We start from the raw sequence: 115,343 nt of genomic DNA, 5'->3' as shown, positions 1-115,343 counted from the left end.
CATATCAATAAGTTTCATCAATATGATCGATAACGAGGCGTCAGAGAAAAACCATTTGCTGGATTAAGCTCTTTGCTAAAAAAAAACCGGCCAGTATTCACTGACCGGTTCTGTTACCCGCTACGCGGTTACGTCCGAAATGCTATTGCAGCAGCGAAATATCCGCCATCCGCAAAAACAGCTGTTGCAGCTGGCTGAGCAGCGTCAGGCGGTTGACCCGCACCTCGGCGTTATCGTCCATCACCATCACTTTATCGAAAAAGGCGTCCACCGGCTCGCGCAGGGTGGCCAGTTCCGCCAGCGCTTCCTGGTAGCGGCCCGCGGCAAACAGCGGCTCCAGCTTATCGCGCAGCACCGTAAGGTGCGTCGCCAGCTGGATCTCCGCCGCGTCTTTCAGCACCGCGGCGCGCACGTCGCCGTTCAGGGTGTCGGTGGCCTTGGCCAGGATATTGGACACGCGCTTGTTGGCGGCCGCCAACGCGGCGGCGGCGTCCAGGGTGCGGAAATAGGTGACCGCGCGCATGCGGGCGTCGAAATCCGCCGGTCGGGTAGGCCGGCGCGCCAGCACCGCCTGGATGGTGTCGACGCTGTGGCCCGCTTCCTGGTACCAGGCGCGGAAGCGGCCGAGCATAAAGTCGACCACATCGTCCACCACCCTGGCATTGGTGAGTTTTTCACCGTACAGGCGCGCGGCTTCGGCGGCCAGGGCCAATAAATCCAGCGGCAGGTTGTTCTCGACGATAATGCGCAGCACGCCCAGGGCGGCGCGCCTGAGGGCAAACGGATCTTTATCCCCTTTCGGATGCTGGCCGATGCCGAAAATACCGGCCAGGGTATCCATTTTCTCGGCGATGGCCACCGCCGAGGATACCGGCGTGGACGGCAGGGCATCGCCGGAGAAACGCGGCTGGTACTGTTCTTTTAGCGCCAGCGCCACGTCTTCCGGCTCGCCGTCGTGGCGGGCGTAGTGCATGCCCATCACGCCCTGGGTGTCGGTAAACTCAAACACCATATTGGTCACAAGGTCGCACTTGGACAGCAGCCCGGCGCGGGCGGCATGCTGCACGTCGGCGCCAATCCGGCCGGCAATCCAGCCGGCAAGCGACTCGATACGATCGCTTTTATCGCGCACGGTGCCCAGCTGCTGCTGGAATAATACGGTATCCAGCCGGGGCAGCCGGTCTTCCAGGCGTGTTTTCAAATCGGTGTTATAGAAAAATTCGGCGTCGGCCAAACGTGGGCGCACGACTTTTTCATTGCCGGATATCACCTGGCTTGGGTCTTTGGAGGCGATATTGGAAACAAAGATAAAGTGCGGCAGCAGCTTGCCCTGGGCGTCGTACACCGGGAAGTATTTTTGATCGCCCTTCATGGTGTAGACCAGGGCCTCGGCCGGTACGGCGAGGAATTTTTCCTCAAACCGCGCGGTGAGCACCACCGGCCATTCCACCAGCGAGGTCACTTCTTCCAGCAAACTGTCGGTCAAATCGGCAGTACCGCCGATTTCCCTGGCCGCCGCCTCGGCGTCGCGCTTGATCTGGGCCTTGCGCAGCTCGTAATCGGCCATCACCTTGCCACGTTCCAGCAGCAGGGCCGGGTATTGGTCCGCGTTGTCCAGCGTCAGTTCGGACTCGCCCATAAAACGGTGGCCGCGCACGGCGCGGGCGGAGTCTATGCCCAAGATACGCCCCGGAATCAGCTCGTCGCCCAGCAGCAGGACGACGGTATGCACCGGACGGATAAACTGCGTGTCGCTGTCGCCCCAGCGCATCATGCGCGGGATCGGCAGTTTAGCCAGCGCGGTGGTGACCATGCCCGGCAGCAGTTCCTGCGCGCGCTTGCCTTTAACCGACGCCCGGTAGAGCAGCCATTCGCCCTTGTCGGTCACCTGGCGTTCCGCCTGCTCGACGGTGATGCCGCAGCCGCGCGCCCAGCCCTCGGCCGCCTTGGTGGGTTTGCCCTCGGCGTCAAACGCCTGGGCAACGGCGGGACCGCGTTTTTCAATGTTGCTGTCGGCCTGGGCGGCGCCAAGGTTTAGCACCTTAAGCGCCAGGCGGCGGGGCGAGGCGAACCATTGCACCTCGCCGTGGGGCAGGTTGGCGCCGTCGAGTTCGGCGGTAAACAGGGTGGCGAACGACTGCGCCAGTTGGCGAAGCGCTTTTGGCGGCAGCTCTTCCGTGCCGATTTCCACCAGGAAAGTGTGTTGCGTCATGGCCGGCCTCTTATTTCTCGTTCTTTTTGCACATCGGAAAACCCAGGGCTTCCCGGGAAGCGTAGTAGGCTTCGGCGACCGCTTTGGTCAGGGTGCGGATCCGCAGAATATAACGCTGACGTTCGGTAACCGAGATGGCCTTGCGGGCATCCAATAAATTAAAGCTGTGCGCCGCCTTGAGAATACGTTCATACGCCGGCAGCGGCAGGGGTTTTTCCAGCGCCAGCAGCGTCTGCGCTTCTTTTTCGTACTGATCGAAACAAACAAACAGGAAGTCGACGTCGGCGTATTCGAAGTTATAGGTGGATTGCTCCACTTCGTTTTGATGGAATACATCGCCGTAGGTGGTCTTGCCCAGCGGGCCGTCGCTCCAGGTCAGGTCATAGACGCTGTCCACGCCCTGCAGGTACATGGCCAGGCGTTCCAGGCCATAGGTGATTTCGCCGGTCACCGGGCGGCATTCCAGCCCGCCCACCTGCTGGAAGTAGGTAAACTGCGTCACTTCCATGCCGTTGAGCCACACTTCCCAGCCGAGGCCCCAGGCGCCAAGCGTCGGGTTTTCCCAGTTGTCCTCGACAAAACGGATATCGTTAATGGTCGGATCCAGCCCGACTTCTTTCAGCGAGCCGAGGTATAATTCCTGGATATTGTCCGGGGAAGGCTTGATGATGACCTGAAACTGATAGTAGTGCTGCAGGCGGTTGGGATTTTCGCCGTACCGGCCGTCGGTGGGACGACGCGACGGCTGCACGTAGGCGGCGGCAATCGGCTCCGGTCCCAGCGCCCGCAGGCAGGTCATGGGATGGGAGGTGCCCGCGCCGACTTCCATATCCAGCGGTTGGACAATGGTGCAGCCTTGGCGCGCCCAGTAGTCCTGTAAGGTCAGGATCAGGCCCTGAAAGGTCTTGGGATCAAACTTTTGCATGTTGAATTCGCACGCGATAAAAGTGGATATATTAAGAATGCGCCAGTATACCCTCTGGCGGTAAGATATACAGCCCAATTAAGGAGTAAGGCGATGATCCGCCCGTTTGTGCCGGGCGATATGCCCGCGCTGCTAGCGCTGTGGCTGGACAGCACCACCCGCGCCCATCCCTTTATCCGCGCCGGCTACTGGCTTGAGAGCCTGCCGTTGGTGCGCGACGACTACCTGCCGCTAGCCCGGAGCTGGGTGGCTGAGCGCGACGGCGTCATCACCGGCTTTATCAGCGTAATGATGGAGCAGTTTGTCGGCGCGGTTTTTGTCGCGCTCCGCTACCATCGCCAGGGCATCGGCCAGGCGCTGATGACGCGGGTAAAACAGCGCTACCCGGTGTTGACCCTTGAGGTCTACCAGTTAAACCGCGCCGCCTGTCATTTTTACTACCGCCAGGATTTCCGCGAAATCGGCAAGGCGTTTAACGCCGAAACCGGCCATATGCTGCTGACCCTGCAATGGCGCGCCGGTTAAAAGCGGTTGTTACCGCTTCAGGATTGGCTATGCTAACGCTGGTCAGCAGGTTATTTACCCGGGGCGAAACGTTGCCCATGCATGCGCTGGCGCGGCAAGCAAACCAATGCCGCCGGGACGCAGGCACATAATCCGCACATGCACGTTGTTCAATGGTTTAATAATACGCGCCGCCGGGGCGCGGATAAATTTATCAGCCGCTCAGGTGCATGAATTTCTATCAGGAGAGGTACGCCGTGAGCCAGCAAAAAGGGACCCGCGCATCGGGACGCGCCACCATCAGCGATGTGGCCAGAGCCGCCAACAGCGGCAAGACCAGCGTGTCGCGCTATTTGAACGGCGAGCTGCACCTGCTTTCCGACGACCTTAAGGCGCGCATCGAAGCGGCCATCGTGCAGCTCAATTACCGCCCCAGCCAGATGGCCCGCAGCCTGAAGGGGGGACAGACCAGGCTGATAGGCCTGATTATCGCCGATATTACCAATCCCTATTCCGTTGACGTGATGCGCGGCATCGAGGCCGCCTGCCGCCGGCACGGCTTCACCCTGCTGGTATGCAACACCAACAACGAAGTGAACCAGGAACGCCACTATCTTCAGCTGCTTAACGGCTATCAGGTGGAAGGGATCGTGGTCAACGCGGTGGGCATGCATGAGGATGCGCTTGCCATGCTGCAGCAGTCCTTGCTGCCGATGGTGCTGATTGACCGCAAAATTCCCGGTTTCGCCTGCGACATGGTGGGCCTGGACAACCGCGAGGCGGCGACCCGCGCCACCGGGCACCTGATCGCGCAGGGATTTGAAGCCATTATGTTCCTCAGCGAGCCCCTGGGCACGGTGAATACCCGCATCGAACGGCTGCAGGCCTTTCGCGCCTGCCTGGCGGCCCATCCGGATCTGGCGGCGGAAGAGGCGGAGTGCGCGCTGAACGATACCGACACCCTGGCCGCCGTTATCCAGGACTTTAACCGCCGCCACCGCGGCATGCGCAAGGCCATTCTGTCGGCCAACGGCGCGCTGACGCTGCACATCGCACGCGTACTGCGGCGCCAGGGCCTGAACTGGGGCAGCGACATCGGCCTGCTGGGATTTGACGAACTGGAGTGGGCGGAGCTGGCGGGCGTGGGCATTACCACCTTTAAGCAGCCGACCTACCAAATCGGCTACGCCGCGCTGGAACAATTGTTAAAGCGCATCCAGGGGGCCGACGAACCGGTCAGCGAACAAGCGTTCAACGGCGAGCTGATCGTGCGGGGGTCCACTACCCGTTAGCGAAGTGGATAAGACCGTAAGGCACCCTTAGGAAACGGAAAAGTCAGATAATAGTTTCCTCCCTGCGGCGACCACGCGCCGTTAATCGCCGCGCACCTCCCCGCCTCGCCCCGGATGCCAGTTGGCTAAATTAGTGACAGCGATCATAAATCTGACATAACGGACTTCTCAATGGAACCGGTACCATCTACCGTAAAACCATCACCGCGGAAAATGTCTCCGCATGGGAGTCCAAGATGAAACATGATGTGTTTGTGGTTACCGCCGCGTACGGCAATGACAATGTCCTCGCCATGGGCGGGCAGCAAAAACTGCTGCCGACCATCGCCGGGGCGGGCGCCGCCGGGGTGGAAATGCGCCGCGAGCTGCTGACGGAAACCGACCTGGCCCGCCTGCCGGAACTGGCCCGGGAGATAGCCGGCCTGGGGCTGCGCTGCTTCTATTCCGCGCCGGAGGCCTTATTTACCCGGGACGGCGCGCCCAACCCGTTGTTGCCGCAGCTGTTCGACGAAGCCGAACGCCTTGGCGCCGAGCGGCTAAAATTATCCTTAGGCCATTATTCCGCTACTGGGGATATCGCCGGCCTGGACGCGTTGCTGACATCCCGGCGCGTGCGGTTAATGGTGGAGAACGACCAGACCGAATGCGGCGCGCTGGCCCCCATCAGCGCGTTTTTGCACCGGGCGCGGGATGCGCGGCTGCCGGTCGGCATGACGTTTGATATGGGCAACTGGCGCTGGGTCGGGGAAGATCCGCAGGCGGCGGCCGCGGAGCTGGCCTCTTTTGTCAGCTATATCCATATCAAGGTCGCGCTCCCGTCGGATAACGGCTGGCGCGCCACGGCGCCGCAACACGACGGGCAGGACTGGCGGCGGTTGCTGGCAAGCCTGCCGGACGATGTGCCGCGCGCCATTGAGTTTCCGCTGGAAGGGGACGATCTGGCGGCGGTAACCCGCCGGTTCATCGCGCTATTGCAATAAGCGCGCCGCCTGGCCGGCTTATTACCGGGCCTCTTCCCGGCGGTAGCCGGGTCCGGCCGCCGGCGTCACGACGGCCCCGCCCCCGCGGTGTGCGCCCGGGCGCCGGGGTAATTTATTCGACATAGGGATGGAACCGATACCAAAGAACATGATGATGCCAGCGCGCGCGGCGGCGGATGGCCGGGCAGGCTATTGACGCACCGCGTCGAAACAATAACAACGACATCGGAACACCCGCCCCGGCCCTACCCTGCGGCGGTTGAGACAGCAGCGATATCAATGAAGGAATACATCTATGAGCTTAGCGAAATTAGCACCAAAACGTTGGTGGTATATTATGCCGATTGTATTTATCAGCTACAGTCTGGCATATCTCGACCGGGCCAACTTCAGTTTTGCCTCCGCCGCCGGTATTAACGATGACCTGGGAATAACCAAAGGGGTATCGTCATTATTGGGCGCGCTGTTCTTTCTCGGTTATTTCTTTTTTCAGATACCGGGCGCTATTTATGCCGAACGCCGCAGCGTCAAGACGCTGATTTTCTGGTGCCTGGTCTTATGGGGCGGTTTCGCCGCGCTCACCGGCATCGTCAGTAATATTCCCATGCTGATGGCGATCCGGTTTGCGCTGGGCGTGGTGGAGGCGGCGGTGATGCCGGCGTTGCTGATTTATATCAGCAACTGGTTTACCAAAGCCGAACGCTCACGTGCCAATACGTTCCTGATCCTCGGCAACCCGGTGACGGTACTGTGGATGTCGGTGGTTTCGGGGTATTTGATCAACGCCTTCGGCTGGCGGGAAATGTTTATCTTCGAAGGCATCCCGGCGGTTATCTGGGCTTTTTGCTGGTGGATGTTGGTTAACGATAAACCCGCCCAGGCAAAATGGCTGTCGGAGGAAGAAAAGCAGGCGCTGCAACGGCAACTGGCCAAGGAACAGGAAGGCATTAAAGCGGTGCATAATTACGCCGAGGCGTTCCGTTCGCGTAATGTGATTATTCTGTGCATCCAGTATTTCGCCTGGAGCATCGGCGTTTACGGGTTTGTATTATGGCTGCCGTCCATTCTGCGCAACGGCATGGAAATGGGCATGGTGCAGGCCGGCTGGTTATCCGCGGTGCCTTACCTGGCGGCCACCATTGCCATGATCATCGTCTCCTGGGCATCGGACAAGCTACAGAAACGCAAAATATTCGTCTGGCCGCTGCTGCTGATTGGCGCCCTGGCCTTTATCGGTTCCTACCTGCTGGGCGCCCACCATTTCTGGGGTTCCTATGCGCTGCTGGTTATCGCCGGCGCCGCCATGTATGCGCCTTATGGACCGTTCTTCGCCATAGTGCCGGAAATGCTGCCGCGCAACGTCGCCGGCGGGGCGATGGCGCTGATTAACAGCATGGGCGCCCTCGGTTCCTTCGTCGGCTCGTGGGTGGTCGGCTACCTTAACGGCGCCACCGGTTCGCCCTCGGCGTCCTATGTCTTTATGGCGGTGGCGCTGCTGGTATCGGTGTGGTTGACGTTAATTGTCAAACCGGCGGAAAACGCCGTGCCGCGCATGGCCTAAAGCCGGCGCCGCCTGTTCCGTTAACAGGCAAAAATGGTATGCTGGTCTTTATCGCCAAATGACATAACCGACCAACGGAGATCATGATGAAACCTGCCGTAGTATTGTACAAATCGTTGCCCGACGACCTGCGCCAACGTCTGGATGAGCATTTTGACGTGACCGAAATCGGGGATGTGGGCGCAGAAAATGTGCGCAGGCATGCGGACATATTGCAACAGGCTCAGGGTATCATCGGCTCCGGCGGTAAATTCGATAAAACAATGCTCGACGCGCTGCCCAACCTCAGGGCCGCCTCCACCATTTCCGCCGGCTACGATCAGTTCGACGTCGACGAGATGAGCGCGCGCGGCATTGCGCTGATGCATACTCCCCACGCCCTGACGGAAACCGTGGCCGACCTGCTGATGGGGCTGGTGCTGGCCACCGCGCGGCGCCTGGTGGAACTGGCGGAGAGGACCAAGGCGGGCGAATGGCGTGAGAGCGTCGACAGCACCTGGTTTGGCACCGACGTGCATCATAAAACCCTGGGCGTGGTCGGCATGGGACGTATCGGCCTGGCGCTGGCGCAGCGTGCGAACCTGGGGTTTTCCATGCCGGTGCTCTATAACGCCCGTCGTCAGCACGCCGAGGCGGAAAGCCGTTTTGACGCCGAGTATTGCGATCTGGATACCCTGCTGGCCCGGTCTGATTTTGTCTGTATCATCCTGCCGCTGACGGATGAAACCCATCATCTGATCGGCCGCGAGAAGCTGGCCCTTATGAAACCCGGCGCTATCCTTATCAATGCCGGACGCGGTCCGGTAGTGGACGAAGCGGCGCTTATCGAGGCGCTGGAAAACCGTACCATCCGCGGCGCCGGCCTGGATGTCTACGAGCAGGAACCGCTGCCGGTGGATTCGCCGCTGCTGCGCCTGCCGAACGTGGTGGCCATGCCGCATGTGGGCTCCGCCACCGATGAAACCCGCTATCAAATGGCCGCCACCGCGGTGGATAATCTGATCAACGCCCTTACCGGCCGGATTAGGGAAAACTGCGTTAATCCCCAGGTCATCAAATAACCCTTGCTCCCATCGCCTTTACATAACGATTCCCCGTCCACCCGGGCGGGAAAAGCGTATCATGGCCGCTAAAATAAACGTTGCCGGCATCAGCGCTACGCTATGCTTTTTTATGGTATGCGATAAAATGGAATCAAGCGGTATGGAAAGGAACAATAATGACTATTAGTCATACTCACATCAAAATCAGCACCTTTGTGTTGATGTTGCTGTTTATTGCGATCATTATCCCTTTGCACTTATTTCCCTGTTTTGTCGCGGGGTTCCTGGCCTATGAAATCATTTTCGCCCTTACGCCCTGGTTTGAGCGCATCATCGGCGGCCGGGCGCGCTGGGTCGTGGTCAGCATCATCGCCGCCGTGGTAGTGATTGTCATGACGCTATCCATTGTCAGCCTGGTCAGTTTCCTGACCTCGAATATCCAGCGCGGCATTGATTTAACCGCCGAAACCAACCGCATTTTCTCCGGCGTCAAAAATCGTCTGCCCGATATATTGCCAGCCTACCTGCCGGACAGCGCGGAAGAGCTGAAAAACCAGGTTTTCGCCGTGGTGGAAAAAAACCTCATTACCATCCGCAATATGGGACGCAGTTTTTTGCACGGCTTAATCACCATCCTTATCGGGCTGATTATCGGCGCGATTATCTCATTGAATAAGCCATCGGGACGCACCACCTATTTTCGCGAGCAAATGCTGCAGCGCGTACAGAATTTATCCAGCTCTTTTCGTAATATCGTGTTTGCCCAGATCAAGATTTCGCTGGTCAATACCATCCTGACCTCTATCCTGCTGCTGGTGATTTTTCCGCTGTTCAAGGTGCATCTGCCGTTATCCAAGACGCTGGTGGTGGCCACCTTTATCTTTGGCCTGCTGCCGATTATCGGCAACCTGATATCCAATTTCCTGATGATTATCTCGGCGCTCTCCGTCTCGCTGCCGATAGCGGGCGTGGTGCTGGTGTATTTGATGCTGATCCATAAGCTGGAATATTTCCTCAACGCCGAGATTGTCGGCAATCGCATCCAGGCCAAATCCTGGGAGCTGCTGCTGGCCATGCTGGTGTTTGAAGCGGCGTTTGGACTGGAAGGGCTGGTGGCCGCCCCCATCTATTACGCCTACCTGAAGACCGAATTGCGCGGTCTGGATCTTATCTGAAGCGCCGTCGCAAAATAGCGGTTGCCTGGCGTGACGCAAACGGTATGGTAACACTCAGGCTTACGTTAATATTATCCGAACCCATTTTATGACCTACTCGCTTTTCGGTAAAAAATTCACCCGCCATTCCGGCATCACCCAGCTGATGGCCGATATGAACGATGGCCTGCGCGCACCGGACGCCATTATGCTCGGCGGCGGCAACCCCGCCGCCATCCCCGAAATGGAGCGTTATTTTCACGCGCTGTGCCAGTCCATGCTGGCCGACGGCACCCTGGGCGAAGCTCTGTGCAACTACGACGGCCCCCAGGGCAAAAACGCGCTGCTGACCGCGTTGGCGGCCATGCTGCGCCAGGAGCTGGGCTGGCCGGTGACCACGCGCAATATCGCGCTGACCAACGGCAGCCAAAGCGCTTTTTTCTACCTCTTCAACCTGTTTGCCGGGCGCGGCGCGGACGGCGGCCTGCGGCGGGTGTTGTTTCCCCTGGCGCCGGAATACCTGGGTTATGCCGATGCCGGGCTGGAGGACGATATGTTTGTCGCCGCCAAGCCGACCATTGCGCAGTTGCCGGACGGCCAGTTCAAATATCATGTGGATTTCGAACATTTAAAAGTGGGCGGGGATATCGGGCTGATTTGTGTTTCCAGGCCGACCAACCCCACCGGCAACGTGATTACCGACCAGGAGCTGCTGCGCCTTGACGCGCTGGCACGCCAGCATCAGGTGCCCCTGCTGATTGATAATGCCTACGGCCTGCCGTTTCCCGGCATTATCTTCAGCCAGGCCGCGCCGTTGTGGAATCCCAATATTATCCTGTGCATGAGCCTGTCCAAGCTGGGCCTGCCGGGGGCGCGCTGCGGTATTATCATTGCCAATGAAGAGGTTATCGACGCCGTCAGCAATATGAACGGCATTATCAGCCTGGCGCCGGGCGGGCTCGGCCCGGCGCTGGCCGCCGAGATGATCCGGCGCGGCGATTTAATGCGCCTGTCGCAAACGGTGATCCGCCCGTTCTATCAACAACGGGTGCGGGAAACCATAGCCATCCTGCGCCGCTACCTGCCGCCGGAGCGTTGCCTTATCCACACGCCGGAAGGGGCGATTTTCCTCTGGCTATGGTTCCAGAACCTGCCGATTACCACCGAGACCCTCTACCAGCGGCTTAAACAGCGCGGTGTGCTGATGGTGCCGGGGCATTATTTTTTCCCCGGGCTGGAAACCGAGTGGCCGCATGCGCAGCAGTGTATGCGTATGAATTATGTGCCCGACGCCGATAAAATCGAGCGGGGCATCGCGATATTGGCGCAAGAGGTGGAGCGGGCGTTTCGGGAAACGGCGGGCAGCGCTGGCCAATAACCTAGCCGCGGTTTTTAATGAGCGAAAACGCCGCGCGGTAACTCCGCGCGGCGTTTTCACGATCAAGACCGGTGTTATTACTGGCCGGCCGCCGGGGCTTCAGCCTGATGCTCAAGCACCTGGGGCTGGGCGTCGCCGATGGCGATCTTGCGCGGCTGCAGGGATTCCGGCACATGGCGTTCCAGCGCAATATGCAGCAGCCCGTTAACGAACTCCGCCTGCGTTACCGTCATATGTTCCGCCAGGGTGAAGCTCAGGGAGAATTCTTTGCAGACCAGCCCCTGATGCAAATATTCAACCTCGCGTTCGGGCGGGGTGGGCTTGCCGGCAATGGTCAGGCGCGGCCCTTCCACTTCAAGCGTGAGCTCTTCTTGCTTAAAGCCCGCCAGCGCCAAGGTGATGCGATAATGGTTATCATCGCTTTTTTCAATATTATACGGCGGGAAGCTAAAGGCTTCCTGATTGCCCTGCATGGTGCTGGCTAATTTATCGAAACCGATCCACTGACGCAGTAAAGGTGACAGATCGTAATTACGCATGGTATTAACTCCTTCTATGAAGCGAGATTATTTTCCCCAACCCGTGGCTGGGTTAGCCCCCGGTTACGGCAGGCGGATGTTATTACATTATCGCGGCGATCGGCCGCGATCGGTTTAATTGATTTCGATACGCCGCGGCTTTAGTGTTTCCGGCACAACGCGTTCTAAATCAATATAGAGCAAGCCGTTTTCCAGATTGGCGCCTTTAATTTGAATATGCTCGGCCAATTGGAATTTGCGCTCGAAATTGCGTTCGGCAATCCCCTGGTATAAATAGTTCCGCTCGGCGGGTTCTTGCGCATGAGCGCCTTTAACCGTTAATAAATTATCATGGGCGGTAATATCCAGCTCATGTTCGGCGAAACCGGCTACGGCGATGGCAATGCGGTACTGGTTTTCATTAACCAGTTCAACATTGTAGGGGGGATAACCGCCATTGCCCTGGCTTTGCCCTGATTCAAGCAGATTTACCAGCCGATCAAAGCCAATAGCGGAACGGTACAGGGGTGACAGATCAAAATTACGCATACAACAGCCTCCAACATTCAGCGAGGTGACAAACAACCTTCCGGATGGACAGGTCAGTGACCTAAATACCCTTACGGCGTACTTATCTGGGGTCACATTAATAAAATGGAGCCGGCCGCGGCATTTTCAAGCGTCAATAAGAAAAAAATCTCCTTCATTTAGCAAAAACTGCAAGTCACGGGCTGAATATCCATTACACTGATAACGGCAGTAGGGAATACTTACCGCAATACCGGGCGGAATGCATAGCGTTAGTAAAATTACCCCCCTAATGGATGTATAGGAATCATGTTGAAACAAGTATTATTCATTCTGACAACAGGCTGCGCGTTGCTGGCCAGCAACGGGTGCTCAAGCGTGATGAGCCACACCGGGCCCGACCAGGGTTATTATCCGGGTACCCGCGCCAGTGTGAATGTCATCCGGGATGAGGATACCAGTTGGGCCATGGTGCCGCTGGCGCTTATCGATCTGCCGTTCTCGGCGGTGCTGGATACCCTGCTGTTGCCGTATGATTATCTGCGCAAGGATAGCGATAAATCCGCCGATTCACCGCGCGAACGTATGCTGCACAGCGGCGCCAACAGCCCCGGCGGTTCCCAGCATAAAAACAAGGCCGGCCGCGCCCATACCCTATAAGCCGCCACGCCGGCAACCGGGGGAGTTTAAGCTTGCCCGGCCGGATCGGCCTTGCCCTGGGCCTGCTGACAGAACGCCGCCCGCCGGCGGTGCTTAAGCGTCATGGGAATGACCGACTTGACCGGCGCCGTTTCGCCCTCCATGGCCTGCGTCATCGCCTGGAACGCATGCTCGACCCAGGCATCCTCGTCCTGGCGCATCGACCAGGTGTTATTGGGTAAAAAACCCAACATGGGATGCTCATCGAAAGTACCGATATTCATCTCGGCGGGAATATAGCCATAATGTTCGCGCAAGACGTTAAGCGCGCCTTCCAGTACCGGCAGCGACGAGGCGATAAAGGCCGGCGGCGCATCCTGGTGCAATTCGAAAAAACGCTGCATCAGCAGCTGGCCGTCTTCGCGCCGGTTATGCTGGGCGGTCAGCACCCAGTCCGCGTTTTCGCTGATGCCATGGGCGGCCAGGGTCTCGGTAAAGCCCTGTAAGCGCTGTTTTATGGTCGGCTGCTGCATATCGCCGGCCATAAAAAACAGCGGCAATGTCCCGGCATCAATCATGGCATGGGTTAACGCCGCGCTGCCGTTGACGTTATCGCTGACCACCAGCGATACCGCGCTGTCGCTGAAATCGCGATCGAGAAAGACCAGGGGTTTGGTAAAACGCTTGATATGGTGATTTTGCGCCGGCAATGACGAGGGCACCACGAACAGCCCGTCGACATTGCGCTGCTGCATGGTTTCCACCAGGGTATTTTCGCGTTCGGTATCGCTATAGGTACAGCTGGTGGTCAGTTGATAGCCCGCCTCGCGGCAGCGGATTTCCAGTTTTTCCGCCAGGGTGGAGAAAAACAGATTGGATAACCTGGGAATAATCAGCCCCAGGGTATCGGTTTTGTTCAGCTTCAGGCTGCGGGCGGCATGATTAATGGTATAACCGTATTCGCCCACGTAGCTGGCAATCCTGCTTTGCGTTTTGGCGCTGATACGATATTGCCCGGCTTTACCGTTAAGCACCAGGCGAACGGTGGTGATTGAAATACCCAGCGCTTTAGCTATCTGCTCTACGGTCTTGGCCATCTTATCGGTTAATCCTGTTATCGAATTCTGTAGATAACGCAGTATAACGGACTGGCTAACTCGAATCAGCGGATAATTACGCCAAATACTCACGCCTTGCTCAATAAAAAGTGGTTTTTCCCCTCCTGACGGCGCGGATGCGTCCATTCCGGTCAGAGTGTCACACTCTGTTGCCGCGCTTTCTGCGTCCGTTGCCGGGCAATGAGCCCGGCAACGAATGTCAAGATCGCCTCGCGCTCAGCGCTGCTTTGCAATAGCGACTCGCCGGTGGCGTAATGAAAATAGCGCCGCCGGGTTATTTTCGTCATGTTGATCAGGTTCAGCGCTCTTTTATCGCGGACAGATCCGCCCGATAGCTCTCCTTGGTAATACACACGCAGCAAATGGTAATCGTCGCCATGACGGCTAAGAATAGCGATACCGGCCAGGAATCGCCGCCGGACCAGGCAATCAGCAGGGTACCGATCATCGGCGTCAGGCCGCCGACAATATTGGCCAATTGGAACCCCAGCGACACGCCGGTATAACGCACATTGGTATCGAATAATTCGGAAAAAAAGGCCGGCTGCACGCTAAACATCATGCCCAGGCCGACGGAATAACAAAAGGTGGTGGCGAAATAGAACATTTTCACCGAGCCGGTATCGATCATCCAAAACAACGGAAACGCAAAAATCAGCGTAATAGCCGCGCCGGCCAGATACACCGGCCGCCGGCCGATTTTATCCGACAGATAACCGAAAAACGGGAAGGTAAAAATACCGACAAAACTGGCCAGCAATAAGCCGTTGAGGGCGGTTTCGCGGCTGAAGTTTAATTGCCGGGTGACATAGGACATAAAAAACGCCACGGTCAGCCAGCCGAGCACGATTTCGCCCATGCGCATGCCCATGGCGGTCAGCACCGCACGCCAATGGTATTTCAGTACCGCGATAATCGGGAAATCATGTTTTTGTCCGGTGGCTTTGCCTTCGGTAAATACCGGCGTTTCTTCAATTTTGGAGCGGATATACAGGCCGACAAACAACAGTGCGACGCTGAGCAGGAACGGAATGCGCCATCCCCAGCTCATCAGCTGCGGTTCCGGCAGCCAGGCGACGATGGCAAACACCGCCGTGGCGATAAACAACCCCAGCACATTGCCCAACTGGACAAAGGTGCCGAAAAAACCGCGCCGGTGCACCGGGGCGTATTCGGTGACCAGCGTGGTGGCGCCGCCCCACTCGCCGCCGATGGCGAATCCCTGGCACAAGCGCAGGAAAATCAGCAGCAGCGGCGCCAGATTGCCGATGGCGGCGTAACTGGGCACCAGGCCGATACAGAATGTCGAGGCGCCCATGATCATCAGCGACAGCACCAGCGATTTTTTACGGCCGATTTTATCGCCGTAATGACCAAAAACGATGGCGCCGATAGGCCGGCTGACAAAGGTAATCGACAGGGTAAGAAAAGAAACGATCAGACCCATAAACGGCGTGAGATTGGGAAAGAATAATTTCGGGAACACCAGCGCGGCGGCGGTGCCATAAATAAAAAAATCATAAAATTCGATGGTGGTGCCGCTCAGCCCCGAACCGAGCACCGTCATCAATTTTTTATTCTGCGCCTTTTTTGCCTCTGCGCTGGTGCCGGCGTCGGCCAATGTTGAATCAGTTAAGATAGACATAACTCATTCCTTATGGATAGAGGGAATCATTACCAGACGGACCCGCCGCCATCGACGTTCAGGCTGCAGCCCGTCATATAAAAGGAAGCATCGGGCGCCAGGAAGATAATGGCGCCGTGATATTCCTGCGGACGGCGTCAACGTCTCATTTCTTGCTAAGTCGAGTTAGCAATTTAGCTAACGGCAGATGGGCTGGCAAAGGGTTTTGTTATGAAGTGTGAGCAGGATCGAGGCGAAAGTGTTAACGCCATGATGACGTTACGATACAGCCAGGGGCAACGCCGCCGGCCGCCGGAAAAAACGGCGAACGACGGACGGAAAATTAAACGGCGGGCAAACCCCCTGGCAGGGGAAGATCCGTTGCACCGCCCCGGCAATCAGTGATCGAGCGTCAGGTCGCGACGCGAGGTCTCCGGCGCGCGCCAGGCGGCGTAGGCAGCCACCAGCGCGGCAATCACCACGTACGTCGCCACATAGGTCCAGTCGTCATGATCCAGCGCGGTCAGTCCCTTGGCGATAAAAGGAGTAAACCCGCCGGCGACGATCGCGCCCAGCTGCGCGCCGATGGACGCGCCGCTGTAGCGCACCTTGGGGCCGAACAGTTCGGTAAAGAAGGCCGGCTGTACGGCGTTAATGGAATTATGGGCGATATTGATCAGCAGGATATACCCCAACACCATCAGGACAAACGAGCCGCTTTCGAGCAGCCAGAAAAACGGAAACGCCATGGCGGCGGCGAACAGCGCGCCGAAGATATAGATAGGACGACGGCCGACCCTGTCGGACAGCATGCCGAAGAACGCATGCATCGGAAACGCCAGCACGCAGGTGGTCATCACCACATTGAGCATGGTTTGCTTATCCACCCCCAACTGCGAGGTGGCGTACGAAACGGCAAATACCGTGGCCAGAAAGAACGGCACGCTTTCGGCAAAGCGCAACACCATGATCAGCAGAATACTGCGCCATTGGTGACGCACCACCTCCACCACCGGGCTGCTGGCTTTTTCGCCGGGCGCGTTGGTGGGATTTTGCCGCTCGCGACGTTGCACCGCTTGAAATACCGGCGTTTCTTCCAGGCGGCGGCGCATATACAGGCCGACCAGCACCAGGGCGAAGCTCAGCATAAAGGGAACACGCCAGCCCCACGACATCAGCTGATCTTCCGGCAACAACGTGATGAGCGCAAAAATCCCGGTGGCCAGCAGCTGGCCGGAAAAGCCGCCGGTTTGCGGGATGGACCCCAACAGGCCGCGCCGGTTGGCCGGCGCGCTTTCCACCACCATCAGCATGGCGCCGCCCCACTCGCCGCCGACCAGGAAACCCTGGGTAAAGCGCAGCACGACGAGCAGAATGGGCGCCCAGACGCCGATTTGCGCCCAGGTAGGCAGGCAGCCGACCAGGAACGTCGCCACCCCCATGCCGCCCAGGGTAATCATCAGCGTGTATTTACGGCCCAGGGTATCGCCCATATGGCCGAAAAAAATACCGCCCAGCGGCCGGGCGATAAACCCGACGCCGAAGGTGGCGAACGACGCCAGCATCGCCGCCAGCGGGCTGATGGTCGGGAAAAATATTTTGCCGAACACCAGGGCGCTGGCCAGCCCGTACAGCAGGAAGTCATAAAATTCGATGGTATTGCCAATCCAGCTGGAGATCACCACCCGGCGAATATTCGACCTGTCGAGCAGTTTGCGGTCTTGGGTTATATCAAGAGAAATAGACATGGGTTCCTCATTATTTCTTATCTGTCCCGCCTGGGCCGGACAGGTTATAGGTTGTGGCGCGCAGCCGCGCGCCACGGGCGTAGGGCAAAGATCGTCTTAAAACTCTTGTGGCCGGCGTCGGGTTTACTGCGGGAGCACCAGTTGCCGTATTTCGTCGCCCAGGCGCGCCATGCTGTCCACCGCCGCCGGGAAAAAGCTGTCGTTGAACGCGCCGATGCCGCGCACCCGGCACTGCATGGTAGTGAAGTTGCCCAGTTCCCGCTGCCAGTATTTAGCGCAGGCGGGATAATCCAGGCTCTCGATCAGGGCGGCGGTGGCGAGATAATCAGCCACCCGCCGCGCCTGTTGCGGCTGGCCATGCCAGTTTTCATAGAGCCAGACATAGAGCTGCGGATGGAAATTGGCCATCACGCCGCTGTAGGCGTGGCAACCCGCCTGCCAGGATGCCAGCAGGGTTTGGCTGTTGGCGTTGGCCAGGTGCAGCCGGGAACCCTGCGTCAGCGCCAGCCGGCGCCGCATGGTGGGCAAATGGCAACTGGTGTCCTTGATAAAGGTGTAGCGATCGCTTAACGCGCACCAGCGGATAATCTCATCCGACAGCAGGCGTTTATACGGCCAGGGACATTCGTAAATACCTAAATCCAGCGTCGCCGGCAGCTGTTGCGTCAGTCGTTGCAGGGTAGCCAGCGTTTTTTCATCGCTCTCGCCTTGCAGCGCCAGACGGTTGCTTATCAGGATCAAAGCGTCAATGCCGGTCTGCGCCATGGCGCCGAGCTGTTCCACCTGCTGGCTCAGCCCGCTGGCGGTGTGTCCCGACGCCACGACCGGCACGCGTCCGTCCACCTGGGCGACGATGCGCCCGACCAGTTCGCGTGATTCTTTATCACTGAGGAAAAACATCTCGCTCGACTGGCAGTCGGCGAACAGGCCGTGCACCCCGGCCGCCAGATACCACTCCACCAGCTTTTCCAGCGACGCCCAGTCAATCTCGCCCCGTTCGTCAAAGGGCGTTAACATCACCGGCCAAATGCCGGCGTATTTTTGCCCATCCCGCGCCGATTGCGTCATGCCCGTGGCCCCGCCAGCAGATCAACCGCGCTGCCCGCCGCCCGTACCCGCACGCCGAGCGTCAAGGCCTGGGCGACAAACGCCTGATAGACCTCGCCCAGCAGATCCTGATCCACATAGGCCAGCGTCAAATGGTTGCTTTGATGGCCCGCCATCAGATCGTCGCGCCCGATGCCGTCCAGCACCGCATTCAGCAGCGGCCATTCATAGTTGGTGGCGCGGCGGCGGCGCTCGAATTCCTCCGGCGGCAGCTCAACGGCGGTGCCGGTGCCCATATGCATGACCACCTGCGTGCCTTCGTAATGGGCGCGCGCCCAGATAAAACGCCCGGCTTTGCCCTGCCCGGCGATGGTGGAGCCGCCGTAGGGGAAAAACATCGCCGGCTGACGATAACCGGTAGCCCCGGCGATACCGCCCTTCAGGTGGGCAAACGGCACCGCACCGGAGATTTCCAGATCCCAATAAAACGTACCCTGGTAGTCGCTGCCCCAGCGGATATCGTGCAGGGTGGTCTCGGCGGGCAGGCCCAGGCCATCCAGCAGGCGCCACATCATCACCTGCGGGATGGCGCTGCCCATATCCACTTCATTGATGCAGGGAATGGCCTTGCCCGGCCAGATAATCCCGCCCTGCTCATCCGGGATGGGAAACCGCTCGGCGTTGCCGATAGCGCCTTCGGCAAAATCGGACGCGGCGCAGCAATCCTTCAGGCCCTGCTGATATTGCACCCCCACCGCCGCCAGACCGAAGCGCTGCACGAAACGCGCCATGGCAATCATCATCGCGCACTGTTCCAATACCTGCTCACGCGTCAGCGACTGGGCGCCGTCCGTGCCGAAGTCAAATGTCATGCCGCGCTGCTCATACCAGGTGAGGCACTCCTCGCGCAATGACGCCGGCACCTTGGCCATTTCCACCAACAGCGCCGATTGCGACAGGGATTCCAGCGGGATGCCCGCGTTTACCAGCGCCTGCTGCGGAAAGACCCCATTAATCATGCCCATGCAAAAGGTATCGAACAGGCCGATAATCGCCTTATGACGCAGAATGTATTCCCCCGCCGCCCGGCCGATTTGCCCGGCCGGGCTTGCCATCAGCGCATGGGTGGGCGCGATATCGCGCAAATAGCCGGTCTTATGGCTCAACGCGCCGTCGCGCAGCCAGGTGCTTAATCCCTGGTAGAACAACTCGTCGTCAAAATTTTCCGACCACAGGCGGGAATAGGCGGCGCCCAGGCTGGTCAGGGTACCCGCCATGCAAAGCATACCCACCAGGCCCGGCCAAGTGCCGTCGAAATTGGCCAGCAGTAATACCGGGCCGCGATGATGCGCCAGCGACGGCGCGATATGATGGGAATACTGCCACGCGGTCAGCAGCACGATAACCGGCGCGTCGGGGTCAATGGCGGCGAACAAATCGCCGCCTTCTTTCTGGCTGCTGATAAAGCCATGGCCGCGATCGGCATGGACCGGATGGGCGCGCTTGATGCGGTATCCCAGCTTTTCCAGCGCCGCCTGCAGCTTTTGTTCATAATCCTGCTGGGTCGGCCAACAGGTGACATTAGCCGGTTCACGCAAATCGGCATTGGCGACCAGCAACACTTCCCGATTGCCTGCCTGGATCATCGCCGGTGAAGGCGGAAGGGTAAATTTCAACATGGTTTGCTCCTGGTAAATAATAAGGTCAGCGCCAAACGCGCATGTCGTTTTCGGCCCGCTGCGCATCGTCATAAAGCCGCAGGTAAACCTGGTATTTCGCCTGATGGAATGCCGCGCTGCCCGCATCGGCGCGGATCACCTCGCCGGGACGCACCAACGCGCGCGCCGCGTCGGTCAGGGTGGGAAAGACACCGGCCGCCACCGCGCCCAACAAGGCCGCGCCGAGAGTGACGGCGTCATCCTCGGCCGACAGCTCGATATCGCAGCCGGTGACGTTGGCGTATTCGCGCAGCCAGAGGGGGTTTTTGGTGGCGCCGCCGCAGATCAGCAGCCGGGTAATATGATGACCGGCCTGGTTCATGGCGTCGATAATATGGCGGGTGCCGTAGGCAATGGCCTGCAGGGTAGCCAGGTAGAGCCGGGCCAGCGCATCCGGTCCCTGCTCCAGCGTCAGGCCTATCACCGCGCCGCGGGCGAGCGGATTGGCGCGGGGCGAACGGTTGCCATGATGATCCGCCAGCACATGCAGATGGCGGGTGGGGAACGGATCGCGCCGTTCAAGGGCGTCCACCCAGGCATTAAGCAGCTCATAGTCGCTGCACTGCCGCTCACGGGCCTGCTGTTGCAGCAACGGCCAGGCGGCATGCCCCCGCAGCGTCCATTCCACCAGCGCGCCGGCGGCGCTCTGGCCGCCCTCGCTCAGCCACCAGTCCGGCAGCATCGCGCCCCAATAGGGTCCCCAAACGCCCGGGACATGAATCTCACGCCGGTTAACCAGCATATGGCAATTCGACGTACCGCTGATAATGGCCAGGGCGCCCTCGGGTTGGGTTGCCACCAGCGCCAGTCCGCCCGCATGGGCGTCGATAATGCCGCCTGCCACGGTCACGGCGGTGGTCAGGCCGCACTCCCGCGCCGCCCGGTCGCTGAGTTGCCCCGCGGGCCGGCCCAGTTCCAGGATCGCCGGCGGCACCTTCTCCAGCAGGTCTTCCAGGTCAATCGCCCGCAGCAGCGGGGCGCTGAACTGGTTTTCATGGGCCAGGTAATTCCACTTACAGGTCAGCGTGCAGGTGCTGGCGGCATCCACGCCCGTGGCGCGCCAGACCAGGAAATCCGCCAGATCAAACAGTCGCCAGGCCCGTTGGTAACGCTCGGGAAAATGACGCTTCAGCCACAGGACTTTCGGCAATTCCATTTCCACGCTCACCTCGCCGCCGACATAGTCCAGCGCCCGATCGCCTGTGGCGTTGATATCCTGGGCTTCCCGCACCGCCCGATGATCCATCCACATAATAATATCGTGCCCGGCGGCGTTATCCTCGGCCAGCGAAACCCCCTCGCCGGCGCTATCCACCGCCACCAGCGAACAGGTCGCGTCAAAGGCCAGGGAAACCACCGATTCAGGCGCCACGCCTGCGGTGGCCACCGCCTCTTGAATCGCCGCGCAGGCCTGCGACCAGATTTCCTGTGACGATTGTTCGACCACATCCGGCCGGGGATGGAACTGACTGATGGGGCGCACGGCAAAGCCCAGCCGGGCGCCTTGCTTATCAAACACGCCGGCCCGGACGCTGGCCGACCCCACGTCCACACCGATAAAGCACTGGTTTTTCATGCTCGCACCCCTTTGCTAAGTCGAGTTAGCAATTTAAGCAAAGGTATTGGCGGTGACAAATGAATTTTATGGGATTTGTGAGCTGGATCGGGAAGCGAGACGTAAGGCGATGATAATCAAAAAATTATAACGGCCTGATCTTTCTTTACCGCCGGGCGCGGCAGGCCCTCTGCGCACCGGCCCCGCCGGGCAGGCCAAGCAGCACGCCATAACATTGATAGCCGAACCTTTCTCCCGCATTTAAATGCGGGGCAGCCAGCCTTGGCAGGGGTTTCTCTTGAGCTTGCGGGGGCTTATGTTGCCGCGGTGTGGGCTTCGCTTGCCGTGCGTTAAGGTGTTTTATGAGCGGCCAGGGGGACCCTGCATACGGCTCCCCTGGTCACTTGCCCGCGCCGGGCAGTTCATCTCTCCGCCCGGCATATGGCAAGCGAAACCCGCGCCGAAGCGACATAAACGTGGCGGCATTCATCTTCGCGGGCACCCCATATTGCCAGGCCACATCAGCCCATAGCGCGCCAAGCGGATTAGTACGGCGCCACCGGCGTCAACAGCGGCTTGCCCGCCAAAAACGCCGCGATATTATCAAACACCAGATCCGACATCGCGCGCCGCGTATCATGGGTTGCGCTGGCCATATGCGGCGTAATCACCACATTCGGCCGGTTAAACAACGCCGCGGGCACCTCCGGCTCGTGGCTGAACACATCCAGCCCCGCGCCGCCGATAATCCCCCGCTCAACCGCCTCGATCAAATCACCCTCATCCACTACCGTACCCCGGGCGATATTAATCAAGATCCCCTGGGCGCCGAGGGCGGCCAATACCGGCGCGTTCACCAGCGAACGGGTTTTCTCCCCACCGTTAACGCACACCACCAGGAAATCGCTGGCGGCCGCCAGTTCCACTACCGAGGTATAAAACGGCCAGGGACTGTCAGGCAACTGACGATAATCATGATATGAAATCGCCATATCAAAGGCCGCGGCCCGCCTGGCAATCGCCTGGCCGATACGCCCCATGCCGATAATCCCCAGCCGCCCGCCGGATACTTTTTTGGTCCAGGGATACCCCCCGTCCCGCCAGCCGCCCCGCTCGATAAACCGCTGCGCGCCCACGATCTGCCGCGAGGTCGCCAACAACAGCCCCATCGCCATATCCGCAACGTCCTCGGTCAGCACGTCAGGCGTATTGCACACCGCAATGCCCCGACGCGTGGCCGCGGCCACGTCAATACCGTCATAACCCACGCCGAAATCGGCAATCAGCTCAAGCTGCGGGAATTGCGCGATAAACGCCTCGGTGACGGTGGATTCGCCGTTCACCACCAGCACCCTGGCCTGCTGCGCGGCCGGCAACCGTTCCGGCTCCGGCAGCGAGGAATAATCCACCATATGGAATTGCTCTTCCAGGCGGCGCGTCAGCGCGTCGGGTAACATGGCGGCCTTGATAACGGAATAAGTCATAAATAATCCCTGCGATTAATGTGATAACGGTGAAACGGCGCCTGGCTTTACCGCAGGCGTCCGGGTCCGGCCGACAAAGATGCCCACCACGCCGCCAATCACCAGCGCGACGGCGATAATCATCAGCCCGTAATGATAGCTATTGGTCAAATCCTTGATTTTCCCCAGCAGCGGCGGCAGGCCCAGGCCGGCGAAATTGGCGATGGCATTGATAAAGGCAATGGAGGCCGCCGCCGCCACCCCGGTCAGTTTCTCGGTGGTCACCGCCCAGAATATCGGCGTCAGGGCAAAGTTAAAGCCCACCGTCAATACCAGCAGAATATAGGCCAGCCACAGGTTGGCGGTAAAAATGGAGATGCCCAGCAGCAGCCCGGAGATGATCAGCGGCACGCCCAAATGCAGCGCGCGCTCTTTGGTTTTGTCCGAATGACGGCCGTTGAGATACATAAACAGGCAGGCGAAGACAAAGGGCACCGCCGCCAGCACGCTGATAACAAAATTGCTCTTGTCCGCCACCATGCTTTTTAATATCAAGGGCAGGAATAAGGTAATGCCGATGGAGCAAAACGCTTGCAGGAACCACACCAGGCTCAACAGCCACACCACTTTATTTTTCAGCGCGCTGCCCCAGGAATGGTCCTGGCCCACGACCGCGTCGGCGTTATCCGCCGCCAGGGTCGCCTTCAGCCAGCTTTTTTGCTCCGCACTCAGCCAGTGGGCTTTATCCGGGCTGTCGGAAAGGTAAAACAACACCATCACGCCCATCACTACCGCGGGGATGCCTTCAATAAAGAACAGCCAGCGCCATCCCTCGATACCGCCCAGGCCGTGCAGACCCAGCAGACTGCCGGAAACCGGCAGGCCGATAATCGACGCCAGCACCGAACCCATATAAAAAAACGACATGGCCCTGGCCCGGTTGCTTTTCGGGAACCAGCAGGAAATATAATAAATAATACCGGGAGCAAAACCGGCCTCCGCCATCCCCAACAAGAAACGCATGACATACAGCTGGGTCGGGGTATGGATAAAGCCCATGCCGGTGCTGACCAGCCCCCAGGTTATCATGATGCGCGCAATCCATAATTTGGCGCCGACCTTCGTCATTAAAATATTGCTGGGCACTTCGAAGAGAATGTAGGAAATATAAAACATGCCCACGCCCAGCCCATACATGCTGGTGGTCAATCCCAGGTCGGCGTTCATTTGCAACGCCGCCACGGAAATATTGGTTTTATCCAGGTTGGAAATAAAATAGCACAAGATAATAAACGGGATTATTTTTAAATTCAGCTTAGCCAGGGTAGAGGTACTTAAATCGATATTCATATCATCACCTTTAGGCCACGCCCGGCCTGGGAGCACAGGACTCCTGACTGGGCGTGGTGAAGCAACGCGGGATGGTACTGCTTAATATTATGGCATTACTATAATGGCACTCATCTATAGCGGGTAATTACCACTCCGCCACCGCACCGTCAGGATAACGCCATACCGGATTACGCCATTCACCGGCGTTTTTACTGCGCTCAATCACCAGTTCCTCATTAATTTCCACGCCCAGACCCGGTTTATTTAATGGATAAAAATAACCGTCAGTCATTTTAAAGTCATCTTTATTAATCACATAATCCAGCAGTTCCGCACCCTGGTTATAATGAATACCCATGCTTTGTTCCTGCAAAACCGCGTTATAGGAAACAAAGTCCACCGCCAGACAGGACGCCAGGGCAATAGGGCCTAACGGGCAATGCGGCGCCAGCGTGACATCGTAAGCCTCCGCCATTGACGCGATTTTCAGGCATTCGGTAATGCCGCCCGCATGGGACAGGTCGGGCTGGGCAATCGCCAGGCCGCCGGCCGCCAGCACGCGTTTAAATTCAAAGCGCGAGAACATACGCTCGCCGGCGGCGATGGGGATCGAGGTTTGCGCCGCCAGGCGCGGATAGTACTCCGCCTGTTCCGCCAGCACTGGTTCTTCGATAAACAGCGGCCGGTAGGGCTCCAGCTCCTTGATCAGCAGCTTCGCCATCGGGGCGTTAACACGCCCATGGAAGTCGAGGCCGAACTCGATATCATTACCCATGGCTTCACGCACCTGGGCCGCCACCGCCACCGCCGCATCCACCTTGCGTGAATTGTCGAGCAGGCCCATCTCTTCGCAGCCGTTCAGCTTAAAGGTATCAAAGCCAATCGCGGTGAGTTTTTTCATGCCCGCAATCACATCGGCCGGGCGATCGCCGCCGACCCAGCTATAGGCCTTGATGCGATCGCGCACCAGGCCGCCCAGCAGTTGATATACCGGTACGCCCAGCGCCTTGCCCTTGATATCCCACAACGCCTGATCGATGCCGGCGATGGCGCTCATCAAAATTGGCCCGCCGCGGTAAAAACCGGCGCGGTACATCGTCTGCCAAATATCGTTGATGCGCGCCGGATCCTGGCCGATGACATAATCCGCCAGTTCATGCACCGCGGCCTCGACGCTCTTGGCGCGGCCTTCAATTACCGGCTCGCCCCAGCCGACGATGCCCTCGTCTGTTTCGATTTTCAGGAACATCCAGCGCGGCGGCAGCCGGTAGGTGGTGAGTTTGGTGACTTTCATACTCTGTTTTCCTCTCAAGCCTGACTTTAATGACTCCAGCCTGCGGTGTGAAGCAGCGCTATCATGCCCATTATTGTAGCACCATCATTTTATATTGTACTACAATCTGGATCACACTTTAGGCAATCCAACGGCGGGAAAACGCCGACGCCCGGGACTGACAACGGCGTATTCTGGACGCCAGGCATAAAAAAGCCGGTCATATTCTGACCGGCGGGACGAAAAAGGTTTGCGGGCCGGGTGAAACCCTGCCCGGCGCCCAGGCGCGTTACAACACTGAAAGCCATCCGCCGTCGACGTAGATGATCTGCCCGCTGACATAGTCGGACGCCGAAGAGGCCAGGTATATTGCGGTGCCGATCAGCTCTTCCGGTTTACCCCAGCGTTTGGACGGATTGCTGCTTTTAACCCAGGCGTCAAATTCCGCGTTGTTCACCAGATCGGTATTCATTTCGGTAATAAAATAGCCCGGGCCAATGCCGTTGGCCTGGATATTATACCCGGCCCACTCCGCCGCCATGGCGCGGGTCAGCATCTTGATGCCGCCTTTCGCCGCCGTATAGGGCGCAACGGTTGCGCGCGCGGCCTCGCTGGTCAATGAACAGATATTGATAATTTTACCGCCGTCGCCTTTGGCGATCATCCTGGATGCCGCCTCGCGGGATACGATAAACGCGCTGGTCAGGTTGGTGTCGATCACCCGCCGCCAGTCGGCAAGCTTCAGGTCGACCAGCGGCTGGCGATGCTGGATACCGGCATTGTTTATCAGGATATCCACGTGCGCGCCCTCGCCATCCAGCCGGGCGAATACCGCCGCCACCTGCTGCTCATCGGTGACGTCAAACGCCATACCGCGCACGGCCAGCCCTTGCCCGCGGAGCTCGGCCACCGCCGCCGCCAGGGTATCCTCATGCAGACCGTTAAGGATCACGGCGGCCCCGGCCCCCGCCAGGCCCTTGGCATAGGCAAAACCCAGGCCGCGCGCCGATCCGGTGACCAGCGCTGTGCGGCCGGACAAATCAAATAAACCCGTCATGGTATTCCCCCTTTCCGTTAAGCGTAACACAGCCTTGGTCGCCTCGCCGGGCGCACGGAAGGGCATCACGCGGCTTGCCGCGCGCGCCGGCCGGCGGGACTAGCGTGCCTGCGCCGCGGCCCGGTAAGCGGCGACAAAAGCCGCGGCCTGCTCCCGCGTGCGGCCGACCGGCTGGCCGGCGCGGTAAAGATCGCTACCCAGGCCCGCGCCGATACATCCGGCCTTCAGGTAGAGATGCAGATTTTCCGGCGTAATGCCGCCGACGGCGAATACCGGTATTTCCGGCGGCAGTACCGCTTTCAGCGCTTTAATATAATCCGGACCGAACGACACCGACGGGAAAATTTTCAGCGCCTGCGCGCCGGCGTCCAGAGCGGTAAAAGCCTCGGTGGCGGTGGCGCACCCGGGACATACCGTCATGCCGTGGCTTACGCCGCGGCGGATCACGTCAGGCTGGATATTGGGCGTGACCAGCAGCTTGCCGCCCAGCCATGCCAGCTCGTCCACCTGCGCGGGCTTCAGCACCGTGCCGCCGCCGATCAGCGCGCGGTCGCCAAACGCCTGCACCGTTTTGCCGATACTTTCCTGCCAGTTCGGCGAGTTCAAGGGGATTTCCACCGCGTCAAATCCCGCCGCCAGCAGCGCCTCGACATGCTCCAGCACTTCGCCGGGCGTAATACCGCGCAGGATGGCGATTAGGGGTAGTTTATCGTTCCAGTTCATTGACTATGCTCCTTATGCCGGCCTGGAATGACGCATCGCCATCCAGTAACCGGTCGTTAAGACCCGCATATTGCAGCGCCTGCCGATAGCGGGCCGCAAGCGACGGATTGCCGATAATGGTAATGGTTTCACCGCCGCCGATGGCCCAGCCGCGCTGCATCTGCGCCACTTCATTGCCAATCAACAGGCCGGAGAGCCATTCGCTCACCGCGCTGGTATCCAGCTGGCCCAGCACGTGGGCGGCGCGGGTTTCGAACAGGCACCGCAGAATATGGCTTTCACGAAAGCCCTGCTCCATTCCCTGGCGGAAAATATCCGGGTTCGGCCGCTGTTCGCCGACGCCGACGCCCACCAGCGACTGCTTCATCAATAAATGGTGCAGTTCTCCGGTCATCACCGTGCGGAAATCATCGATCACGCCGTCATTGACGCGCACCCATTTACTGTGGGTGCCGGGCATCAGGTACAGGGCGCCGGGCTGGGAACAGTAGGCCCCGAGAAGCTGGGTCTCCTCGCCGCGCATCACGTTGCAGTTGCCGTCGCCGATAATGCTGATGCCGGGAATAATCCAGGCCTTCCGCGGCGCGGCCTGCGCCACCAGGGTCAGCCGTCCGGCCAGGTCGCCCAGCCGCGTGGGGCACGGCAGGTAGGGCACCGGCACCCAGCCGGCATTGCTGCCCACCATGCCGGCCATCACCACCGGCACATCGTGCTGCCGCCAGGGCGCCAGCACCTCATGGAATACCTGCTCCGCCGTGCGCGAGCCCAAACGGGTGACCCCGGCCTCGGACTGCTGGCTGCCGGCCAGTTCGCCGTCCAGGTACAGCCAGGCGCGTAAGTTTGTCGATCCCCAATCTATGGCGATATAACTGTTGCTCATGTTATGTCCTTCAGCCTTTTGGTCGAGCTGGCAATCATGGTGACCGCCGCCTGCTCCGCCGCCTCGCAATCCTGATGCCTGATGGCGTCGTATAAGTTTTTATGCTCTTGCAGCGTGCGCGGCATATTGCCTTCGTCCGCCATATAGGTGCGCTCGAACACCGCGCGTTGCAACGAGCTGATGGCCACGCCCAACTGTTGCAGCACCGGATTATGCACCGCGCTCAGCACCGCCTGGTGGTAACGGATATCCGCCTCATTAAAGGCATCACGATCGTGACTGTTGGCAATCATCTCGTTCAGCGCCGTCTCGATAACCGCCAGTTCGCCGGAGGTGGCCCGCTCGGCCGCCCACCGCGCGATGGTCGGTTCCACCAGATGGCGCACCTCGGTCAGCGAGGCGATTAACCGCGGGTCATAATCCAGCGCCAGCACCCACTGCAAGACATCGGTATCCAGGTAATTCCACTTATTGCGCGCGCAAACGAAGGCGCCGCGATAACGAATAATCTCGATTAAATTCTTGGCCATCAGGGCGCGCAGCACTTCACGTATGATATTGCGCGAGGTTTCGAACTCCTCGCACAAATCCGCTTCCGACGGCAGTCCCGTTCCGGGGATATACTTACCGCTGACGATCTGCTGGCCCATTTCATGGATGATGCGATCGGTTTTGCTGAGAGCCTGACGGTCCATAACATTTCCCACAAAGTGATAAAAATAAGGCCACTTTATCATTTAATGGTTTTATGTCGCGGCACTGCTGCACAATTTTGCTTTAAGCGCTAAGAACCTGTGAACTATTGTAGCACCATATTTTTATATTGTACTACAATCTGGATCACGTTTTAGACATGCCATGGGCGGCGAACGCCACGCGCATGGCCGGAAGATGGAAAAGCGGGGAGGATACACTGCTACGGTAAACCGCCAATGCCGCGCGGGCTACTTCCCGTCGTCGAACAGGCGATCGTAGACATGCTGCAGATGCAATTCCATGCACAGCCTGGCACGCGCGGCGTCGCGCTCGATAATCGCCTGGGCGATATCATTGTGATCGCGATTCATGGACAACGGAAAATCGTTATCGGCATAATGGCTTTCCAGCCGGACAAAACGCGAGCTTTTACGTTTGTTCCACAGATATTCCATCATATCGCGCAGCACTTCATTGCCGGTCATTTCACTGATCAGCACATGAAAACGCTTATCCTCGCGCAGGAATTTTTCATCGTTGACATGCAGCTGGGTTAAATCGTGGGTCACTTCCCGCAATTCGGCGCGTTGGTCATCGGTGCCGTTGCGCGCGGCCAGTTCCGCCATCGTTGACTCGAAGATTTGCCGCGCCTTGATCAGGGATTTCAGGCTGAACTCTTCATCGGCGTGGGGCTGGGAGAGTTTGGGCAAGGGATCGGCGACAAAAACGCCGTTGCCGGTGCGGATTTCCACCCAGCCGGTAATTTCCAGCGCAATCAGCGCCTCGCGGATGGAAGAACGGCTGACGCCGAGCTGTTTCGCCAGTTCCCGCTCGGCGGGAATCATTTCGCCTGGCTTGAACTGACCGGTATTGATACACCCGATCAGTAAATTGGAAATCTGCCGGTAAAGACGTTCAACTTTAAGCGTAGGTAATTCCATATTGCCTCCAGCGCAAAACCCGTATCGCCGGCACGTCAGCCGTTAAATTGGCGAGAGCTTAACACAGCGGCCGGGACGGCAAAAAAAATTAATCGCCGCGGATCTCTGCGCTTAAGACGATTAATGAGATCTGCATCACGGAAATCAACCAAATGTTAAGGAATAGTAGCCAGGTCCAGTGGCCTGACCACCAGACCTTCAGTCCTTTTCCCTGTAACCATCGTGAAGTGATTCTCTTACAGGGTCAATAAGACAACAAAAAAATCGCTGTTGAGGATCCTTGTATGCCCACCATTGCCCTAGATCAATTGCAGCCGCTGCAAAAAACGGCCCGGATCAAAAAGATCCAAACGGTCTCGCTGATTTTATTATTTATCGCCGGGATCATTAACTTTCTCGATCGCGGCTCGCTGTCCGTCGCCAACCAGGCGATCCGCGGCGATCTGGGATTATCCGCCACCGAATTCGGCGTCTTGCTGTCGGCCTTTTCGTTATCCTACGGCATAGCCCAATTGCCCAGCGGTATCCTGCTCGACCGCTTTGGCCCGCGCATCGTGCTCGGCGGCGGCCTGTTCTTCTGGTCGCTGATGCAGGCGCTGGCCGGTTCGGTGAATTCATTTTCCCATTTTATTATGCTGCGCATCGGCCTTGGCATCGGCGAAGCGCCGTTTATGCCCAGCGGTGTAAAGGTGATCGGCGACTGGTTCCATCCCAGGGAACGCGGCGTGCCGGTGGGCATATTCAATTCCTCCACCACCCTCGGGCAAGCTTTTGCCCCGCCGATCCTGGTTGCGCTCCTGCTGGCGTTCGGCTGGCGCACCATGTTTGTGATGATTGGCGTCGCCGGCATTGTCATCGCGTTATGCTGGTGCGTCTGGTATCGCAACCGTGAGCGCTTTCCGCTTACCGCCGAGGAGCAGCAATACCTGGATGCTTCCGCCACGCCGCGCAACGTCACCCGCCTGTCCTTCGGCGAATGGGGCGCGCTGTTTAAACGCCGCACGGTATGGGGCATGATCCTGGGTTTCAGCGGCGTGAACTATACCGGCTGGCTGTATTTGTCCTGGCTGCCGGGCTACCTGCAGGCCGAACGCGGGCTAAGCCTGGCCAATACCGGCTGGGTGGCGGCAATCCCCTTCCTGTTCGGCTCCATCGGCATGCTGGTCAACGGCGTGGTGGCCGACCGGCTGGCCAAGAAAGGCTATTCCCTGATTAAAAGCCGCAAGACGCTGATCTGCTTTGGCCTGGTGTGCTCCGCCGCCTGCACCCTGCTGGTGGTACAATCCACGTCCACCACCATGGCGGTGGCCTTTATCAGCCTGGCGCTGTTTTTTATCCATTTCGCCGGTACCTCCGCCTGGGGGCTGGTGCAGGTCATGGCGCCCTCGCGCATGGTGGCGTCGGTAAGCAGCATCCAGAACTTCGGCAGCTTTATCTGCGCCTCTTTTGCGCCAATTGTGACCGGCTGGGTGGTAGATACCACCCACTCGTTTAATCTGGCCTTGATTATTTGTTCATGCGTCACTTTCGCCGGCGCGTTATCTTATTTCTTTATCGTCAAAAATCCGATTGAAGAACAATCCGCTGCGTAGCCCTTTGCGGCTCAAAGCCCGGCTACGCACCGCTACGTTAAACAGCAAGGAGTGAATTATGGAACATACATGGCGCTGGTACGGCCCTAACGATCCGGTATCGCTGGACGACGCCCGCCAGGCGGGAGCCACCGGTATCGTTACCGCCCTGCACCATATTCCCAACGGCGAAATCTGGACCGTCGAGGAAATCAAGAAACGCCAGGCCATCCTGGCGGAAAAAGGACTGGTATGGTCGGTGGTGGAAAGCGTCCCGGTGCATGAGGATATCAAGACCCACACCGGCAATTACCGCCAGTATATCGCCAATTACCAGCAGTCCCTGCGCAACCTGGGCGCCTGCGGCATCGACACCGTTTGCTACAACTTTATGCCGATACTGGACTGGACCCGCACCGATCTGGCCTACCCGATGCCCGACGGATCCCGGGCGCTGCGCTTCGACGCTATCGCCTTCGCGGCATTTGAACTGCATATCCTCAAGCGTCCGGGCGCCAAAGAGGACTATAACGCCGATGAGCAGCGCCAGGCGGCGGAGTATTTTGCCGCCATGAGCCAGGAACAAATCGACCAGCTGACCGCCAATATCATCGCCGGCCTGCCGGGCGCCGAGGAAGGCTACACGCTGGAACAGTTCCTGGAGCAGCTGGCGCGCTACGACGGCATCGATAAAGCCAAACTGCGCGAACATATGGCCGAATTCCTCAAGGCCATCGTGCCGGCGGCGCAGGAATCCGGTATCGTGATGGCGGTACACCCGGACGATCCGCCGCGGCCGATCCTCGGCCTGCCGCGCATTGTCTCCACCATCGAGGATATGCAATGGCTGAAGGAGACCGTCGACAGCATCAATAATGGCTTTTGCATGTGCACCGGCTCCTACGGCGTGCGCGCCGATAACGATCTGGTTAAGATGGCTGAAACCTTTGCCGACCGCATCCACTTTGCCCATCTGCGCGCCACCCGCCGGGAGGAAAACCCGAAAAGCTTCCACGAGGCCGATCACCTGGACGGCGACGTGGATATGGTAGGCGTGGTTAAAGTCATCCTGGCCGAAGAGCAGCGCCGGCGCAAACAGGGCAATACCCGCGCCATTCCCATGCGCCCGGACCATGGCCACCAGATGCTGGATGATTTAAAGAAAAAAACCAATCCCGGTTATTCGGCTATCGGACGGCTGCGCGGATTGGCGGAAGTGCGGGGAGTAGAGCTGGCGCTTAAGCAGACTTTTTTTAACGACTAAGGCGATCCTCGCCCTCTTTTTGGCCGCCTCTTTATTGGGGCGGATATTGTTAACTATAAAATCATTTACTTGGCATGCCTTCTCCCCCAAGCTTCGCTGCGCCGCTTATCAGCCAGAACCCCGGTTTCTATAATTAAACAACATCCCCATCGCAGTTATTCAGCACCAACTTGAACTCTGTTTAATTATCGTTTCAGGGTTATTTAGCTTCAAATGTTATGATCTGCAATTTGAATTAAAGGTCATTTATGCACATTACTGATATAGTCTGTCAATGGAGGCATTACCCCTCCGTTAGCAGCTTAGACGACAATTCGGAAGAGTTAGCAAAGCACCTGGCTTATGATGAATTATTGCATGGTAGTCTACAATACTATGGTAAAAGATATCATTATGTTTGCATTATAAATGCAATAGGTTCACTTCGTATTTTAGCCGATGAAATAGGCTTTGGTAAGGACTATGAGGAAAAAATAGCCACTTTTGAAAAAAAAATAGGCGAATCATCCTACTTGTGTCCAGGGGATAAGGAATACATTTATCGACATCTTAACGGCTATATTTCATCTTTAGTGGCCTTGGCAAAAGTGAATCCGCCACAAAAAATAAAAGATGCGGTGGCTCAGATGATGGAGTGCCTGGATGGAGATGTGGGCACCGCTATAACCACCATAAAATATATTTATGAACAGTGTGCATTGGATTCAACCGATGAACTGACCGCGAATATTAATAAAGAGATATTTTACGCAACATCACAGATTTGCCACACGTTGTTAATCAATTACATTTCAGAATCCGACAAAGAATCAAAAGCGTCTGCAGAGACAGACCCTCGGCTAGACGAATATTATTATATTCTTCAAAAAACAGAATATGGGAAATACTTTCCTTCGCCACAATTTTCATATCTTGACGGATCTGATTCCATTAAAAAGGATGTATCTAATTTAGTCAGTTTATTAAACAAAAAACTGACTATATCTTCCATTATTCAACAGCTAGGTGCTGCGAATGCAGCTGAAAAAAAACATGAAATCAGCCCCCTAAGATGCTTTACCAACAATATTCGTTACTGGTGCGGAATGCCAATAGAGACAGAGTATCAAGCCCCTTCAAAAATATTACCAAATATTGTTGGAAATAATGATAATAATTTTATTATGGCAGAACTAACGGAGTATTTTTACCTTAACGGTTTATTCAATAAACAGATAGATATCTCTACCCTTTGGGAAAACGATAAAGTCTATATAAAATCATTTGAAGACATATTATGGCTTGAATTTAAATCTGATCGATCAAAACAACCCGTGTCGCTTAAAACCTTAATTGAACATAATTTCACAGGCAAACTACCGGACCGCCACCTAATAATAGCAATTAAAAACACATCGGACAATATAATTGTACATCATTTAGACAGAGCGTGGATAAATGATAATAACATCGTTTTCAATCAAATTGAAAATAAAAAGATATATCTTGCCAAGAAAGCATTCGAGCGTAAGTATGAACTACATTTAAAGATGAATTATGATAACCTGGCCCTTAGGTTAATTTACGCTATCAAGCATCATGACAATGAAACCATTCATGAATTCCTTCAATGTGAAAATCTTACAACGGAGATGTGTCATCATGCTATGTTTGCAGCTATTTATTGCGGAGCAACAAACGCCGTCATAGATTTATTGACTATTATTGGTAATAAGTTCAATTTTATTCTATTTCATGGCTTACCCTTCTTGTTGCACGCTGCTAGTGTAGATCATCCAGAAATTTTATCAGCGATATTAAGTCACGAAAAAAAATATAAAAACTATCGGACCGAGGATGGCGCTTCCGCACTGATGGTGGCGGTTTCAAATAACCGATTGAAAAATATAAATTTTTTGCTGCTAGACGCTGGGATCGATGTCAATAAAAAAGACAAAGAGGGAAATACGGCGCTAATGTTGGCAGTCCGTGCAAGCAATCTTGAGGTGATAGATTCTCTACTGGCGCATCAGCCAATAAATATTTATTTAACTAATAACGAGGGGGAAAGCGCATTATCGTTAGCAGTGCGAAGCGGTAATTTTAATATAGTGAAAAGTGTTATTGGGAAAACGCATAAAAACGAGTTGTACCGCAACGATTATACCTCTCTACTCAATGCACTTAATCAAAGCAACGAAATGATAGCGAAATTTGTTTTAGAAAATGCGCCACCGCCAGATATCAACCAAAAAGACAGCAATGGTGGCACAATACTCAGTAAAGCAATCTGCGGTCATTTTGACTTTGTTAAATCATTACTTGAACGTGATGATATCGATATAAATATAAAAGATGGCTTTGGCAGATCAGCCCTTATAAATCATTGCATAAATTACATTTGGGCAAATGATATTAGCGATTCTGAGTATTTTGAGATACTCGATATGCTTCTTAAAAATGTTAATCTTGATATAAACACTCAAGATCATGAAGGTAAAACGGCCTTACATTATGCCATGACATCTTATAAATATATTACGAAGGTAAGATATTACAAGACCGTAGAATCTTTATTGACTCATCCTAACATACGACTCGACTTGAAAGACAATGAAAACCATTCCGCCCTGGATATTGTGAAAACAGAAAATGACCAAAAAGTCAATACTATGATTGTCATGAAAAGAAATATTTCTTCCCCTGCTGTATACAATGCCTCAATGTAATACCGCAGACCAGAAGAAGGCTAGTCCTAGTTACCCAGGTTGACCGTGTAAAATCGGCATTGCCCGCTGATATTATACTTGATAAAGAGCGCTGATACGTACGTATCAGCGTCTCGTCTTTTTTTGTCAGAGAGAGATTAACTTTCCAGAACCCATTTCCGTATGGCCACCGCCACGCCGTCTTCTCTGTTGGTCTTGGTAACAAACTGGCTGGCCGCCTTGATCTCGTCGATGGCATTGCCCATGGCGACGCCGGTGCCGGCGTAGTTAATCATCGCCAGGTCGTTGGCCTGATCGCCAATGGTCATGACCTCGTCCGCCGTCAGGTGCAGATGCTCCGCCAGCGCTTTAACGCCCTCGCCTTTATTCGCCTGTTTATTCAGCAATTCCAGATAGTATTCGGCGCTTTTCATAATGGTGTAGCGCTCATACGCCTGCGCGGGAATGTGGCTGATCGCACGGTCCAGGATGGCCGGCGGGTCAATCATCATCACCTTCGGAAAGCGCATGGCGGGGTCCATTTCATCTACGCGGCGGAATTTAAACGGCATACCGGTTAGATAGGCTTCATGAACCGTATAAGGGCTGATATCCCGATTAGCGGTATAGAGGGTATCGAAGTCCAGCGCGTGAAAATGGACGTTCAGTTGTCGCGACAGCGCCTCCAGATAGCGGTAATCGTTGATATCGAGCGTGGTCTGCGATATGCATTCACCGTTTACCGTTTTCTGCACCAGGGCGCCGTTATTGGTGATGCAGTATTGTCCTTCGCCCAGCAGATTTAATTCGAGCAGATAGCGCTGCACCCCGATAAAGGGCCGGCCGGTGGCCAGCGCCACATAAACGCCTTTCTTGCGCGCCGCGTCTATGGCCTGCCTGACCGCCGGGGTGATCTCATGCTGCGGGTTCAGCAGCGTCCCGTCCATATCAATTGCTATCAGTTTTATCGCCATCTTATCCTCGTTATATAATATCATCACGACCTGAACACCGCCGTGGCGTACCGCTTTCAGATTAGCGCGCTAACGATATAATAATAGCTCAATTCGATGTTATAAAAATAGCAATTTATCAAGCCGAACGCCGTGGGTTAACGCATTTGCCTGCGCTTGGCGGCTATATCCGAGGGTTCATTAGCAGTGAATATTCCATTGCTCGCATATTTCAACGCCCATTTCCGGCTATTCACTGTGACAGAATGGCTTTGTAATATCACCATAATATCCTTGTGTTGGTTTTTTACCGCCAATCCTAATGCTGTAAAGCCATTTTGTTCGGCGATATGTATATCAATTTCCTCACATTCTAATAATTTCAATACCATTTGGATTTCGCCCTTAACCACAGCCTGCATCAGGGCGGTGACGCCGAAGTTATTTTTACAATTTATAATAATATCAAGTTTATCCTTCACATAATCGTACGCATTATCGTCATTATGGCAGACGGCGGCATGAAGAAAGGTATTGCCATTTTTATCTTTATTAAGAGGGTTTACAATGCCATTCATGAAATACCATTTATACAACGCAAAAATATTTTCTTCCATAAAATCATTTAAAACACTGTAACGATCGCCGCACCAGTCTAAACAAAAATTATTGAGCAGCAATTCCGACGGTGTATTGATAATAGCAAAGCGTAGTAGATCGTCGTCTAAAACGCCGTGAATCTTTTCCGAACACAATACCACCAAGGTTAACGGTCCTCTAAAGACATTTTCGTACTCCACCCAAAAAAAACCTTTAAATGATTTTACTATAATTCTACCGGTAGTAAGCACATGCTTAATATGAAATACAATCTCTTTATTATTTTCCGTTGCCAACGCTTCCGCTAAAGCGCCATAAAGAGCATCGGCATCCTTAAGTAAGAAGGGCCGGTTGTTATCCACATTGCGCGCCAGGACAGTGTTGAGATCGACCGGCGGGCTCGAGAATTGCGCAAATTTTTCCACCGCCTGATGACCGCACTCGCTAAAATACCGCATGCCGCCGACGTCCAGGTGATGCCCCGGCTCATTAAGGATCTCCTCTATCTTACGGCGTATCATGTTGCCGATGTCTTTAATAACACTGACGATGTCTACTGCCCGGTTAAGTCGGTCGAGCAACGGCAAGAAATAAGGCGCCGTCTCGGATTCAATATATTTACCGACATTGTTATTTTTATATAAAAATTGATATAACCATTTAGCCTTTGTCAAATGATACTTGTACGCATCAATGTATTGCTCCCTTTTGGCATCATCAATATACTTATGATAGCATTCGACATGTTGTGCCAGCACAGTGTTAATGATGTCGCACCTTCTGGCGTAGACATGCCCGCTAACCGCTTTAAAGCCATCAATCGCCGAATCCGCAAGTAAGATGGCGGTCAAAACTTCCCCGAGATTTTTTTTTAAACTTTTAAAGATATCGCCAAACAAGTCTAAAATATGAGAGTTAGCCGTAGAAAAAAAAATGGGATTCAACTGTCTAAAACTAAGCAAACATTGGTTAAGGTTGATGTACAGAAGCTTTTTTGATTCAACGCTGAAATTTTCATAATGATTTAATTTTTCGCAAAAGCTCATGATATCGACACGGACTTGATCGCACAATTCCAGAGCTTGCGCAATAGCGGTTAAATCATTTTCGGTTTGCTTAATATAGTGCTTGAACGATTCGCTCATTTCAAAATTTTCATAACCACCGTATTTTTCCGCCGTATAAATTATTCTTTCCATCGGGTGATTCTGTTCCAGGACTGAGTGTTCAGAGGCGGAAGGGGGGTAATAAACAGACGCTGTTATAACCTGCATAAGCTCTCCTGATGAGACATTTTAAATTAAACGGAAACGAAACAAATGATGCATTTTTAATTAATTTGACACGGTTAGACTGGTTGGAGATAAACGCAGATCTTACCCGTTTCATTATGATGTGCGTTACTAATAGTAAATACAAGATGTGATAGAACCCCAGATTGTTTCTTTTAAGGTTGTTGTTATATTATTTATTCTTTAATGCCCAGACAAAAAACAACCGCAGCATATAACGGATGCCAAAAAAAAACCCGTGCAGCCAAAGGCGCACGGGCATTTTATCTTTAGCATAATATCAGATATCGATATTGGCCGCCTTCAGGGCATTCTCTTCAATAAAGGCGCGGCGTGGTTCCACCGCGTCGCCCATCAGCGTGGTAAACAGCAGGTCGGCGGCAATGGCGTCCTTGACCGTGACACGCAGCATACGGCGGCTTTCGGGGTCCATGGTGGTCTCCCACAATTGCTCCGGGTTCATTTCCCCCAGGCCTTTATAGCGCTGGATAGCCAGCCCGCGACGGGATTCCTTCACCAGCCACTCCAGCGCCTGCTCAAAGGTGGTCACCGTCAAACGGCGTTCGCCGCGTTCCACAAAGGCGTCTTCTTCCACCAGGCCGCGCAGTTTTTCACCCAGGGTGCAGAGCTTGCGGTATTCGCCGCCATGGACAAATTCAAAATCAAGCACATAGTCGGTATCGACGCCATGGGTACGGATGCGCAGCACCGCCTCATACTGCTGACGCTCGCGGTTTTCACGAACTTCAAAACTGTAGTTGCTGCCGTGCTTTTCGTTCTGGTTCAAATCCGCCACCAGCGCGGCAATCCAGGCGGTCACGCGGTCCCGGTCGGCCAGATCCGCTTCATTGAGCGAAGGCTGGTAAATCAGGTGATTGAGCAGCGCGCGCGGGTAGCGGCGTTCCATGCGGCCAATCATTTTCTGTACCGCATAGTGTTCGGCCACCAGGCTTTCCAGCGGCGCGCCGGCCAGCGACGGAGCGTGCTCGTTGGTATGCAGGGCCGCGCCGTCCATCGCCAGGGCAATCTGGTATTGGTCCATGGCGTCATCGTCCTTGATGTACTGTTCCTGCTTGCCTTTTTTCACCTTATACAACGGCGGCTGGGCAATGAACACATGGCCGCGCTCGATGATTTCCGGCATCTGACGATAGAAGAACGTCAGCAGCAGGGTACGGATATGGGAACCGTCGACGTCGGCATCGGTCATGATGATGATATTGTGATAGCGCAGTTTATCGGGATTATATTCATCCCGGCCGATGCCGCAGCCCAGCGCGGTAATCAGCGTGGCCACCTCCTGGGAGGAGAGCATCTTGTCGAAGCGCGCTTTCTCGACGTTGAGGATCTTGCCCTTCAGCGGCAAAATCGCCTGGTTTTTACGGTTACGGCCCTGCTTGGCGGATCCGCCGGCCGAGTCCCCTTCCACCAGGTACAGTTCTGATAAGGCCGGATCGCGTTCCTGGCAATCCGCCAGCTTGCCCGGCAGGCCCGCCAGGTCCAGCGCGCCTTTGCGGCGGGTCATTTCACGCGCTTTGCGGGCTGCTTCACGGGCGCGCGCGGCGTCGATGATCTTGCCCACCACGATTTTGGCGTCGGTGGGGTTTTCCAGCAAATAGGCCACCAGACGCTCGTTCATCTGGGTTTCCACCGCGGTTTTCACTTCCGACGACACCAGTTTGTCCTTGGTCTGGGAAGAGAACTTAGGATCGGGCACTTTCACCGATACCACGGCAATCAGGCCTTCGCGGGCGTCGTCGCCGGTGGCGCTGACCTTGGCCTTTTTGCTGTAGCCTTCTTTATCCATGTACGAATTCAGGGTACGGGTCATGGCGGCGCGAAAGCCGACCAGATGGGTACCGCCGTCACGCTGCGGGATATTGTTGGTGAAGCAATAAATGTTTTCCTGGAAACCATCGTTCCACTGCAGCGCGATTTCCACGCCGATACCGTCTTTTTCCGTGGAGAAATAAAACACGGTGGGATGGATCGGGTTTTTATTCTTGCTCAGGTATTCCACAAACGCCTTGATGCCGCCCTGGTAGTGGAAGTGATCTTCTTTATCGTTACGCTTGTCCTTCAGGCGGATGGACACGCCGGAATTCAGGAAGGACAGTTCGCGCAGGCGCTTGGCCAGGATTTCATATTGAAATTCTACGTTATTGGTAAAGGTGGCGAAGCTCGGCCAGAAGCGGATGGTGGTGCCGGTCTGGTCGGTTTCACCGACCACCGCCAGCGGCGCCTGCGGAATCCCGCCCAGGTAGGTCTGCTCATGGACGCGGCCTTCGCGCCGCACCACCAGTTCCAGCTTTTCCGACAGGGCGTTGACGACGGAAATACCCACGCCGTGCAATCCACCCGACACTTTATACGAGTTATCATCGAACTTACCGCCGGCATGCAGTACGGTCATGATCACTTCTGCGGCGGAAATGCCTTCTTCTTCATGGATGCCGGTGGGGATCCCACGCCCGTCATCCTGGACCGATACGGAGTTATCTTCGTGGATTGTAACCACGATTTCTTTACAATGGCCGGCGAGGGCTTCGTCAATTGAGTTATCCACAACCTCGAATACCATATGGTGCAGACCGGTGCCGTCATCCGTATCACCGATGTACATCCCTGGGCGTTTACGCACCGCGTCCAGTCCTTTGAGTACTTTGATACTTGAGGAGTCATAAGAATTCGACATCAACGTTTCTCGCTCATTTTAAACTTCGGATTGAATACGTATTTTACCTTGTTCCACCTGGAACATCCTGCCCTTTTCATCCGTAATATCACGGATTTGTTCAGCGCTTAGCGCGCTGACAAACACCTGTGCCCGGGTGGCTTTCAGGCGCTCCGCCAGTAACCGGCGCCGGCCGGTATCCAGCTCGGAAGCGAAGTCGTCTATCAGGTAGAGACACCGCCGCCCGCTCTGGCGGGTGAGAAATTCGCCCTGCGCCAAACGCAGGGCGCACATCAATAATTTAAGCTGCCCGCGCGAGAGGATATCCTCCACCGGCACCCCGTCGGCGCGAATGCGAAAGTCCGCTTTATGCGGGCCGGATGCAGTATAGGTCAAGGCCCGATCGCGCTCAAACTGACGCTCCAGCAGCTCGCCGTAATCGCTCTCGCGATCCCATCCGCGCTGGAAGCTGAAATCCAGCTGGAACTCCGGCAAAAACTGGGCGCAGGTGGCGGTGATATCCACCGCTATCGCCGCGCTGTAGTCGGCGCGCCATTGGCTAATCCTGGCGGTCAGGGGCACCAGTTCCTGATCCCAGGCGCGCAGCTGCGCGTACCGGCTGACCTGGCGCAGCGCCGCATTCCGCTGCCGGAGCAGGCGCTTGAGGTTGCTCCAGGCATTGAAAAAATCGGGATCGTGATGAAAGCACCCCCAGTCCATAAAGGCGCGACGGTATTTCGGCCCCCCGTTAAGCAGGGTGAATCCTTCGGGAGTAATCAGCTGCATCGGCAGCAGTTGGGCCAGTTCGGCGATTTTATGGCCGTCGCTGCCGTCGATGCGCACCCGGCTATCGCCCTGGCGGCTTTTACTTAAGCCCACCGAGGATTGGCGGTCGTCCGCCGTATTGCCGTCAATGCGGCCATGGAGGGTAAATTCCGGCTGCTCATGGCGGATAACGCGCCCGATCTGCAAACTGCGGAACGCCCGGCCGTGCCCGAGGGTGTAAATGGCTTCCAGCACGCTGGTCTTCCCGCTGCCGTTGGCGCCGACCAGAAAATTAAAATCGGCCGCCAGGGCCAGATCGGCGGACTCGATATTACGAAAATCACGGATAAGCAGGCGGGACAAGGCCATTTAACACACTACCTTACCACATCTCTAGAGACGCATCGGCATAACAACATATGCTGCCGCCTGGCTGGCGCAGTCTTCGATCTGCACGCTGGACACTCCATCGGTAAGCAATAAACGGACGTTTTCGCTTTTCAGGGCGTTAAGCACATCCAGTACGTAGCTGACGTTAAAACCAATTTCCATCTCGGTTCCCTGGTAAACAACGTCCAGGATTTCCTCGGCTTCTTCCTGTTCGGGATTGTTGGCGGTAATTTTCAGCTGATCGGTGCTGAGGTACAGCCGCACGCCGCGGAATTTTTCGTTGGAGAGAATGGCGGCGCGGGCGAAGGCCTGCTTAAGCACATCGCAGCCCGCTTCCAGGGTTTTATCGGGATTTTTCGGCAATACGCGGCGATAATCCGGGAAGCGTCCGTCAACCAGCTTGGAGGTAAAAATATAATCACCGACGCTGGCGCGAATATTGTTGGTGCCTATCTGCAGTTTCAGCGGCGTTTCGCCGCCGTCCAGCATCCTGACCAGCTCCATGACCCCTTTACGCGGCACGATCACCGAATGGGTGGGCAATTGCTGGCCGACCGGCATCGAACACACCGCCAGGCGATGGCCGTCGGTGGCCACGGTACGCAACTCTTCGCCTTCGGTTTCAAACAGCATGCCGTTGAGGTAATAGCGCACATCCTGATGGGCCATGGAAAACTGGGTCGATTCAATCAGGCGCTTAAGCGTGGACTGGGGCAGGGTGAATTCGACATCGCTCTGCCAGTCGTCCAGATTGGGAAAATCGGTCGCCGGCAGGGTCGACAGCGAAAAACGGCTGCGCCCGGAGCGGATCAACATGCGATCGCTTTCCAATATCACCGTGATCTCCGCCCCATCGGGCAGGCCGCGGCAGATATCAAAAAATTTCCGCGCCGGCACGGTGGTCGCCCCCGGCTCATGGGGCTGGGACAGGGCCACTTTCGCCACCATCTCCATTTCCAGGTCGGTGCCGGTCAGCAACAGACTGTCTTCGGCGACCTGCAATAACAAATTGCCCAGGATCGGCAGGGTGGGACGGCCGCCCAGCGGGCTGCTGACCTGTTGCAGTGGTTTAAGCAGATGCTCTCGTTCAACGATAAATTTCATAGTTTAGGAAGATAATGTTCTGATTAAGTTGGAGTAATCTTCTTTGATATCGTGGCTCTCTTCACGCAGCTGCTCGATTTTCCGGCAGGCATGCAGCACCGTCGTATGATCGCGTCCGCCGAACGCGTCGCCGATTTCCGGCAGGCTATGGTTGGTCAGCTCTTTCGACAGCGCCATCGCCATCTGCCGCGGACGCGCCACGGAGCGGGATCGCCGCTTCGACAGCAGATCGGCCACCTTGATTTTATAATATTCCGCCACGGTTTTCTGGATATTATCGATGGTGACCAGTTTTTCCTGCAGCGCCAGCAGATCGCGCAACGCCTCGCGCACAAAATCGATGGTAATGGCGCGGCCGGTAAAGTTGGCGTTGGCGATCACCCGGTTCAGCGCGCCCTCCAGCTCACGCACATTGGAGCGTAGCCGTTTGGCGATAAAAAAAGCCACTTCCCCCGGCAGGCGGATATCGTTCTCGTCGGCTTTTTTCATCAGGATCGCCACGCGGGTCTCCAGCTCCGGCGGTTCGATCGCGACCGTCAGACCCCAACCGAAACGTGATTTCAGACGATCCTCCACCCCGTTGATCTCCTTGGGATAACGATCGGAGGTCAGGATGATTTGCTGATTACCTTCCAAAAGCGCATTAAAGGTATGGAAAAACTCTTCCTGCGAACGCTCTTTATTGGCAAAAAACTGGATATCATCGATCAGCAGGGCGTCGACGGAGCGATAGTAGCGTTTAAATTCTTCAATGGCGTTGTTCTGCAGGGCCTTCACCATATCCTGCACAAAACGCTCGGAATGCATATACACCACCCGGGCATTGGCCTTACGCGCCATGATGCCGTTGCCCACCGCCTGCAGCAGATGGGTCTTGCCCAGGCCGGTACCGCCGTACAAAAACAGCGGGTTATAAGCGCCGCCGGGATTGTCCGCCACCTGCCGCGCCGCCGCGCGCGCCAGCTGGTTGGATTTACCCTCGACGAAATTATCAAAATTATGTTTCGGATTTAAATTTGAACGGTAGGACAATTCAGGCTGCACCGGCGAGCTGTCCCAGCTTGGCCGCGCGGGCCTGGGACGGGACGCCTGCACCGGCGCCTCGCTGGCATGGTTGACCGGCTGCTGATGGGCGACCACCACCGATAACGGCGGCTTGCTGCCGACTTCAAAACGCAGCAAAGGCGCATCGGTGCCGCAAAAATCGTTTAACAACCCATTGATATTATTCAGATATTTATCGCGCACCCAATCCAGGACAAAACGATTCGGAGCATATAGCGCCAGCGTGTTGTCGTTGAGCTCCGCCTGCAAAGGGCGAATCCACATACTGAATTCTGTGGCAGGTAATTCATCCTGTAGTCGGGCAAGGCATTGCTGCCAAAGCGAAAGTGACACGGCGGACTCCAATCGAACAAGATCAACAAAAGAAAAGAAACACAACTGTATGATTCAGGATCATCTTTTTGACACCGGCTACCGCGATGGCAGCCCGCGAACCGCCTTTAACGGTTTACCGCGACGAAATCCCCGGAGGATCCCCGTCAGGGACTGCGGATCATAACGCAAAGCGCGTCCAAGATCCTCCTCTTCTACACAGTTTTGATCCTTTTTATCCACAGGCTCCCAGGGGCGCGAAAGAGTGTAACCGATTCTCCATTCGCTGGATAAAATGTAACTCTTATATCAGTGAAATTAAGCATAGTCTGATTTCCGACCACTGCCCGCCGCCGCGGGATCCTAATAATAATGCGCTTGATCCCGGCAGATCCTTGCGCTTTGCCCCGGAACCCGTATAATTCTCAGCCCTACGCGTGACACCTGGTCAGCTTGTCTGGTTAAGTTTGATTTTCAGACGGGGTTGCCGGGATGGACACGGGTATCCAGGTGGGTAAAACGTGATGAGAATTGACTCAGGACTGTACAATTATTACAATCCCCGCCTCTTTGTCCTTTGATGCGATTGAGGCGTCGGTCTTTTTCACGCCGAGTAGCCAAACGCGTTTACTGTGAAGTCACACATTTGTTAGGTATAAATCGCTATGAAACGCACTTTCCAACCGTCCGTCTTGAAACGCAACCGTACCCACGGTTTCCGTACTCGTATGGCAACGAAGAATGGTCGTCTGGTTTTGGCACGTCGTCGTGCTAAAGGCCGTACACGTCTGTCCGTATCTTCTAAGTAATAAAGCTAACCCCCCCGGTGGTTAAGCTAGCATTTCCCAGGGAGTTACGGTTGTTAACTCCCAATCATTTTACTTTCGTCTTCCAGCAGCCACAACGGGCCGGCACGCCGCAAATCACCATCCTCGGCCGCCTGAATACGCTGGGGCATCCCCGCGTCGGTCTGACGGTCGCCAAAAAACATGTCAAACGGGCCCATGAACGCAACCGGATCAAGCGGCTTACCCGCGAAAGTTTCCGGACGCACCAGCACGCCCTGCCCGCCATGGATTTTGTCGTCATCGCCAAGAAAGGGGTGCAGGATTTGGATAACCATGCCTTGACGGAAGCGTTGGAAAAATTATGGCGCCGCCATTGTCGCCAGTCTCCTGGTTGTTAATCGGGTTGATACGCGGGTATCAACTGTTTATCAGCCCGTTGCTGGGATCTCACTGCCGGTTCCAGCCCAGTTGCTCGCAGTACGGTATTGAGGCGATACGCCGGTTCGGAATGTTAAAAGGCAGTTGGTTGACATTGAAACGCGTATTAAAATGCCATCCTTTGAACCCAGGTGGCGATGACCCCGTGCCGCCGAAAACCAACGATAACAGAGAACATTAAAGATGGATTCGCAACGCAATCTTCTTGTCATCGCTCTGCTGTTCGTGTCTTTCATGATCTGGCAGACCTGGCAGACGGACCACAATCCGCAGCAGCAGGCCGTCACGACAACGCAACAGACAGCGAACACGGCAACCGGTGACGCAGCAGTAACTCAGGGACTACCCGCCAGCGGGCAGGGGCAACTGATCAACGTGAAAACCGATGTACTTTCACTGACCATCAATACCCGCGGCGGCGATATCGAGCAGGCCCATCTGCTGACTTATCCGGATAAACTGGGTTCCGATCAGCCGTTCCACCTGCTGGAAACCTCCCCCGAGTTTGTCTACCAGGCGCAAAGCGGCCTGACCGGCAAAAACGGCCCGGACAACCCGGCCAACGGCGAGCGCCCGCTGTATAACATCAACCAGGACACCTATGTGCTGGCCGATAACCAGGGCGAGCTGCGCGTGCCGCTGACCTACACCGGCGCCGACGGCGTGGTGTACACCAAGACCTTTATCCTGAAACGGGGCGACTACGCGGTGGGCGTCGAGTACGCTGTTAAGAACACCGGCGATAAGCCGCTTGAACTGGCCCTGTTCGGCCAGCTGAAGCAATCCGTCGATTTACCCAAGCATCGCGATACCGGCAGCAGCAACTTTGCCCTGCACACCTATCGCGGCGCGGCCTACTCGTCCAGCGACACCAAATATAAGAAATACAGCTTCAGCGATATTAAAGACGGGCCGCTGAGCATCAATACCCAGGGCGGCTGGGTAGCCATGCTGCAACAATATTTCGCCACCGCCTGGATCCCGGGCACCCAGGGCACCAATACGTTTTTTACCACCCATATGGATAACGGCCAGGCCGCGGTGGGGTTTAAATCCTCGCCGGTCACCGTTGCCCCGGGCGGTGAAAGCACCCTGGACGCCACGTTATGGGTCGGCCCCGAAATCCAGGACAAGATGGCGGCCATCGCCCCGCATCTGGATTTGACCGTGGACTACGGCTGGCTGTGGTTTATCAGCCAGCCGCTGTTTAAGCTGCTGAAGTTTATCCACAGCTATGTGGGTAACTGGGGCTTCTCGATCATCGTCATCACCTTTATCGTCCGTGGCATCATGTACCCGCTGACCAAGGCGCAGTACACCTCCATGGCGAAGATGCGCATGCTGCAGCCGAAGCTGGCGGCCATGCGCGAGAAAATCGGCGACGATAAGCAGCGCATGAGCCAGGAAATGATGGCGCTGTATAAATCCGAGAAGGTCAATCCGCTGGGCGGCTGCCTGCCGCTGGTGGTGCAGATGCCGATATTCCTGGCGCTGTACTATATGCTGATGGGCTCCATCGAGCTGCGCGGCGCGCCGTTTATCCTGTGGATACAAGACCTGTCCGCCCAGGACCCGTACTATATCCTGCCGATCCTGATGGGCATCACGATGTTCTTCATTCAGAAGATGTCGCCGACCACCGTCGCCGATCCGATGCAGCAGAAAGTGATGACCTTCATGCCGGTCATCTTTACGGTGTTCTTCCTGTGGTTCCCCTCCGGCCTGGTGCTGTACTATATCGTCAGCAACATGGTGACCATTATCCAGCAGCAGCTGATTTATCGCGGCCTGGAAAAACGCGGCCTGCACAGCCGGGACAAAAAGAAATAACCCCAGTCGGTTTTCCGGACGCTAAACCCTGCCAAGGCGGTCATCTGACCGCCTTGGTTTTTTTAAGCGCGCCAGCGGCGCGAAGAGAGAACAGTATGAGCCAAATGGATACCATCGTTGCCCAAGCGACGCCGCCCGGACGCGGCGGGGTAGGCATGCTGCGCGTTTCCGGGCCCATGGCCGCGGAGGTGGCGCGCCAGGTGCTCGGCACGTTGCCCAAGCCCCGTTATGCCGATTACCTGCCGTTTCGCGCGGTGGACGGCACCACGCTGGACCAGGGCATCGCACTGTTTTTTCCCGGCCCCCATTCCTTCACCGGCGAGGACGTGCTGGAGCTGCAGGGCCACGGCGGCCCGGTAATACTGGATATGCTGTTAAAACGCATCCTGGCCCTGCCAGGGCTGCGTATCGCCCGTCCGGGAGAGTTCTCCGAGCGCGCGTTTCTCAATGATAAGCTGGATCTGGCCCAGGCCGAGGCCATTGCCGACTTAATCGACGCCAGCTCCGAGCAGGCGGCCCGTTCGGCGGTAAACTCATTACAGGGCGTATTTTCCCAGCGCGTACATCATTTGGTGGAAGCACTTACTAACTTGCGCATCTACGTCGAAGCGGCCATCGACTTCCCGGATGAGGAAATTGATTTCCTTTCCGATGGCAAAATCGAAGGCAGCCTTAACCGCGTCATGGACGACCTGCGCCAGGTACGCTCAGAGGCCCGCCAGGGCAGCCTGCTGCGCGAGGGCATGAAGGTCGTCATCGCGGGGCGGCCCAACGCCGGCAAATCCAGCCTGCTGAACGCCCTGGCCGGGCGCGAGGCGGCTATCGTCACCGCCATCGCCGGCACTACCCGCGACGTGCTGCGCGAACATATCCTGCTCAACGGCATGCCGCTGCATATTATCGACACCGCCGGCCTGCGCGAAGCCGGCGACGAAGTGGAGCGCATCGGCATTGAACGCGCCTGGCGGGAAATCGAGCAGGCCGACCACGTATTGCTGATGGTGGACGGCGCCCGCACCGCCGTTAACGACCCAGACCAGCTGTGGCCGGAACTGATTGCCCGCCTTCCGCCGGCCATGCCGCTGACGGTAATCCGCAATAAGGCCGACCTGACCGGTGAAGCACCGGGTATCACCGAAGTAAATGGCCACTCACTTATTACCCTTTCCGCCCAGTCCGGCGATGGCGTTGATCTGCTGCGCGCGCATTTACAGCAGAGCGTGGGCTTTAACGGCAGCCTTGAGGGCGGGTTCCTGGCCAGGCGGCGGCATTTACAGGCGCTGGATATCGCTGGCGCGCATCTGGTACAGGGTAAAGAACAGTTAGTAAGTGCTTACGCGGGGGAGTTGCTGGCGGAAGAACTGCGGCTGGCGCAGCAGGCGCTGAGCGAAATTACCGGGGAATTCAGCTCGGATGATTTGCTGGGGAGGATATTTTCGAGTTTTTGTATCGGGAAGTGAGAACGGAAAGGTAATCTTGGAAAAAATAACATCTTTTGCTTTGTTGGACGCCATCATGTCAACACCCGCTATCCCTCTCAAAATCGACGACAGGCTTAAAACGCGTGTCAAAGAGTGGGCGGATGCACGCGAGAGTTTTAAGCGGGAAGCCATCGACTCTTGGCATCACTACCAGGAGAGCGGTTTGCATCTGACCGGTGATGAAATCAACGCCTGGCTGCGTGATTGGGGAATAGAAGCGGGCAAGGATAGTCCTGAATGCCACAACTCATCATCGCAGAGCGAACCGCAACCCCGTTAATTCGCCGCCGTAAGTTTATTACCCGAAAATAAACTTTTAAATCAATTGCATATACATTTTTTAGCTTCTGTAAGAGGGGACGCCCACGCTATGGCGTATTTGCTGCGCGAGTTCGCTCACTGCACGTGGAAGCTGTCCTTTCGCGTGGTAAAGATTAATGGCGAACGGGGGAAGTTTGGGCAGGTTCTCGCCAAAGGGCAGGATGCTGAGATCGTTCGGAACGGTCGAGGCCAGCCACACCGTTACCGCCAAATCAGCCTGAACAGTGGCCCGTGTCGCATCAATGCTGCCGCTCTCGAACATCGTTCGCCAGGCAAGATCGCATGCGCTGAGCGCCTGCAAAACAACGGGGCGAAAAGCGCAGGTTTCCGCGACCATGGAAACCGGAAGCGGGTTCTTCAGATACGCCGCGCCGCCCTTCGCGCCGACCCAGACCAGACGATCCACCGCCAGGCATTCTCCCCCCGACGTCCCGACCGGCTCCTCGATCAGGGCGAGATCTATTGCGCCATCAGTAATGGCGGTCAACAGTTCAGGGGAAGCAAGACAAACAAGTTTGATATCCACCTGCGGATACGCTTGCGAAAAAGCCTTCAGGATCGGAGGTAGCCAGGTTCCGACCAGATCATAAGGCGCGCCAAGGCGGACGAGGCCATCTATGGGTCCTTCCGCCATCTCGGCCCACAGCTCGTCATTCAAAGTGATAAGGCGCCTTGCCTTTGCCAAGAACCGCTCTCCGTTTGAGGTCAGGCGAAGAGCTCTGTTCTGACGTATAAATAATGCGCCGGATAAGTCCTCCAGCCGGGCAATCTGCTGGCTGACCGCGCTCTGCGTAAGATGCAAAGCATTACCGGCCGCTGTCATGCTGGCGTGATCGGCGACGGCGACGAAGGTGCGAAGTAGAACGATATCGAGATTGCGAGCCATGGCATGCATTATGACTTGTAATGCATGCCATGCACAATATGAGATTCAATTATGCATGGCGCCGCGATAGAGTTCCCCAATACGTTTGAGATGCGTGGGGAGAATTGCATGTCCATCGCTGAGTTTCTGCCATTGGTTCTGTTTGTCATGGTCTCGACGATAACGCCGGGCGGCGCCACGACGTTAGCTACCGCGTCCGGCGCCCATTTTGGCTATCGCCGCTCCTTGCCATTGATGTGCGGGATCGCGGTGGGTCTTGCCGCCATGGCCGCCGGTGCCGCTGCCGGACTAGGAAGCGTTATTTTGGCGTTTCCATCTCTCCAGCTTGCCATGAAGCTCGTCGGCACCCTTTACCTGTTATGGCTCGCATGGAAAATGGCGCGCAGCGGCCCGCCACACCTGCATTCGAACATTGCCAGGCCCACGGGATTCTTCGGCGCGGTCTGGCTGGTCTGGCACAACCCGAAAGGCTGGGCGATGACCTTAGGCGCCGCCGCCTCCTTCGCCTCGCTGGCGGCCGGGCCAATTCATCTCGCCCTCACCCTCGGAGGTTCGTTCGGGCTGGCGGCGATCCTTTCCCTGTCCCTTTGGTGCATCGCCGGCTTGCTACTCGCCCGCCTGCTTCGGACAGATACGCAATGGCATGCGCTCAACGCTTTATTGGGCATTCTGCTCGCTGTGTCCATTATTCCGATGTGGCTAGAATGAATAATACTCTTCGCCTTGAGCGGCGCGGCAAAACACGAGCGGAATAACACTGTCTGTGTTACCGATGAAGAAATGACAAACCCACTAAAATCAAAAAAGCCGATCGAACGACGAAAGTCAGCTATTAAATAATGGCATTATCGCATTAATTTAAAAAATAATTATCAAACATACAGGAGCGCGCGCATAGACGTTTCATTAAAATGCGCACCTCCCCACAAATTGATATCGGCCTCCCTCCCCCCGCAATGGCGTTTATATCCTGTATACCATAACGCCGCTACAGTACGCCGATGAAAACATTCCCCACACCCCATGATTCGTTATTCAGGCAATTTTTTAGCGATATCGGCGTCGTAACCGATTTCCTGCACATACATTTGCCGCCGGCGCTGCGGGAAATGTGCGACTTAGGGACGCTGGCCATCACCTCCGGCACCTTTATCGAGGACGACATGAGCACACAGTGCTGCGATATCCTTTACAGCCTGCGTACCACGGCGGGAGCGGGGTATATCTATTGCCTGATTAAGCATCAATCCAGCGCCGATGAGATGATGGCGTTTCGCCTTCTGCGCTATAGCGTGGCGGCGATGCACCGCCACCTTGCCCAGGGCAATAACACGCTGCCGCTGGTGATACCGCTGTTGTTCTACCACGGGACCCGCAGCCCCTATCCCTACAGCACCCGCTGGCTGGACGGCTTTCACGACCCGGCGTTGGCGCAGGCGCTGTATTGTCAGCCGTTTCCCCTGGTGGATGTGACGGTTATCCCCGACGATGAAATCAAAACCCACCGTAAAGCGGCGTTGCTGGAGTATGTGCAAAAGCATATCCGGGACAGGGATATTAACCTTCGGCTGCGGGATATCGCCTTATTGCTGGAGTTGACGCCTCCCGGCAAAGAGCTGGTGGTATGCCTGATGCACTACCTGGCGCAATAAGCGAATAGCCTTGACCCGGAGATTTTTTTCCGTAATCTGGGAAGAGATACGCCACGCTACAAGGAGGAGATGATGACCATCGCAGAGCACTGGGTATTGAAAGGACGACAGGAAGGACGAAATGAAGGACGCAGCGAGCGAGATAAAGAAATCGCCCGTAACATGCTGGCCATGGGCCTGGATCGGGCCACGGTATCACAGGTTACCGGCTTGGGCGACGCGGAACTTGATGCCCTGGTGGATTCAGCGGCATAACAATGAAAACCCTAAGCCGGACATAAGCGTAGAAAATCCTAATGGGATAAACAAGTCCCAGCGGCCTTACTAAACAACACAAGGTTTGTAATGCCACTCTGGGACTATAATTTAAGAATAATCAATATGCAGTATTTTAATTCGAGGGATTGTGCTTTTTTTAAATACCCTTTGCTGAAAATAACGCTGCGTAAACAGCACGCAATGATTGATGAAAAAATTTCAATGTAATACGGATATCAAATTCCTAATAACAACCTACTGTTACTTTGCTGGTGTAAACTTATTAGCTTTAAGGATAAAACGACACAAACAAGTGCGTTCCATTAAAATGCGCACCTCCCCCCAAATTGATATCGGCCTCCCTCCCCCCGGAATAGCGTTTATATCCTGTATACCATAACACCGCTACAGTACGCCGATGAAATCAAAACCCACCGTAAAGCGGCGTTGCTGGAGTATGTACAAAAGCATATCCGGGACAGGGATATTAACCTTCGGCTGCGGGATATCGCCTTATTGCTGGAGTTGACGCCTCCCGGCAAAGAGCTGGTGGTATGCCTGATGCACTACCTGGCGCAAGAAGCGAATAGCCTTGACCCGGAGATTTTTTTCCGTAATCTGGGAAGAAATACGCCACGCTACAAGGAGGAGATGATGACCATCGCAGAGCACTGGAAATTGAAAGGACGCAACGAGCGAGATAAAGAAATCGCCCGTAATATGCTGGCCATGGGCCTGGATCGGGCCACGGTATCACAGGTTACCGGCTTGGGCGACGCCGAGCTTGATGCCCTGGCGGACGCCGGGGCATAAAAGCGACATTTCCGCCCCGGGAACATGCCGCCAGCAGTCTGCCGCTGCCTCTTGATACAACTTATCATGGCGGCTCAATAACGTGAAAACGCCCCACGACCTATCCAGTAGCAAACTAAGCACAAGCCGCGTTTAGCCGCCGACCGCCCTACTGCTCCAGCAGCGCGACATCTTCCGCCGATAGCCGCACTTCGGCCGCCGCCAGATTTTCCCGCAGATGCGCCGGCGACGACGTGCCGGGGATCAGCAAAATATTCGGCGAGCGTTGCAACAGCCAGGCCAAAGCCACCTGCATGGGGGTGGCATTCAGCCGGCGCGCGACATCATTGAGCGCCCCGGATTGCAGCGGCGAAAATCCGCCCAGCGGGAAAAACGGCACCAGGGGAATACCCTGGGCGGCAAGCGTATCAATGAGGGCGTCGTCCTGGCGATTAGCGAGATTATAGAAATTCTGTACACAGGCGATGGGGGTGATCTTCCGGGCATCGTCTATCTGCGTTGGCGTGACGTTACTCAGGCCGATATGGCGAATCAGGCCGCGCTGCTTTAACTCGGCCAGCGCGGTAAGCGGCGCTTCCAGGGAGCCTTCCACCGGATGCTGAATATCCAGCATACTGCGCAGGTTGACCACCTCGATCACATCCAGCCCAAGATGACGCAGGTTATCTTCGACCGCTTGAGTGAGCTCTTCCTTTGAAGAGGCCGGGTGCCAACCCCCCTTGTCATCCCGGCGCGCGCCTACCTTGGTAACAATACACAGATCGGCGGCATAGGGGTGGAGCGCGTCTTTGATCAGCCGGTTGGTGATGTGCGGCCCATAAAAATCGGAGGTATCAATATGGTTGACGCCGGCGGCCACCGCGTCTTGCAGCACGCGCAGGCACATGGCGGGATCCTTGGGTGGGCCGAATACGCCCGGCCCCGCCAGTTGCATGGCCCCATAGCCGATACGGTTGACCTGGCGGTGGCCGAGTTGATAAGTGCCGGCGGCGGTGTTGTTGTTTGTCATAGTGGCTCTCCTGTGCAATATATCCACCATTGTAGGCGCTGCGGTCCTGTGCGACTATAGGGTTAAATAGAGACGGGCTGTGCGGGATTCTGGACAATGCAAATCGATCTTGGGCTGCTGAACGCGGTAATGGCAGTGGCCAAAGCCGGCGGTTTCCGGGAAGCGGCCCGGGCCATCAACAGCAATCCCTCGCGCCTGAGCGATGCCGTGCGCCGCGCCGAGCAGCAGCTCGGCGTGCGGTTGTTTAATCGCACTACCCGTTCCGTGGCGCTGACCGCCGCCGGAAAGATGTTATTGGATCGGTTGCTGCCGGCAATGAACGAAGTGGAATCGGCGCTTGATGCCGTCAACGCCTTTCGCGATACCCCCAGCGGCACCCTGCGGTTGAATGTGCCCGTCAGCGCGGTGCGTTTGGTCTTACCCGGCATCATCCCGGCGTTTCTGGCCCGATATCCTGAAATACAGCTCGAAATAATGGCAGACAGCAATGTGGTGGATATCTTTTCCGCCGGCTGCGACGCGGGCATACGCTACGACGAAAAGCTGGAGCAGGATATGATTGCCGTCCCCATCGGCCCCAGGCGACAGCGTTTTGCCGTCGCCGCGGCGCCCGGCTACCTTGACCGCCGGGGCCGGCCGGCGCATCCCCGGGACCTGCTGCGCCACGCGTGCCTGCGCGGTAAATATGCCAGCGGCATCATGCCGGAATGGGAATTTGCCAAAGATGGCGAGAGGGTCAGGGTGCAGCCCTCGGGACCGCTTATCGTAAGCGTAGGGGCGGCGGTGGATCTGGCGGTGGAAGCGGCGGTGGCGGGCATCGGGGTGATCCAGCTGTTCGAAGAGTGGCTGCGTCCCCATCTCGCCAGCGGCGCGCTGGAGCCGATACTGGAATCCTGGTGGACGGATTTCTCCGGTCCTTATCTGTATTACCCGGACCGGCGGCTGGTGCCGGCGCCGCTGCGCGCCTTTATTGATTTTATTCGCGAGTAGCAACAGTAACTCTATATAGCGACATAATAAGTCAGACCATTAATTAATAAAAATTGATATTTAAGAGACTAAAGAATAAATTTATTTAATAAACAGCCGCCCATTTAATATTAATTGTGCTTTTACCGGCAAGCACCGTCCCCGTTCAACCAGGCTCACCGAAAAATATCCGGCCAATTAATTATTACACTCCTGTTAATAAGCTGACCGATCTCTCATTGATAACGGCATGAGGCTGTTATTATTAGGTTACTTTTCATCGCCTTTTTACTACCCAAACGCCGCCGTCGGCCGGGTGTGGCCACGCGGCGGGTCAATGTTATTTCGCTGCGGAATAAAACAACGCGTCATTGTCTTGTAAACATAATCTATTATTTGTTTGCCCTTTGGAGGTCATTACATGGCTACCGCACCGGTAAAACCATCTGTTTCACCAACGAACCCGGACCAAGCCTGGTACAGGCTGGATACGAAGGAAACGTTGCGCCAGCTTGACACCACCGATGCCGGATTAAGCGCGCACGAGGCCGCCGAACGCCTGCGCCGCCATGGCGCCAATGAACTGCCCGCGCGCAAAACCCGGCATCCGTTATTACAATTCCTGGCGCACTTTAATGATGTGCTGATTTATATACTGCTGATTGCGGCGGTATTAAAAGGGATTATGGCGCAATGGGTCGATATGGTCATTATCCTGGCGGTGGCGGTGATTAATGCGCTGATTGGTTTTGTGCAGGAAAGCAACGCTGAAAAATCGCTGAAAAGCATTCAGGGCATGCTGTCCAGCACGGCGGTGGTGATTCGCGCGGGGATTACCCAAACCATTGCAGCCCGGGATTTGGTGCCCGGCGATATCGTCGCCCTGCGCCCGGGCGACAAAATCCCGGCCGACCTGCGGTTATTGGAGGCCCATAACCTGCTGGTGGAAGAGGCCATTCTAACCGGTGAATCGACAGTGGTGGCCAAACATATCGGCGCGATTGATCGGGAGGTGACGATTGGCGATCGCGTTAATTTGCTGTTTTCCGGCACCACCATCAGCGCGGGCACGGCCAAAGGCGTGGTGATAGCCAGCGGCGGCGATACCGAGTTAGGCTATATTAACCAGATGATGGCCGCCATCGATCCGCACCGCACACCGCTGTTGACGCAAATGGATCGCCTGGGCAAAGGCATTTTCATGCTGATCCTGGTGATGATGGGGCTGCTGTTTATCTTCGCTTTTTTCCTGCGCGATATGCCGTTCACCGACTTGCTGCTGGCGCTGATAAGCCTTGCCGTCGCCGCGGTGCCCGAAGGATTGCCGGCGATCATCTCCATTATCCTGTCGCTGGGCGTACAGTCCATGGCGCGGGCGCGGGCGATTATCCGCAAGCTGCCGACGGTGGAAACCCTGGGAGCCATGACCGTGGTCTGCTCCGATAAAACCGGCACGCTGACGATGAATGAAATGACGGTAAAAGCGGTGGTGGTGGCGGATCGCAGCTATCGGGTGGCCGGGGAAAGTTATGAGCCGGTGGGTAAAATTTACCCGCAGGAAAGCGAGCAGGCGGTGGCACTGAGCGAGGATGCCGCCCTGGCGCGCTTTATTACCGCGGTGGAATTGTGTAATGACAGCCAAATCCGGCAGGACGAACGGGGCCTGTGGGGCATTACCGGCGGGCCGACGGAGGGCGCGCTGAAGGTACTGGCCGCTAAGTCCGGCCTGCGGCTTGGCGAGGTCAGCCTGCTGGATAAAATCCCCTTCGACTCCGCGTATAAATATATGGCGACCCGCCATCAGATCGGCGATGAGACCCTGGTTTTCCTTACCGGCGCGCCGGACGTGCTGTTTACCTTCTGTCACCAGGAACTGGCGCAAGAGGGATTACGCCCGTTTCGCCGTGATTTCTGGGAAGAGGAAATGGCGCGCTATGCCAGGCAGGGATTGCGGATGGTGGCCGCCGCCTTTAAACACCCCATACCAGGAGAGACGGGCCTGGAGCATGCGGATATCCAGCGGGGCATGGTATTTGCCGGCATCGCCGGCATGATGGATCCGCCGCGTCCCGAGGCCATCGAAGCCATCGCCCTGTGCCAGCGTGCCGGCATCCGCGTGAAAATGATTACCGGCGACCATCAGGAAACCGCCATGGCCATCGGCGCCATGCTTGGGATCGGCAATGGGGTTGAATCCATTACCGGCAGCCAGCTGGAGCATATGGATGACAACCAGCTGGCCGGCGCCGCGGTGCATTATGATATTTTTGCCCGCACCAGCCCGGAGCATAAGCTGCGGTTGGTCAAAGCGCTGCAGGACAAAGGCGGGGTGGTCGGCATGACCGGCGACGGCGTTAACGATGCACCGGCGCTGAAACAGGCCGATGTGGGTATCGCCATGGGAATTAAGGGTACCGAGGTCACCAAGGAAGCGGCGGACATGGTATTAACCGATGATAATTTCGCCACTATCGCCAACGCGGTTAAAGAAGGGCGACGCGTTTACGACAACCTGAAAAAAACCATCCTGTTTATTTTGCCCACCAACCTGGCGCAAGGGCTGTTGATTATCTTCGCCATCCTGGCCGGCGCGGTGATCCCCCTGACCGCCCTGCAAATATTGTGGGTGAATATGGCCACGTCCACCACGCTGTCGTTCGGCCTGGCCTTTGAACCGGCGGAAAAAGGCGTGATGCTGCGCCCGCCGCGCGATCCCGCCCGGCATGTGCTGGACGGCCATGCCATCTGGCGTATCGCTTTTGTCGGCACGCTTATCGCCTGCAGCGCCTTTTGGCTGGAATCATTGCTGCTGCCGCGCGGCTACAGCGGCGAATTTATCCGCACGCTGGTCATGCAAACGCTGGTCACCGCGCAATGGATTTATATGTTCAATTGCCGGGTAATGGACCGCTTCCCATTGAACCGGGAAATATTCCTCAACCGGGGATTATGGCTGGTCACCGGCGTGCTGATAGTGCTGCAACTGGCCATTATCTACCTGCCGTTTATGAATCGGGCGTTCGGCACCGAGCCGCTGCCGGCTTTTTACTGGGGCGTTACCCTGCTGGTCAGCATCGGTATATTCATTATTGTTGAAATTGAAAAATGGGTGTTTGCCCGGTTAAGAACCACGGCTAACGCGGCCTAAGTCCAAAGGCCCGGCCATCGGCGCCGGGCTGGCATACCAAACACAGGATTAACCGGATCTTTTCGTCCCGGCCGTCACTGTAAAAGGGGCGTGCCGGGCAATCATCCATAGACCCGTAAACAGGCGAACAGTAGCGCCAGCATCACGATAATAAGCCCGCTGATCAAAGCCAACTGTTCGGCGACACGTCGTTGCATAATCTATGTTCCTCAAGCGAAGTTATAGCGTTCGGTATGGTATTTGGCCATCGGCACATCCATCTCGGACAAGGCGTGTTCAATGGCATCCATCATCACGTTCGGCCCGCAAATAAAGTATTCATGCAAATTATACGGCGGCGGCAGGTGACGCCTGAACAAGGCGGCGTTAATAAAGCCGGTCTCTCCCGTCCAGCCCTCATGGGGGTGGGACAGAACATGCACCAGCGTCAGATCAAGCCGTGCCCGCAAGGCGTCCAGCTCCTCGCGAAAAGTAATGGATTCCCAGTCCTTGCTGCCGTATATCAGTACCACCGGGCGTTTATCGCCACGATCGGCCAGGGTGCGCAACATGCTCATCATGGGGGTAATACCCACGCCCCCGGCAATCAGCACATGCATGTCGGCCGGGTTGCCGATGGTGAATGCTCCGTAAGGACCGTCGAGATACACCCGTTGTCCGGCGGTAACCCGGGCGATTTTAGCGGTGAAATCGCCCAAGTTGCGGATCGACATCTCTACGCGTCCGCCTTCCGCCTCCGCGCTGGAGGAGAACGAGAAGGGATGGCCAGTAATATTAAACGGACCCTTCCACAGCGTCAGCCAGCCGAACTGGCCCGGCGTAAAACCAAACCCCTTATGTCCCTCCGGCATCATCACCAAGGTGGTGGTGGCGCCGCGTTCGGCTTTCACCTGCGTTACCCGGTAGGGCCGGCGTAGCATAAAAAGAGGTTTTACCAGGCGGACATACAGCAGCAACGCCAGCCAGAACAGCATCAGCCCGCACCACAACGCTTTTTTTACCGGGTCATTAAGATAAAAGCCCCATGCGGCCATATGCAAAAGTCCCGCCGCCACGGCCGCCACAGCCAGGATGATATGGGTGATGTGCCACACCTCATAGCTGAGCCTGAGTTTCACCCGCCATAGCGCCATGACGATCAGGGCAATCAGCGAATAGGTGGATATCGCCGCCAGCCTGGCGCGCCAGGGGGCCGCGAAAAAATTAAGCAGCGCGAGCAGCTCCGGGCGGATAATAAACAAAATCAGCGGATGGGCCAGCACCAGGCCAAGGGCGATTAACGAGATGCGCCGGTGGAAATGATAGATAACATCCTCGCCCCAGGGTTTGGTTACCCAGCGAAAGCGCGCCGTCAGGCCGAATTGCAGCCCCATGATCGCTAATCCCGAATATCCCAGGGCCATGGATAACTCGGTCCAGAAATCACGCGCGGGCGGCAGCGAGCCTAACAGCAGGACAAACAGCGGAGCCGAAATAAAGAACAGATAAACCAGCAGCCACAGGCTATTACGCAGCGCAAAGGTAAGCATGGTTAACTCCCCGCACAGATCATTATTATCAGATTTCGGTCAGTATAAGCCTGTTTAACCTGGCAAAAATTGCGTCAGCTCTCCGTTTGTAAATAATCTCTATTAAAAAATAGAATTCATCTCGAGTAAAATTAAATTGTGATCGCGGTACGGAATAAGAGTAATTATTCTTAATATTCCAATGGCAGAGAGAGTTAAATAAATAACCTTGTTATTAATATTCCATTGATCATTTTATTTATAAGCTTTTTTTATCGTTTATCCGGGTGGCATAACGCATTTTTATAATATTACCGCCGGTCGCAATGATGGCGTCAGACGTCCCCGGCCAGCGCCGTTACCCGCTGGTAAATAACGAAGATACTTGCCGCTGAGCCAGAAACTAATACATGCCGCCGGGCATTTTAGCCCCGCGGCATGGCAGAACGTAATCACCCGCGCGTTGTTCATGCGGCCATCCCGTCAAACGGGCTTAGCGCGGCAACGTCTTATCGGTAAAGGCGGACAGATCGCGGTTAAAGCGCTCCGGCTCCTCGATAAAAGGCGCATGGCCCGAATTGGCGTAAAGCTTCTTTTGTATCGCCGGATTCAGCGCCTGCGCGCGGGCCATGGTCGTCGTTGGCCGCACTAGCGCGTCCCGGGCGCCATAAATCAGCAGCACCGGCACCCGGACCTTGCCCAGGGCCCTGGCCGCATCGACCGTTATCGACATCACGGCTCGCTGCATATCCCATGAGGCCATGGCGGCATTGGCGTATAGACGCCCGAAAGTGGCCGCGTCCGGCTGGGTATAGAAGCACAGGCTGAGGAAATCACGCACGGCGTCGAGGTGGGTCTTTAAATCAGGCGCATTCAAATCGCGATAGACCGCAGGATGCGGCGGTAGCTGATCGGGCTTAAGTTCAATCACGCCGTCAACATAAACCGCGCCGGCGATAGGACTATCGCCGTACTCTTCCAGATAATTGGAGATAACGACCCCGCCCAGCGACCACCCCACCAGCACCGGTTTTCGCGCATGCGACGTTTTGATGACCGCGGCGAGATCTTCCGCCCAGCGCCGTCCGTCGGTGTAAGACGCGGCGTCGGTGGGCTTACCGGACAGGCCGTGGCCGCGCATATCGTAGGTAATCAGGCGATAGCGCGCAAGCTGCGGGCTGTTGATTTGCCCCTCCCAGTTAAGATGGCTGCCAAGCAGGCCGTGGATAAAAATAATGGCGGCGCCGTCGGGATTGCCCGCTTCCTGGACGGCTATTTTTACGCCGTCCGGCGCGGTAATAGTGTAGTTTTTCGTGTCGGCAAGCGCTGCCGGGGGAAAAGTGAACAGCGTGGCGGTCACCACCAGCGCGGACAAGATGCGGCTAAACGTAAATGTGGACATAAGCAATGCTCTTCGGTTGGACAAGAGCCCACAGACTCAACCCTCACACTGATGTCAGGGTCAAGGTAAAAATGTGCTATGCTGTTGCCATGAATAAAACGATTCCGCCAGACTCGCTGACCGTTGGCCAGCTCGCGCGCGCAACCGGCGCCAGCGTCCGCTCTATCCGCCACTACGATGAGCAGGGGTTGCTCACGTCCATCCGCACCTGTAACGGCTACCGGTCATTTCCCCCGGCGGCGGTGGCTCAGGTCAGGCAGATCCAGCGCATGATCGCCACCGGCTTTAGCCTGGCGGAGATCCGCGCGTTCCCCGACTGCATGCGGATGATCGAAGGGGCGAGCGCCTGCCCCCAGACCACCGAGGTCCAACGCAAGCGCCTGGATTCCATCGAGCGCCAGATAGCCGACCTCGAGCGCCGCCGCGCGCGCCTGCTCAAGACGCTGGCCGAGGGCGTTATCCCTCCCCTGGACTGATTTTCTTGCGGCTGGTCATCCCGACCGATCCGATCTGTCTTTGCTACTAACGCTATAACTTATGGCGAAAACGAATTTCACCCGCGCGGTGTTTATGCGCTACTTTCGAAGGGCCGTTCTCATATGCTGGTGCAATTGCGCGTGTTTACTCCGCGACAATAGCGGCTGATGGGCCTAAGCCAATGATTATTGATGTTTTATATTGTTGGCATAGAAATTGTATATACCTGTCTATTCACACAACTCATTCTACTCTGGAAAAAAATGCGCATAACCCCCCTTAAGCAGATGGTATTTTTCATTGCCGGATTAAGCGCCTTAGCGTCAGCGGCCCAGGCAGCGGATTTTATCGTCGGCAGCAAGAGCTTTACCGAACAGTATATTCTGGCGGAAATCTATGCCTCGGCATTGGAGCAGGCGGGCATTCCGGTTGAACGCAAAATTAACCTGGGCGGCACGCTGATAGCGCAGGCGGCGCTGGTAAAAGGCGATATCGATATGTATCCCGAATACACCGGTACCGCCCTGAGCGCGGTGGTGAAAGGTGAATTATCATCCGACCCGGACAAAGTCTACCAGCAGGTCAAAACCGCCTACGCCGAGAGATATCAGCTCACCTGGCTGGCCCCGGCCAGGCTGAACAATGGCTATGCTCTGCTGGTCAGTAAAGCCACCGCCGATAAATATCGCTTAAAAACCCTCTCCGATCTCGCCAAGGTGGCGCCGCAACTGACCATCGGCGCGGGGGCGGAGTTCGGCGATCGCCAGGACGGCCTGAAAGGACTGGAGCAGGTTTACGGCATTAAATTCAAATCCTTCCGCCAGTTCGCTAAAGTCGGCCTGCGCTATGATGCACTGGCCGCCGGACAGATCGATGTCGCCAACGGTTTCGCCACCGACTGGCAAATCGCCGACGGACAATATGTCTCGCTTGCGGACGATAAGCATCTCTTCCCACCGTATTTCGTCGCCCCGGTGGTCCGCGACCAGGCGCTAAAGGCCTATCCCAACGCGGAAGCGGCGCTTAATAAGGTCAGCGCGCTGCTTGATAACGCCACCATGCAAAAACTTAACGCCGCGGTGGAAAAAGACAAAGAAGAACCGGCCGACGTCGCGCAAGCGTTTCTGCGTGAAAAAGGCATTGTGAAACCCTGACAACCGGGCAAAAGTGATCATGACGTTTCATCTCGGTGGCGACAGTGCTTTAACCGTGGCAACGCTTGCGCGCATAGCGCGGGAAAATCAGCCGGTGGCGTTTAGTCCGGCGGCGCTTGAGCGCATAAAAAACGGCTTTTCTTTTCTTTACCAGCGCATAGACGCCGGCGATCGGATCTACGGCGTGACCACCGGCCTGGGCGCCGGCGTGGATACCGCGGTGCTCAATGGCGCCGACAGGCGCCAGGATAGCGCGCGCCTGCACGCCATCCAGCAGCGTATTCCACTGGCGCGCGCGGTAGGCGTCGGCCCGCTTGCCGATAGCGTACAGGTCAGGGCGATGATGCTGGCGCGGCTTGCCGGCATTGCCGAAGGGTATTCCGGCATCTCATTGCCGAGCGCGCAGGCCTTACTTAATTTATTAAATCTTGGCGTGCATCCGCAGGTGCCATTGCTGGGTTCGATCGGCGAAGCCGATCTGGCGCCGCTGGCGCATATCGGCAGCGCGCTGGCGGGCGACGGAGAGGCGGAATACCGGGGACAGGTCACCGATATCCGCGCGCTGGCGCGCACCCTGGGTTTCACCCTGCCGGCTCTGACCGGCAAGGATGGACTGGCGCTGGTTTCCTCCAATGCGGCAAGCGTCGGCCTGGCCGCCTTGCTGCTGGCCGATATTGCCCAACTGGTTAACGTCCAGGCCGGCGCCATTGCCCTGTCGTTCGAAGCGTTCCGCGCCAACATCTCCCCGCTGTCGTCATGGGCCAGCCGTATCCGCCGGCTGCCGGGAGGAGCGGAATGCGCGTCCCATCTGCTGTCGCTGCTGGCCGGCGGTGTTTTATGCCAGCCCGGCGGCGCGCGTCTGCTGCAAGACCCGCTGAGCTTCCGTTGCGCGGCGTCGGTGCTGGCAAGCGTCTATCAGGCCTTCAACCTGGCCCGGCAGGCGACTGAACTTGAGCTGAACAGCGCTGATGATAATCCGGCCCTGATAGCCGAGGCCGGGATGGTGTTGGCCAACGCCAATTTTGACGCCACGCATTTGGCGCTGGCATTTGAAGCCCTGGGTTTGGCGCTGGCGCGCCAGGCCAGCTGCGCCGCTGAACGCATGATGAAACTGATGTCCGAGGGGGCCAGCGGGCTGCCGCGCTTCCTGACGCCGCACCGCGGGCAGACGGGGTTTGCCACGCTGCAAAAAACCATTTCCGCGCTGACCGGCGATATTGTGCATCAGGCCAATCCGCTGTCCGCTATCACCATACCGGTGGCCGATCGGGTGGAGGACTACGCCTCGCAGGCCATGGCCGTCATCAGTAAAACGGCGCGCCTGGTGGAAAGCCTGCGCTATCTGGTAGCCATTGAATTGATGGTGGCGGCGCAGGCCGTCGATTTGCGCCAGGACCCACAGGCGCGGCTTGGCCAGGGCAGCGCGGCCGTTTATGCCCGCGTGCGCGGACGGGTCGCCGTATTGGATCAGGATCGCTCCACCGCCCGCGATATTGAAAATCTGGCTAAGGCCATTACCGCCCCCGGCTGGCTGAACGCCGGCGAACAGCTTCTGGAGACTGAGTGCCATGCGTTGGGCTCCCAAACACCTTGATGATATCGGCCTGGCCTTATGGCAACATCTTTACCTGGTGGGCATATCGATAAGCGGCGCCTTCATCATCGCCATGATATTAGGCATCTGGAGCGCCCGCCGGCCCAAAACCTATGCGCTGGTGCTGACCTTCACCGGCATGCTGTTTTCCATTCCCAGCCTGGCGCTGTTCGCGCTGTTTATTCCATGGCTGGGAATTGGCCTGCTGCCGGCGATTGTCGGCCTCACCGCCTACGCGCTGATGATCATGGTGCGTAATATCGCTACCGGCTTTCACGCCATTGCGCCCGACGTGCTGAATGCGGCGCGCGGTATGGGTTATGGCTACTGGCGCATGCTGTGGGAGATTGAGCTGCCGCTGGCGCTGCCGTTTATTATCACCGGGCTGCGCATCGCCACCACCACTCTTATCGGCATCGCCACGGTGGCCGCCTATATTAACGCGGGCGGTCTGGGCACCATTATTTTCGCCGGGCTGGACCAGCGTTATCCGGAAAAAATCCTGGTGGGCGGCGGCCTGACCTCTTTGCTGGCCATCGGTGTCGACGCGCTGTTCCTGCTGCTGCAACGGCGCCTGGCGCGACGCGTCCATGCCGTCGTTCGCGTGGAGGCAAACGCATGATTTTTTTGGATGCGTGGCGCTGGATTGCGGCTAATCCGGATCAGTTCCTCGACGCCCTGCGCCAACACCTGGTGATGTGCGGGCTGGCGCTGTTGTTTTCGCTGCTGCTGGCTATTCCGATTGGGGTGAAAGTGGCGGCCTCGCCGCGCGCCACGTTTATCGCCACCAATATCGCCAGCACCCTGAGAACCATTCCCAGCCTGGCGATCCTGGCGGCGGCGCTGCCGTTTTTGGGCATCGGGCTGCTGCCGTCGGTGGTGGCGCTGGTGATTCTCGCCCTGCCGCCGATCCTGCTGAATACCTGCACCAGCATTCAGGCGGTGGATAACGACACGCTCTCCGCCGCCAAGGGAATGGGGCTGACGCGCGCGCAAACAACGCGCCGGGTCATTCTGCCGCTGGCGGCGCCCGGCATTCTGGCGGGCGCGCGTACGGCCGCCGTGCAGGTGATCGGCGGCGCGGCGCTGGCCTCCTTTATCGGCGGCGGCGGGCTGGGTGATTTTGTCACCACCGGCATCGCCATTATGGATATGTCGCGCCTGCTGGTGGGCGCTATCCCCATCATCCTGTTGGCCATCGGCGCCGAACTGCTGTTCGGCGCCGTTGAAAAAATCGGGTTCAAACACGTCCCTAAAGGGTAAACCCCATGATCAGACTGGAAAATATTACCAAGATTTATCCCGGGACAACGGCAAAAGCGGTATTTGACCTGACGCTTGAGATTCCGGAAGGTTCCACCACCGCGCTGATTGGCCCCTCCGGCTGCGGAAAAACCACCACCATGCGGCTGATTAACCGGCTGGAGGACGCCACCCGGGGACGCGTCTTCGTTAATGGCGAAGATGTGACCGCCGTCGATCCCGTGCAACTGCGCCGCCAGATCGGGTATGTTATCCAGAACGTCGGCCTGTTTCCGCATATGAACATCGCGGACAATATCGCCACCGTGCCGCGTCTACTGGGCTGGGATCGCCGCAAAACCGACGCGCGTGTCGATGAGTTGCTGCATCTGGTCGGTCTCGATCCCGTCGATCGCGGCCGCTATCCGGCGGAACTGTCGGGCGGACAGCGCCAGCGCGTCGGGGTGGCCAGGGCGCTGGCGGCCGACCCGCCGGTCATGCTGATGGATGAGCCCTTCGGGGCCATCGATCCGCTGGTACGCGGCCGGTTGCAAAACGAATTTAAGCAAATCCTGCAGCGGGTTAAGAAAACCGTGGTAATTGTGACCCACGATCTCGACGAAGCCATCAAGATGGGCGATCGCATCGCCATTATGCGCGACGGTAAACTCTGTCAGTACGACACGCCCGCGGCTATCCTCAGCAAACCGGCCGATGACTTTGTCGCCGCGTTTATCGGCAGCGACGCGTCGTTAAAACTGCTGGCGCTGACGCCGGTCGGTCATGCGATGACGCCCGGCGCCCAAAGCGGCTATACCCTCTCGGTCAACGCCCGGGCGAGCCTGAAAGACGTGCTGGCCCTGATGCTGGCCCAGGATGCGCCAGGCGTGCGCATTACCGATGACCAACACCAGGTGCTGGGGGAATTAAACCGTCAGCAGCTTTTTCATTATCAGCAAACATTGCTTGCGGCCTGAGCGCCGGACTAAGGGAATTAAATGACTGCACACGTCAATATCAGTTACCTCAATGGCCCGGACATCCAGCAACTGGCGATGACCGACAGCGAAATCCTCGCCGCCGTCGAAGCCGGACTGCTGGCGCAGGGGCAAAACCAAACGGTCATCGAGCCCCGCATGCACCTGATCCCCGATCCGGCGTTTAACGGCCATTTCAACGTACTGCGCGGCTATATCGCGCCGCTTAACCTGGCGGGCGTGAAGGTGGTGGGCGACTACGTGAATAACTACCAACTGGGCCTGCCGTCCGAGATGGCGATGCTCAATCTATTTAACCCGCGCACCGGCATGCCGGTGGCCATCATGGACGCATCGGCCATTACCGATATGCGCACCGGAGCGATTACCGCGCTGGGCGCCCGCCATCTGGCGCGTAAAAACAGCAAAATACTCGGGCATATCGGCGCGCGCGGCACCGCTTACTGGAATGTACGCCTGCTGGACAGTCTGTATGACTTCGATGAAATCCGCGTTCACTCCCGCCGTCCGGAAAGTCGCAACGCCTTCGCGCAGCGCCTGGAACAGGATTTGGGCAAAAAGATTATCGTCACCGCCGATTGGGAAAGCTGTGTGCGCAATGCGGATATCGTGGTCGAGGCGTCACGGCTGGAAAAGCCGGCGCCCATGCTGAAAACCGCCTGGATCAAACCCGGCGCATTGGTCGTGCCCTACGGCACGATGAGCGCGGTTGAGCTGTCGCTGACCGACATCATGGATAAACTGGTGGTGGATGATTGGGGCCAGTGCAAAGGCGGCATGTTTGGCTCCCTGCGGGCGCACGTTGAAGCCGGCAAGCTTAGCGGGGAAACGCTGCATGGCGAATTGGGCCAGATCGTCGCCGGTGTTAAAAGCGGACGCGAGAACGACGATGAAACTATCCTGTTCTGGCATCGCGGTCTGTCGCTCAGCGATATTGCCCTGGGTCATGCGATGCTGGAAAAGGCGCGCAGGCTTGGTATCGGACAGGAGTTACGCTACGCATGATCGCCAACGGACGTATGTATTCGGTCACCGCGGCGGCGGCGGCGGGCTGGAAAACGCTGCTGCAGGCGGTCTACCGGCGCGCCGGCATCTCTGGGGAAGTGATTGATTATCCGGCCCCTGCCCCGCTGGAAGCGCTATGGCAACGTCCGGATCTGGCCGGGGTATTTATGTGCGGCCTGCCGTTTTCGCTCGGGCTGTTTCCCGTCGTGGCCATTGCCGCGCCGGTTCCGCTGCATTCGCTGCCCGATGGCCCCGGCAGCTACCGCAGCCGCCTGATCGTCGCCCGCGATGCGCCCTACCGGCAATTGCGGGATACCTTCGGCGGGCGCCTGGCGTTTACCAACCCGGAATCGCACTCCGGCTACAGCGCCCTGCGCTTTCACCTGCTGCCGTTCCTGCGCCCCGGGCAAACCACATTGTATCGCGAAACCACCGGCCCGCTGGTGACCCCGCGCCGGGTCGTGGAGGCCGTCGCCGGCGGCGACGCCGATATCGGCCCGGTGGACAGCTATGCCTATGAACTGCTGGCGCGCGACGAGCCGGCGCTGATAGAAAAAGTACGGGTGATAGATCACACCGCGCCGGCTCCGATGCCCCTGCTGGTGGCGTCGGCTTCACTGCCGCCGGCCGCGCTTGCCGCCCTGCAACGCGCGTTTATCGCCTTAGCCCAGGACAGTAACGGCTCCGCGCTGCTGGCGGCCCTGCAGCTGCAAGGATTTCAGATCCCCGACCCACGCGACTATCAGTTGCTGGCGCGGCGGGCAGCCGCCGCTGAACAGGCGGGATACCGGCTACTGCGCTGACGGGCCGCGCTCATCTTTATACGGCAGGTCATCACGGGTAAGGCCGATGTCCCGCAATTGCGCGTCATTAAGCGACCTCAGCGCCTTGCGGCTGCGGGAGTGTCGCCGCCACTGTTGATACCGGCCATATAACCGCCGCCACCAGCCGGTATTGCCGCAAGCGATGCGCTCAGGCGCGTTATCAGGGTCCGCCGTAATAAGATTCTTCATGGCTGTCGTCCATCCGCAATTGATGGCAACAGCATGAATCCTTTGCCTAAAAACGAGTAGATTCAACCGATTAATGGTTTGTCATAGACAGATGGCGTCACCATGACACATTATGTTATTTATAGAGGCCATCTGTATCCTTTTCCTGGCTGACCGCTACCAACATGGGTTAATTGACGACACGCATATGGCTATGACCCGTTACCACAATCTGGCTGCCCTGCTGGGCCAGCGTATTGAACAAGGTTTATATCCCATCGGTGTTCGCCTGCCCTCTATCAGGGTGCTCAGCAAAGAGCACGGGGTCAGCATCACCACCGTACAGCAGGCTTACCGCGAGCTTGAAGAACAACAGCTGGTCGAGGCACGGGCTAAATCCGGCTATTTTGTCGCTCACCGCAAACTGCGCCCCGGCCTGCCCGCCGGTTGTGATATGACCCAATGCTCGCTGGCCATCCCGCAGTGGGACCTGGTGCTTGGCATGGCCGGCCCGGCGCAGGCGGGCGAGACGGCCTTTGGGACCGCCGCGCCCGACGTTACCGCCAGTAGCCTCAAGCCGTTAACCCGGGCGTTGAGCCATGTGAGCCAGCGGCAACACCTGCGGACGTTCGATGACGAGGATATCCGGGGTAGCGTTGAGCTGCGCGGGCAAATCGCCCGGCTGATGATTGACGGCGGCAGCCGCATGGATGCCGGCAACATCCTGATTACCGACGGCGGCCGGGAAGCGCTGTCGATTGCGATTCGCTGCGTCTGCAAGCCAGGGGATCTGGTGGCGGTGGAAAAACCTTGTTTCCCGGCCGGTTTGCAACTGTTGCACGGACTGGGCATGCATATCCTGGAAATCCCCACCGACCCGGTAACGGGCATCAGCGTCGAGGCGCTGGAACTGGCGCTGGAGCAATGGCCGGTAAAAGCCATCCTGGTCACGCCCACGGGGCAAAACCCGCTGGGCTGCCATATGCCGATCGCGCGCCGCAAGGCGCTGCTGGAGCTGGCTCAGGGACATGATGTGGCCATCGTTGAAGACGATGTCTACGGCGAGCTGTCTTATCCCTATCCCCGGCCGGCCACGATTACGTCAATGGATTTTTCCGGCAATGTGCTGTTATGCAGCTCCTTTTCCAAAACCCTTGCGCCGGGCTTAAGGGTCGGCTGGCTTGCCCCCGGCAGCTATATGAACCGAGCCGTCCATATGAAATATATCGGCACCGGCCCCACCGCCAGCCTGCCGCAGCTGGCCATCGCCGATTTTATCAGGCAGGGGCATTACCTCAAGCATGTCAGGCGTATGCGTGGCCAGTACCAGCATAATCGGGATGTGATAACCGGATGGGTGACGGATTATTTTCCCTGCGGTACGCGGGTAAGCCGCCCGCAGGGGGGCTTTTTATTATGGATTGAGCTGGATCGCCGTATCGATGCCCAGCGACTGAACCAGGCATTATCAGACCAGGCGGTTTCCATAGCCATCGGCGCGGTGTTTTCCGCCGCCGGTAAATATGACAACTGCCTGCGGATAAATTACGCGCGCCCGCTTTCAGACGAGATAAAGCAGGCCATACGGCAGATCGGTATGAAGGTTCAGCAGTTGCTGGAGCACCCCTGATTTCGTCCGGACCTTAAACAGCCAATGATTTAGTCAGCGTGATAAGCGCCAGATCGTCGCGTAAAGGCACGCCCACGTTGGGATCATTATAGGGAAATGGCTCCGTATCACCGGTTTTGGCAAAACCGCGCCGTTCGTACCACGCAATCAGCTTATCCCGCACATTGATAACGGAAATCTTGAGGCTCCCGGCACCCGCGTCGCGGGCAAATTTCTCCGCGCCCGCCATGATGCTTTTGCCGAGACCGGCGCTTTGCGCATGCGGGCTTACGGCCAGCATCGAGAGATACCATTCGCCTTGATCCAAGGGCGTGAGCGCCACGCACCCGCATAATTCGCCGCGAGCGGGCTCCACCGCCAGCAGAATGATCGACGCGCCATTCTCTATCATGTCGGCCAGGTCGCGCCGGCTGGTGCGCGGCCCGTCGATCAGCCCGACTTCAGTGGTCCAATCCGGCGCCGAGAGGCCTCTGTAGGCCTGGTTAACCAGTTCCGCCACGCTGTCCAGTTCTTGTGCCCCTGCGATGGATAGCTCCATGTTTTCCTCTGCTTTCTGGCCATTTCCCAGTGCTTATTAAAGCCGCATTATCACCGGCCCGTCAATAAGCAGAGGCCGTCATGACGGCGCGCCCACCCGGTATGACGCCCCCTAGGCGGTCACATCAGCGCAGGCGCGCGGTTTTGCGCATTGTCGCCTGACTTACGGCTGTTCAGGCGTGGGAAACCGGCCCAACTGCTGAAACAAACCGAACCAGTCCTCGAGATGCCAGGTCCTCTTAATGCGCGCCCCTTCGAATTCGTGGAATTCATGGATAGCAAAACCGACCTGTTTGCCCGTCGCCGGAATGCCGAACAAAGGCCCTAGATGGGTGCCGGTAATCTCCGCCCGCACCCCCATGCGCCCGGCCGTCTGGATGACATCGAGGATAGTGATTTTGACGTCGGGCATCGCCGCGATAAAGGCGCGGATAATCGGCTTAAGACCATCGGGGCCGGGACCCTGGCCGGGCGCCAGGGGAATATCGTCCCAGTCGGCGGTGACGGCGATATCCAGCAAATCCGGGTTCTGGTCGTTAAACGCACGGTAGAGCATGTCGACCGTTTGCCGTTCAACACGCAGTTGTTCTGTTTCAGCGAGCGGGGTGGAGGATGTCATTTGCGGCCGTTCCTTTCTGATAAGTGGAAATATAAGGTTGGAGTCTGATGAATCCGCTATTATTTGTCCAACAGATATAAAATATGAATGAGTATTTGATTTATGGATTTCCACGGTATCGATCTGAATTTGCTGGCGGCCTTTGACGCGCTGATGGACGAGCGGAACGTCACCCGCGCGGCGGCGCGCGTAGGGGTAAGCCAGCCGGCGATGAGCGCGGCGCTGTCGCGTCTGCGCGCGTTATTTGGCGATCCGTTGTTCCTGCGCAGCGCCGAGGGGCTGCTGCCCACGCCGCGCGCCAGGGATATCGCGCAACCCATCGCTCAGGCGCTGCGGCAGATAGAAGCGGCCCTGGTGGCCAAACCGGCGTTCATGCCGGCGAAGGCGTCGCTGGCCTTTACCCTCGGGGTGCCCGACTATCCGGCCTTTGTGCTGCTGGCGGCCCTGGTCACGGCGCTGGAAAAGCAGGCGCCGGGCGTGTCGTTAAACGTGCGCGCCTTTACCGGCCGGGATAGCGCCGTCGATCTGCTGGACGCGGGCACTATCGACGTCGCGGTCGGGGTCATGCCCACCCGCCCGGAGACCCGGATAATGACCCGGCCCATCCTGCGGGACGAGTTTGTCACCATTACCCGCCGCGCCGGCGCGGCGGTGGAAGACGCGATGACATTGGCGCGCTTCCTGGCCCTGCGCCATGTTCTCGCGTCCCCGGAGGACGACCGGCACGGCCTGGTGGATCAGGCGCTGGCGCAGATGGGCAAACAGCGTATCCTGGCGCTGACGCTGCCCCAGATGTTCGCGGTGCCCGGCGTCGTGGCGCGGACCGCATTGACGGCAACCCTGCTGCGGCGGGTCGTGCTGAATTCGCCCGTCCGGCACGAACTGGCCTTGTTTGCGCCGCCGGTGGTCTTGCCGCCGATAGAATTCCACCTGATCTGGCACCGGAAAAGCGATCAGCACCCGGCCCAGCGCTGGTTCAGGGAACTGATCGCGTCACATGCTTTAGCGTTGCAATAACCATTTGCCTGGCGGGCAAACCGGCGTTACGGTAATTCAGCGATTATTTTTCCCGCGAGGACATGATGACGGCAAAAAACAGTGAAAACGACAACCCCGCTTCCTTATCGGCCATCGCCCTGGCGCAAAAATTACAGGCTTTGGCGCAAACCGGGCTGACCTATACCAAAGATCGTTATGATATCGAGCGTTACCTGGAGCTACGGAATATCGCCGCGCAGCTGACAGCCGACGTATTGGCGTTAGATAAGCCGCCGGTATTGGACATGTTCAAACAACAGGAAGGGTATGCCACGCCAAAGGTCGACACCAGGGCGATAATTCTGCGCCAGGGTAAAATACTGCTGGTGCAAGAGGCCGATGATCGGCTGTGGAGCCTGCCCGGCGGCTGGGCCGATGTCGGCGATAGCCCATCCGGCGCGGTGTGCCGTGAGGTCGAGGAAGAAACCGGCCTTACCGCCAGCGTGGAGCGCTTGCTGGGCGTATGGGACCGTAATCAGCATGGCCATCCGCCTTATCCCTGGCACGTCTATAAGCTGATATTTCATTGCCGGGAATTGGGCGGCGAAATCCGCTTAAGCGAGGACTCGCTGGACGTTGATTTTTTCGACCCCCTCGACCTGCCGCCGTTATCGTTAACCCGCATCGTGCCGGTAGAAATTGCAACCAGCCTGGAGATTATAAAAAACAATAAAAGCACCTGGTTTGATTAGCGCCAGGGGAAGAATATCCGCGGGTAAACATCGCCACGGATTTCTTCCGGCGGGATATTATTCCCTATTTTCAGCGGTATTCCCGGCTTTGCGTTGCGATATTTCACCCGCCGGTTTCCGGCCCGTCTTCTGCCAATAAGGCGGTAGCAGAAAGCTGGCCACGGCAATAATGCCCAGCCCCGCCCCCGCCAGCAATAACGTTTGGGCGCCGTAGTGATCCATCCAGATTCCGCCCGACATGGCGCCGGCGCCGATGCCGATATTAAAGGTCATCACGTACAGCGCCGACGCCGCCTCCGCCTGCCCCGGCGCCAGCTCTATCACCCAGCTCTGCAGGCCGATAATCAGCATGGCGATGGATGCGCCCCATAGCGCCATCACCAGCCAGGAAATACCCGGCAGCCCGGCGAAGCACAGCATCAGCAGCTGGCTGATAACAATACCGATGGCGGAAACCACCGCCAGGCGCATCGGCCGCGGCCCCAGCCAGCCAGCCAGCAACGTACCCGCGGCACCCGCCAGGCCGAAGACCAGTAACGCCAACGGCAGGCGCGCGCCGCGCATCCCCAGGGTCTCGGTTACCAGCGGGGTGATATAGGTATAGCCGTTAAAATGGGCGGTAATAATCAACAGCGTTACCGCGGCGGCCCCGTAGAGCGGCCAGTTGCGATGGGGAAACCCCGCGCCCTCGCCGCGCGCCGCCACGGCCATCGGCGGCAGCCAGAAATAGCCCATGATAAGGATTATCAGCCCGAACGCGCCGAAGATCGCAAAGCCCTGCTGCCAGTCAAAAGCCTGCCCCAGGGCGGTTGATAACGGCACGCCGGCCACGATGGCCAGGGAAATCCCCGAGAACACCCAGGCGGTGGCGCGGCTGGCCGCCATGCGCGGCGCAATTCTGACCGCGTAGGACGCCAGGCTGGACCAGAAGACGCCATGCCCCAATGCCGCCACGATCCGCAGTCCCATCAGCTGTCCCCAGGAATGGGTTATCAGGGCCAGGCCGTTGCACAGGGTAATAATCCCCAGCAGGACCAGAAATAGCGGCCGGCGATCAATGCGGTTGGTCGAGAGCGTCAGGGGGATTACCGTCAGGGTAATGATCCAGGCATACCCCGTCACCAGCGAGCCGACCGCGGCGTGGGAAACCCGCAGATCCGCGGCAATGCGCGACAGCAGTCCAATAGGCAGGTACTCGGTGGTTTGGGAAACAAACGCGCCCAACATCAATACCAGCAACGCACGTATCATCTTTTGGATATCCAGTAATGCACGGGAGGTGCGTAAAGACCGACAGATGGCGTTAACCATAACCGCTAAAGGATTAAAGAAAAATACGATACTATTCACTTCTCAGATGACATTTACGTCATGAATGGAGGGAGCATGGGCTCTTTAAACGGCCTGGAACTTTTTGTCCAGGTGGTCAGAGCGGGCAGTTTTGTCGAGGCGGCCCGTCTTTGCGGCCTGTCGCCCTCGGCGGTGAGCAAAGGCATCGCCCGGCTGGAGGCGCGTTTAAGCGTCCGTTTGCTGAACCGAAGCACCCGCAGCGTCGCCCTGACGGCGGAAGGCGCCCGCTTTTACGACAGCAGCCAGACTATCCTGCGCGCTGTTGAAACCGCGGAAAATGAGCTGACCCAGATAAAGGAATATCCCCGGGGCAAGCTTAAGGTCAGCCTGGCGGATGAAAGCATGGTATTGCCCCGCCTGGCCGACTTTGCCCTGGCCTGGCCGGCGATAGAGCTGGAACTGGATTTTTCCGATCGCATGGTGAATGTTATCGCGGAAGGCTTCGACGTGGTGGTGCGCAGCGGCGCTATCCGTGATTCCCAATTGATGGCCAAAAAACTGGCGGTCTTCAGTTCAAAAGTGGTCGCCTCGCCCGCTTATCTTGCCAGGGCCGGCATTCCGCTGCATCCGGATGATTTACAGCGCCATGCCTGCCTGCATTACCGTTTCCCCCACAGCGGTAAACTTGAATCCTGGCAATTGCTGGGCGTGGATCCGGCATCGGCCAACCCGCTGCCTGTCGCCATGGTGTGCAATAACACTCAGGGACGGCTGAGCTTTGCCCGGCGCGGCGCGGGGCTGGCATGGCTGCCGGATTATATTGTCCGCCCCGCGCTGGATGAGGGCGCCCTGGTCAGCGTACTGGATGAGTATGCCGTCAGGGCGGAGCCGTTATGGCTGTTATGGCCTTCCGGGCCGTACCTGCCGTTAAAGACCCGGGTTTTTATCGATTATCTGGCCGGGTGTTTCCAGCCCGGCGCGAACCTTGCCGGCGGATAGCGCTGTGATGGGCCAAGCTCATGCCGGCGCGCGCGCCGGGCCGGGCTCGGAATCACCCGCCACGGTCGGACGCCGGTGCGCGGCAAAACCGGACTGCCCCGGCGCAATCTCAGGCCGCAGCGTCAGTTCGGGAATACTATACTCGCCGGCATTCTGCGGACGAAAAGAGAGGGGCGGGGTGCGCCACAGGTTGTCCAGGCGTTGCGCGAGCGTGTCGCTGATAGCCGAAAACCGCGCCTCGTCCATGCGGCCGGTGCGATAGACCAGGAAGGGCGGCAAGACGTCGAACCCGGGATAATAGAGGATCCCGTGTTGGATCGGGAACAAAATATCCTCCATCGGGCCATTGATGCCGCGCGGGCTATAATGCGGCTCCCATCCCCCCGTGGTCACGATCAGCATCGCCCGTTTTCCCGCCATGGCGCCTTCCCCGTAGCGATCGCCCCAGCGCGCGTCGGAGTGTTCTCCCACACCGTAAGCGAAGCCATACGCATAAACGCGCTCCACCCAGCCCTTCAGGATTGCCGGCATCGAGAACCACCACAGCGGAAACTGCAAAATCACCGCATCCGCCCAGCGCAACTTGTCCTGCTCCTGGGCGATATCCGCGCTTTGCCGGCCGTTTTCGAAGGCGAGCCTGGAATCCAGCGAGGGATCGAAGCGCGCGCCGGCCGGTCCGTCCAGGCTATCGTTGGCATCAAGCGCGGCTTTCCACTTCATGGCATAGAGGTCCGATACCTGGACCCGGTGGCCCGCCTGTTCTAAATGGGTAACCGCGAAATTTTTCAGCGCGCCGTTTAAGGATTGAGGCTCGGGATGGGCATAGACGATCAGGATATTCATAGCAGGACCTTGGTGATGGCAAAAAGGCAGAATAGGCCGTGTTCAGGTATAGTAGAAATTAATTTATTCTATTCCGGGTATAGCGATGATTAATCTCCAACGGCTGGATCTTAACCTGCTGGTGACGCTGGATGTGCTGCTCGCGGAACATAACGTTACGCGCGCGGCGCGGCGGCTGAACCTGTCGCAGCCCTCGGTCAGCGTCCATCTCGCCAAATTAAGGGAAACCTTTGGCGATCCCCTGCTGCTGCCGGGACCCAGGGGCATGATCCCCACGCCAAGGGCCGAGGAGCTGCGCGCGCCGTTACGGCAAGCGCTTGACGCGCTTTCGCATGCGATGTCGCCCGGCGCGCCCTTTGACCCCGCCACATCCAGCCATACCTGGCGCGTCGCCGCCTCCGACTACAGCGAATCGACGGCGCTGCTGCCCGCGCTGCCGGGATTACGCCTGATGTCCCCCGGCAGCAGGCTGGCGGTGCTCGCGCCGGTGCCGTCGCTTATTGCCCGGCAAGCGGAACAGGGTGAAATTGACCTGGCCTTTCATACCAGCGAAGGATCGCCGCCCGGCCTGCATCGCCGGGTGCTGTTCGCGGAGCGCTATGTACTGGTCGGCCGCGCCGGTCATCCGCGCTTGAAAAAACCGCCGACCCTGGCACAGTTCTGCGAACTCGATCAGGTGATCGTATCGCCGGACGGCGGGGGATTTTACGGCATTACAGACAAAACGCTTGCCGATCTGGGGCTGGCGCGCCGGGTGGTGCTGTCAGTGCCCCATTTCCTGCTGGTGATGGCGGTGCTGGCCCGCACCGATCTGGTGGCCATGCTGCCTTCGCGCCTGGTGCGCGACGCCACCGCGCTGCGAGTGACCGAACCGCCGGTGGAGGTCGAAGGATTCGAACTGGCCATGCTATGGCACGATCGCGCCCATCACGACCCGGCGCATCAATGGCTGCGCGGCCATATCGCGGCGTCGGTGTGAACAAGGGCCTCGTCTCATCCGGCCGGATATTTAGAGGCTTTATATCCCGCTGAAAAGTGATCTGTCGCAAAGGTTATTATGACGATGATTAAAGAATGTATACTGTAAATATAATCTATTGAATATAGATATTTTATTGAACCAACCCTATCCAGCCGTTTATTTATAAAAATTGTATTAGCCACATTATTTATTTTTTTGCGGAGGAATGATGAAAATATTAACCACTGTTGTGCTGGTCCTGTTAATCATTGGCGGATTGAACTGGTTACTGGTCGGACTGTTTCAATATGATCTGGTCGCCGCCCTGTTCGGCGGACAGGCCGCCGTCGTATCACGGATTATTTATGCGCTGGTGGGGCTATGCGCTATTTACACGATCGCGCTGTTGCCGAAATTGCGCACCGCCTGCCACCACGCATAACAACACCGCCTCCCGTCCGCGGCGGGACGGGAACAATAATGACTCTCCCGCCGCGCAGGATGGAAAAACCGATAAATACCCCCGCCCATTCCGGGCCGGGGATATTATTATCACGATTTAAAAATCGACGTTGACCCCCACTTGGAACGAGCGTCCCGGCTCGACGGCCAGCGCCTGGTTGGCGAAATCCTGCCGGGTGACATTGGTTAACTGGCGGCTGCTCAGATAATCCCAGTATTTGCGATCGGTCAGGTTATAAATGCCGCCGCTGAGTTTGACGTTTTTCGCCACCTGCCAATAGGCGGTAAGATCCACCAGGCCGTAACCGGGAATACGCATATAGTCCGTGGTGGCGTCGGTTAATGCGCCACCGCTATTGGTATAGCTTTGGCGGTTGGTGGCGGTGGCTTTTTTCCCCTTCTGGAATGTCGAGGTAAGGGCGGTGCCGTAGCGCCGGCCCGGATCGTCCCAGGCCAGTCCCACAATGGCTTTCATCGGCGCGACGCTGTCTAAATCGACATAGTCGTCGCCCATATAGCTGGATTTGGACTTGCCCTTATTATAACCGAACGCGACGGTGGCGCTTAAGCCATTGACCGATTCAAACCAGGTGCCGAAATTAAATTTGCTGCTGAATTCTCCGCCGTAGATATAAGCTTTGTCGCGGTTCTCAGCTTTATAAGCGACAAAAATATTACCCGGAACGCGGGTAAATTCCCCCGGATTGGCGCTACGGGTATAGCGGGTATTGGCAATAAAGTTTTTATAGGTGTTGTAGAACAGCGCACCGTTAAAGGTCACGCCGGGAGTAATATCGCCTTTCAGGCCCCATTCAAAGTTATTACTGGTCTCTGTTTTCAGATCGCTATTGCCAATCAGGGCATATTGCTGGCTGCCGGCATAGCTCGAGCCGAGATTCCACGACCCATATAACTGGCTGGCGTCGGGGAATTGCGCGCCGCGTTTATATTGCAGGTAGGTGGTCATGGCCGGGGTGAGATCGTACAGGAAACTCAGGGACGGCAGTATCTGGGTATCGCTGTTGGTCTTGCCGTACAGGGATTCCACTTCGCCCGGAGTGAGCACCGCGCTGCCCGAGGCCAGGCTGGACAGGTTGGTGGGTTTACTGTTCTGGTAGACCGCCCGCGCCCCGGGCACAATGGCAAAGCCGTGCCCGGCCAGGTCAAGGCTGATGCGGTCCTGAACAAAACCGCCCAGGGTGTAGGTGCGGCTGTCGGCCTCGGGCTGCATAATGGCGGTATAGATGCTCGGGGCCGGGAATTGCGCGAACGGCCGCTCTGTTTCTGATTGACGCGCATTAAGGCCGGCGCTCAGCGCATGAATGCCGACGGTTTTCAGCCAACGGCTATCAAAGCCCCAGGTATCGACATTGTAATCCGACTGCACCCGCTCGCGCGTGGCGGCGGTCAGCGGCATGTCGGTGTTGTCGTGGGCCTCGGCGTTCTGGTAATAGAGCTGCGTATCCAGCTGGTCTACCCAGCCCACGTCAATCGGCGTCCAGCGATCCTTCACGCTCAGGCTCCAGCGGCGGGTATCGCTTTGCTGCCGGGACGTGCCGATCACGCTGCTGCCCGCGCTGTTCCAGGTATCAAAGTGGGTATGGTTGGTCTTATCGTAATATTCCGCCGTCCCGGTGAACTGATGCTCTTCGTTGGGTTGCCAGATGCCGCTGGTCATGATGGCGGTGGAATGCCAGTTGGCCGGGAAGGCGTCGGCGCTGTCGCTATTGGTCCGCGTCTCCTGTCCGTCCCGACGGCTTATCACCACCAGGCCCCGCAGCTCCTCATCGCCCGCCGCGGCGGTAATGCCGTTGTGCCAGGCGCGGTTGGCCGAATCATAATCGCTTTGATAACCAAAATAGGTGTTCTTTTTATAGCTCAGGTAATCGTCAGGCGACTTGGGCAGAAAGGATACCGCGCCGCCGATGGCGGTGTTGGCGCGCTCGGTGGGCGTGGCGCCGGAGGCGATATCCACCTGGCCGTACATATAGGGGTCGATATAGTCGCGGCCGATGCCGAAGGTTCCCAGGCCGGCGCGGCTGGCGTAGGCGCGGCCGGTGGCGTTGGGCAAGGGGATGCCGTCCACGTCGATGGCGACGCGGTTGCTTTCCAGTCCGCGGATGTTATAGCCGGTATAACCGCTGCGATCGAAGCCGCTTTTACCCGACGACGAACCGGCGCTTGAACCGGTGGCGCTGATTAACGGCTGGTAGCGCATAAGGGTACCGAAATCATTACCGCCGTGGCGTTGCATATCCTCCGCGCTGATGCGCGTAGCGGTGCCGGCCTGTTTCACCAGGCGGGGCGCATTGACCTTCATGACATCCTCAACGGCGGCCGGTTCTTTTGCCGGCTGCCCCTTGGCGTCATTATCCGAAGCGGCCGGCGGCACTTTGTTTTCCACGGCGCTTGCATGCCAGGCCGGCAGGGTAAATAGCATCGCCGAAATAAGGGCGTTAAAAGGCCTGTTTCGCCTTTTTTCAGTGAACATAATAGAGCCTCAAAGCGGTCAAATTATAAGTTAATGCTCAACCATTGCCGGAGTATTAGTAAGGGAATAGCTATCCCAATTATTATTATTGCTAAAACGCACTGCATTTAATGACGTAAAAACCCTACGGAAATAAGCAGTATTAGTCTGGCTACCCGTTATAAAAGTCAGGTTTTTGCTTTCCTATTCGCTGACGATAACATTATTTTAATTACGGTTATCTGACGGCTTCAGGCGTTGACGCTTGCTGGCGTGGTGTTATATCCCTAATAAAAAGTGGTGAGCCGAAGGCATATTCACAATTGATAACGATAATCTTTACGATAACAGAAATCATTATCATCTTTATACATTTTTAAGTTATATTTGCAACAGTTTCACTGCGAATGATTTACACGCCCGTTAAGCAGGCCCATTCGCAGCCGTATCCCGCTAACATCCGCTTTCGCCGACACAAAAAGGAACCCTGAATGAACCAGCGTTATCAGCATTACCTTGAGCTAAAACAGCAGCATCCGAAAAAATATGCCCGGGAATTGGCGCAGTTGCTGAATATCAGCGAAGCGGAGCTGGCCTGGGCCAGGGTCGGGCATGACGCGCGGCGCCTGGACGGCGATATGCCGGCGCTATTGCAGGCGCTGGCCGCCGTGGGCGAGACAAAATCCATTACCCGTAATGAATATGCGGTACATGAACAGATCGGCCATTACGACAACCTGCGTCTCGGCGAGCACGGCGGCCTGGTCTTAAACCCGCGGGCGTTGGATCTGCGCCTGTTCGTCGGCCAGTGGAACTGCGCCTTTGCACTTATCGAATCGGGTCCGCGCGGCGAGCGCCAAAGCCTGCAGATTTTTGATCATCAGGGCGACGCGGTACTGAAAATCTATGCCACGGAGCAAACCGATCGCCATGCCTGGGAACAGCTTATCGCGCGTTTCGTCAGTGAAGATAATGCGGCGCTGGCGCTGGCGGCGGCGGCGGATAAACCGGCGCACAACGACAGTCCGGATAACCGGCGCATCGAACTGGACTGGCGCGCCATGACCGATGTGCATCAGTTTTTCCCCTTGCTTAAACGCCACAACATTACCCGGCAGCAGGCGTTTCGCGCGGTGGGCGACGACCTGGCCATACGTGTGGATAACCGGGCGCTGAGCCGGGTATTGCAAGCGGCGCTTGCGGATGCCAACGAAATCATGGTGTTTGTTGGTAACCGCGGCTGCGTGCAGATATTTACCGGCGCCATAGAGAAAGTGGTGCCGATGGAAAAGTGGATCAATATCTTTAACCGCCGGTTTACGCTGCATCTGGTGGAAGACGCCATTGCCGAAACCTGGGTAACGCGCAAACCGACCCGGGACGGCATGGTCACCAGCCTGGAACTGTTTGCCGCCGACGGCACGCAAATCGCCCAATTGTTCGGTCAGCGCAGCGAAGGGCAACCCGAGCAGATCGCCTGGCGCGGACAAATGGCCCTGCTGACGCAAAAAGGCCTACCGGCATGAAAAAATGGCTTATCGTTTTGCTGGCCCTGCCGATGGCGGCGCTGGCGCAAACGCGGGTGGTCAGCATCGGCGGCGATGTAACGGAAATCATCTATGCCCTCGGCGCGGGCGACGAGCTGGTGGCGCGCGACAGCACCAGCCAGCATCCCGCCGCGGCCGTCGCCTTGCCCGACGTGGGTTATATGCGCATGCTCAACGCCGAGGGCATCCTGGCCATGCACCCCGGGATGGTATTGGCCAGCGATCAGGCCAAACCGTCGGTGGCGCTGCAACAGGTAGCCGATAACGGCGTCACGGTGGTTACGGTGCCCGGTACGCCCGATATCGCCGTCATCGACAGTAAAATCGCCCGCATCGCCTCGGCGCTGGGCCGGCAAACGCAGGGCGAGACGCTGCGCGCGGATATCCGCCGCCAGATGGCGGCCATCCCCGCCAAGCCGCTGCCGGTAAAAGTCCTGTTTATTTTCAACCATAGCGGCATGACCACCATGGCCGCCGGCCAGGAAACGGCGGCCGATGCGGCCATTCGCGCCGCCGGCCTGCAAAATGCCATGCAGGGATTTAAACATTACCAGCCGCTGTCGCAGGAAGGCGTCATCGGCAGCGCGCCGGATCTGGTGCTGATTACCACCGACGGGGTAAAAACCCTGGGCGGCGAGGAGAAGGTCTGGGCGTTGCCGGGGCTGGCATTGACGCCGGCGGGCAAGGCGCGACGGCTGTTGGTGCTGGACGATATGGCGCTGCTGGGGTTCGGCCTTGAAACGCCGGCGGCCATTGCCCGCCTGCGCCAGACCGCTGAAACGCTGCCATGATGCGCCAAGCCCGGCCGGGACGGTTTTTACTGTTGCTGGCACTGGTGCTGCTGGCCATGGCGGCGCTGGCGGTAAATGTCGGCGCGATGCATTTGTCGCTGGTTAGCCTCTGGCGCCGGCCTTTTGACGCGGCGCTCTGGCATATCTGGTGGCATATCCGGCTGCCGCGCATCCTGCTGGCGGTGATCATCGGCGCGGCGCTGGCGCTGTCCGGCGGCGTGATGCAGGGGCTATTCCGCAATCCGCTGGCCGACCCGGGCCTGCTGGGCATCAGCAGCGGCGCGGCGCTGGCGGTGGCCCTGTCGGTGGTCCTGTCCGTGACGCTGCCGCCGCTGCTGGCGCTTTATTCTCCCATGCTGGCGGCTTTTATCGGCAGCCTGGCGGTGACGCTTATTATTTTTTCCCTCGGACGTCCCGGTCATCGCTCTTTGTCGCGCCTGCTGCTGCTGGGCATTGCCATTAACACCCTGTGCGGCGCTGCCATCGGCGTCTTGTCCTGGATAAGCGACGACCGGCAGCTGCGGCAGTTGTCGTTATGGGGCATGGGCAGCCTGGGGCAGGCGCAATGGCCGACGGTACTGGCCTGCGCCTCCCTGGTGCTGCCCGCCGCCCTGCTGGTGCAGCGTCAGGCGGCGCGGTTAAATCTGCTGCAACTGGGCGACGAGGAAGCTCATTATCTTGGCGTGGACGTGAAACGCACCCAGCGGCTGTTGCTGATGCTCAGCGCGCTGCTGGTGGCGGCGTCGGTGGCGGTCAGCGGCATTATCGGCTTTATCGGCCTGGTGATCCCGCATCTGGTGCGCATGTGCCTGGGGGCCGACCATCGCTGGCTGTTGCCGGGCGCCACCCTGGCCGGCGCCGCCCTGCTGCTGCTGGCCGATACCCTCGCCCGCACGGCGGTGGCGCCGGCGGAAATGCCGGTGGGATTGCTCACCAGCCTGCTGGGCGGCCCCTGGTTTTTGTGGCTTATCCTGCGCCGGCGCGGAGGCGAAAATGAATAAGGGCTTAACCGCCGAAGGCGTGGGCTATCGCATATCCAACCGGACGTTATTAGAGGATATCTCGTTATCGCTGGCCCCCGGCGAGCTGGTTGCGCTGATAGGCCCCAACGGCGCCGGAAAATCCACCCTGCTGCGCCTGTTGACCGGTTACCTGACGCCAAGCGTTGGGGAATGCCGCCTGCTGGGCCGCCCCCTGCGCCGATGGCCGGCGCAGGAACTGGCACGGCAGCGGGCGGTCATGCGCCAGCAAAGCAGTCTCTCCTTTCCGTTTACCGTGGCCGAAGTGGTGGCCATGGGCCGCGCGCCCTGGCAAACGCAGCCAAACCGCGACCGCGTGGCGGAAATCATGGCGTTTACCGGCTGCGATGCCCTGGCGGGGCGCGATTTCCGTCGTCTGTCCGGCGGCGAGCAGCAGCGGGTGCAGCTGGCCCGCACCTTGGCGCAGCTGTGGCAGGACGACGGCCCGGCCGGCTGGCTGTTTCTGGATGAACCCACCTCCGCGCTGGACTTATATCATCAGCAGCATATCCTGCGCCTGCTGCGCCGGCTTACGCAGACCGGCCGCCTGACGGTCTGCTGCGTACTGCACGATCTGAACCTGGCGGCGCTGTGGTCCGATCGGATTTTGCTGTTGCATGAAGGCAGGCTGGCGGCAAGCGGCGCGCCGGGCGATGTCCTGACCGAAGCGCGGCTAACGCGATGGTATCAGGCGGATCTGGTGGTGCGGCCCCATGCGGAGTATGGGGTGCCGCAGGTTTCGCTGAAACGGTAAATAAGAACGCTCTGGCATCTATGACCAGTCATGACTCGCGCACAGATGCTGCGCCCTGTCCTCTACGATATTTTCTCCTGCAAACGCTGCGTTATGAAAGCTGTGGCGACCAGCCGCGATGCCGGAGCGTTAGTCTGGACATCATAGCCGTCGCCTATCGTCAGCCCTGGCGGGTACCGCCCACCACCAGGTTATCCACCTTAAGCGTCGGCTGTCCCACGCATACCGGCACGTTTTGCCCCGCCTTGCCGCACACGGCGGTGCCACGATCCAGCGCCAGGTCGTTGCCGACCATGCTGATTTGTTGCAGGGTTTCCGGGCCATTGCCGGTCAGAGTGGCGCCTTTGACCGGCGCGGTGATTTTGCCATCCTCAATCAGGTACGCCAGGGCGGTCTGGAAACTGTATTGCCCGCTGACGATATCCACCTGCCCGCTGCCCAAGTCAGCCAGATATAATCCGCGTTTGACCGAGGCGATAATCTCACCTGGATCATATTGCCCGCTGCGCATAAAGGTATTGGTCATGCGCGGCATCGGCAAATGCGCATAGGACTGGCGCCGGCCGTTGCCGGTGGGCGGCAGCTTCATCAAGCGCGCGCTCAGGCTGTCGTGCATATAGCCTTGTAAGACGCCATCCTCGATAAGGGACGTGCACTGTGTCGGCTGTCCCTCGTCGTCCACATTCAGCGACCCGCGTCGTCCCGCCACCGTGCCGTCGTCGACGATATTGACCCCCGGCTGCGCTACCCGTTCGCCGATGCGCCCGGAATAAACCGAGGTGCCCAATCGGTTAAAATCGCCCTCAAAGCCGTGCCCCATGGCTTCATGCAGCAACATACCGGGCCAGCCGGCTGCTATCACCACCGGCATGCTGCCGGATGGTGCCGCTACCGCCTCCAGGTTAATCAATGCCTTTTCAACCATAGCGCGCAATGAGACCTGCAGCGCGACGTCATTGAACATGCCGAAATCCCCGCGCCCGCCCATGCCGGTACCGGCCGATTCCTTATTGCCGCGCTGCTCGACCACCACGCCGACATGCAATACCAGCATCGGCCTGATATCCGCCGCCTGATGGAAATCATGACGCAGAATATAATTGACCGAATGGGTTAATTCCAGGCTGGCGGTAACCTGGACGACCCGCGGATCGAGAGCCCTGGTCATGCGGTTAATTTTTTGCAGCAAGCCGATTTTCTGCGCCGCGTCGCACGCCAGCAGCGGGTCATCGTCGATAAAACGCAGCCGTGCCGGGGGGTAAGCCGCAGGCGCTGGCAAAGAGAGCCGGCCCGGCACCGCGATACTTTTTACCGAGCGGGCGGCCTCTTGCAAATACTTAAGATCAATATGCTGAGAATAAGCGAACGCGGTCTGGTCATGTTCGACCGCACGCAGGCCGAAGCCCTGGTCGACGTCAAAAGAGCCGAAATTCACCACGCCGTTCTCCATGGCCCAGCTTTCACGTCTCAGACTCTGTACAAAAAGATCGGCGTAATCCACCCGGTGCGACAGCACCTGATCCATCACCTCCTGTAGTTGCCCATCGGATATGCCATGCGATTCCAGCAACTGCTGTTTAGCCGGCGCCAGATGGGAGGTGGCTAGTGTTTCAATCATGATAAAACTCCTTTGGCTTAGCGTCCTGCCACCTGCAGGCTGTTGATTAACACGGAACCGCTGGTAAAGGCGCCCTGGGTGAAATTATCGGTGCCGACAGCGGCAATATCGCGGAATATATCCGCCAGGTTGCCCGCCACGGTCACTCCATCGACGGCATGGCGTATTTCACCGCCCTCGACCCAAAAGCCACGCAGGCTGCGGGAGTAATCACCGGTTATCAAACGCGCTCCGCCGCCGCTAAATCCGGTAATCAGAAGACCTGTATGCAGTTTTTTCACCATGGCGGCAAAGTCATCGCCAGGCTGGGTCAGGCTGCTGCGCAGCGTCAAATTGCACGGTCCCCAACCGTTGCCGGTGGGCGTCATTCCGAGGCGCCGCGCCGCATAGGCCGACAGAAAAAAGCCGGTAAGGTGTCCGTCGTCCACCACCCGCCGCACCGCACCGCCGATACCGTCGCTATCGAACGCCCGGCTGGCGAGCCCCTGCGGGATAAAGGGATTTTCCTCAACGGTGATATGCCCGCTAAAGATCGCCTGGCCAAGCCGTCCGGCGAGAAAACTGTTACGGCGATACAACGCCGCGCCGCCGGCGGCCTGCACCAAATGATCAAGCAGCGTGAGGGCGCAAAGGGGATCGAACAACACCGGACAGCGTCGACTACCGGCCAGCGGCGCGCTATCCAGGGCGGCCAGCGCACCGCTCGCGGCCCGGCGCCCAATAGCTTCCGGCGTCATCATCGTCGAAGCAAGATGGGAATGGGAATTACAGAAATCCAGTTGGCTGTGGCCCTGATTTTTGGCCAGCGCCTTGGCGCTCATCACATGGTCGGTTTGCCGCTGGCCCTGGGCGAAACCACGGCTGTTCATCAAAAACCAATGGGACTGACCGGAACGTACCCAAACACCGTCACTCATCGCGCCCTTGCCCGCTGATGAAATACCGGACTCGATACGATGAGCCAGCGCTTGCGCACCGGGCTCGTCCAGATCCCAGGGATGCCATAAATCGAGCTGTCGCGGCTCCCGACATAACAACTGCTCCGGTGGCAGGCCGGTAAATTCATCCTCGCCGGTATAACCGGCGATACGACATGCCGCCTGCACCGTTTCGCGCAGGCGCGCGGGTGAAAAATCGGTGGAGCCGGTGGTGCCCTGATGCTGTCCGCGATAGACGGTGAGCGACATGCTGGACTGCGCATCGCGGGTGCGCGCCCGCAGCCGGCCCTGGCGCATTTCAATCAGCAAGCCGTTGCTTTCGGAAAATATCACCTGCGCATCGGATGCGCCTTCCCGGACAGCCTGCGCTATGACGCTATCGGCCAGTTCAGCCAATTGCTGCTGGCTGTGCGCAAAAGTATTCGGCATGGATGCCTCCTGGTCAAAGGTCATGGTTTAAAAGTCCGGCGCCTCGGCCAGCAGCCGGTTCAACGCCCGCTGGATCTGGGTATTTATTGGTTCGCTGAGCTGGTTGTAATTTTGATGAAAGGCCTTTTCTTTGGCGATAAACGCCGGATTTTGCGCCAGCCACTCCTCTCTTAACAAAGTGATTTCCTCCTGGCTAAGCTTGCCGGCCGGGGACAAACGCTCTTTTTCGGTAAACCAGGCGAAACGTATATCGGGCGTGGCGCGATCATCGTCGCTCCACCCTGCTAGGATCTGCAATTGCTGGAACTGGGCCCAGCTTACGCCAAGGGCTATGTTGCCCCATTTTTCGTCATCGCCGGCGGCGGGCAACGACGAGAGGTGCTGCAAAAGCGTGGCGATGATTTTTTCCAGCTGGCGTTCCGGCTGCTGGTAATCATGCAGCAGCAGATCCGCCTGCGCCTTGATGGCCGACCAGTCGCCCGGTGCCGTCTCACGCCCCGCGAGCCGCCCGGCGCTCAATGCCAGCCAGCGCATGAGCAATTGCCCCAGCCTAGGATCGCGCAGGTAATCAGCCCATGGCGCCGATTCCTCACTCAGCCACCAGTGCATAAATCGCTGCGGCACCAGCCGGTAATCCTTGCCTGGGCGTAACGCGGCGAACAAACCGCCGATCTGCTCCGGGGTCAGGTAGCCGCAGCGGTCCAGCAGCCTACCCAGAGCAATCGGTAACCCGGTAATACGTTCAAAGGCAACGCTATCCGGCTGATGAATCATGGCCGCCATAGTAGTGCCTTTGCCGTCAAGCCAAAAGCTCCCGGGGGCAACAGTAATATCCCCGGCCTTAGCATGTCCGAGGGTGCGTTGCGCGATAAAACCATGCAAGCCCTCATCGCCGTAAAAACTGCTCCACTCCAGCGCCTCCGTCTGACGTACCGGCGGTTGCGAAACGACGTCCACCTCATGAGCCGCCAGCCAGGCATTCAACTGGCCCAGGGATTGGGCACCCACCTGGCGTACCGGTTCCGCCTCGCCTCTGAACAGCAACAGGGTGGGAATGCCGCGCACGCCATAGCGCTCCATGATGGCCGGGTATTTTTCCACATCAATCTTGGCGACCACTAACTTGCCTTTGGTATTATTGGCCAGCTTATCGATAACGGGCGCCATGGCGCGGCAAGGTACGCACCAGGGCGCCCAGAGATCCACCAGCACCGGCAGTCGCGCGCCCGCCAGGTAGTTATCAAAATTGCTATCGGTTAACTCGTTGGGTTTGAGCGACATATAGGTTCCTATAAAATGTTAGCGACCCTGATCGGGTGTCAGGGTTAGGACATGCTGGTGGAAGTGTTCCAGCTCTTTGCGATGGGCCACGCTGATAATGGTGCTGCCGGGCAATTGATCGATCAGCGCCTGGTATAAACGGCGTTCTGTTTCCGGGTCCAGGGCGCTGGTCGCCTCGTCAAGGAAGAGAACCTCCGGGCGATGCAGCAGTACCCGCGCCATGGCCAGCCGCTGCTGCTCGCCGCCGGACAACACCTGCTGCCAGCGGTCGGACTGGGTAAGCGAATCGGCCCGTTCCGCCAGGCAACAGTCCGTCAGCGCCTGGCGGTACTGCCGATCGGTAAAAGCCTCCGGCTCGTCTGGATAGGCCAGCGCGCTTTTTAATGTGCCTACCGGGATATAGCTTTTTTGCGGTATAAATAGACTACGCGCCGTATCCGGCCGGGTGATGCTGCCTTCACCAAAAGGCCATAACCCCGCGCAGGCCCGCAGCAAGGTGCTTTTGCCGCTGCCGGACTGACCGCGAATCACCCAGCGTTCGCCGGCCTCGACCTGCCAGCGCGCTACTTGGCATAATGCCGCGCCGTCCGGACGCCGCAGGGTTAACGCATCGCAGCAAAGCGCTGTGCCCTGGCGCATTAGCTGAATGCCATGAGGCTGGTCGCGGGCTTTGTTTAACGCCCACAGCATATCCCGCAGCCGATTGGCCAGCGCCACCCAGTTAGTAAAGGATTGGTAAGCCTGCGGGAAAAAGGCCAGGGTGCTCAATAGCGTGCCGTAAGCCATGGTGATCTGGGTCAGGCCGCCGAGGGTAATTTTCCCCGACAGCAGTAACGGCAGCGCCAGCAGGGTAGGTAGCGGGGAAAATATCTGGGAGAAAATGCTCTGGAAGAAATTCAGCTTAAAGGTTTTACGCATCATCAACAGGGTATTATTCCGTACCCGTATAAAACGGGACAGTAATCTTTCTCCCTCGCGCTCGCCGCCGCAAAAAAAAGCGATTTGTTCGGCGTTTTCCCGCACCTGCATGCCGAGAAAACGAAAATCGGCTTCTACGGTTTGTTTATTCATATTCACGCCGATCAGCACCTTACCCAGCCAGTGGGCCAGGGCGAGATGGGCAAATGAATAAAGGTACACGGCAAACACCATATAGCCGGGGATAGACCAGGTCCTGCCGCCAAGGGGAAACGACAACGTGCCGGAGAGTCCCCAAAGCATAATAGTGAAAGTGATGACGCTGACCACGACGTTGATAATATTGGTGGACAGGTTAATCGTCACATCGGTAAAGAGATTGATATCCTCGGCGATACGCTGATCGCCGTTGCTGATTAAATTGTCGCGCTCCAGTTGGTAATACGCTGGATGACGGGTCCAGCGTTCTACAAAGCGGGCGGTCATCCAGGTACGCCAGCGCAGCGTCAAGTAATTAATCGCCAACACACTGACCAGCGGCAATAATACCGTTATAGTGCCAATGGCCAGGCTTCTTACCATCGTAGCGCTGATGAGGCTCCAATTCAGCGCCACCAATGCGTCGGTTAACTGCCCCTGCAGTTTATTTAAAGCCACAAACGCATAGGTGGTGGTGAAATTAATGGTCAGGATGACGGCAATTAATAATATGGCCAGCCACTTTTCCGGCGATACCCAGAAAGGACGGATTAATTGCCATATCCCCGGTCGATTACCATCATTGGGTATTTCTTTTGTAAACTTTTGAGCCGTCATAATGTCCATTACTTAGAACGAATAGGTCACCGATAACCTGGCGGTACGGCCTGGCTTGACGCCGATATACGTTGGTGTGGTCGAGTAATAATACAGATCGCGGTCAAAGATATTTTTCACGCCCAGGGTGACGGTATATTTCGGCTGATGGTAAAAAATAGAGGCGTCGGTCTGGGCCCAGCCACCCATTTTGAAGTAATTACCCGTATAGCCGTTGACCGTGTTGCTGGCCGCCTCTACGCCTACGCCGGCGCCCAGGCCTTGCAAACTCCCCTGCTGTAGTTCGTAGGTAGTCCAGAGGCTACCGGAGTGTTTGGGCTGTGCGGTAACCTTGGTTTTATAGCCGGTAAGATCGGTGGTATCCGGATCCTTAGGCTGGGCAAAGGTGTAGCTGGTGGTGATATTCCATCCCGGTAAAATCTGGCCGTTTAAATCAAAATCGAAGCCTTTGGTTTCCCGCCCCTGCGCGCCGACCGCGTCGCCGGCGATATTGTAGACCACCACATTGTCCTGCACGATATGGAATACCGCTGTGGTAATGGTCAGGTTATCGTCCAGCAGGTTAAATTTAAACCCAGCCTCCTTGGATTTACCGGTCGACGGCGCCAACGGTTTACCGGTAAGGGTATTGATCGTGCCGACGGTTTCGAAGCTATTAAGCAGGTTGGCATAGACCGTCACTTCCGGCGTGATATCATAGCTGATGCCATAGCTGGGTATCCATTTGGTCTCATCTGAAAACGAGGTCACATGACGGGTGGCGGAGTAATTCGCCGTGCTTTGCATCGTCCATTCAGCCCGCTTAGCGGAAAGCTGGAGATGCAATTTTTTCCAGAAATCGATCTGGTCTTGCAATATCAGCCCCCTTTGATCCTGGGTGTTTTTATAGGATTTAAAGGTGGGGTCGGGGATATCGGGAAACGACAGGCTGTCGGGATCGTTGTAGTTGGCGGTGGTGAAAATCCTGCCGTCAGATAAATCCCAGCTGGTGGTTTTTGAATGCTGATAGTCGTAGCCGACCAAGATATTATGGGTTAACGGGCCCATATCAATCTTGCCGCGAATATCGTTTTGCAGGCTTAATGAATTTAAATCCTGCTTATTGCCCAGCTCATGAGTGACCAACGAGCCGTTGGGGTACGCCACGTAAGTCTCATGAATGCGATAATTAAGGGTATTATCAAGATAGGTGGCTTTACTGTTAAAAGACCAGTTGTCGCTTAAATTCTGGTTGAATTCATAATAGGCGGTTTTCGCATTGCCCGCAAAATGATTATCTTTATCCCCCAGACGATATTCCGGCAGGCGCTGAATACGGCCGTTGTTATACAGGGTCGCCGCAGGTCCTGAGGTTCTGCCGGTACTGAATTCCGCGCCTACTTTAAATTTGGTTTTATCCGTTACCCAGGCCAGCACCGGCGCAACATAATCGGCGCGCTTGCCGTTAAAATCAGGAAAGCTGTTATCTGCCCGCATAGTGGAAGCGTTAAAACGGTATTGAAAGGTTTTGTCATCGTTTATCGGGCCGCCGAGATCGATAGCGGTTTTCACTTCGCCATACTTGGCGACCTCGAATTTTAGCGTATGCAGCGGATCGGCCGTGGGGGCTTTACGCACTATGTTGACCGAACCGGCGGGAGAACTGTTGCCCGCCAGCACCGCCTGTGGCCCTTTCAGTACCTCGACACGCTCGATACCGTCGATATTGGAATAGCCGGTGGCGCTGCCGTTCATGGTGCTGTTGGGGTTGGAAACGCCGTCCGTAGAGCCGGAGGTGACGTTAAATCCACGAATATTTATCGAATTAATACCGCGATTACCGCCCTGCATCGTGACGCCGCCGGCGTTGCGCAACGCATCCTCCACCGAGACCGCCTGGCGGTCTTCGATCAGTTTGCGGCTGACCACCTGCACCGACTGCGCGGTATCCTGCAATGATAAATTAGTGCGGGTGGCGGAACTGGACATTGACGGATTATAGACCGTGGCGTCTTCGCTTTGCTCGGCGCCGCCGCTGACGGTAATAGTCGGCAGCGTCTGGCCGCTGTCCTGCGCCGCCTGTAAATCCGATGAGGCGGTGAGCGGCTTGGCCGTGGTGACGGCATCAATGGTCAGGGTGCCGTTGGCAGTGGTGGTGACAGACAGCGGCGTACCCTGCAACTGTTGTAAAATGACCTGTTCCAGGGTATAGCGGCCGTCAACGGGTTTAGCCTGGTAAGGGGCCACCAGTTTAGGATCAAATGAGATGGTCTGTTGGCTTTGCCGCGCTATGGTTAATAGCCCTTGCTCCAGGGAACCCGCCGGTACTGAATAATGTGCTAAAGCCGCCGGCGCGGCATAAGCCGTTTGCGGCAATATCAGCGCCATACCCGCCACGGCAAATGTTAAATCAATCGCCAACGCCAGCCGGCCTGGGGTAAAACGAGTTTTCCTTGCGCGTTGCAGTACTGCATTCATTGTTACGGCTCCCGGAGAAAAGGCAAAGGTTAAGCGACGCCAGTTTGGTAGGGGTCTGCGTTTCATCTCAGTGGGTATGTGCAATGAGGGAAAAAATGTGTCACCGGGTTATATTTATTTTTTTGCGACTTATCGGGATTTTTAACTTAATTTATTAATTACATTACTGTTTTTATTTTAACGGATAAAGTTGGTGCGCGTAGACTTTCGGTTAACGCTCAAAAGCTGAGGGTAAAATGGCTTCTGCGGTACTGAATTGGTGCAAAAAAACGTGCATTGATCGACAACAGTGCACGTTGGTTTTCGTTTGTTGTACAAAACGGCTTGCAGTTACGGCCTTATAACAAAAGCGGCCTTAGTTAATAAAAAAATATACTTATACTCTATGGATATAACCTAGATGTAAAAATTATTGGCTCGCTTATTGCTGGCCAGGCTTGAATGCTCATTCCACTCCCCCCGCGCTGACACGCAACGCAGGAAAGAGCGGCAAAACTGAGGATTGGCCGTAACGGTCCTTATTTGAAAGCCTGAGAAAGGTATTTACGTTAGATTTAGCAAGACGGACAAGACGATGCCTGGCGAATTTACCAACCGTTCAGATGTATTAACGTTTATTTTTCGCAGTGATTACCGTTGGCTCACTGACAAATTAAGACGGCGTATCAGCCATGGCACCGGCGCGGAGGATATTGCGTCCGAGGCGTTTGTACGGCTGGCGGCAATTCCTGAACTGCTCAATATCCGCGAGCCGCGGGCCATGCTCACCACGCTCGCCCAGCGGGTGTTGTATGAAAACTGGCGGCGCCGCGACCTGGAGCATGCCTATCTGAAAGCGTTAGCGGGCAACCCGCAGCTCTGTCATCCTTCGCCGGAAGAACAGGAACTGGTAATTGAGTCTTTACTGGCCATTGACCGGGCGCTGGACGGTTTATCCATTAATGCCCGCAAGGCGTTCTTGTTTAATCAGCTTGACGGCATGACCTATGCGGAAATAGCACAAGAGCTGGGCGTCTCTACCAGTATGGTGCGCAAGTATGTGGCGAAAGCGCTCACCAGCTGTTATCTGATAACCGCTGGCCAACATGAATAACCGGTTGAACAACGCATGATAAAATTAACCCAGCATCCCGACGCCGCCGCCCAGCACGCCATTGAATGGATGGTGCTGCTGCGTTCCGGCGAAGCCACGGAGGAGGATTTCAGGGAATATGAACGCTGGCGTTATGCCGATGCCAGCCATGACGCCGCCTGCGCCAAAATTGAAACCACCCTGGGTAAAATCCAGTTCCTGACGCACGCCATGCCGCCGGAAAACGTGCGCCAGACTCTGCTGGCGCCTTCCAGCCGGCGTAAATTCCTGCAAAACGCGCTGGGCGTGGCCGCTATTGCCATGGTCGGCGGGACGGTGGTAAACCAAAAATACCCTTTGCCCTATCTGTTGACCGATGTGCATACCGACACCGGCCAACGGCGGCGTATTGAGCTCGATGACGGCAGCACCCTGGATTTGAACGCCCGCACGGCGCTGAATATTTCCCTCAGCGAGACCGTGCGCAGCGTTGAGTTACGCACCGGCGGCATTATTGCCCGCGTGGTGGGCGACGGCAATCGCCCGTTTAGCGTCAATACCGCCATGGGACAAATCCTGGCCGGGGAGGGACTTTTTCACGTACGCCAGGAATCCGGGGGTATTCATCTGGCGGTGCTGGAGTCGGTGGTAAAGGTGACGAACCGGCGCGGCGGCAGCCAACAAGTCGGGGCCGGCCACGGCCTGTGGTTTAATCAGCATACGTTGATGCCGGTGGGCATTTCCCCTTACGCGGAAATAGCCTGGACCCAGGGCAGGCTGGAAGTGAGGGATACGCCGTTAAGCTCGGTGATCGCTGCGCTGAAAAATTACAGCCCGGCGGTTATCCGCCTGGATCCGGCGATAGCCAATCTGCGCGTCAGCGGCAACTTCCCGCTGGACGATGTACCCTATGCGCTCGACGCCTTGGCTCAGACCATGCCGATTGCCATTACCCGCACCACCGGCTATTGGATCCGCATCACCGCGGCCGACGCATGATTTTTTTCAATTCTGCGCTTTTTTTTGCCAACGCCGGTGTCACTTTTTATTCCTCGTTGCACATAGAAAATAAGTCTTCCAGAGATTGCTGGTAATACATATTTGCGGGCAGTCAGGATTTATCACGAGGTAGGGGTGAAAGCACAGCACCGGATGTTGAAAGATAAAATCGAAGTGCCTGCACTGACGGCGACGGCGACGCTGTTGTCCGCGCTCGCCTCGGCGCCGAAAAAAAATCATCAGCCTAAATTAACCATTGCCGCCGTGGTGCTGGCGCATTTGGCGCTGATTGCCGTGGCGATTACCCATACCACGCAATATCGACCGCTGGACATCATCAATCCCGCCGAGCAGACCAGCGTCGAGGTGACCATGGTCGAAGCGCCGCAGCCCGAGGCGCCGCCGGTGCCCCAGGTTACTGAAACGCCGCCGGTGCTGACCGCGGATAACGGCGAACGCGACGTGGCGCAAACCGAGGCGGCTCCGGTTGTGGCTGCGCCGGAAATCAAGCCGGAAACACCGCCGCCGCCAAAACCGCAGCTCAAGCCGAAACCCAAAATCATCGTAAAACCCAAGCCTGAGCCGGTGATATCTCGTTCGCAAGCACAGGCAAAGCCGTCACCGCTACAAAATGCCAAGGTCGCCGACCAGGCGGCCCTGCCGGCGACCTCTCAGGGTGAAATGCTGAAAAGCGTGCCCAATGCCGTGCCGAAGACGGTTTCCACCGTCGGCTGCCAGGTACCGGCGCCAGACTATCCGCGCAAGGCAAAACGGCTGCAGGAGGAAGGCGAGGTACTGATCCGGCTGGTGATCAACGCCAACGGCACCCTGGGCCGCAGCGACGTTGCGCGCAGCAGCGGTTATGACGACCTGGATCAGGCGGCAATGGCGGCAGTATCCCGGATACGCTGCAACCCCTATGTGGAAAACGGCCAGGCGATCGCTGTTATGACGGTGCAGCCCATTACGTTTAAATTAACCCGCTAGCTCTCACGGGCGGCGCATGAATATTACCGATAGCCTTTTTTGATAATCGAGGTAGCAAAATGAATGAGTTTGGCATTGAGCACGTTTGGCAGCAGGGCGACATAATCACCCGCGCGGTGGCCCTGGTGCTGCTGGTCATGTCCGTAATGTCCTGGTCGGTGATTGTGATTAAATGCATCCAGGGAGCGGGACTGCGTAAAATCGCCCAGCGCACTAAAAACCGGTTTTGGAGCGAAAAGAATTTACCGTCCGCCATTGATTCATTGGGCGACGGCGGCAACAATCCGTTTCGCGAACTGGCGATCGCCGGCCATGCCGCGATGTCTCACCAATACAATGTAGAGACCAGTATCAGTAATAATCTGGATATTAGCGACTGGCTGGCGCGCGGCCTGAAAAACAGTATCGACGACAGCAGCGCGCGTCTGCAAGCGGGCCTTGGCATCCTTGCCTCCATCGGCAGCACCGCGCCGTTTGTCGGGCTATTAGGTACCGTCTGGGGCATCTATCATGCGCTGCAGTCCATCAGCCTGGCGGATCAGCCGGATCTGGCCCACGTCGCCGGCCCGGTGGGCGAAGCGTTGATCATGACGGCGTTCGGCCTGTTCGTCGCTATTCCGGCGGTGCTGGGATTCAACACCATCAGCCGGCGCAACCGCGGCCTGCAGCATGCCATCGCCCGCTTCGCCCACGATCTGCATGCCTACTATCTCACCGGCTCGCGTATTACCACCGGCGATGTCACCGAACTGCGGGCCGGCGACGCCACGGCCGGTAATCGTGTCCAGCCGTTTCGCGCCGGTCAGTCGATGTAAAGGCAAGTGAGAGGAGTAAAAATGAGCATATCCGGTAATTCACAATTCGAGATAGACGAAGAGCCCCTGGTCAACGATATTAATATGACGCCGTTTATCGATGTCATGCTGGTGCTACTGATTGTATTTATGATCACCCTGCCGGTGATCAATCACTCGGTAAAGGTAAATCTGCCCAAAGCCAATGCCAGCGTGGTGGATAAAGACGTTAAATCCGTTGATATCTCGGTCATGGCCGACGGCAGTATCGCCTGGGATAAGCAGGCGGTGGATGACGCTACCTTTAAATCCCGGCTGGAAGAGACCGCAAAACTGCCGCAACTTCCCCACCTGCGCATTTACGCCGATAAAGCGTCGGAATATGGCCGCGTCTCATTTATCATGACCAGCGCACAGAGCGTCGGTCTGACCAAGTTTGATTTTATCGTCGATAAACACGGTGCCTGAGCTCGCCGCCGTCAGCTTTGCGCCAACCCCATCCGCTGCGGGAAGTAGATCGACGGCGCATGACCCAGTTCGCGTCTGAACATGGTGGCGAACGCGGCGCTGCTTTCGTAACCGAGATCGAAGGCGATGGCGGTGACCGGTTCGCCGTCGGCGAGCCGGGCCAGCGCCAGTACGACACATGCCCTGCGGCGCCATTGCGCGCAAGCCATGCCGGTTTGCTGGCGGAAAAAACGCCTGAAGGTGCTGATGCTCATAAAAAACCGCGCCGCCCATTCTTCCGACGGCTGGTGTATGGTCGGGTGTTCGAGGAACTGCCGGCACAGCGCCAGCAGGCGCGCATCCTCCGGCAAGGGAATATCAAACGGTACGCCGGGCATTAGCGCCAGCTCATGCAGCAACAGGTTAATCAACTGTCCGTCGCGCCCCGCCGGATCATACAGCGGCGTTACGGCCACCGCCTCGATAAGCAGCTGGCGCAGCAAGGGGGATACCGTGACGATACGGCAACGGTCTATGGCAAACAGCGGCCGGACCGATTCCGGTTCGATATACAGGCTGCGGGTGGAAACCCCCTCGAAACGTACGCTGTGCTCCATCTCCGGCGGCACCCAGACCGCATGCTGCGGGGGCACGATCCAACTGCCGGTACGGGTGCGGACATGCATCACGCCCGACGCGCCGTACAGCAGCTGCGCGCGCCGGTGCCGGTGGGCGGGCAGGAAAAACCCCCGCGGATAATCAGTGCCGATGGCGACGACCGGACGCGCCACATGATCGACATCGTTTATAGCAATATTGTACATTCACCGCCCGGCATGACGTGAAATAACCGAATCTCGATGATAGTTGATTGGTAATATCAAGTAAACGCCGCCACGGACGCCTATTATCCCCCTGCCCCGTATAAACCCGCCCGGAATAACCCCAAGCCTTGCTTATTCACCGCCAGGGCTATCAGGCATCATTAACCGCAGGAAATAGGATATGAACGAAATCATCATCATACTCGCCGCCGGCTTGCTCACCGGTATTACCACCATTATGTTCGGCTTCGGCGGCGGTTTTGTGGTGGTGCCCTTCGTTTATCATCTGGTATCGGCCACGCCCGGGCTATCTCATGAGGCTATGCATATCGCGGTCGCCACCTCGACGGCGGTGATGGTGGTGAATTCAGGTTATGCCACTATCATGCAATGGCGCGCGGGGGGCCTGCTAAAAGAAACCGTATTGCCGATGATCTATTTTATTGCCGCGGGTGCGCTGGGCGGCGCGCTATTATCCTTAATATTAACGGATCGGATCATCCGGGTATTGTTTATTCTCTATATGCTGCTGACCCTAATGGATTGTGTTTTTCGCCGCGGTTTTCTCGACCGTCCGGCGGAAAAACGCTTGTCAGGCACCGTCTCGGCGGGAGCGGGTCTCGCCATCGGCGCCGTTGCCGCCATGCTGGGCGTGGGCGGCAGCGTTATGACGGTGCCTTTACTGCGCCGGCACGGCTACGCGATGAAGCATTGCGTCAGCGCTGCCAATCCTTTATCCCTGCCGGTGGCGCTGGCGGGTTCGGCGATATACGCCGTTGCGGCGTGGGGCCGCGACCGGGGCCTGGATTATATCGGTTTTATCAATCTCAAGATCCTGGGTTTGCTGATTATCGCGGGTTTTAGCGGCATCTGGCTGGCGAAAAAGTGTATCCCGCCGGTAAACGACGCGCTACATGCCGGGATATACGTCGGTTTACTGGCGGCGGTGCTGCTGGCCATCGCGCTCTAGGATGCGCGGCGACCGTCAGAGCGCCTGGATATCCTCCTCATGGATAGCGCCGTGCTCCAGGCGGAAAAGGCGATTGCACAACCGTTTGACCAATCCCAGGTCATGGGAGGCAAAAACAAAAATATCGGTCCCGGCAATCCAGTCCTGCATGCGCGTCTCGGCCTTATGCCGAAAAGCGGCGTCGCCCGTGCCGAACATTTCGTCAATCAGCAGGATATCGGGCCGCACCGAGGTGGCCACGGCAAACATCAGCCGCATGGTCATCCCCGATGAATAGGTGCGCACCGGCAGGGCCAGAAAGTTGCCCAGTTCGCTAAAATCCTCGATATCCGCCATGGCGGCCCTGGCCTGTGCCCGGGAATGCCCCATCAACAGCAGCATGCGCATGATATTTTCATAACCGGACAGTTCGGGGTCCATGCCTGCGCCCAGCTCGAACACCGTCGCCACCGACCCCGTGCGCGTCACCACGCCGGCGGTAGCGCTGTAAATGCCGGCCATGGTTCGCAGCAGGGTGCTCTTGCCTGCGCCGTTATGTCCAATCAACCCCACGGCATCGCCGCTCTGCAAGCGAAAACTCACCCGATCCAGCGCGGTCACCGTGACGATGGCGCCGGCGCCCTTGCCGATGCGGCCGCCGGTGCCGATCCTGACCAGCTGATTACGCAGGGATTGCGCATGGGCGTTGTAAATCGGATACGCGACCGTGACATTATCAAAGACAAGAGATGCCATAAGAAGAGTTCCACCCCAAAGAACCGCGCGGTTAAATCCAAAATGCCAGACGCGGAGCGCGGCGGTTAAACAGTATCAGCGTCGCCGTCCAGCCCAGCACGGCCATGGCCCCCGCCGTCAGGTAGACAAAGGCCCCGGGCGCCGCGCCGAAAAGAGGCTCACGCACCAGGGCGATAAAATAGGTAAAAGGATTCATCCAGATAATCGCCTGGTTCACGCCGGCATGGCCCGCCTTATAGATAACCGGCGTCAGGAAAAAGACTATCGGCATCAGCGACTGTACGATTTGCTCCACGTCGCGGAACCGGGCGCCGATTAACCCCAACAGCACCGACATCCACAGCAGGTTAACCAGCACCAGCGCCAGGCCGGGCAGGCAGAGCAACGTGACCCATCCCGCCGGCTGGGGATAGACCAGCAGCACCAGGACCAGCACTATCAGGTTATGCAGCAGCGTAATGGACTGGCGCGCCATCAGCTGGATGGGATGGATAAAAAAAGGCAATTGCAGGTTGCGGATAATCTGCGCCTGGCGCACAAACACCGAGGTGCTTTCCGTCACGCAGCCTGAGATGAATTGCCATAACAGCAATCCCACGGTCAGCGAAGGGATAAGCTGGCTGCGCTCCTGGTTGAGCAACTGGCTCCAGACCAGGCCCAGGCCGACCACGCCGATGGCCGCGCCAAGCGTGAGCCACAGCGGCCCCAGCATGCTGCGCTTATACCGCGCTTTGGTGTCGCTGTAGGCCAAATGGCCGATCAGCGGCAGGTGGCGCAGGCTGTTAAGCAAGTCGTTAAAAGCAAAGTCCATTGCGGCGGCTCATCCTAAAGCGCGGTGGTAGAAAGGATAAAAGTTCACGTCCGGCATTGCCCGGACCCGGGGGCGTCATCAGGTCCCGCCTCCGTGGCACCCAGTGTAGTGATTTAACGGCACGCCACCAATTGCTACAGCCGCAATATCTTTTTCACCCGGGTAAACACTCTATTCCCTGCGCCGGCGACCATTCCTGTACTAGCATTTCCGCAATGGATGCCTGCCTCATCGCCGTATCGAGGCCATTATTTGCCGGAGAGGGAGAGGGACTCGTTTGGATACCTTGCAGCCGCAGAACGCCGACAGGAATAAGGTCGCAATAGTGATGGGCACCTACAACGCTCAGGAATTTCTTGCTATGCAATTGGAATCCATTGCGCGGCAAACCTGCAATGATTGGTCGTTATGGATTTCCGACGACGGCTCGCAGGACGCAAGCCTGGCGATAATTTCCACCTTCGCGCAACGCTGCGGCGCGCGCAGGCTTACCCTGCTGGCGGGTCCGCGCCAGGGCTTCGCCGGCAATTTCCTGTCGCTGATATGTAACCCGGCAATCAAGGCGGATTATTATGCTTACGCCGATCAGGACGATATCTGGGAGCCGGATAAACTGGCGCGGGCGCTGGCTATTCTCGCGCCCAAAGGACAGACGGAGCCTGCCATGTACTGCTCCAGAACCCGGCTGGTGGATGAATGCAACCGTGAAATCGGTTTTTCGCCGTTATTTCGCAAGCCGCCGAGTTTTGCCAACGCGCTGACGCAAAGCCTGGGCGGCGGCAATACCATGATATTTAACCACGCGGCGCGCGGCCTGCTGCTGGAAGCCGGGCGGGTCAATATTGTCTCCCATGACTGGTGGACCTATCTGCTGGTCACCGGCTGCGGCGGCTGCGTGATTTATGACGACTATCCGTCGGTACGCTATCGCCAGCATGCCAATAATCTGGTGGGCACCAATAAAGGCGTTAACAACAAAATACGCCGCCTCAAGATGTTATGGCGCGGCGAATTTCGCCAGTGGGTCGATCGCAATATCATGGCGCTGCTGCTGGCCAAAAATCAATTGAAGCGGGAAAACATCGGGCTGCTGCATACCTTTATCCGCGGCCGTGATGTGCCCTTGTTCGCCAGGTTGAAAGTGTTAAAGCAGACCGGCATCTATCGTCAGACTCTATTGGGAAATATAGGGTTATTTTTCGCCGTGATTTTCAGGAAGATTTGAGGCTATGAGTATATTGGTAACGGGCGGGGCGGGATTTATCGGCGCGAACTTTGTCCTGGATTGGTTGGCGCAGCACGACGAACGGGTAATCAACCTCGACAAGCTGACCTATGCCGGCAACCGGCAAAACCTGGCGGGACTGGCCGACGATCCGCGCTATATCTTTATCCGTGGCGATATTGGCGATCGCGATGTGGTCGACAGTCTGCTGAAAATCTATCAGCCCCGGTGCGTGGTCCATTTTGCCGCCGAAAGCCACGTCGATCGCTCCATTCTCAACCCCGGCGAGTTTATCCAGACCAATGTGGTCGGCACCTTCAATTTACTCGACAGCGTGCGGTTATACCTGGACTGCGCCGATAGCGCCGTCAGGACCGGTTTTCGTTTTATTCACGTGTCCACCGACGAAGTCTACGGCACCCTGGACGCCGGCGCGCCGGCCTTTCGTGAAACCGATAACTATCTGCCCAATAGCCCCTATTCCGCCAGCAAGGCGGCAAGCGATCTTTTGGTGCGGGCCTATTGCCATACCTACGGCCTGCCGGCGATTACCACCCATTGTTCGAACAACTATGGCCCGTATCATTTTCCGGAAAAGCTGATCCCGCTGGTGATCCACCAGGCGCTGGCCGGCAACCCCCTGCCGGTCTACGGCGACGGACGGCAAATCAGGGACTGGCTATACGTGAAGGATCACTGCGCGGCCATTCGCTGCGTCCTGGCCTCCGGCCGGGTGGGGGAAACCTATAACATCGGCGGATGGAACGAGCATAGCAATATCGATGTAATAACTAAAATCTGCTTCCTGCTTGATACGCTGCGGCCAAGGGCGGACGGCAAGCCTTACGCCGGGCAAATCCGCTTTATCAAAGACCGGCCGGGGCACGATCGCCGTTATGCCATCGACGCCACGAAGATCGAGGCCGAACTGGGCTGGCGGCCGGCGGAAACCTTCGAGACCGGCATCCGCAAGACCGTACAATGGTATCTGGACCATCAGGACTGGGTCGGCAACGTCGTCAACGGCGCGTATACCCGCTGGGTGGAGAAACAGTATTTATGATGTTGCCCCTGATGTCCGTGGATACGCGTCGGGACGTATAGAAACATGGCTTCGCCTTGTGTTGGCGCGGTAATCGTCACCTATCATCCCGACCCGGACGTGCTGTCCGAACTGCTCGCCGCCGTCGGCGGGCAGGTACAGGAAGTGGTGATCGTCGATAACGGATCCGCCGCCGCATGCGTAGCGGGCCTGCTGGCATTCGCCCACGGCTCGCCGCGCCGGCATATCCTGCCCCAGCCCGGCAATCTCGGCATCGCCGCCGCCCAGAACCGTGGCATCAGGCGGGCGCTGGACCTGCATTGCACCCATGTGTTGCTGCTGGATCACGACAGTATCCCGGCCGCCGATATGGTGGCGCAGCTGTTGCTGCTGGAAACCCGGCTCTTAGCCGACAATATCCAGGTCGGCGCGGTCGGTCCGACCCAAGTGGACAGACGCACCGCCACCCGTTCAGGCTTCGTGCGCAAACAAAGCCTGTTTATTCGCCGCCGCTATCCCCGCCGCGGGGGCTACGCGGAAACAGATTTCCTTATCTCCTCCGGCATGCTGATCCGCGCCACGGCGCTGCGGGAGATTGGCCTGATGAACAGCGGCTTTTTTATCGATCACGTCGATACCGAATGGTGCTTTCGCGCCGCTCACCGCGGCTACCGCCTGTTTGGCGCGCAGCAGGCGGTTCTGCGCCATACGTTAGGCCACGGGGTAGTCAAAATCTGGTGCGGCCGCTGGCGCGAGGTGCCGCAACATAACCCGCTGAGAAATTATTATCTCTTCCGCAATACCCTTGTTATGGTACGCCGCACGCCGATGAGCATGACCTGGCGTCTCGCCCATCTTTATCGTCTGGCGCTGTTCCTGGTCTTCTTCCTGCTTGCCGGCAAGCGTCGGGCGCGGCGCCTGCGCATGATGCTGCGCGGCATCCGGGACGGCGTAATGGGGGTGGAGGGCATGATTGACCGCGGCAAGATTACGCCGGGAGAATAGGCCCGGCGCGGTTGTCCCGCGCCAAGCCGGGTGGGAAAACAGGCTATGTCATCCGCTATTAGCCGCGACGTACTCATAGATGTCCGTCATCTGCCCTTCCCAGTCCAGCGGCGCCATGGCGGCCAAACCGCCGTCCGCCAGGGTTTGCCGCAGCATGCGATCGTGATAGAGCGCGGTAAACGCCTCCAGCATGGCCTGCGGGGTGGGATCCGCCAGCCAGGCGTTGACGCCATGGCGGCAAAACCACTCCACCTGCGGTCCATTATTGGAAATAACCGGCACGCCGCAGGCCATTAACTCCACCGGCAGGTACGACAGATTAGTACCGGAGAACGCCATGCCCAGATCGCAGGTGCGATACAGATCCCCGGTATCTTTAAGGGTCATATTGCCCAGCAGGGTGGCCGGGAACGGCGGGCGGGCTTTTAAGTCCAGGCCGGCAATCACGATGTCGACATCGGGGAAATGGCGGGCGATTTTCTTCAGCGACGCCATGCCCAAATCGAAGCAGCGGCGCTCCGTAGACGGCCGGCCGTAAAAGAACAGCCTAGATACCGTCTTGCGCACCCTCGGTTCGCCCACCGCCGGATAAAAGATGTTGCGATCGGCGGCAAACACATAGTTCCGCGCGCGGCCGCCATGGGACTCGTAACATTGCTTAAGCCAGCCCCCGCCGGTAATACCGGTAAAACCAAAACCATAGGTGGCGTTGGCCTGCATGGACGCCGTGCCATAGGCATAAAACAGGCTTTCATAATCCTGCATAAAATAGAATTTCTGGCGCGCGAAAGGAAATGCCCGCACCTGGTATGCGGATTGCCAGGTGGTGGCGATAGCGCCGGCGCACGCGGGAAGCAGGGCGGGATCGGTAATCACTTCCAATAAACAGCCTGGCAAGGCTTGCATTAGCTCGTCCTGCAATTGCGCCGGAGAAGCGTGGCGTTCATTGTTATAAATAAATATAATATTCCGGGTATCATATTTAGCAAAATGGTTGGCAAAACGAAATAAGGTATAATGGCCCCCGCCCCAGACATTAGACCAATCAGGGACAAACCAGATAAAGGCCGGCCGTTCCTCTTTACTGCGGGCGGCAACCGGCGCGCCGCCATAGGCGGTCCAGGGGATATAATCCAGCACGGCGCTAGCGGAAACGACAGGGTCCACCGTCGCCATTTCCGGCCACACCGTATTCGTGCCGGCATTGACTTTTTGATGCAATAAAACAAAAAAGCGGGGACAGAGCTTGAATAACGAAAATATCAGCGCGTTGCCATAGCCAAATTCACGGGCATAGTGAAAAAAATAGTGCATTTTACTTTTTATCATGCCGTTTCATCCCTGAAATGAGGCAACATAGCTTGCCAGATCATCCTTCCAATAACCCGGTGCGCACGCAGTATCCAACGACGGAAGATAAATGGATTGGATGCCCTCGGAAAAGGGACGCGGCGCGGACAAAGGGAATCGGGACGACTCCACCGGCACGATATCGCCCTGGAACTTTAATATATCGCCGATGGCGCGCGCGATATCAAAACGACTGATGGTACCGTGGCTGGCAAAATGAAAGGTTCCCGTCTGGCGATGGGCCATCGCATTCATAATAAAAGCGCTCAACTGACCGGCGGAGGTAATACTGCCCAGACGATCGCTGACCGCTTTAAGTTCGGTAGCGCCTTCCTTGATTTGCCGGACAATCTTGCCGACAAATTTATGATCCTTCCCCGGACCGCCACCTATCATCCAGCCGGCGCGCAATATCAGGTGATTATCCGGACAGTTGGACCTGACCGCCTCTTCGCCGTTAAGTTTCGAGCGTCCGTAATAATTGGTCGGCAGGGGGATATCCAGTTCGTTATAGCTTATCTTGCCCTCGGCGCCAAAAACGTTCGACGAGGAAATATATAACATCCAGGCACCGCAGGCCTGGGCCGCCCTGGCGATTTGTTCCGTTGCCAGGTGATTGCAGATGCCGGCCCGCGCCGGTTCGCGCTCACAGAGATCCACATCGGTTTCGGCGGCAAAATGCAGGACCACATCCGGCGCGATCTCTTTTACGTAGTCATAGATGGCCTTGTGATTGGCTAAATCGAAATGGCGGCGATCGGCAACGATAATCTCGTAGCCGCGATCGTTAAGCGTGACGGTGACATAGCTACCGAGCATGCCGGTACCGCCGGTAAGGAATATTTTTTCCATAACGTTAAAATACCTCGGCATCGGCCAGCAGGTTGCCGCGCTGGTCCTTGGCGGATAATGTCGGTTCAACGGGTCCGCCGTCGGGCGCCGTGATCTCCCGCCATGTCACCCGGATATCGGGATCGTCGAAACGGATGCAGCGGTCGTATTGCGGACACCAGTAATCCGTCACCATATATTGCAGTTTGGCCGTGGCGGACATGACCTGGAATCCGTGGGCAAACCCCTGCGGGATCCACAGCTGGTGGTGATTGTCCGCGGACAGCAGCGCTCCCGTCCAGCGGCTGAAAGTCGGTGACTGGCGGCGCAAATCCACCGCCACATCAAATACCTCTCCCGCCACCACGCGCACCAGTTTGCCCTGCGGCCGGTGAATTTGATAATGCAAGCCGCGAATCACATGCTGCCCGGAAAAAGATTCATTGTTCTGGACAAAACACAGGTCGCGCTTAACGGCCCATTGGAATTTCTCCAAATTAAAACTTTCATAAAAATAACCGCGTCCATCTGCAAATAACGTGGGTTCAATTAACACGACGTCGGAAATAGACTGGGGAGTGAATTTCATGGCGTATTTTCTTCCAGTAAAAATTTCAGATATTGTCCATAACTATTTTTCATTAACGGCCGGGCCAGCGCGGCAAGCTGCCGTTCGTCGATCCACCGTTGTTTGTAAGCAATTTCCTCCGGGCAAGACACTTTTAATCCCTGCCGGCTTTCAAGCGTGGCGATAAATTGCCCCGCCTCCAATAATGCCGTATGAGTGCCCGCGTCCAGCCAGGTGTATCCCCGGCCCATGACGTGCACCGTCAGCGCCTCTTTTTCCAGATAGAGCCGGTTTAAATCGGTAATTTCCAATTCACCGCGCGGTGAAGGTGTTAACGTTTTAGTTAATTCACAGACCTCCTCATCGTAAAAATACAGTCCGGTTACCGCGCAGGTGGAATTAGGATTGATCGGTTTTTCCTCGAGACTGACGACTTTTCCTCCCGGGCCGAATTTTACGATACCGTAGCGTTGCGGGTCATGGACGTGATAAGCGAAGGCGCAGGCCCCCTTATCGCAACCCATGGCTGTATTCAGCAGTTTTGGCAAATCATGACCGTGAAAGATATTATCCCCCAGGATCAGGGCGCAGGGGTGGCCATTCAGAAATGATTCTGCCAGGATAAACGCCTGCGCCAGGCCATCGGGGGAGGGCTGTACCTGGTAATTCAGATTGATTCCCCATTGTTCCCCGCTGCCTAACAATTGTTGGAAGCGCGGCGTATCCTGCTCGGTGGAAATAATTAATATATTTTTTATACCGGCAAGCATCAGGGTGCTTAGCGGATAATATATCATCGGTTTATCGAATACGGGCAAAAGCTGTTTAGAGATGGCCAAGGTGGCAGGATGCAGGCGTGTGCCAGCGCCGCCGGCGAGAATGATTCCTTTCCGTTCCATTTAAATAGTCCTCAACGCTCGGAGCGCACCCTGCCCAGGATATGGGGATAGAGTTTACGGAAATATTGCAAAAAAATTGACGATTAACTATTCGTTACCTATTTTCTTTGAATACAATTTTATTGGTTGCGGTGCAATTCCCTTAATATAGCGTATTTGGCGAGAATAAATACCCGCGCGCCGGAAACTTATTATTATCTCAATCGGCCGGACGTAATAACGGACCGAATTCCGCGGCCGCCTTATTCAGCGCAATGGATGCCGGGGCGAGGGCGCTGAACCGCGCCTTGAGATCGCTAAGCGGGGCAAAATAGCCGATGCTGATGGCCGCCAGCTGCTGGCGGGAGCCGGGATCCAGCGCCTCGATTTCCACCGACGCCCCGCCCCGGTCCAGGGGCGCGGCAAACATCGCCACGCTCAGCACGTTTAACGAGGGGGATACGGTGGCGATATCGGTGATCGCGGCGCGGATTTCCGCCGGGCGGCCTTCAGCCGCCGCCGGCAGGCGGTTGATCTGCGCCTGGAGTCCCGCGCGCAGTTCGTTGAGCAGCCTGGCGCGCTCGAGCGGGGACAGCGAATCGCCCTTCTTTACCCGCCATTCCACCGTGGCGATAACCGTATGCGCCGGATCCAGCGCATACGGCGTGCGCAGCCTGCGTTGGCTGCCGTCGGGCGATGGCGCCAGGCGATCGTAGGAACCGAGAAACCCACTGGCTTTGGTCGGCATGGTGGTGCTGCAGGCCGATAACAGCAGGACCGCCGCTGCCAGGCTTAATGTCCGCTGACGCTGATAACGCATATTGACTCCGGTGATAATGCCTGGCCGCTTGCCGCGCCGATGCCCACCAAATTATCATCCGCCGCCGGAGAAAGCGACCCCGGCCGCCGGCGCCGGCGAATTACCGCCATGGGGCGCGTCCGGCCAACCCCTGGCACCCGCCAGGCATTGGCCGCGTGAGCTGCTTCACACATTCCCACCCGCCCCGCCCCGTTTACTTGAGTGGCCTCACAAAAGCGGCGCAAATGAATGGAAACCGGTTTCCGTTTTGTGTCCAATGGCGCTCGTAACTTCCCTTTCCCCAGAGGCTGAAAATGAAAAGCATTATGTTGTGCTGTTCCGCCGGGATGTCCACCAGCATGCTGGTGAGAAAAATGCAGGCCGAGGCTGAAAAACGCGGGCTGGATGTGAAAATCGACGCCTACGGCGTGAGCGAATTCGACGGGCAGTTCGCCCGCTACCAGGTGGTGCTGCTGGGTCCGCAGGTCAAATATATGTTGGCTTCGCTTTCGGCCAAAACGGCGGCGCAGGATATCCCGGTGGCCGCCATCGATATGATGGATTACGGCATGCAGCGCGGCGACAAGGTGCTGGATTTCGCCCTTTCCCTGATTAAATAACCGCGCATAATCAAAACAGGACGACACCATGAGTACTCTTTACCAAGCTATGGTCGAGGTCATTGAGCGTTATATCACCCCCATGGCCGGTCGCGTCGGCCAGCAAAAACACATTATCGCCATCCGCGACGGCTTTCTGGCCGCGCTGCCGTTTATGATTATCGGCTCGTTTATGCTGGTGTTTATTTTTCCGCCGTTTTCACCCGATACCCAGTGGCGTTTCGCCCGCGGCTGGCTGGATTTTTCCGTGCGCTATCGCGACCAGCTGATGCTGCCGTTTAATCTCAGCATGGGCGTGATGACGTTTTTTATCTCGGTGGGCATCGGCGCCAGTCTCGGCAAGCATGATAAGCTTGACCCCATCATGACCGGCCTGCTGTCTTTTATGGCCTTCCTGCTGGTGGCCGCTCCCTATCACGACAAACAGATTTCGGTGGCCTATTTCTCCGGCCAGGGCATTTTTACCGCCATTCTTGCCGCCATCTACGCCAGCGAAATGTACGCCTGGCTAAAACGCCGCCATGTCACCATCCGGCTGCCGAAAGAGGTGCCGACCGGCGTGGCGCGCTCGTTTGAAATCCTGATCCCGGTGGTGGTCATCGTCGCCACCCTGCATCCGCTGAACCTGCTGGTGGCGCATTTCACCGGCATGATCATTCCCGAAGCCATTATGCAGCTGCTGGCGCCGCTGGTGTCCGCGTCGGACTCGCTGCCCGCCATGCTGCTGTCGGTGCTGGTATGCCAGATCCTGTGGTTTGCCGGTATCCACGGCGCGCTGATCGTCACCGGCATCATGAATCCCTTCTGGATGACCAACCTGGCGCTGAACCAAAGCGCCCTGGCCGCGGGCACCCCCTTGCCGCATATCTACCTGCAGGGGTTCTGGGATCATTACCTGCTGATAGGCGGCGTCGGGTCCACCCTGCCGCTGGCGTTCCTGCTGCTGGTCAGCCGTTCGGTCCATCTGCGCACCATCGGACGCATGGGCGTGGTGCCGAGCTTCTTCAATATCAACGAACCCATTTTGTTCGGCACGCCGATTATCATGAACCCGGTGATGTTCCTCCCGTTTACCCTGGTGCCGATGATTAACGCCACCTTCGCCTGGACCGCCACCAGACTGGGCTGGGTCGCGCAGGTGGTGCAGTTGACCCCCTGGACGACCCCGGCGCCCATCGGCGCGTCCTGGGCCGCCAACTGGACCCTGAGCCCGGTGATCATGTGCCTGTTTTGTATGGTGATGTCGGCGGTAATGTACTACCCGTTCCTGAAAGCCTACGAACGCGCGCTGCTGAGAAAACAGGACGAGAGCCTGGCCGCGGACGCGCGCATGGCGCTGGATTCGTGACGGCGTGACGCCATAAACCCCGGCAGATCCAGCCGGCGGGAAGGGAGCAGGCAAGACGCCCGATGCCGCCGGCATGACATGGAGATCATTTTATGCAGTATCAATTTCCGGCTGATTTTTGGTGGGGCAGCGCCAGCTCGGCGCCGCAAACCGAGGGCGAGAGCCTGGGCCACGGCAAAGCCGCCACCGTCTGGGATCACTGGTACGCCTTGCAGCCCGAACGTTTTTTCCAACGGGTCGGGCCGGGGGATACCTCGACCTTTTACCGCCACTGGCGCGACGATATCGCCCTGCTCAAACAAACCGGCCATAACAGCTTTCGCACCTCGATATCCTGGGCGCGGCTGATCCCGGACGGCCGGGGCGACTGCAATCCGCAGGCGGTGGCGTTTTATAACCAGGTTATCGACGAACTGCTGGCGCAGGGCATTACGCCTTTTATTAACCTGTTCCATTTCGATATGCCGATGAGCATGCAGGCGCTGGGCGGCTTTGAAAACCGCCAGGTGGTGCACGCCTATGCCGATTATGCCGCCCGGTGTTTTGCCCTGTTCGGCGATCGGGTCAGGCACTGGTTTACCTTTAACGAACCGATCGTGCCGGTGGAAGGGGGGTATTTATATGATTTCCACTATCCCAACGTGGTGGATTTCAAACGCGCCGCCACCGTGGCCTATCACACCATGCTGGCGCACGCCGCGGCGGTACGGCGTTTTCGCCAGGACGGCCGGGACGGCGACATCGGCATTATCCTCAACCTGACCCCCTCCTATCCCCGCTCGCAGCACCCGGCGGATCTGGCGGCGGCGAATAACGCCGATCTGCTGTTTAACCGCAGCTTCCTCGACCCGGCGCTGCGCGGGCATTATCCGCAGGAGCTGATCGCGCTGCTGACGCGTTACGATCAACTGCCGGCCTGCCGTCCCGGCGACGACGAACTGCTGGCCGCGGGCATCGTGGACCTGCTCGGCATCAATTATTACCAGCCGCGCCGGGTGCAGTGCCGGATGAACCAGGTCAACCCCGACAGCCCGTTTATGCCCGAATGGCTGTTCGATCATTACCAGATGCCCGGGCGTAAAATGAATCCCTGGCGCGGCTGGGAAATCTACGAGCGCGGCGTCTACGATATTCTCACCAACCTGCGGGAAAACTATCATAACCCGCGCTGTTTTATTTCCGAAAACGGCATGGGCGTAGAGGATGAACTGCGTTTTATGCAAAACGGCAGGATCGAGGATGACTATCGCATCGATTTCGTACGCGAACATCTTATCTGGGTACACCGCGCGCTGGCGGAGGGCAGCCGCTGCCTCGGTTATCATATGTGGACCTTTATCGATAACTGGTCCTGGAGCAACGCCTATAAAAACCGTTACGGCCTGGTGCAGCTCGACCTCGCCACGCAGCGGCGCACGGTGAAAAAAAGCGGCCGCTGGTTTGCCGGCGTGGCGCGCAATCACGGCTTTGACGGAGAAAGTACATGATAGATATGGAAACCACGATAATGACCCTGCTGGTCAACGCCGGCGAAGCCCGCAGCCTGTGCATGACGGCGCTGGCCTGCGCCCGCGACGGCGATGTCGACCGCGCCGGGATGCTGCTGGCGGACGCGGATAACTTTATCAAAGCCGCCCATCGCCTCCAGACCGGCCTTATCGGCGCGGACCAGGGCGAAGGCAAAATCCCCATGACCCTGATTTTGGTGCATGCGCAGGATCATTTAATGAATGCCATCTTGGCGCGGGAATTGATTAATGAGATGGTGATACTTTATCAACGGCAACAAGCACAGCAGGATTATGGCGACCATAAATGATGTTTCCCGTTTGGCGCGGGTATCAAAAGCCACGGTATCCCGTGTGCTCAGCGGTAATCGCGGCGTCAGGGAAGAGAGCCGCCAGGCGGTGCTGAAGGCCGCCCAGGCGCTGAACTACCAGCCCAACCTGATTGCCCAGTCCCTAAGCGCCCAGTCCACCGGCTGCGTGGGGGTCATCTGCGCGATGGAGTCCATGCAGCATGCGGTGAACTACCTGCCGGCGCTGGAAAAACAGTTCCGCCGCCATAACAAGCATCTGCTGCTGCGCTTTGCCGATAGCGCCGCCGGCGTCGAGAGCGCCGTATCGTCGCTGGGGCGGGGGTTATGCGATGCCATGATTGTTATCGGCGCGCGGTTTGAGCTACCGCCATTGGACGGCAGCGTGGTGCTAATCGACTGCCTGAACGCGCCGGGCGCGCTCAGCATCAGCTTCGATCACGCCTTTGCCGCCGAAACCGCCTGCCAGTACCTGATAAGCCACGGCCGCCGCCAGCTGGCGCTGCTGAACTACCCCGACGGCGAAACCGCGGAAAACGTGCTGCACGGCTACCGCCAGGGGCTCGAATACCATCTGGTGCCCTATAACCGCCGGTTGGTCGCCTGCCGCGCGCCCTCGCCACGCGCGGCGCTCCAGGCGCTGATCAACAGCGGCACCCCGTTCAACGGGCTGGTCGTCATGAACCAGGCCGACGCCCAGGAGGCCATCTCGGTACTGCACGCCTACCGGCGCGACGTACCGGAGCAATTGGCCATCATCAGCCTGGATGGCGCCACGCCCCTGCCCGGATCCCTGCGGCCGCTGCCTGCCATTGAATACCCCCTGGAAAAACTGGCGGAACAGGCGCTGGCGATGATAACCGATACCGACGGCCGCGGCCCGCTGGTGATCCGCGGCGATCTGGTGGCTGGATAAAACGCCCGCGCCGGCGGCGGCGGGCCTGCATCGGTTATCACCTCGTTATTAAACATACCCGTACCTGTAAATGATAACTGTTAATTGCGGGCGGTCCTTCACCCCTGCATAGCGATATTTACATCCCCGGCCCGGTTGTTTATGATGTTTACGCCGCAGCGGACATCATCAGGATAAAACTATTTCTTTAGCGGCTTTCCATCAGCACGTTAATTTTTTTATTAGTCTATTAAACTGACCTAAAGAAACTTTACCGACACCATTAATACTTAAATCATTTACAGGGAAATGTAGAAAATGAATCTTTTAAAACCGGCTGTTGTTTTTTTGGTATGTATTATCTCCCTGGCCGGCTGCGCCCGCACCGCCGCCATCGCCAACGTCACTACCCCGCTGGCGGCCCACTATTCCGACGATCGGGTAAAAAACGCTATTTTACAAGCGGGCCTGGCGCGGCAATGGAAAATGACCCCGGTCCAGCCCGGTATCATTAACGGCCGGCTTGACCTGCGCGGCCATCAGGCCGATATTCAAATCGTCTACAGCGCTACCGGTTATAAGATCAATTATATTGCCAGTAAAAATCTGTTGGCAGACGGCAAAGGCCATATTCACCGCAATTATAATAACTGGATAAATAACCTCGATAAGGATATCCAGTTAAAATTGTCCGCAACCGCGCAATAAGTCAAGCCAGTGATTTCAGGGCCGGTCTATAACCGGCCATTTTTGCAGGCCTTGACCTTTCCTGGTTTCTCATCACGGCAAGCTGCCCGACAGTCCGGCTAATTCTCGCCGGAGCGGCCGGATTGCGCCAAACAGCCATGCTATCCTGCCGTCGGCATGCGCGGGTTGGCGGCCAACGGCGCATTTATGCATTGTAAACAAATGTAAACGTGGCATCAACGTATCGGCTATGATAGATAAGAGACCTGAAAGGGTGATGCCAGTGAGATTATATGCAAATATCGTTAAACATCCTTGACTGGCAGGCCTCGGCGCCCGGCTTGTCCGGGCGGGACGACTGGCGGCGCTGGAGCGTTGCCGCGCCGCTTATCGCCCGCGATGCGCCGCTGCCGGACTGCCCTCACCTGCCGATGATGACGGCCCGGCGCCTGAGCGCGGGCAGCCGGCTGGCGGTAGACAACGGCCTGGCGTTGTTGCAGCGCCATCAGCCCGATGCGGTAATTTTTTCCAGCCGTCACGGCGAGCTGGAGCGCAACCAGCGTATACTCGAGGCGCTGGCGGGGCTCACGCCGCCGTCTCCCACCGATTTCGCCATGTCGGTACACAATGCCGCCGTCGGCAGCCTGACGATAGTGGCGAAGGCGCCGCTGGCATCCGCCTCTCTTTCCGCCGGGGAAGACAGTTTCCAGCAGGGCCTGGTTGAAGCGCAGCTATTTTTGCACAGCGGTTATCAGCGGGTGCTGCTGGTGGATTTCGATAATACCATCCCGGCATTCTACCGCCCGTACCTGGCGGAACAGACCCCGGATTATCCTTATGCAGTGGCGCTGTTGCTGACGCCGGGCGCTACGCTGCGCTGCCGATCGCAGCGCCTGGATAAGCCCATTTCTCCCGGCATGCTGCCGCAAAGCCTGGCTTTCCTGCACGGCTGGTTAAGCGGCGCGCCGGCGTTTACCCTGACCAGCGAGCGCCTGAGCTGGCACTGGAGTTGTTAATGAGCACCCGCGTGGCCACACCCGCCGTCCGCCGGCCCGATAATCAACTGAAGTTTGTCTGGCGCATGCTGATGACCGGCTGTTGCTTCGCTTTATTCGGAATCGGCGGATTGCTGCTGACGGCGTGGTTTCATATCCTGTGCCTGCGGCAAAAAGATCCGCATGCGCGCACCCGCCGCGCGCGCGCGGTCATTTCCGGCAGCTTCCGGTTATTCCTCGGGGTCACGCGGCGGCTGGGCGTTCTGGATTACCATATCCACGGCGCGCATCTGTTGCGCGAAGATAGCGGTAACCTGGTACTGGCGAATCATCCGACGCTGCTTGATTACGTACTGCTGGCCTCGGTCATGCCGCAATGCGATTGCATCGTCAAGCGGGCGCTATTGGATAACATCTATGTCCGCGGGGCCATCAGGGCGGCGGATTACCTGATTAATACGCAGGCGGAGCTGCTGCTCATGGAAAGCAGTAAACGGCTGCACGCGGGGAGCAGCCTGCTGATTTTTCCGGAAGGAACGCGATCGCGCCCCGGCGTACCGATGAAGCTGCACCGCGGGGCGGCGAACCTGGCGGTGCGCAGCGCATGCGATATCCGTATTGTCCATATCCACTGCAGCCAGCTGTTTCTCAGCAAGGGCAGCAAGTGGTACCAGATCCCGCGGACCAAGCCGCTGTTCACCGTTGAGGTCAAGACGCGGTTTTCCGCCGGTGATTTTTTTGCCGGTGGGGACCCGTCGCCCGCGCTGGCGGCGCGGCGTCTGACCCGGCATTTGGCCGGGATCCTGGCACCGGAACATAGCTAAATTTTTTGAGATAACATCATGGAACAGCTTAACCAGGAAATTAAACAGTTGATAATCGACACCCTGAATCTAGAAGGGATCGGCAGGGACGACATCGACACCGACGCACCGCTGTTTGGCGATGGGCTGGGCTTGGACTCTATCGACGCCCTGGAATTGGG

Annotated in this window: 105 protein-coding genes and 1 pseudogene (1 of these 106 running past the window's edge); 58 read left to right on the top strand and 48 right to left on the bottom strand. The window is 57.4% G+C overall.

Annotation, left to right across the window (positions count from 1 at the left end; all coding sequences use genetic code 11):
• Window positions 1-142: 142 nt before the first annotated feature.
• Both glyS and glyQ read right to left on the bottom strand, forming a co-directional pair.
• The gene (glyS, locus tag ACL2XF_RS21270) at window positions 143-2,212 is read right to left on the bottom strand and encodes a glycine--tRNA ligase subunit beta (RefSeq protein ID WP_413727490.1); all 2,070 of its coding nucleotides are present in this window, start codon (window positions 2,210-2,212) and stop codon (window positions 143-145) included.
• A gap of 10 nt (window positions 2,213-2,222) precedes the next feature.
• Entirely contained in the window at window positions 2,223-3,137 is a 915-nt protein-coding gene (glyQ, locus tag ACL2XF_RS21265; RefSeq protein ID WP_410012968.1) for a glycine--tRNA ligase subunit alpha, read from the bottom strand.
• A gap of 93 nt (window positions 3,138-3,230) precedes the next feature.
• Between glyQ and ACL2XF_RS21260 the strand changes: the two genes are divergently transcribed.
• The 7 genes from ACL2XF_RS21260 to ACL2XF_RS21230 all read left to right on the top strand — a co-directional run bounded on the left by ACL2XF_RS21260 (window position 3,231) and on the right by ACL2XF_RS21230 (window position 11,049).
• A complete protein-coding gene (locus ACL2XF_RS21260; RefSeq protein ID WP_413727489.1) occupies window positions 3,231-3,662 on the top strand; it encodes an N-acetyltransferase in 432 nt (143 codons plus the stop codon).
• Between the two features lie 236 nt (window positions 3,663-3,898).
• Window positions 3,899-4,933: a LacI family DNA-binding transcriptional regulator gene (locus tag ACL2XF_RS21255; RefSeq protein WP_413727488.1), complete on the top strand. Its 1,035-nt coding sequence runs from the start codon at window positions 3,899-3,901 to the stop codon at window positions 4,931-4,933.
• 236 nt (window positions 4,934-5,169) lie between these two features.
• A complete protein-coding gene (locus ACL2XF_RS21250) occupies window positions 5,170-5,913 on the top strand; it encodes a sugar phosphate isomerase/epimerase family protein (protein ID WP_413727487.1) in 744 nt (247 codons plus the stop codon).
• A 295-nt stretch (window positions 5,914-6,208) separates the two neighbouring features.
• A complete protein-coding gene (locus tag ACL2XF_RS21245; RefSeq protein ID WP_413721703.1) occupies window positions 6,209-7,474 on the top strand; it encodes an MFS transporter in 1,266 nt (421 codons plus the stop codon).
• Between the two features lie 86 nt (window positions 7,475-7,560).
• A complete protein-coding gene (gene ghrB / locus ACL2XF_RS21240; protein WP_410016684.1) occupies window positions 7,561-8,535 on the top strand; it encodes a glyoxylate/hydroxypyruvate reductase GhrB in 975 nt (324 codons plus the stop codon).
• 158 nt (window positions 8,536-8,693) lie between these two features.
• Window positions 8,694-9,692, top strand: coding sequence for an AI-2E family transporter (locus ACL2XF_RS21235; RefSeq protein ID WP_410012963.1), 999 nt, complete (start codon window positions 8,694-8,696; stop codon window positions 9,690-9,692).
• A gap of 88 nt (window positions 9,693-9,780) precedes the next feature.
• A complete protein-coding gene (locus ACL2XF_RS21230) occupies window positions 9,781-11,049 on the top strand; it encodes a valine--pyruvate transaminase (RefSeq protein ID WP_413727486.1) in 1,269 nt (422 codons plus the stop codon).
• A gap of 77 nt (window positions 11,050-11,126) precedes the next feature.
• Here the strand turns inward: ACL2XF_RS21230 and ibpB are convergent, their stop codons facing one another.
• Both ibpB and ibpA read right to left on the bottom strand, forming a co-directional pair.
• A complete protein-coding gene (gene ibpB, locus ACL2XF_RS21225) occupies window positions 11,127-11,588 on the bottom strand; it encodes a small heat shock chaperone IbpB (protein WP_410012958.1) in 462 nt (153 codons plus the stop codon).
• Between the two features lie 114 nt (window positions 11,589-11,702).
• Window positions 11,703-12,116 carry a small heat shock chaperone IbpA gene (ibpA, locus tag ACL2XF_RS21220; RefSeq protein WP_410012957.1) on the bottom strand — a complete coding sequence of 138 codons (414 nt, stop codon included), beginning with the start codon at window positions 12,114-12,116 and terminating at the stop codon, window positions 11,703-11,705.
• Window positions 12,117-12,404: 288 nt separating this feature from the next.
• Between ibpA and ACL2XF_RS21215 the strand changes: the two genes are divergently transcribed.
• Complete coding sequence (locus ACL2XF_RS21215) at window positions 12,405-12,755, top strand: YceK/YidQ family lipoprotein (protein WP_413727485.1); 351 nt, start codon at window positions 12,405-12,407, stop codon at window positions 12,753-12,755.
• Window positions 12,756-12,781: 26 nt separating this feature from the next.
• Here the strand turns inward: ACL2XF_RS21215 and ACL2XF_RS21210 are convergent, their stop codons facing one another.
• The 15 genes from ACL2XF_RS21210 to ACL2XF_RS21140 form a co-directional block, all read right to left on the bottom strand.
• On the bottom strand, window positions 12,782-13,831 hold the full coding sequence (locus ACL2XF_RS21210) for a LacI family DNA-binding transcriptional regulator (protein ID WP_410012955.1): 1,050 nt from the start codon (window positions 13,829-13,831) through the stop codon (window positions 12,782-12,784).
• A gap of 152 nt (window positions 13,832-13,983) precedes the next feature.
• Window positions 13,984-14,139, bottom strand: a complete 156-nt coding sequence (locus ACL2XF_RS21205) for a hypothetical protein (protein WP_413727484.1) — start codon at window positions 14,137-14,139, stop codon at window positions 13,984-13,986.
• An 11-nt stretch (window positions 14,140-14,150) separates the two neighbouring features.
• On the bottom strand, window positions 14,151-15,497 hold the full coding sequence (locus ACL2XF_RS21200) for an MFS transporter (protein ID WP_410012954.1): 1,347 nt from the start codon (window positions 15,495-15,497) through the stop codon (window positions 14,151-14,153).
• 377 nt (window positions 15,498-15,874) lie between these two features.
• Window positions 15,875-17,224: an MFS transporter gene (locus tag ACL2XF_RS21195; RefSeq protein WP_413727483.1), complete on the bottom strand. Its 1,350-nt coding sequence runs from the start codon at window positions 17,222-17,224 to the stop codon at window positions 15,875-15,877.
• A gap of 123 nt (window positions 17,225-17,347) precedes the next feature.
• A complete protein-coding gene (locus tag ACL2XF_RS21190) occupies window positions 17,348-18,292 on the bottom strand; it encodes a dihydrodipicolinate synthase family protein (RefSeq protein WP_410012952.1) in 945 nt (314 codons plus the stop codon).
• Complete coding sequence (locus ACL2XF_RS21185) at window positions 18,289-19,950, bottom strand: signal transduction protein (protein ID WP_413727482.1); 1,662 nt, start codon at window positions 19,948-19,950, stop codon at window positions 18,289-18,291. The genes ACL2XF_RS21190 and ACL2XF_RS21185 overlap by 4 nt, the downstream gene beginning before the upstream one ends.
• A 25-nt stretch (window positions 19,951-19,975) precedes the next feature.
• Window positions 19,976-21,565: an FGGY-family carbohydrate kinase gene (locus ACL2XF_RS21180; protein ID WP_413727481.1), complete on the bottom strand. Its 1,590-nt coding sequence runs from the start codon at window positions 21,563-21,565 to the stop codon at window positions 19,976-19,978.
• A 524-nt stretch (window positions 21,566-22,089) separates the two neighbouring features.
• Window positions 22,090-23,028, bottom strand: a complete 939-nt coding sequence (locus ACL2XF_RS21175; protein ID WP_410012949.1) for a 2-hydroxyacid dehydrogenase — start codon at window positions 23,026-23,028, stop codon at window positions 22,090-22,092.
• A 15-nt stretch (window positions 23,029-23,043) separates the two neighbouring features.
• Window positions 23,044-24,357, bottom strand: a complete 1,314-nt coding sequence (locus ACL2XF_RS21170; RefSeq protein WP_410012948.1) for an MFS transporter — start codon at window positions 24,355-24,357, stop codon at window positions 23,044-23,046.
• Between the two features lie 127 nt (window positions 24,358-24,484).
• Window positions 24,485-25,633, bottom strand: a complete 1,149-nt coding sequence (gene dgoD, locus ACL2XF_RS21165) for a galactonate dehydratase (RefSeq protein ID WP_410012947.1) — start codon at window positions 25,631-25,633, stop codon at window positions 24,485-24,487.
• A gap of 268 nt (window positions 25,634-25,901) precedes the next feature.
• Entirely contained in the window at window positions 25,902-26,669 is a 768-nt protein-coding gene (locus tag ACL2XF_RS21160) for an SDR family oxidoreductase (protein ID WP_410012946.1), read from the bottom strand.
• Window positions 26,670-26,768: 99 nt separating this feature from the next.
• Window positions 26,769-27,392, bottom strand: a complete 624-nt coding sequence (locus ACL2XF_RS21155) for a 2-dehydro-3-deoxy-6-phosphogalactonate aldolase (RefSeq protein WP_413727480.1) — start codon at window positions 27,390-27,392, stop codon at window positions 26,769-26,771.
• Window positions 27,376-28,272 (bottom strand): 2-dehydro-3-deoxygalactonokinase, encoded by an 897-nt coding sequence (locus tag ACL2XF_RS21150; protein WP_410012944.1) that lies wholly within the window; start codon window positions 28,270-28,272, stop codon window positions 27,376-27,378. Before ACL2XF_RS21150 ends, ACL2XF_RS21155 begins: the two co-directional genes overlap by 17 nt.
• Window positions 28,269-28,967 carry a FadR/GntR family transcriptional regulator gene (locus ACL2XF_RS21145; RefSeq protein WP_410012943.1) on the bottom strand — a complete coding sequence of 233 codons (699 nt, stop codon included), beginning with the start codon at window positions 28,965-28,967 and terminating at the stop codon, window positions 28,269-28,271. The genes ACL2XF_RS21150 and ACL2XF_RS21145 overlap by 4 nt, the downstream gene beginning before the upstream one ends.
• Window positions 28,968-29,216: 249 nt before the next feature.
• Window positions 29,217-29,909, bottom strand: coding sequence for a FadR/GntR family transcriptional regulator (locus ACL2XF_RS21140; RefSeq protein WP_410012942.1), 693 nt, complete (start codon window positions 29,907-29,909; stop codon window positions 29,217-29,219).
• A gap of 284 nt (window positions 29,910-30,193) precedes the next feature.
• On the opposite strand from ACL2XF_RS21140, the gene ACL2XF_RS21135 reads away from it, so the two are divergent.
• The 3 genes from ACL2XF_RS21135 to ACL2XF_RS21125 all read left to right on the top strand — a co-directional run bounded on the left by ACL2XF_RS21135 (window position 30,194) and on the right by ACL2XF_RS21125 (window position 35,452).
• On the top strand, window positions 30,194-31,501 hold the full coding sequence (locus tag ACL2XF_RS21135; RefSeq protein WP_410012941.1) for an MFS transporter: 1,308 nt from the start codon (window positions 30,194-30,196) through the stop codon (window positions 31,499-31,501).
• A 58-nt stretch (window positions 31,502-31,559) separates the two neighbouring features.
• A complete protein-coding gene (uxuA, locus tag ACL2XF_RS21130; protein ID WP_410012940.1) occupies window positions 31,560-32,744 on the top strand; it encodes a mannonate dehydratase in 1,185 nt (394 codons plus the stop codon).
• Between the two features lie 248 nt (window positions 32,745-32,992).
• Complete coding sequence (locus tag ACL2XF_RS21125) at window positions 32,993-35,452, top strand: ankyrin repeat domain-containing protein (protein WP_413727479.1); 2,460 nt, start codon at window positions 32,993-32,995, stop codon at window positions 35,450-35,452.
• Window positions 35,453-35,589: 137 nt separating this feature from the next.
• On the opposite strand, the gene yidA is transcribed toward ACL2XF_RS21125, so the two are convergent.
• From yidA to dnaA, 6 genes are all read right to left on the bottom strand, one after another.
• Window positions 35,590-36,405 carry a sugar-phosphatase gene (yidA, locus tag ACL2XF_RS21120; RefSeq protein WP_410016681.1) on the bottom strand — a complete coding sequence of 272 codons (816 nt, stop codon included), beginning with the start codon at window positions 36,403-36,405 and terminating at the stop codon, window positions 35,590-35,592.
• A gap of 137 nt (window positions 36,406-36,542) precedes the next feature.
• Window positions 36,543-38,258: an ankyrin repeat domain-containing protein gene (locus tag ACL2XF_RS21115; protein WP_413727478.1), complete on the bottom strand. Its 1,716-nt coding sequence runs from the start codon at window positions 38,256-38,258 to the stop codon at window positions 36,543-36,545.
• A 298-nt stretch (window positions 38,259-38,556) separates the two neighbouring features.
• Entirely contained in the window at window positions 38,557-40,971 is a 2,415-nt protein-coding gene (gene gyrB / locus ACL2XF_RS21110) for a DNA topoisomerase (ATP-hydrolyzing) subunit B (protein ID WP_410012937.1), read from the bottom strand.
• Between the two features lie 18 nt (window positions 40,972-40,989).
• Window positions 40,990-42,084 carry a DNA replication/repair protein RecF gene (gene recF / locus ACL2XF_RS21105; RefSeq protein ID WP_410012936.1) on the bottom strand — a complete coding sequence of 365 codons (1,095 nt, stop codon included), beginning with the start codon at window positions 42,082-42,084 and terminating at the stop codon, window positions 40,990-40,992.
• 24 nt (window positions 42,085-42,108) lie between these two features.
• Entirely contained in the window at window positions 42,109-43,209 is a 1,101-nt protein-coding gene (gene dnaN / locus ACL2XF_RS21100; protein WP_410012935.1) for a DNA polymerase III subunit beta, read from the bottom strand.
• 3 nt (window positions 43,210-43,212) lie between these two features.
• A complete protein-coding gene (gene dnaA / locus ACL2XF_RS21095) occupies window positions 43,213-44,607 on the bottom strand; it encodes a chromosomal replication initiator protein DnaA (RefSeq protein ID WP_413721713.1) in 1,395 nt (464 codons plus the stop codon).
• A 644-nt stretch (window positions 44,608-45,251) separates the two neighbouring features.
• Here dnaA and rpmH point away from each other — a divergent pair.
• From rpmH to ACL2XF_RS21065, 6 genes are all read left to right on the top strand, one after another.
• On the top strand, window positions 45,252-45,395 hold the full coding sequence (gene rpmH, locus ACL2XF_RS21090; protein WP_162368595.1) for a 50S ribosomal protein L34: 144 nt from the start codon (window positions 45,252-45,254) through the stop codon (window positions 45,393-45,395).
• A gap of 17 nt (window positions 45,396-45,412) precedes the next feature.
• Entirely contained in the window at window positions 45,413-45,772 is a 360-nt protein-coding gene (gene rnpA / locus ACL2XF_RS21085; RefSeq protein WP_162368594.1) for a ribonuclease P protein component, read from the top strand.
• On the top strand, window positions 45,736-45,993 hold the full coding sequence (gene yidD, locus ACL2XF_RS21080; RefSeq protein ID WP_410012933.1) for a membrane protein insertion efficiency factor YidD: 258 nt from the start codon (window positions 45,736-45,738) through the stop codon (window positions 45,991-45,993). Before rnpA ends, yidD begins: the two co-directional genes overlap by 37 nt.
• 2 nt (window positions 45,994-45,995) lie before the next feature.
• Window positions 45,996-47,642, top strand: a complete 1,647-nt coding sequence (gene yidC, locus ACL2XF_RS21075) for a membrane protein insertase YidC (protein WP_410012932.1) — start codon at window positions 45,996-45,998, stop codon at window positions 47,640-47,642.
• A 95-nt stretch (window positions 47,643-47,737) separates the two neighbouring features.
• Window positions 47,738-49,102 (top strand): tRNA uridine-5-carboxymethylaminomethyl(34) synthesis GTPase MnmE, encoded by a 1,365-nt coding sequence (gene mnmE / locus ACL2XF_RS21070; RefSeq protein WP_413721714.1) that lies wholly within the window; start codon window positions 47,738-47,740, stop codon window positions 49,100-49,102.
• Between the two features lie 16 nt (window positions 49,103-49,118).
• Window positions 49,119-49,403, top strand: a complete 285-nt coding sequence (locus ACL2XF_RS21065; protein WP_410012930.1) for a CopG family transcriptional regulator — start codon at window positions 49,119-49,121, stop codon at window positions 49,401-49,403.
• 60 nt (window positions 49,404-49,463) lie between these two features.
• Here the strand turns inward: ACL2XF_RS21065 and ACL2XF_RS21060 are convergent, their stop codons facing one another.
• Window positions 49,464-50,330 carry a LysR substrate-binding domain-containing protein gene (locus ACL2XF_RS21060; protein WP_410012929.1) on the bottom strand — a complete coding sequence of 289 codons (867 nt, stop codon included), beginning with the start codon at window positions 50,328-50,330 and terminating at the stop codon, window positions 49,464-49,466.
• A 108-nt stretch (window positions 50,331-50,438) separates the two neighbouring features.
• On the opposite strand from ACL2XF_RS21060, the gene ACL2XF_RS21055 reads away from it, so the two are divergent.
• The 3 genes and pseudogenes from ACL2XF_RS21055 (at window position 50,439) to ACL2XF_RS21045 (ending at window position 53,053) form a co-directional block, all read left to right on the top strand.
• Entirely contained in the window at window positions 50,439-51,038 is a 600-nt protein-coding gene (locus tag ACL2XF_RS21055) for a LysE family translocator (RefSeq protein WP_410012928.1), read from the top strand.
• A 293-nt stretch (window positions 51,039-51,331) separates the two neighbouring features.
• Window positions 51,332-52,237, top strand: a pseudogene (locus ACL2XF_RS21050) (Rpn family recombination-promoting nuclease/putative transposase).
• A gap of 450 nt (window positions 52,238-52,687) precedes the next feature.
• Window positions 52,688-53,053: a hypothetical protein gene (locus ACL2XF_RS21045; RefSeq protein ID WP_413727477.1), complete on the top strand. Its 366-nt coding sequence runs from the start codon at window positions 52,688-52,690 to the stop codon at window positions 53,051-53,053.
• 148 nt (window positions 53,054-53,201) lie between these two features.
• Here the strand turns inward: ACL2XF_RS21045 and ACL2XF_RS21040 are convergent, their stop codons facing one another.
• Window positions 53,202-54,062 (bottom strand): aldo/keto reductase family oxidoreductase, encoded by an 861-nt coding sequence (locus ACL2XF_RS21040; RefSeq protein ID WP_410012925.1) that lies wholly within the window; start codon window positions 54,060-54,062, stop codon window positions 53,202-53,204.
• Between the two features lie 96 nt (window positions 54,063-54,158).
• On the opposite strand from ACL2XF_RS21040, the gene ACL2XF_RS21035 reads away from it, so the two are divergent.
• Together ACL2XF_RS21035 and ACL2XF_RS21030 are read left to right on the top strand one after the other, a co-directional pair.
• The gene (locus ACL2XF_RS21035) at window positions 54,159-55,052 is read left to right on the top strand and encodes a LysR family transcriptional regulator (protein ID WP_413721718.1); all 894 of its coding nucleotides are present in this window, start codon (window positions 54,159-54,161) and stop codon (window positions 55,050-55,052) included.
• 400 nt (window positions 55,053-55,452) lie between these two features.
• Window positions 55,453-58,179, top strand: a complete 2,727-nt coding sequence (locus ACL2XF_RS21030; protein WP_413727476.1) for a cation-transporting P-type ATPase — start codon at window positions 55,453-55,455, stop codon at window positions 58,177-58,179.
• 209 nt (window positions 58,180-58,388) lie between these two features.
• Here the strand turns inward: ACL2XF_RS21030 and ACL2XF_RS21025 are convergent, their stop codons facing one another.
• Together ACL2XF_RS21025 and ACL2XF_RS21020 are read right to left on the bottom strand one after the other, a co-directional pair.
• Complete coding sequence (locus ACL2XF_RS21025; RefSeq protein ID WP_413721720.1) at window positions 58,389-59,708, bottom strand: ferric reductase-like transmembrane domain-containing protein; 1,320 nt, start codon at window positions 59,706-59,708, stop codon at window positions 58,389-58,391.
• A gap of 472 nt (window positions 59,709-60,180) precedes the next feature.
• The gene (locus ACL2XF_RS21020; protein ID WP_413727475.1) at window positions 60,181-61,089 is read right to left on the bottom strand and encodes an alpha/beta fold hydrolase; all 909 of its coding nucleotides are present in this window, start codon (window positions 61,087-61,089) and stop codon (window positions 60,181-60,183) included.
• An 89-nt stretch (window positions 61,090-61,178) separates the two neighbouring features.
• Between ACL2XF_RS21020 and ACL2XF_RS21015 the strand changes: the two genes are divergently transcribed.
• From ACL2XF_RS21015 to ACL2XF_RS20980, 8 genes are all read left to right on the top strand, one after another.
• Window positions 61,179-61,565 carry a MerR family transcriptional regulator gene (locus ACL2XF_RS21015; protein WP_410012920.1) on the top strand — a complete coding sequence of 129 codons (387 nt, stop codon included), beginning with the start codon at window positions 61,179-61,181 and terminating at the stop codon, window positions 61,563-61,565.
• Between the two features lie 264 nt (window positions 61,566-61,829).
• Window positions 61,830-62,720, top strand: a complete 891-nt coding sequence (locus tag ACL2XF_RS21010) for a glycine betaine ABC transporter substrate-binding protein (protein WP_410012919.1) — start codon at window positions 61,830-61,832, stop codon at window positions 62,718-62,720.
• Window positions 62,721-62,739: 19 nt separating this feature from the next.
• Entirely contained in the window at window positions 62,740-64,314 is a 1,575-nt protein-coding gene (locus tag ACL2XF_RS21005) for an HAL/PAL/TAL family ammonia-lyase (protein ID WP_413727474.1), read from the top strand.
• Window positions 64,289-64,936: an ABC transporter permease gene (locus ACL2XF_RS21000; protein ID WP_410012917.1), complete on the top strand. Its 648-nt coding sequence runs from the start codon at window positions 64,289-64,291 to the stop codon at window positions 64,934-64,936. The genes ACL2XF_RS21005 and ACL2XF_RS21000 overlap by 26 nt, the downstream gene beginning before the upstream one ends.
• Window positions 64,933-65,577, top strand: a complete 645-nt coding sequence (locus ACL2XF_RS20995; protein ID WP_413727473.1) for an ABC transporter permease — start codon at window positions 64,933-64,935, stop codon at window positions 65,575-65,577. Before ACL2XF_RS21000 ends, ACL2XF_RS20995 begins: the two co-directional genes overlap by 4 nt.
• Window positions 65,578-65,582: 5 nt before the next feature.
• On the top strand, window positions 65,583-66,533 hold the full coding sequence (locus tag ACL2XF_RS20990) for an ABC transporter ATP-binding protein (protein WP_410012915.1): 951 nt from the start codon (window positions 65,583-65,585) through the stop codon (window positions 66,531-66,533).
• 21 nt (window positions 66,534-66,554) lie between these two features.
• Window positions 66,555-67,559, top strand: coding sequence for an ornithine cyclodeaminase family protein (locus tag ACL2XF_RS20985; RefSeq protein ID WP_410012914.1), 1,005 nt, complete (start codon window positions 66,555-66,557; stop codon window positions 67,557-67,559).
• Window positions 67,556-68,362 carry a phosphate/phosphite/phosphonate ABC transporter substrate-binding protein gene (locus tag ACL2XF_RS20980; protein ID WP_413727472.1) on the top strand — a complete coding sequence of 269 codons (807 nt, stop codon included), beginning with the start codon at window positions 67,556-67,558 and terminating at the stop codon, window positions 68,360-68,362. The genes ACL2XF_RS20985 and ACL2XF_RS20980 overlap by 4 nt, the downstream gene beginning before the upstream one ends.
• Here the strand turns inward: ACL2XF_RS20980 and ACL2XF_RS20975 are convergent.
• On the bottom strand, window positions 68,351-68,572 hold the full coding sequence (locus ACL2XF_RS20975; RefSeq protein ID WP_410012912.1) for a DUF1127 domain-containing protein: 222 nt from the start codon (window positions 68,570-68,572) through the stop codon (window positions 68,351-68,353). The genes ACL2XF_RS20980 and ACL2XF_RS20975 overlap by 12 nt on opposite strands.
• Before the next feature lie 193 nt (window positions 68,573-68,765).
• Between ACL2XF_RS20975 and ACL2XF_RS20970 the strand changes: the two genes are divergently transcribed.
• Window positions 68,766-70,181: a PLP-dependent aminotransferase family protein gene (locus ACL2XF_RS20970; RefSeq protein WP_410016680.1), complete on the top strand. Its 1,416-nt coding sequence runs from the start codon at window positions 68,766-68,768 to the stop codon at window positions 70,179-70,181.
• Window positions 70,182-70,194: 13 nt separating this feature from the next.
• Here the strand turns inward: ACL2XF_RS20970 and ACL2XF_RS20965 are convergent, their stop codons facing one another.
• Window positions 70,195-70,719 carry a GNAT family N-acetyltransferase gene (locus tag ACL2XF_RS20965; protein WP_410012911.1) on the bottom strand — a complete coding sequence of 175 codons (525 nt, stop codon included), beginning with the start codon at window positions 70,717-70,719 and terminating at the stop codon, window positions 70,195-70,197.
• 162 nt (window positions 70,720-70,881) lie between these two features.
• Window positions 70,882-71,337, bottom strand: coding sequence for an ester cyclase (locus tag ACL2XF_RS20960; RefSeq protein WP_413727471.1), 456 nt, complete (start codon window positions 71,335-71,337; stop codon window positions 70,882-70,884).
• Window positions 71,338-71,439: 102 nt separating this feature from the next.
• Here ACL2XF_RS20960 and ACL2XF_RS20955 point away from each other — a divergent pair, with 102 nt between their 5' ends.
• Window positions 71,440-72,354 carry a LysR family transcriptional regulator gene (locus tag ACL2XF_RS20955; protein WP_413721725.1) on the top strand — a complete coding sequence of 305 codons (915 nt, stop codon included), beginning with the start codon at window positions 71,440-71,442 and terminating at the stop codon, window positions 72,352-72,354.
• Window positions 72,355-72,416: 62 nt separating this feature from the next.
• Entirely contained in the window at window positions 72,417-73,067 is a 651-nt protein-coding gene (locus ACL2XF_RS20950; RefSeq protein ID WP_413727470.1) for an NUDIX hydrolase, read from the top strand.
• A gap of 57 nt (window positions 73,068-73,124) precedes the next feature.
• Here ACL2XF_RS20950 and ACL2XF_RS20945 read toward each other — a convergent pair whose 3' ends face one another.
• Window positions 73,125-74,318, bottom strand: a complete 1,194-nt coding sequence (locus ACL2XF_RS20945; RefSeq protein ID WP_413727469.1) for an MFS transporter — start codon at window positions 74,316-74,318, stop codon at window positions 73,125-73,127.
• A gap of 135 nt (window positions 74,319-74,453) precedes the next feature.
• Here ACL2XF_RS20945 and ACL2XF_RS20940 point away from each other — a divergent pair, with 135 nt between their 5' ends.
• Window positions 74,454-75,356: a LysR family transcriptional regulator gene (locus ACL2XF_RS20940; protein ID WP_413727468.1), complete on the top strand. Its 903-nt coding sequence runs from the start codon at window positions 74,454-74,456 to the stop codon at window positions 75,354-75,356.
• An 18-nt stretch (window positions 75,357-75,374) separates the two neighbouring features.
• On the opposite strand, the gene ACL2XF_RS20935 is transcribed toward ACL2XF_RS20940, so the two are convergent.
• A complete protein-coding gene (locus ACL2XF_RS20935; RefSeq protein WP_413727467.1) occupies window positions 75,375-76,199 on the bottom strand; it encodes an NAD(P)H-dependent oxidoreductase in 825 nt (274 codons plus the stop codon).
• Between the two features lie 85 nt (window positions 76,200-76,284).
• Here ACL2XF_RS20935 and ACL2XF_RS20930 point away from each other — a divergent pair, with 85 nt between their 5' ends.
• Together ACL2XF_RS20930 and ACL2XF_RS20925 are read left to right on the top strand one after the other, a co-directional pair.
• On the top strand, window positions 76,285-77,178 hold the full coding sequence (locus ACL2XF_RS20930; protein WP_410012904.1) for a LysR family transcriptional regulator: 894 nt from the start codon (window positions 76,285-76,287) through the stop codon (window positions 77,176-77,178).
• Window positions 77,179-77,386: 208 nt separating this feature from the next.
• Window positions 77,387-77,602, top strand: a complete 216-nt coding sequence (locus tag ACL2XF_RS20925) for a DUF378 domain-containing protein (RefSeq protein WP_410012903.1) — start codon at window positions 77,387-77,389, stop codon at window positions 77,600-77,602.
• Window positions 77,603-77,719: 117 nt separating this feature from the next.
• Here the strand turns inward: ACL2XF_RS20925 and ACL2XF_RS20920 are convergent, their stop codons facing one another.
• Window positions 77,720-80,113, bottom strand: coding sequence for a TonB-dependent receptor domain-containing protein (locus ACL2XF_RS20920; RefSeq protein ID WP_413727466.1), 2,394 nt, complete (start codon window positions 80,111-80,113; stop codon window positions 77,720-77,722).
• Window positions 80,114-80,583: 470 nt separating this feature from the next.
• Here ACL2XF_RS20920 and ACL2XF_RS20915 point away from each other — a divergent pair, with 470 nt between their 5' ends.
• The 4 genes from ACL2XF_RS20915 to ACL2XF_RS20900 are packed head-to-tail and all read left to right on the top strand — an operon-like array spanning window position 80,584 to window position 84,203.
• Window positions 80,584-81,618 (top strand): hemin-degrading factor, encoded by a 1,035-nt coding sequence (locus ACL2XF_RS20915; RefSeq protein WP_413721731.1) that lies wholly within the window; start codon window positions 80,584-80,586, stop codon window positions 81,616-81,618.
• Window positions 81,615-82,430: a heme/hemin ABC transporter substrate-binding protein gene (locus tag ACL2XF_RS20910; RefSeq protein WP_413727465.1), complete on the top strand. Its 816-nt coding sequence runs from the start codon at window positions 81,615-81,617 to the stop codon at window positions 82,428-82,430. The genes ACL2XF_RS20915 and ACL2XF_RS20910 overlap by 4 nt, the downstream gene beginning before the upstream one ends.
• Entirely contained in the window at window positions 82,430-83,431 is a 1,002-nt protein-coding gene (locus ACL2XF_RS20905) for a FecCD family ABC transporter permease (protein ID WP_410016678.1), read from the top strand. Before ACL2XF_RS20910 ends, ACL2XF_RS20905 begins: the two co-directional genes overlap by 1 nt.
• Window positions 83,424-84,203: a heme ABC transporter ATP-binding protein gene (locus ACL2XF_RS20900; protein WP_413727464.1), complete on the top strand. Its 780-nt coding sequence runs from the start codon at window positions 83,424-83,426 to the stop codon at window positions 84,201-84,203. Before ACL2XF_RS20905 ends, ACL2XF_RS20900 begins: the two co-directional genes overlap by 8 nt.
• A 160-nt stretch (window positions 84,204-84,363) precedes the next feature.
• On the opposite strand, the gene tldD is transcribed toward ACL2XF_RS20900, so the two are convergent.
• Genes tldD through ACL2XF_RS20875 form a run of 5 tightly spaced genes read right to left on the bottom strand, consistent with a single transcriptional unit; the run spans window position 84,364 to window position 92,660 of the window.
• Window positions 84,364-85,821 carry a metalloprotease TldD gene (gene tldD, locus ACL2XF_RS20895; protein ID WP_413721734.1) on the bottom strand — a complete coding sequence of 486 codons (1,458 nt, stop codon included), beginning with the start codon at window positions 85,819-85,821 and terminating at the stop codon, window positions 84,364-84,366.
• A 17-nt stretch (window positions 85,822-85,838) separates the two neighbouring features.
• Window positions 85,839-87,188: a TldD/PmbA family protein gene (locus tag ACL2XF_RS20890; protein ID WP_413727463.1), complete on the bottom strand. Its 1,350-nt coding sequence runs from the start codon at window positions 87,186-87,188 to the stop codon at window positions 85,839-85,841.
• Window positions 87,189-87,215: 27 nt separating this feature from the next.
• Window positions 87,216-88,469, bottom strand: a complete 1,254-nt coding sequence (locus ACL2XF_RS20885) for a thioredoxin family protein (RefSeq protein ID WP_413727462.1) — start codon at window positions 88,467-88,469, stop codon at window positions 87,216-87,218.
• 18 nt (window positions 88,470-88,487) lie between these two features.
• Window positions 88,488-90,203, bottom strand: a complete 1,716-nt coding sequence (locus tag ACL2XF_RS20880) for an ABC transporter ATP-binding protein/permease (RefSeq protein WP_413727461.1) — start codon at window positions 90,201-90,203, stop codon at window positions 88,488-88,490.
• Between the two features lie 12 nt (window positions 90,204-90,215).
• Entirely contained in the window at window positions 90,216-92,660 is a 2,445-nt protein-coding gene (locus ACL2XF_RS20875; RefSeq protein WP_410012895.1) for a TonB-dependent siderophore receptor, read from the bottom strand.
• Window positions 92,661-93,234: 574 nt separating this feature from the next.
• On the opposite strand from ACL2XF_RS20875, the gene ACL2XF_RS20870 reads away from it, so the two are divergent.
• The 5 genes from ACL2XF_RS20870 to ACL2XF_RS20850 all read left to right on the top strand — a co-directional run bounded on the left by ACL2XF_RS20870 (window position 93,235) and on the right by ACL2XF_RS20850 (window position 96,980).
• Window positions 93,235-93,753, top strand: coding sequence for a sigma-70 family RNA polymerase sigma factor (locus ACL2XF_RS20870; RefSeq protein WP_413727460.1), 519 nt, complete (start codon window positions 93,235-93,237; stop codon window positions 93,751-93,753).
• A gap of 18 nt (window positions 93,754-93,771) precedes the next feature.
• A complete protein-coding gene (locus tag ACL2XF_RS20865; RefSeq protein WP_410016677.1) occupies window positions 93,772-94,731 on the top strand; it encodes a FecR family protein in 960 nt (319 codons plus the stop codon).
• A gap of 153 nt (window positions 94,732-94,884) precedes the next feature.
• Window positions 94,885-95,718, top strand: a complete 834-nt coding sequence (locus ACL2XF_RS20860) for a TonB family protein (RefSeq protein WP_413721738.1) — start codon at window positions 94,885-94,887, stop codon at window positions 95,716-95,718.
• 59 nt (window positions 95,719-95,777) lie between these two features.
• Window positions 95,778-96,533 (top strand): MotA/TolQ/ExbB proton channel family protein, encoded by a 756-nt coding sequence (locus tag ACL2XF_RS20855; protein WP_413721739.1) that lies wholly within the window; start codon window positions 95,778-95,780, stop codon window positions 96,531-96,533.
• Between the two features lie 21 nt (window positions 96,534-96,554).
• Entirely contained in the window at window positions 96,555-96,980 is a 426-nt protein-coding gene (locus tag ACL2XF_RS20850) for an ExbD/TolR family protein (RefSeq protein ID WP_413727459.1), read from the top strand.
• A gap of 11 nt (window positions 96,981-96,991) precedes the next feature.
• Here the strand turns inward: ACL2XF_RS20850 and ACL2XF_RS20845 are convergent, their stop codons facing one another.
• A complete protein-coding gene (locus ACL2XF_RS20845; RefSeq protein ID WP_410012890.1) occupies window positions 96,992-97,783 on the bottom strand; it encodes an AraC family transcriptional regulator in 792 nt (263 codons plus the stop codon).
• A gap of 181 nt (window positions 97,784-97,964) precedes the next feature.
• Between ACL2XF_RS20845 and ACL2XF_RS20840 the strand changes: the two genes are divergently transcribed.
• Entirely contained in the window at window positions 97,965-98,753 is a 789-nt protein-coding gene (locus tag ACL2XF_RS20840; protein WP_413721741.1) for a sulfite exporter TauE/SafE family protein, read from the top strand.
• 15 nt (window positions 98,754-98,768) lie between these two features.
• On the opposite strand, the gene ACL2XF_RS20835 is transcribed toward ACL2XF_RS20840, so the two are convergent.
• Both ACL2XF_RS20835 and ACL2XF_RS20830 read right to left on the bottom strand, forming a co-directional pair.
• Window positions 98,769-99,488 carry an ABC transporter ATP-binding protein gene (locus ACL2XF_RS20835; RefSeq protein ID WP_413727458.1) on the bottom strand — a complete coding sequence of 240 codons (720 nt, stop codon included), beginning with the start codon at window positions 99,486-99,488 and terminating at the stop codon, window positions 98,769-98,771.
• A 31-nt stretch (window positions 99,489-99,519) separates the two neighbouring features.
• The gene (locus tag ACL2XF_RS20830) at window positions 99,520-100,299 is read right to left on the bottom strand and encodes an ABC transporter permease (protein ID WP_410012887.1); all 780 of its coding nucleotides are present in this window, start codon (window positions 100,297-100,299) and stop codon (window positions 99,520-99,522) included.
• Window positions 100,300-100,576: 277 nt separating this feature from the next.
• Between ACL2XF_RS20830 and ACL2XF_RS20825 the strand changes: the two genes are divergently transcribed.
• From ACL2XF_RS20825 to ACL2XF_RS20815, 3 genes are read left to right on the top strand one after another with little or no spacing between them, the layout of a single operon-like run.
• Window positions 100,577-101,524: a glycosyltransferase family 2 protein gene (locus ACL2XF_RS20825; protein ID WP_413721742.1), complete on the top strand. Its 948-nt coding sequence runs from the start codon at window positions 100,577-100,579 to the stop codon at window positions 101,522-101,524.
• A gap of 4 nt (window positions 101,525-101,528) precedes the next feature.
• Window positions 101,529-102,587 (top strand): dTDP-glucose 4,6-dehydratase, encoded by a 1,059-nt coding sequence (rfbB, locus tag ACL2XF_RS20820; RefSeq protein WP_413721743.1) that lies wholly within the window; start codon window positions 101,529-101,531, stop codon window positions 102,585-102,587.
• 45 nt (window positions 102,588-102,632) lie between these two features.
• On the top strand, window positions 102,633-103,571 hold the full coding sequence (locus ACL2XF_RS20815; RefSeq protein WP_410012884.1) for a glycosyltransferase family 2 protein: 939 nt from the start codon (window positions 102,633-102,635) through the stop codon (window positions 103,569-103,571).
• A gap of 48 nt (window positions 103,572-103,619) precedes the next feature.
• Here the strand turns inward: ACL2XF_RS20815 and ACL2XF_RS20810 are convergent, their stop codons facing one another.
• From ACL2XF_RS20810 to ACL2XF_RS20790, 5 genes are all read right to left on the bottom strand, one after another.
• The gene (locus tag ACL2XF_RS20810) at window positions 103,620-104,900 is read right to left on the bottom strand and encodes a glycosyltransferase (RefSeq protein ID WP_413727457.1); all 1,281 of its coding nucleotides are present in this window, start codon (window positions 104,898-104,900) and stop codon (window positions 103,620-103,622) included.
• Window positions 104,901-104,906: 6 nt separating this feature from the next.
• Complete coding sequence (locus ACL2XF_RS20805) at window positions 104,907-105,773, bottom strand: SDR family oxidoreductase (RefSeq protein WP_410012882.1); 867 nt, start codon at window positions 105,771-105,773, stop codon at window positions 104,907-104,909.
• Window positions 105,774-105,777: 4 nt separating this feature from the next.
• Window positions 105,778-106,341, bottom strand: a complete 564-nt coding sequence (gene rfbC / locus ACL2XF_RS20800; RefSeq protein ID WP_413727456.1) for a dTDP-4-dehydrorhamnose 3,5-epimerase — start codon at window positions 106,339-106,341, stop codon at window positions 105,778-105,780.
• A complete protein-coding gene (gene rfbA, locus ACL2XF_RS20795; protein ID WP_410012880.1) occupies window positions 106,338-107,219 on the bottom strand; it encodes a glucose-1-phosphate thymidylyltransferase RfbA in 882 nt (293 codons plus the stop codon). Before rfbA ends, rfbC begins: the two co-directional genes overlap by 4 nt.
• 199 nt (window positions 107,220-107,418) lie before the next feature.
• On the bottom strand, window positions 107,419-108,018 hold the full coding sequence (locus ACL2XF_RS20790; RefSeq protein ID WP_413721746.1) for a DUF3313 family protein: 600 nt from the start codon (window positions 108,016-108,018) through the stop codon (window positions 107,419-107,421).
• 293 nt (window positions 108,019-108,311) lie between these two features.
• On the opposite strand from ACL2XF_RS20790, the gene ACL2XF_RS20785 reads away from it, so the two are divergent.
• The 9 genes from ACL2XF_RS20785 to ACL2XF_RS20745 all read left to right on the top strand — a co-directional run.
• Window positions 108,312-108,617, top strand: a complete 306-nt coding sequence (locus tag ACL2XF_RS20785) for a PTS sugar transporter subunit IIB (RefSeq protein WP_410012878.1) — start codon at window positions 108,312-108,314, stop codon at window positions 108,615-108,617.
• Window positions 108,618-108,645: 28 nt separating this feature from the next.
• On the top strand, window positions 108,646-109,965 hold the full coding sequence (locus tag ACL2XF_RS20780; RefSeq protein ID WP_413721747.1) for a PTS sugar transporter subunit IIC: 1,320 nt from the start codon (window positions 108,646-108,648) through the stop codon (window positions 109,963-109,965).
• Between the two features lie 92 nt (window positions 109,966-110,057).
• Window positions 110,058-111,452: a glycoside hydrolase family 1 protein gene (locus ACL2XF_RS20775; protein WP_413727455.1), complete on the top strand. Its 1,395-nt coding sequence runs from the start codon at window positions 110,058-110,060 to the stop codon at window positions 111,450-111,452.
• Window positions 111,449-111,784 carry a PTS lactose/cellobiose transporter subunit IIA gene (locus ACL2XF_RS20770; RefSeq protein WP_410012875.1) on the top strand — a complete coding sequence of 112 codons (336 nt, stop codon included), beginning with the start codon at window positions 111,449-111,451 and terminating at the stop codon, window positions 111,782-111,784. Before ACL2XF_RS20775 ends, ACL2XF_RS20770 begins: the two co-directional genes overlap by 4 nt.
• A complete protein-coding gene (locus ACL2XF_RS20765) occupies window positions 111,768-112,697 on the top strand; it encodes a LacI family DNA-binding transcriptional regulator (protein ID WP_413727454.1) in 930 nt (309 codons plus the stop codon). Before ACL2XF_RS20770 ends, ACL2XF_RS20765 begins: the two co-directional genes overlap by 17 nt.
• A 297-nt stretch (window positions 112,698-112,994) precedes the next feature.
• A complete protein-coding gene (locus ACL2XF_RS20760) occupies window positions 112,995-113,384 on the top strand; it encodes a hypothetical protein (protein ID WP_413727453.1) in 390 nt (129 codons plus the stop codon).
• Window positions 113,385-113,656: 272 nt separating this feature from the next.
• Window positions 113,657-114,379: a beta-ketoacyl synthase chain length factor gene (locus tag ACL2XF_RS20755; RefSeq protein WP_413727452.1), complete on the top strand. Its 723-nt coding sequence runs from the start codon at window positions 113,657-113,659 to the stop codon at window positions 114,377-114,379.
• Window positions 114,379-115,182 (top strand): lysophospholipid acyltransferase family protein, encoded by an 804-nt coding sequence (locus tag ACL2XF_RS20750; RefSeq protein WP_413727451.1) that lies wholly within the window; start codon window positions 114,379-114,381, stop codon window positions 115,180-115,182. The genes ACL2XF_RS20755 and ACL2XF_RS20750 overlap by 1 nt, the downstream gene beginning before the upstream one ends.
• Window positions 115,183-115,200: 18 nt before the next feature.
• Window positions 115,201-115,343: the 5' portion of a phosphopantetheine-binding protein gene (locus tag ACL2XF_RS20745; RefSeq protein WP_410012870.1), read on the top strand. The gene runs 121 nt beyond the window's last position; the window shows 143 of its 264 coding nt (coding positions 1-143); it begins with the start codon at window positions 115,201-115,203; its stop codon lies beyond the right edge, outside the window.

Origin of the sequence: Sodalis sp. RH19, assembly GCF_047324215.1 — a bacterium.
Lineage (GTDB): Bacteria > Pseudomonadota > Gammaproteobacteria > Enterobacterales > Enterobacteriaceae > Acerihabitans.
The sequence above is the reverse complement of the archived record's forward strand: the minus strand, read 5'-3'. Positions and strand labels throughout refer to the sequence as shown.

Coding starts and splice junctions, on each gene's coding strand:
- glyS (WP_413727490.1), bottom strand. CDS start 2,212: ATGACGCAACACACTTTCCTGGTGGAAATCGGCACGGAAGAGCTGCCG.
- glyQ (WP_410012968.1), bottom strand. CDS start 3,137: ATGCAAAAGTTTGATCCCAAGACCTTTCAGGGCCTGATCCTGACCTTA.
- ACL2XF_RS21260 (WP_413727489.1), top strand. CDS start 3,231: ATGATCCGCCCGTTTGTGCCGGGCGATATGCCCGCGCTGCTAGCGCTG.
- ACL2XF_RS21250 (WP_413727487.1), top strand. CDS start 5,170: ATGAAACATGATGTGTTTGTGGTTACCGCCGCGTACGGCAATGACAAT.
- ACL2XF_RS21245 (WP_413721703.1), top strand. CDS start 6,209: ATGAGCTTAGCGAAATTAGCACCAAAACGTTGGTGGTATATTATGCCG.
- ghrB (WP_410016684.1), top strand. CDS start 7,561: ATGAAACCTGCCGTAGTATTGTACAAATCGTTGCCCGACGACCTGCGC.
- ACL2XF_RS21235 (WP_410012963.1), top strand. CDS start 8,694: ATGACTATTAGTCATACTCACATCAAAATCAGCACCTTTGTGTTGATG.
- ACL2XF_RS21230 (WP_413727486.1), top strand. CDS start 9,781: ATGACCTACTCGCTTTTCGGTAAAAAATTCACCCGCCATTCCGGCATC.
- ibpB (WP_410012958.1), bottom strand. CDS start 11,588: ATGCGTAATTACGATCTGTCACCTTTACTGCGTCAGTGGATCGGTTTC.
- ibpA (WP_410012957.1), bottom strand. CDS start 12,116: ATGCGTAATTTTGATCTGTCACCCCTGTACCGTTCCGCTATTGGCTTT.
- ACL2XF_RS21215 (WP_413727485.1), top strand. CDS start 12,405: ATGTTGAAACAAGTATTATTCATTCTGACAACAGGCTGCGCGTTGCTG.
- ACL2XF_RS21210 (WP_410012955.1), bottom strand. CDS start 13,831: ATGGCCAAGACCGTAGAGCAGATAGCTAAAGCGCTGGGTATTTCAATC.
- ACL2XF_RS21205 (WP_413727484.1), bottom strand. CDS start 14,139: ATGACGAAAATAACCCGGCGGCGCTATTTTCATTACGCCACCGGCGAG.
- ACL2XF_RS21200 (WP_410012954.1), bottom strand. CDS start 15,497: ATGTCTATCTTAACTGATTCAACATTGGCCGACGCCGGCACCAGCGCA.
- ACL2XF_RS21195 (WP_413727483.1), bottom strand. CDS start 17,224: ATGTCTATTTCTCTTGATATAACCCAAGACCGCAAACTGCTCGACAGG.
- ACL2XF_RS21190 (WP_410012952.1), bottom strand. CDS start 18,292: ATGACGCAATCGGCGCGGGATGGGCAAAAATACGCCGGCATTTGGCCG.
- ACL2XF_RS21185 (WP_413727482.1), bottom strand. CDS start 19,950: ATGTTGAAATTTACCCTTCCGCCTTCACCGGCGATGATCCAGGCAGGC.
- ACL2XF_RS21180 (WP_413727481.1), bottom strand. CDS start 21,565: ATGAAAAACCAGTGCTTTATCGGTGTGGACGTGGGGTCGGCCAGCGTC.
- ACL2XF_RS21175 (WP_410012949.1), bottom strand. CDS start 23,028: ATGACTTATTCCGTTATCAAGGCCGCCATGTTACCCGACGCGCTGACG.
- ACL2XF_RS21170 (WP_410012948.1), bottom strand. CDS start 24,357: ATGAATATCGATTTAAGTACCTCTACCCTGGCTAAGCTGAATTTAAAA.
- dgoD (WP_410012947.1), bottom strand. CDS start 25,633: ATGAAAGTCACCAAACTCACCACCTACCGGCTGCCGCCGCGCTGGATG.
- ACL2XF_RS21160 (WP_410012946.1), bottom strand. CDS start 26,669: ATGACGGGTTTATTTGATTTGTCCGGCCGCACAGCGCTGGTCACCGGA.
- ACL2XF_RS21155 (WP_413727480.1), bottom strand. CDS start 27,392: ATGAACTGGAACGATAAACTACCCCTAATCGCCATCCTGCGCGGTATT.
- ACL2XF_RS21150 (WP_410012944.1), bottom strand. CDS start 28,272: ATGAGCAACAGTTATATCGCCATAGATTGGGGATCGACAAACTTACGC.
- ACL2XF_RS21145 (WP_410012943.1), bottom strand. CDS start 28,967: ATGGACCGTCAGGCTCTCAGCAAAACCGATCGCATCATCCATGAAATG.
- ACL2XF_RS21140 (WP_410012942.1), bottom strand. CDS start 29,909: ATGGAATTACCTACGCTTAAAGTTGAACGTCTTTACCGGCAGATTTCC.
- ACL2XF_RS21135 (WP_410012941.1), top strand. CDS start 30,194: ATGCCCACCATTGCCCTAGATCAATTGCAGCCGCTGCAAAAAACGGCC.
- uxuA (WP_410012940.1), top strand. CDS start 31,560: ATGGAACATACATGGCGCTGGTACGGCCCTAACGATCCGGTATCGCTG.
- ACL2XF_RS21125 (WP_413727479.1), top strand. CDS start 32,993: ATGCACATTACTGATATAGTCTGTCAATGGAGGCATTACCCCTCCGTT.
- yidA (WP_410016681.1), bottom strand. CDS start 36,405: ATGGCGATAAAACTGATAGCAATTGATATGGACGGGACGCTGCTGAAC.
- ACL2XF_RS21115 (WP_413727478.1), bottom strand. CDS start 38,258: ATGCAGGTTATAACAGCGTCTGTTTATTACCCCCCTTCCGCCTCTGAA.
- gyrB (WP_410012937.1), bottom strand. CDS start 40,971: ATGTCGAATTCTTATGACTCCTCAAGTATCAAAGTACTCAAAGGACTG.
- recF (WP_410012936.1), bottom strand. CDS start 42,084: ATGGCCTTGTCCCGCCTGCTTATCCGTGATTTTCGTAATATCGAGTCC.
- dnaN (WP_410012935.1), bottom strand. CDS start 43,209: ATGAAATTTATCGTTGAACGAGAGCATCTGCTTAAACCACTGCAACAG.
- rpmH (WP_162368595.1), top strand. CDS start 45,252: ATGAAACGCACTTTCCAACCGTCCGTCTTGAAACGCAACCGTACCCAC.
- yidD (WP_410012933.1), top strand. CDS start 45,736: ATGGCGCCGCCATTGTCGCCAGTCTCCTGGTTGTTAATCGGGTTGATA.
- yidC (WP_410012932.1), top strand. CDS start 45,996: ATGGATTCGCAACGCAATCTTCTTGTCATCGCTCTGCTGTTCGTGTCT.
- mnmE (WP_413721714.1), top strand. CDS start 47,738: ATGAGCCAAATGGATACCATCGTTGCCCAAGCGACGCCGCCCGGACGC.
- ACL2XF_RS21060 (WP_410012929.1), bottom strand. CDS start 50,330: ATGGCTCGCAATCTCGATATCGTTCTACTTCGCACCTTCGTCGCCGTC.
- ACL2XF_RS21055 (WP_410012928.1), top strand. CDS start 50,439: ATGTCCATCGCTGAGTTTCTGCCATTGGTTCTGTTTGTCATGGTCTCG.
- ACL2XF_RS21040 (WP_410012925.1), bottom strand. CDS start 54,062: ATGACAAACAACAACACCGCCGCCGGCACTTATCAACTCGGCCACCGC.
- ACL2XF_RS21035 (WP_413721718.1), top strand. CDS start 54,159: ATGCAAATCGATCTTGGGCTGCTGAACGCGGTAATGGCAGTGGCCAAA.
- ACL2XF_RS21030 (WP_413727476.1), top strand. CDS start 55,453: ATGGCTACCGCACCGGTAAAACCATCTGTTTCACCAACGAACCCGGAC.
- ACL2XF_RS21025 (WP_413721720.1), bottom strand. CDS start 59,708: ATGCTTACCTTTGCGCTGCGTAATAGCCTGTGGCTGCTGGTTTATCTG.
- ACL2XF_RS21020 (WP_413727475.1), bottom strand. CDS start 61,089: ATGTCCACATTTACGTTTAGCCGCATCTTGTCCGCGCTGGTGGTGACC.
- ACL2XF_RS21015 (WP_410012920.1), top strand. CDS start 61,179: ATGAATAAAACGATTCCGCCAGACTCGCTGACCGTTGGCCAGCTCGCG.
- ACL2XF_RS21010 (WP_410012919.1), top strand. CDS start 61,830: ATGCGCATAACCCCCCTTAAGCAGATGGTATTTTTCATTGCCGGATTA.
- ACL2XF_RS21005 (WP_413727474.1), top strand. CDS start 62,740: ATGACGTTTCATCTCGGTGGCGACAGTGCTTTAACCGTGGCAACGCTT.
- ACL2XF_RS21000 (WP_410012917.1), top strand. CDS start 64,289: ATGCGTTGGGCTCCCAAACACCTTGATGATATCGGCCTGGCCTTATGG.
- ACL2XF_RS20995 (WP_413727473.1), top strand. CDS start 64,933: ATGATTTTTTTGGATGCGTGGCGCTGGATTGCGGCTAATCCGGATCAG.
- ACL2XF_RS20990 (WP_410012915.1), top strand. CDS start 65,583: ATGATCAGACTGGAAAATATTACCAAGATTTATCCCGGGACAACGGCA.
- ACL2XF_RS20985 (WP_410012914.1), top strand. CDS start 66,555: ATGACTGCACACGTCAATATCAGTTACCTCAATGGCCCGGACATCCAG.
- ACL2XF_RS20980 (WP_413727472.1), top strand. CDS start 67,556: ATGATCGCCAACGGACGTATGTATTCGGTCACCGCGGCGGCGGCGGCG.
- ACL2XF_RS20975 (WP_410012912.1), bottom strand. CDS start 68,572: ATGAAGAATCTTATTACGGCGGACCCTGATAACGCGCCTGAGCGCATC.
- ACL2XF_RS20970 (WP_410016680.1), top strand. CDS start 68,766: ATGACCCGTTACCACAATCTGGCTGCCCTGCTGGGCCAGCGTATTGAA.
- ACL2XF_RS20965 (WP_410012911.1), bottom strand. CDS start 70,719: ATGGAGCTATCCATCGCAGGGGCACAAGAACTGGACAGCGTGGCGGAA.
- ACL2XF_RS20960 (WP_413727471.1), bottom strand. CDS start 71,337: ATGACATCCTCCACCCCGCTCGCTGAAACAGAACAACTGCGTGTTGAA.
- ACL2XF_RS20955 (WP_413721725.1), top strand. CDS start 71,440: ATGGATTTCCACGGTATCGATCTGAATTTGCTGGCGGCCTTTGACGCG.
- ACL2XF_RS20950 (WP_413727470.1), top strand. CDS start 72,417: ATGATGACGGCAAAAAACAGTGAAAACGACAACCCCGCTTCCTTATCG.
- ACL2XF_RS20945 (WP_413727469.1), bottom strand. CDS start 74,318: ATGATACGTGCGTTGCTGGTATTGATGTTGGGCGCGTTTGTTTCCCAA.
- ACL2XF_RS20940 (WP_413727468.1), top strand. CDS start 74,454: ATGGGCTCTTTAAACGGCCTGGAACTTTTTGTCCAGGTGGTCAGAGCG.
- ACL2XF_RS20935 (WP_413727467.1), bottom strand. CDS start 76,199: ATGAATATCCTGATCGTCTATGCCCATCCCGAGCCTCAATCCTTAAAC.
- ACL2XF_RS20930 (WP_410012904.1), top strand. CDS start 76,285: ATGATTAATCTCCAACGGCTGGATCTTAACCTGCTGGTGACGCTGGAT.
- ACL2XF_RS20925 (WP_410012903.1), top strand. CDS start 77,387: ATGATGAAAATATTAACCACTGTTGTGCTGGTCCTGTTAATCATTGGC.
- ACL2XF_RS20920 (WP_413727466.1), bottom strand. CDS start 80,113: ATGTTCACTGAAAAAAGGCGAAACAGGCCTTTTAACGCCCTTATTTCG.
- ACL2XF_RS20915 (WP_413721731.1), top strand. CDS start 80,584: ATGAACCAGCGTTATCAGCATTACCTTGAGCTAAAACAGCAGCATCCG.
- ACL2XF_RS20910 (WP_413727465.1), top strand. CDS start 81,615: ATGAAAAAATGGCTTATCGTTTTGCTGGCCCTGCCGATGGCGGCGCTG.
- ACL2XF_RS20905 (WP_410016678.1), top strand. CDS start 82,430: ATGCGCCAAGCCCGGCCGGGACGGTTTTTACTGTTGCTGGCACTGGTG.
- ACL2XF_RS20900 (WP_413727464.1), top strand. CDS start 83,424: ATGAATAAGGGCTTAACCGCCGAAGGCGTGGGCTATCGCATATCCAAC.
- tldD (WP_413721734.1), bottom strand. CDS start 85,821: ATGATTGAAACACTAGCCACCTCCCATCTGGCGCCGGCTAAACAGCAG.
- ACL2XF_RS20890 (WP_413727463.1), bottom strand. CDS start 87,188: ATGCCGAATACTTTTGCGCACAGCCAGCAGCAATTGGCTGAACTGGCC.
- ACL2XF_RS20885 (WP_413727462.1), bottom strand. CDS start 88,469: ATGTCGCTCAAACCCAACGAGTTAACCGATAGCAATTTTGATAACTAC.
- ACL2XF_RS20880 (WP_413727461.1), bottom strand. CDS start 90,203: ATGACGGCTCAAAAGTTTACAAAAGAAATACCCAATGATGGTAATCGA.
- ACL2XF_RS20875 (WP_410012895.1), bottom strand. CDS start 92,660: ATGAATGCAGTACTGCAACGCGCAAGGAAAACTCGTTTTACCCCAGGC.
- ACL2XF_RS20870 (WP_413727460.1), top strand. CDS start 93,235: ATGCCTGGCGAATTTACCAACCGTTCAGATGTATTAACGTTTATTTTT.
- ACL2XF_RS20860 (WP_413721738.1), top strand. CDS start 94,885: ATGTTGAAAGATAAAATCGAAGTGCCTGCACTGACGGCGACGGCGACG.
- ACL2XF_RS20855 (WP_413721739.1), top strand. CDS start 95,778: ATGAATGAGTTTGGCATTGAGCACGTTTGGCAGCAGGGCGACATAATC.
- ACL2XF_RS20850 (WP_413727459.1), top strand. CDS start 96,555: ATGAGCATATCCGGTAATTCACAATTCGAGATAGACGAAGAGCCCCTG.
- ACL2XF_RS20845 (WP_410012890.1), bottom strand. CDS start 97,783: ATGTACAATATTGCTATAAACGATGTCGATCATGTGGCGCGTCCGGTC.
- ACL2XF_RS20840 (WP_413721741.1), top strand. CDS start 97,965: ATGAACGAAATCATCATCATACTCGCCGCCGGCTTGCTCACCGGTATT.
- ACL2XF_RS20835 (WP_413727458.1), bottom strand. CDS start 99,488: ATGGCATCTCTTGTCTTTGATAATGTCACGGTCGCGTATCCGATTTAC.
- ACL2XF_RS20830 (WP_410012887.1), bottom strand. CDS start 100,299: ATGGACTTTGCTTTTAACGACTTGCTTAACAGCCTGCGCCACCTGCCG.
- rfbB (WP_413721743.1), top strand. CDS start 101,529: ATGAGTATATTGGTAACGGGCGGGGCGGGATTTATCGGCGCGAACTTT.
- ACL2XF_RS20815 (WP_410012884.1), top strand. CDS start 102,633: ATGGCTTCGCCTTGTGTTGGCGCGGTAATCGTCACCTATCATCCCGAC.
- ACL2XF_RS20810 (WP_413727457.1), bottom strand. CDS start 104,900: ATGATAAAAAGTAAAATGCACTATTTTTTTCACTATGCCCGTGAATTT.
- ACL2XF_RS20805 (WP_410012882.1), bottom strand. CDS start 105,773: ATGGAAAAAATATTCCTTACCGGCGGTACCGGCATGCTCGGTAGCTAT.
- rfbC (WP_413727456.1), bottom strand. CDS start 106,341: ATGAAATTCACTCCCCAGTCTATTTCCGACGTCGTGTTAATTGAACCC.
- rfbA (WP_410012880.1), bottom strand. CDS start 107,219: ATGGAACGGAAAGGAATCATTCTCGCCGGCGGCGCTGGCACACGCCTG.
- ACL2XF_RS20790 (WP_413721746.1), bottom strand. CDS start 108,018: ATGCGTTATCAGCGTCAGCGGACATTAAGCCTGGCAGCGGCGGTCCTG.
- ACL2XF_RS20785 (WP_410012878.1), top strand. CDS start 108,312: ATGAAAAGCATTATGTTGTGCTGTTCCGCCGGGATGTCCACCAGCATG.
- ACL2XF_RS20780 (WP_413721747.1), top strand. CDS start 108,646: ATGAGTACTCTTTACCAAGCTATGGTCGAGGTCATTGAGCGTTATATC.
- ACL2XF_RS20775 (WP_413727455.1), top strand. CDS start 110,058: ATGCAGTATCAATTTCCGGCTGATTTTTGGTGGGGCAGCGCCAGCTCG.
- ACL2XF_RS20770 (WP_410012875.1), top strand. CDS start 111,449: ATGATAGATATGGAAACCACGATAATGACCCTGCTGGTCAACGCCGGC.
- ACL2XF_RS20765 (WP_413727454.1), top strand. CDS start 111,768: ATGGCGACCATAAATGATGTTTCCCGTTTGGCGCGGGTATCAAAAGCC.
- ACL2XF_RS20760 (WP_413727453.1), top strand. CDS start 112,995: ATGAATCTTTTAAAACCGGCTGTTGTTTTTTTGGTATGTATTATCTCC.
- ACL2XF_RS20755 (WP_413727452.1), top strand. CDS start 113,657: ATGCAAATATCGTTAAACATCCTTGACTGGCAGGCCTCGGCGCCCGGC.
- ACL2XF_RS20750 (WP_413727451.1), top strand. CDS start 114,379: ATGAGCACCCGCGTGGCCACACCCGCCGTCCGCCGGCCCGATAATCAA.